Source organism: Catalinimonas locisalis (assembly GCF_038039535.1).
GTDB lineage: Bacteria > Bacteroidota > Bacteroidia > Cytophagales > Cyclobacteriaceae > Catalinimonas.
The window spans coordinates 1-115,343 of sequence record NZ_JBBPHP010000020.1 but is presented as its reverse complement, the minus strand read 5'-3'; the positions used below and the strand labels follow the sequence as shown (position 1 = coordinate 115,343).

General features: G+C 41.8%; 91 protein-coding genes and 1 pseudogene (1 of these 92 running past the window's edge). 66 read left to right on the top strand and 26 right to left on the bottom strand.

Annotation, left to right across the window (positions count from 1 at the left end; translation table 11 throughout):
• Positions 1 to 381, bottom strand: the start of a protein-coding gene (locus WJR50_RS21005; protein WP_341295285.1) for an MFS transporter. It extends 789 nt beyond the left edge of the window; 381 of the gene's 1,170 nt are visible here — the first part of the coding sequence; its start codon is at positions 379 to 381; the stop codon falls past the left edge of the window.
• Between the two features lie 182 nt (positions 382 to 563).
• On the opposite strand from WJR50_RS21005, the gene WJR50_RS21000 reads away from it, so the two are divergent.
• The 4 genes from WJR50_RS21000 (at position 564) to WJR50_RS20985 (ending at position 2,804) form a co-directional block, all read left to right on the top strand.
• Positions 564 to 1,022: a histidine triad nucleotide-binding protein gene (locus WJR50_RS21000; RefSeq protein ID WP_341295284.1), complete on the top strand. Its 459-nt coding sequence runs from the start codon at positions 564 to 566 to the stop codon at positions 1,020 to 1,022.
• Positions 1,023 to 1,216: 194 nt separating this feature from the next.
• Positions 1,217 to 2,047 (top strand): hypothetical protein, encoded by an 831-nt coding sequence (locus WJR50_RS20995; RefSeq protein WP_341295283.1) that lies wholly within the window; start codon positions 1,217 to 1,219, stop codon positions 2,045 to 2,047.
• Positions 2,048 to 2,124: 77 nt separating this feature from the next.
• A complete protein-coding gene (locus WJR50_RS20990; protein WP_341295282.1) occupies positions 2,125 to 2,598 on the top strand; it encodes a GNAT family N-acetyltransferase in 474 nt (157 codons plus the stop codon).
• 50 nt (positions 2,599 to 2,648) lie between these two features.
• Entirely contained in the window at positions 2,649 to 2,804 is a 156-nt protein-coding gene (locus WJR50_RS20985; RefSeq protein ID WP_341295281.1) for a hypothetical protein, read from the top strand.
• A 64-nt stretch (positions 2,805 to 2,868) separates the two neighbouring features.
• Here WJR50_RS20985 and WJR50_RS20980 read toward each other — a convergent pair whose 3' ends face one another.
• Together WJR50_RS20980 and WJR50_RS20975 are read right to left on the bottom strand one after the other, a co-directional pair.
• The gene (locus WJR50_RS20980; RefSeq protein WP_341295280.1) at positions 2,869 to 4,818 is read right to left on the bottom strand and encodes a S9 family peptidase; all 1,950 of its coding nucleotides are present in this window, start codon (positions 4,816 to 4,818) and stop codon (positions 2,869 to 2,871) included.
• Positions 4,819 to 4,888: 70 nt separating this feature from the next.
• Positions 4,889 to 6,523 (bottom strand): amidase, encoded by a 1,635-nt coding sequence (locus WJR50_RS20975; protein WP_341295279.1) that lies wholly within the window; start codon positions 6,521 to 6,523, stop codon positions 4,889 to 4,891.
• Between the two features lie 248 nt (positions 6,524 to 6,771).
• Between WJR50_RS20975 and WJR50_RS20970 the strand changes: the two genes are divergently transcribed.
• Positions 6,772 to 7,386, top strand: coding sequence for an RNA polymerase sigma factor (locus WJR50_RS20970; protein ID WP_341295278.1), 615 nt, complete (start codon positions 6,772 to 6,774; stop codon positions 7,384 to 7,386).
• Positions 7,387 to 7,396: 10 nt separating this feature from the next.
• On the opposite strand, the gene WJR50_RS20965 is transcribed toward WJR50_RS20970, so the two are convergent.
• Entirely contained in the window at positions 7,397 to 7,663 is a 267-nt protein-coding gene (locus WJR50_RS20965; RefSeq protein WP_341295277.1) for a hypothetical protein, read from the bottom strand.
• Between the two features lie 221 nt (positions 7,664 to 7,884).
• On the opposite strand from WJR50_RS20965, the gene WJR50_RS20960 reads away from it, so the two are divergent.
• The 13 genes from WJR50_RS20960 (at position 7,885) to WJR50_RS20900 (ending at position 29,486) form a co-directional block, all read left to right on the top strand.
• The gene (locus tag WJR50_RS20960; RefSeq protein WP_341295276.1) at positions 7,885 to 8,889 is read left to right on the top strand and encodes a FecR family protein; all 1,005 of its coding nucleotides are present in this window, start codon (positions 7,885 to 7,887) and stop codon (positions 8,887 to 8,889) included.
• 479 nt (positions 8,890 to 9,368) lie between these two features.
• On the top strand, positions 9,369 to 12,494 hold the full coding sequence (locus tag WJR50_RS20955; RefSeq protein ID WP_341295294.1) for a SusC/RagA family TonB-linked outer membrane protein: 3,126 nt from the start codon (positions 9,369 to 9,371) through the stop codon (positions 12,492 to 12,494).
• Positions 12,495 to 12,506: 12 nt separating this feature from the next.
• Entirely contained in the window at positions 12,507 to 14,030 is a 1,524-nt protein-coding gene (locus WJR50_RS20950; RefSeq protein ID WP_341295275.1) for a SusD/RagB family nutrient-binding outer membrane lipoprotein, read from the top strand.
• A gap of 75 nt (positions 14,031 to 14,105) precedes the next feature.
• Positions 14,106 to 15,053, top strand: coding sequence for an RraA family protein (locus WJR50_RS20945; protein WP_341295274.1), 948 nt, complete (start codon positions 14,106 to 14,108; stop codon positions 15,051 to 15,053).
• An 89-nt stretch (positions 15,054 to 15,142) separates the two neighbouring features.
• A complete protein-coding gene (locus WJR50_RS20940) occupies positions 15,143 to 16,423 on the top strand; it encodes a mandelate racemase/muconate lactonizing enzyme family protein (RefSeq protein ID WP_341295273.1) in 1,281 nt (426 codons plus the stop codon).
• 119 nt (positions 16,424 to 16,542) lie between these two features.
• Complete coding sequence (locus tag WJR50_RS20935; protein ID WP_341295272.1) at positions 16,543 to 17,478, top strand: RraA family protein; 936 nt, start codon at positions 16,543 to 16,545, stop codon at positions 17,476 to 17,478.
• 34 nt (positions 17,479 to 17,512) lie between these two features.
• Positions 17,513 to 18,952: a mandelate racemase/muconate lactonizing enzyme family protein gene (locus WJR50_RS20930; RefSeq protein WP_341295271.1), complete on the top strand. Its 1,440-nt coding sequence runs from the start codon at positions 17,513 to 17,515 to the stop codon at positions 18,950 to 18,952.
• Between the two features lie 65 nt (positions 18,953 to 19,017).
• A complete protein-coding gene (locus WJR50_RS20925) occupies positions 19,018 to 20,445 on the top strand; it encodes a mandelate racemase/muconate lactonizing enzyme family protein (RefSeq protein ID WP_341295293.1) in 1,428 nt (475 codons plus the stop codon).
• Positions 20,446 to 20,526: 81 nt separating this feature from the next.
• Positions 20,527 to 21,678 (top strand): bile acid:sodium symporter family protein, encoded by a 1,152-nt coding sequence (locus WJR50_RS20920; protein WP_341295270.1) that lies wholly within the window; start codon positions 20,527 to 20,529, stop codon positions 21,676 to 21,678.
• A gap of 8 nt (positions 21,679 to 21,686) precedes the next feature.
• Positions 21,687 to 23,060, top strand: coding sequence for an AGE family epimerase/isomerase (locus WJR50_RS20915; RefSeq protein ID WP_341295269.1), 1,374 nt, complete (start codon positions 21,687 to 21,689; stop codon positions 23,058 to 23,060).
• A gap of 133 nt (positions 23,061 to 23,193) precedes the next feature.
• Positions 23,194 to 24,342: a hypothetical protein gene (locus tag WJR50_RS20910; protein WP_341295268.1), complete on the top strand. Its 1,149-nt coding sequence runs from the start codon at positions 23,194 to 23,196 to the stop codon at positions 24,340 to 24,342.
• Positions 24,335 to 25,279, top strand: a complete 945-nt coding sequence (locus WJR50_RS20905; RefSeq protein ID WP_341295267.1) for a ComEA family DNA-binding protein — start codon at positions 24,335 to 24,337, stop codon at positions 25,277 to 25,279. The genes WJR50_RS20910 and WJR50_RS20905 overlap by 8 nt, the downstream gene beginning before the upstream one ends.
• A 64-nt stretch (positions 25,280 to 25,343) precedes the next feature.
• Positions 25,344 to 29,486, top strand: coding sequence for an AAA domain-containing protein (locus tag WJR50_RS20900; protein ID WP_341295266.1), 4,143 nt, complete (start codon positions 25,344 to 25,346; stop codon positions 29,484 to 29,486).
• On the opposite strand, the gene msrC is transcribed toward WJR50_RS20900, so the two are convergent.
• Positions 29,483 to 29,965: a free L-methionine (R)-S-oxide reductase MsrC gene (msrC, locus tag WJR50_RS20895; protein ID WP_341295265.1), complete on the bottom strand. Its 483-nt coding sequence runs from the start codon at positions 29,963 to 29,965 to the stop codon at positions 29,483 to 29,485. The genes WJR50_RS20900 and msrC overlap by 4 nt on opposite strands.
• A 110-nt stretch (positions 29,966 to 30,075) precedes the next feature.
• Here msrC and WJR50_RS20890 point away from each other — a divergent pair, with 110 nt between their 5' ends.
• The gene (locus tag WJR50_RS20890; protein WP_341295264.1) at positions 30,076 to 31,548 is read left to right on the top strand and encodes a trypsin-like peptidase domain-containing protein; all 1,473 of its coding nucleotides are present in this window, start codon (positions 30,076 to 30,078) and stop codon (positions 31,546 to 31,548) included.
• Between the two features lie 1,338 nt (positions 31,549 to 32,886).
• Here the strand turns inward: WJR50_RS20890 and WJR50_RS20885 are convergent.
• The 5 genes and pseudogenes from WJR50_RS20885 to WJR50_RS20865 form a co-directional block, all read right to left on the bottom strand.
• A complete protein-coding gene (locus WJR50_RS20885) occupies positions 32,887 to 34,173 on the bottom strand; it encodes an ammonium transporter (RefSeq protein ID WP_341295263.1) in 1,287 nt (428 codons plus the stop codon).
• Positions 34,174 to 34,465: 292 nt separating this feature from the next.
• On the bottom strand, positions 34,466 to 34,732 hold the full coding sequence (locus WJR50_RS20880) for a response regulator transcription factor (protein WP_341295262.1): 267 nt from the start codon (positions 34,730 to 34,732) through the stop codon (positions 34,466 to 34,468).
• A 206-nt stretch (positions 34,733 to 34,938) separates the two neighbouring features.
• Positions 34,939 to 35,097: pseudogene (locus tag WJR50_RS20875) on the bottom strand (response regulator); the annotation flags it as partial.
• A gap of 85 nt (positions 35,098 to 35,182) precedes the next feature.
• A complete protein-coding gene (locus WJR50_RS20870; protein WP_341295261.1) occupies positions 35,183 to 35,974 on the bottom strand; it encodes an SDR family NAD(P)-dependent oxidoreductase in 792 nt (263 codons plus the stop codon).
• Between the two features lie 59 nt (positions 35,975 to 36,033).
• Positions 36,034 to 36,453: a DUF1801 domain-containing protein gene (locus tag WJR50_RS20865; protein ID WP_341295260.1), complete on the bottom strand. Its 420-nt coding sequence runs from the start codon at positions 36,451 to 36,453 to the stop codon at positions 36,034 to 36,036.
• Between the two features lie 214 nt (positions 36,454 to 36,667).
• Here WJR50_RS20865 and WJR50_RS20860 point away from each other — a divergent pair, with 214 nt between their 5' ends.
• Complete coding sequence (locus tag WJR50_RS20860; RefSeq protein WP_341295259.1) at positions 36,668 to 37,759, top strand: endonuclease/exonuclease/phosphatase family protein; 1,092 nt, start codon at positions 36,668 to 36,670, stop codon at positions 37,757 to 37,759.
• An 18-nt stretch (positions 37,760 to 37,777) separates the two neighbouring features.
• On the opposite strand, the gene WJR50_RS20855 is transcribed toward WJR50_RS20860, so the two are convergent.
• Entirely contained in the window at positions 37,778 to 38,485 is a 708-nt protein-coding gene (locus tag WJR50_RS20855; RefSeq protein ID WP_341295258.1) for an HAD family hydrolase, read from the bottom strand.
• 218 nt (positions 38,486 to 38,703) lie between these two features.
• Positions 38,704 to 39,177 carry an acetyltransferase gene (locus WJR50_RS20850; protein ID WP_341295257.1) on the bottom strand — a complete coding sequence of 158 codons (474 nt, stop codon included), beginning with the start codon at positions 39,175 to 39,177 and terminating at the stop codon, positions 38,704 to 38,706.
• A gap of 717 nt (positions 39,178 to 39,894) precedes the next feature.
• On the opposite strand from WJR50_RS20850, the gene WJR50_RS20845 reads away from it, so the two are divergent.
• Both WJR50_RS20845 and WJR50_RS20840 read left to right on the top strand, forming a co-directional pair.
• Positions 39,895 to 40,827 carry a lysophospholipid acyltransferase family protein gene (locus tag WJR50_RS20845; protein WP_341295256.1) on the top strand — a complete coding sequence of 311 codons (933 nt, stop codon included), beginning with the start codon at positions 39,895 to 39,897 and terminating at the stop codon, positions 40,825 to 40,827.
• A gap of 169 nt (positions 40,828 to 40,996) precedes the next feature.
• A complete protein-coding gene (locus WJR50_RS20840) occupies positions 40,997 to 43,978 on the top strand; it encodes a CHAT domain-containing protein (RefSeq protein ID WP_341295255.1) in 2,982 nt (993 codons plus the stop codon).
• 24 nt (positions 43,979 to 44,002) lie between these two features.
• On the opposite strand, the gene WJR50_RS20835 is transcribed toward WJR50_RS20840, so the two are convergent.
• Genes WJR50_RS20835 through WJR50_RS20825 form a run of 3 tightly spaced genes read right to left on the bottom strand, consistent with a single transcriptional unit; the run spans position 44,003 to position 45,902 of the window.
• On the bottom strand, positions 44,003 to 44,566 hold the full coding sequence (locus WJR50_RS20835; RefSeq protein WP_341295254.1) for a type II toxin-antitoxin system RelE/ParE family toxin: 564 nt from the start codon (positions 44,564 to 44,566) through the stop codon (positions 44,003 to 44,005).
• A gap of 18 nt (positions 44,567 to 44,584) precedes the next feature.
• Positions 44,585 to 45,352, bottom strand: a complete 768-nt coding sequence (locus tag WJR50_RS20830) for a hypothetical protein (protein WP_341295253.1) — start codon at positions 45,350 to 45,352, stop codon at positions 44,585 to 44,587.
• Positions 45,342 to 45,902 (bottom strand): RNA polymerase sigma factor, encoded by a 561-nt coding sequence (locus tag WJR50_RS20825; protein ID WP_341295252.1) that lies wholly within the window; start codon positions 45,900 to 45,902, stop codon positions 45,342 to 45,344. The genes WJR50_RS20830 and WJR50_RS20825 overlap by 11 nt, the downstream gene beginning before the upstream one ends.
• 214 nt (positions 45,903 to 46,116) lie before the next feature.
• Between WJR50_RS20825 and mgrA the strand changes: the two genes are divergently transcribed.
• Entirely contained in the window at positions 46,117 to 47,148 is a 1,032-nt protein-coding gene (gene mgrA, locus WJR50_RS20820; protein WP_341295251.1) for an L-glyceraldehyde 3-phosphate reductase, read from the top strand.
• A 116-nt stretch (positions 47,149 to 47,264) separates the two neighbouring features.
• On the opposite strand, the gene WJR50_RS20815 is transcribed toward mgrA, so the two are convergent.
• Together WJR50_RS20815 and WJR50_RS20810 are read right to left on the bottom strand one after the other, a co-directional pair.
• Positions 47,265 to 49,457 carry a xanthine dehydrogenase family protein molybdopterin-binding subunit gene (locus tag WJR50_RS20815; protein WP_341295250.1) on the bottom strand — a complete coding sequence of 731 codons (2,193 nt, stop codon included), beginning with the start codon at positions 49,455 to 49,457 and terminating at the stop codon, positions 47,265 to 47,267.
• Between the two features lie 19 nt (positions 49,458 to 49,476).
• Entirely contained in the window at positions 49,477 to 49,938 is a 462-nt protein-coding gene (locus tag WJR50_RS20810; RefSeq protein WP_341295249.1) for a (2Fe-2S)-binding protein, read from the bottom strand.
• A gap of 361 nt (positions 49,939 to 50,299) precedes the next feature.
• On the opposite strand from WJR50_RS20810, the gene WJR50_RS20805 reads away from it, so the two are divergent.
• The 4 genes from WJR50_RS20805 (at position 50,300) to WJR50_RS20790 (ending at position 56,150) form a co-directional block, all read left to right on the top strand.
• Positions 50,300 to 51,634 carry a Gfo/Idh/MocA family protein gene (locus WJR50_RS20805; protein ID WP_341295248.1) on the top strand — a complete coding sequence of 445 codons (1,335 nt, stop codon included), beginning with the start codon at positions 50,300 to 50,302 and terminating at the stop codon, positions 51,632 to 51,634.
• Positions 51,635 to 51,739: 105 nt separating this feature from the next.
• Positions 51,740 to 52,642, top strand: a complete 903-nt coding sequence (locus tag WJR50_RS20800; RefSeq protein WP_341295247.1) for a hypothetical protein — start codon at positions 51,740 to 51,742, stop codon at positions 52,640 to 52,642.
• Positions 52,643 to 52,827: 185 nt separating this feature from the next.
• Complete coding sequence (locus tag WJR50_RS20795) at positions 52,828 to 54,180, top strand: glucuronyl esterase domain-containing protein (protein ID WP_341295246.1); 1,353 nt, start codon at positions 52,828 to 52,830, stop codon at positions 54,178 to 54,180.
• Between the two features lie 8 nt (positions 54,181 to 54,188).
• A complete protein-coding gene (locus WJR50_RS20790; protein ID WP_341295245.1) occupies positions 54,189 to 56,150 on the top strand; it encodes a sialate O-acetylesterase in 1,962 nt (653 codons plus the stop codon).
• A gap of 129 nt (positions 56,151 to 56,279) precedes the next feature.
• Here the strand turns inward: WJR50_RS20790 and WJR50_RS20785 are convergent, their stop codons facing one another.
• From WJR50_RS20785 to WJR50_RS20775, 3 genes are all read right to left on the bottom strand, one after another.
• Positions 56,280 to 58,316, bottom strand: a complete 2,037-nt coding sequence (locus tag WJR50_RS20785; protein WP_341295244.1) for a S9 family peptidase — start codon at positions 58,314 to 58,316, stop codon at positions 56,280 to 56,282.
• Positions 58,317 to 59,073: 757 nt separating this feature from the next.
• A complete protein-coding gene (locus tag WJR50_RS20780) occupies positions 59,074 to 59,778 on the bottom strand; it encodes a LytR/AlgR family response regulator transcription factor (protein ID WP_341295243.1) in 705 nt (234 codons plus the stop codon).
• The gene (locus tag WJR50_RS20775) at positions 59,759 to 60,826 is read right to left on the bottom strand and encodes a sensor histidine kinase (RefSeq protein ID WP_341295242.1); all 1,068 of its coding nucleotides are present in this window, start codon (positions 60,824 to 60,826) and stop codon (positions 59,759 to 59,761) included. Before WJR50_RS20775 ends, WJR50_RS20780 begins: the two co-directional genes overlap by 20 nt.
• Before the next feature lie 201 nt (positions 60,827 to 61,027).
• Here WJR50_RS20775 and WJR50_RS20770 point away from each other — a divergent pair, with 201 nt between their 5' ends.
• From WJR50_RS20770 to WJR50_RS20750, 5 genes are all read left to right on the top strand, one after another.
• Complete coding sequence (locus WJR50_RS20770; RefSeq protein WP_341295241.1) at positions 61,028 to 63,403, top strand: TonB-dependent receptor; 2,376 nt, start codon at positions 61,028 to 61,030, stop codon at positions 63,401 to 63,403.
• Between the two features lie 130 nt (positions 63,404 to 63,533).
• Positions 63,534 to 65,570 (top strand): glycoside hydrolase family 3 protein, encoded by a 2,037-nt coding sequence (locus WJR50_RS20765; RefSeq protein WP_341295240.1) that lies wholly within the window; start codon positions 63,534 to 63,536, stop codon positions 65,568 to 65,570.
• Positions 65,571 to 65,855: 285 nt separating this feature from the next.
• Positions 65,856 to 66,902, top strand: coding sequence for a sugar phosphate isomerase/epimerase family protein (locus tag WJR50_RS20760; RefSeq protein ID WP_341295239.1), 1,047 nt, complete (start codon positions 65,856 to 65,858; stop codon positions 66,900 to 66,902).
• 467 nt (positions 66,903 to 67,369) lie between these two features.
• Positions 67,370 to 67,825 (top strand): DoxX family protein, encoded by a 456-nt coding sequence (locus tag WJR50_RS20755; protein ID WP_341295238.1) that lies wholly within the window; start codon positions 67,370 to 67,372, stop codon positions 67,823 to 67,825.
• An 11-nt stretch (positions 67,826 to 67,836) separates the two neighbouring features.
• Positions 67,837 to 68,724, top strand: a complete 888-nt coding sequence (locus WJR50_RS20750) for a dienelactone hydrolase family protein (RefSeq protein WP_341295237.1) — start codon at positions 67,837 to 67,839, stop codon at positions 68,722 to 68,724.
• Positions 68,725 to 68,763: 39 nt separating this feature from the next.
• Here WJR50_RS20750 and WJR50_RS20745 read toward each other — a convergent pair whose 3' ends face one another.
• Positions 68,764 to 69,435: a VOC family protein gene (locus WJR50_RS20745; protein ID WP_341295236.1), complete on the bottom strand. Its 672-nt coding sequence runs from the start codon at positions 69,433 to 69,435 to the stop codon at positions 68,764 to 68,766.
• Positions 69,436 to 69,463: 28 nt separating this feature from the next.
• A complete protein-coding gene (locus WJR50_RS20740) occupies positions 69,464 to 70,150 on the bottom strand; it encodes a TerB family tellurite resistance protein (protein ID WP_341295235.1) in 687 nt (228 codons plus the stop codon).
• A gap of 504 nt (positions 70,151 to 70,654) precedes the next feature.
• Between WJR50_RS20740 and WJR50_RS20735 the strand changes: the two genes are divergently transcribed.
• The 33 genes from WJR50_RS20735 (at position 70,655) to WJR50_RS20575 (ending at position 109,429) form a co-directional block, all read left to right on the top strand.
• Positions 70,655 to 71,971, top strand: coding sequence for a prolyl oligopeptidase family serine peptidase (locus WJR50_RS20735; RefSeq protein WP_341295234.1), 1,317 nt, complete (start codon positions 70,655 to 70,657; stop codon positions 71,969 to 71,971).
• Between the two features lie 133 nt (positions 71,972 to 72,104).
• The gene (locus WJR50_RS20730) at positions 72,105 to 72,590 is read left to right on the top strand and encodes a (2Fe-2S)-binding protein (protein WP_341295233.1); all 486 of its coding nucleotides are present in this window, start codon (positions 72,105 to 72,107) and stop codon (positions 72,588 to 72,590) included.
• Between the two features lie 43 nt (positions 72,591 to 72,633).
• Positions 72,634 to 74,820 carry a xanthine dehydrogenase family protein molybdopterin-binding subunit gene (locus tag WJR50_RS20725; protein ID WP_341295232.1) on the top strand — a complete coding sequence of 729 codons (2,187 nt, stop codon included), beginning with the start codon at positions 72,634 to 72,636 and terminating at the stop codon, positions 74,818 to 74,820.
• Between the two features lie 376 nt (positions 74,821 to 75,196).
• Positions 75,197 to 75,772 (top strand): GFO_1088 family ECF-type sigma factor, encoded by a 576-nt coding sequence (locus WJR50_RS20720; protein WP_341295231.1) that lies wholly within the window; start codon positions 75,197 to 75,199, stop codon positions 75,770 to 75,772.
• A 79-nt stretch (positions 75,773 to 75,851) separates the two neighbouring features.
• A complete protein-coding gene (locus WJR50_RS20715; RefSeq protein ID WP_341295230.1) occupies positions 75,852 to 76,820 on the top strand; it encodes a FecR family protein in 969 nt (322 codons plus the stop codon).
• Positions 76,821 to 76,903: 83 nt separating this feature from the next.
• On the top strand, positions 76,904 to 80,386 hold the full coding sequence (locus tag WJR50_RS20710; RefSeq protein WP_341295229.1) for a SusC/RagA family TonB-linked outer membrane protein: 3,483 nt from the start codon (positions 76,904 to 76,906) through the stop codon (positions 80,384 to 80,386).
• An 11-nt stretch (positions 80,387 to 80,397) separates the two neighbouring features.
• Positions 80,398 to 82,056: a RagB/SusD family nutrient uptake outer membrane protein gene (locus WJR50_RS20705; protein WP_341295228.1), complete on the top strand. Its 1,659-nt coding sequence runs from the start codon at positions 80,398 to 80,400 to the stop codon at positions 82,054 to 82,056.
• Between the two features lie 65 nt (positions 82,057 to 82,121).
• Positions 82,122 to 83,678, top strand: a complete 1,557-nt coding sequence (locus tag WJR50_RS20700) for a sulfatase family protein (RefSeq protein WP_341295227.1) — start codon at positions 82,122 to 82,124, stop codon at positions 83,676 to 83,678.
• 162 nt (positions 83,679 to 83,840) lie between these two features.
• Positions 83,841 to 84,710 carry a sugar phosphate isomerase/epimerase family protein gene (locus WJR50_RS20695; protein WP_341295226.1) on the top strand — a complete coding sequence of 290 codons (870 nt, stop codon included), beginning with the start codon at positions 83,841 to 83,843 and terminating at the stop codon, positions 84,708 to 84,710.
• A 351-nt stretch (positions 84,711 to 85,061) separates the two neighbouring features.
• Positions 85,062 to 86,021, top strand: coding sequence for an NADH-quinone oxidoreductase subunit B family protein (locus tag WJR50_RS20690; RefSeq protein WP_341295225.1), 960 nt, complete (start codon positions 85,062 to 85,064; stop codon positions 86,019 to 86,021).
• 112 nt (positions 86,022 to 86,133) lie between these two features.
• The gene (locus tag WJR50_RS20685; RefSeq protein ID WP_341295224.1) at positions 86,134 to 87,723 is read left to right on the top strand and encodes a nickel-dependent hydrogenase large subunit; all 1,590 of its coding nucleotides are present in this window, start codon (positions 86,134 to 86,136) and stop codon (positions 87,721 to 87,723) included.
• Between the two features lie 68 nt (positions 87,724 to 87,791).
• Positions 87,792 to 88,295: a hydrogenase maturation protease gene (locus WJR50_RS20680; RefSeq protein ID WP_341295223.1), complete on the top strand. Its 504-nt coding sequence runs from the start codon at positions 87,792 to 87,794 to the stop codon at positions 88,293 to 88,295.
• Complete coding sequence (locus WJR50_RS20675) at positions 88,283 to 88,600, top strand: hypothetical protein (protein WP_341295222.1); 318 nt, start codon at positions 88,283 to 88,285, stop codon at positions 88,598 to 88,600. Before WJR50_RS20680 ends, WJR50_RS20675 begins: the two co-directional genes overlap by 13 nt.
• Positions 88,601 to 88,612: 12 nt before the next feature.
• Positions 88,613 to 88,903 (top strand): hypothetical protein, encoded by a 291-nt coding sequence (locus WJR50_RS20670; protein ID WP_341295221.1) that lies wholly within the window; start codon positions 88,613 to 88,615, stop codon positions 88,901 to 88,903.
• Positions 88,878 to 90,398, top strand: a complete 1,521-nt coding sequence (locus WJR50_RS20665; protein ID WP_341295220.1) for a tetratricopeptide repeat protein — start codon at positions 88,878 to 88,880, stop codon at positions 90,396 to 90,398. The genes WJR50_RS20670 and WJR50_RS20665 overlap by 26 nt, the downstream gene beginning before the upstream one ends.
• Complete coding sequence (locus WJR50_RS20660) at positions 90,391 to 90,750, top strand: hydrogenase maturation nickel metallochaperone HypA/HybF (RefSeq protein WP_341295219.1); 360 nt, start codon at positions 90,391 to 90,393, stop codon at positions 90,748 to 90,750. Before WJR50_RS20665 ends, WJR50_RS20660 begins: the two co-directional genes overlap by 8 nt.
• Positions 90,751 to 90,787: 37 nt before the next feature.
• On the top strand, positions 90,788 to 91,504 hold the full coding sequence (hypB, locus tag WJR50_RS20655; RefSeq protein ID WP_341295218.1) for a hydrogenase nickel incorporation protein HypB: 717 nt from the start codon (positions 90,788 to 90,790) through the stop codon (positions 91,502 to 91,504).
• Positions 91,505 to 91,507: 3 nt separating this feature from the next.
• Complete coding sequence (gene hypF, locus WJR50_RS20650) at positions 91,508 to 93,898, top strand: carbamoyltransferase HypF (protein WP_341295217.1); 2,391 nt, start codon at positions 91,508 to 91,510, stop codon at positions 93,896 to 93,898.
• Positions 93,899 to 93,903: 5 nt separating this feature from the next.
• Positions 93,904 to 94,152, top strand: a complete 249-nt coding sequence (locus WJR50_RS20645) for a HypC/HybG/HupF family hydrogenase formation chaperone (protein ID WP_341295216.1) — start codon at positions 93,904 to 93,906, stop codon at positions 94,150 to 94,152.
• Positions 94,153 to 94,199: 47 nt separating this feature from the next.
• On the top strand, positions 94,200 to 95,306 hold the full coding sequence (gene hypD, locus WJR50_RS20640; RefSeq protein ID WP_341295215.1) for a hydrogenase formation protein HypD: 1,107 nt from the start codon (positions 94,200 to 94,202) through the stop codon (positions 95,304 to 95,306).
• A 42-nt stretch (positions 95,307 to 95,348) separates the two neighbouring features.
• Positions 95,349 to 96,395 carry a hydrogenase expression/formation protein HypE gene (hypE, locus tag WJR50_RS20635; RefSeq protein WP_341295214.1) on the top strand — a complete coding sequence of 349 codons (1,047 nt, stop codon included), beginning with the start codon at positions 95,349 to 95,351 and terminating at the stop codon, positions 96,393 to 96,395.
• A 1-nt stretch (position 96,396) separates the two neighbouring features.
• The gene (locus WJR50_RS20630) at positions 96,397 to 97,518 is read left to right on the top strand and encodes an NHL repeat-containing protein (protein ID WP_341295213.1); all 1,122 of its coding nucleotides are present in this window, start codon (positions 96,397 to 96,399) and stop codon (positions 97,516 to 97,518) included.
• Between the two features lie 10 nt (positions 97,519 to 97,528).
• Positions 97,529 to 97,756, top strand: a complete 228-nt coding sequence (locus tag WJR50_RS20625) for a hypothetical protein (RefSeq protein ID WP_341295212.1) — start codon at positions 97,529 to 97,531, stop codon at positions 97,754 to 97,756.
• 459 nt (positions 97,757 to 98,215) lie between these two features.
• Complete coding sequence (locus tag WJR50_RS20620; protein ID WP_341295211.1) at positions 98,216 to 99,385, top strand: efflux RND transporter periplasmic adaptor subunit; 1,170 nt, start codon at positions 98,216 to 98,218, stop codon at positions 99,383 to 99,385.
• Between the two features lie 139 nt (positions 99,386 to 99,524).
• Positions 99,525 to 99,785, top strand: coding sequence for a hypothetical protein (locus tag WJR50_RS20615; protein ID WP_341295210.1), 261 nt, complete (start codon positions 99,525 to 99,527; stop codon positions 99,783 to 99,785).
• Positions 99,786 to 99,847: 62 nt separating this feature from the next.
• Positions 99,848 to 103,021: an efflux RND transporter permease subunit gene (locus WJR50_RS20610; RefSeq protein WP_341295209.1), complete on the top strand. Its 3,174-nt coding sequence runs from the start codon at positions 99,848 to 99,850 to the stop codon at positions 103,019 to 103,021.
• 10 nt (positions 103,022 to 103,031) lie between these two features.
• On the top strand, positions 103,032 to 104,492 hold the full coding sequence (locus WJR50_RS20605) for an efflux transporter outer membrane subunit (protein ID WP_341295208.1): 1,461 nt from the start codon (positions 103,032 to 103,034) through the stop codon (positions 104,490 to 104,492).
• Between the two features lie 934 nt (positions 104,493 to 105,426).
• The gene (locus tag WJR50_RS20600; RefSeq protein WP_341295207.1) at positions 105,427 to 105,870 is read left to right on the top strand and encodes a helix-turn-helix domain-containing protein; all 444 of its coding nucleotides are present in this window, start codon (positions 105,427 to 105,429) and stop codon (positions 105,868 to 105,870) included.
• A 19-nt stretch (positions 105,871 to 105,889) separates the two neighbouring features.
• Positions 105,890 to 106,576: an IS630 family transposase gene (locus tag WJR50_RS20595; protein WP_341295292.1), complete on the top strand. Its 687-nt coding sequence runs from the start codon at positions 105,890 to 105,892 to the stop codon at positions 106,574 to 106,576.
• Between the two features lie 245 nt (positions 106,577 to 106,821).
• A complete protein-coding gene (locus tag WJR50_RS20590) occupies positions 106,822 to 108,030 on the top strand; it encodes a hypothetical protein (RefSeq protein ID WP_341295206.1) in 1,209 nt (402 codons plus the stop codon).
• Between the two features lie 71 nt (positions 108,031 to 108,101).
• Positions 108,102 to 108,515, top strand: coding sequence for a transposase (locus WJR50_RS20585; RefSeq protein WP_341295205.1), 414 nt, complete (start codon positions 108,102 to 108,104; stop codon positions 108,513 to 108,515).
• A complete protein-coding gene (locus tag WJR50_RS20580) occupies positions 108,509 to 108,895 on the top strand; it encodes a hypothetical protein (protein WP_341295204.1) in 387 nt (128 codons plus the stop codon). The genes WJR50_RS20585 and WJR50_RS20580 overlap by 7 nt, the downstream gene beginning before the upstream one ends.
• A gap of 36 nt (positions 108,896 to 108,931) precedes the next feature.
• The gene (locus WJR50_RS20575; protein WP_341295203.1) at positions 108,932 to 109,429 is read left to right on the top strand and encodes a hypothetical protein; all 498 of its coding nucleotides are present in this window, start codon (positions 108,932 to 108,934) and stop codon (positions 109,427 to 109,429) included.
• Positions 109,430 to 109,505: 76 nt separating this feature from the next.
• On the opposite strand, the gene WJR50_RS20570 is transcribed toward WJR50_RS20575, so the two are convergent.
• Both WJR50_RS20570 and WJR50_RS20565 read right to left on the bottom strand, forming a co-directional pair.
• Positions 109,506 to 110,693: an MFS transporter gene (locus WJR50_RS20570; protein WP_341295202.1), complete on the bottom strand. Its 1,188-nt coding sequence runs from the start codon at positions 110,691 to 110,693 to the stop codon at positions 109,506 to 109,508.
• Positions 110,690 to 111,478, bottom strand: a complete 789-nt coding sequence (locus tag WJR50_RS20565) for a hypothetical protein (protein ID WP_341295201.1) — start codon at positions 111,476 to 111,478, stop codon at positions 110,690 to 110,692. Before WJR50_RS20565 ends, WJR50_RS20570 begins: the two co-directional genes overlap by 4 nt.
• A 68-nt stretch (positions 111,479 to 111,546) precedes the next feature.
• Between WJR50_RS20565 and WJR50_RS20560 the strand changes: the two genes are divergently transcribed.
• Positions 111,547 to 114,645, top strand: a complete 3,099-nt coding sequence (locus WJR50_RS20560; protein WP_341295200.1) for a CHAT domain-containing protein — start codon at positions 111,547 to 111,549, stop codon at positions 114,643 to 114,645.
• A gap of 160 nt (positions 114,646 to 114,805) precedes the next feature.
• Here the strand turns inward: WJR50_RS20560 and WJR50_RS34225 are convergent, their stop codons facing one another.
• Both WJR50_RS34225 and WJR50_RS20555 read right to left on the bottom strand, forming a co-directional pair.
• A complete protein-coding gene (locus WJR50_RS34225; protein ID WP_445223481.1) occupies positions 114,806 to 114,985 on the bottom strand; it encodes a WGR domain-containing protein in 180 nt (59 codons plus the stop codon).
• Positions 114,982 to 115,343 (bottom strand): recombinase family protein (locus WJR50_RS20555; protein WP_341295199.1); only part of this gene is annotated, 362 nt, incomplete at its 5' end. The genes WJR50_RS34225 and WJR50_RS20555, both read right to left, overlap by 4 nt.

Sequence of the window (115,343 nt, the reverse complement as noted above, 5' to 3'; positions counted from 1 at the left end):
TTCGTAGAGGTCGCCGATCAGGGTTACGTTGATAGAACCCAACGCAGCAGCGCCTATGCCCTGAAATGTTCTTAAAATCAGCAAAGTTTGAAAGCTATCGGACAGGAAACAGGCGGCACCGGCTACGCCAAAGAGCAGGAGGGAGGGTACCAGTATCTTTTTTCTGCCATAACGATCGGCCAGCACCCCAAGTATGGGTGTAAGGATCACTCCGGGCACGGTAAAGACTGTAATCAGTAAGCCCACGCGCTGGGCAGAGACATTGAGCACTTCTTCAATCTGAGGAAAAGCGGGAGCAATACTGGAGACGCCCATAACTGCCATTAAAGTAATGCTGAAAATGATTCTCAGGTTAGTTTGCTTCAGAAGTGTACGGGTCACAGCTCTATATTATTCTCTTTTTGTGATCAAAAATTAACAGACAACGCTTGCTTAACCAGACAATCGCCAAAAAGATTAAAATTTGTTAAGAACTTATGGTATCATCAGTTTTGAGATACAAAATGATGAAGGTTTTTCTATCTTCAGGAAGAAATTCTTGTACGTTTTAAGCTGCAAATCTTATGAATCACAAACTTGTCTTAAGCCTGATGTTCGTAATGCTGAGCTTTGCTGCCCAAAGTCAGAGCGAAGTCTATCAAAAGCAGAAAGCAGAGAAGATTGGTGAAGGCTCGGTATTCACCAGGATCATACAGAGGGAAGCACCTGCCGACATAGTGTACGAAGATGAGGATGTTATTGCCTTTAAGCCGCTGCGGCTTCAGGCTCCGGTACATTTGCTGATTGTACCCAAAAAGGAAATCCCTACCATCAATGATATACAGGAAGAAGACGCGGTGGTATTGGGAAAACTCTTTCTGGTAGCCAAAAAACTGGCGAAGGAGAATGGAATAGCTGAAACTGGCTACAGATTGGTAATCAATACCAATGAGGATGCCGGGCAGTCGGTCTTTCACTTACACATGCACCTGCTCGGTGGGCAATCATTAGGCCCGATGGTAAGGCAGTCTGAGGAAGAATAGAACGGTAGAGATTAGATTCAGAGTATTTCACACGTTTTGCTATATATGCAAGTAAAAACAAAAATTAAGGGATCCAATATCCAACACTTAATGCACATCACTTTAGAAATTATGCGTGAAAATTTAGATGCCTGATCATTAATGTTGTGAAATGTTCTTACATTCACATATATATTTAACCATTTACCCTCAAGATGAGAAGGAAGTTTGTTTTAGGCGTTGTAATGTTGCTTATGAGCCAGACAGTCTATGCTCAGAATTTTATTTCTCAGCGGTTTCCGTCATCATCGGAATCTGTTATTGGCATTCATCATATAAGACATGTGAGTAACACTCAAAAAAAATATGATGAATTGACAGGTATTTATGATTTACAGGGAGAGTTTGCGCTTCAGAATAATTGGTTTGTTGGTTTTTCCCTGCCCATAATTCATACCGCAGACAATAGGTACACATATTTTAATCATCAAACAGATATTGGAAATGTAACATTGAATGTTAAAAAGAAAGTAGGTGATTTAGAGAATTCCCTATTATCCTTTAGTGCTTATTTGCCTTTGTATAACCGTTATCCATCGGATGCTTCTCATTACAGTACTCTATTTCATCCCTACGAACAGGCCAAGTATGTACCGGCAACATTTTCTTTTAAACTCAACTATAAATACAAATATGTAGCCACAGAGAACCTTTTGCTTTCATTGGAATTAGGTCCTCAACTATCAACGCCGATGAACTTTGACTACAGTTCAGAGATACTTTTAAACTATAATTTACTTTTGGGTTATACATTTAATAATATAGCTGCTTTTGTAGAAGGAGGAGGAGTCAATATTTTTCATCAACCGGCAGTTGATTTTGAAGAAACCTACTTTTGGAATATCGGATTACAATTTATGGGTTCCAGATTTCAGCCAGGAATATTTTATGGGAATAATTATTATGGTGACACCTTCAATTTCTTTGATTATCACAAACAAAACCCTACGGGCTTCTTAGGAATTAAGCTGGATTATAAGTTTTAAATAATTAAAGAGGAGAGGGTAAGTGGAAGCGTCTCATTGCACTGACTAATTCTGTTGGATTAAAGTATAAAATACAGATGAGCAGTATCTATTCCATAGTATCAGTAAAAAAACTGAAGCTACAGGACTTCAATACCTTTGTTGAAGTCATCAAACTCTTTGAAGAGGTTTTTGAAATGCAGAACTTTAGCATGCCTCCTGCGCAACACCTGCAAAAGCTACTGGGTAAAGAGGACTTTTTTGTGTTTGCGGCTCTGCATAAAGAGAAAGTAGTAGGAGGTTTAACGGCTTATGTGTTGGAGCAATACTATTCGGTAAAGCCATTGGCTTACATTTATGATCTGGCGGTAGACCCGCACTACCAAAGACAGGGCATTGGCAAAAGACTGATTGCTGAGATGAACACTTTCTGTCAGGAGAGAGGCTTTGAAGAAGTATTTGTGCAGGCAGACCAGGATGAAGCTCATGCAGTAAACTTTTATCGTTCTACCAATCCGACTGAAGAAGAAAAGGTGGCACATTTTTACTACACTCTAGACAAAAAGAAATGATTGAGAAGTCAGAAGCGCAGCATAGCAATATTTATATAAAATGAATACTCATGATCATCGTATTTGAACTCATCCTCCGATGCATAGTCTGGTTTTTTGCAGAGATTATTTTTGTGAAAGTCATCATATCTTTTTGGAGACTCGTTGAAAAAGGCTATGAATTTGTCAAATATCGCTGGAAGGGAGAAAATGTAAAGCGGTGGTAACCCCATAAAAACTAAAAAAGCCACCCTCAATGAGGATGGCTCTTCATTTTGATAAGGGAGTTCTTTATAAACTAGCCTCAACCGCTTCTTCTTCCTTGAGGTATTTGTTCAAAAATTCAAGAATCGCCTGATAGCCTTCTATCTGATTGTCTTTCTTGAGAAATCCGTGCCCTTCATCTTCAAAGACAACATATTCTACCGGTACATCATTAGCTTCTACTTTCTCTACAATTTCATCAGATTCGACTTTAAGCACCCGAGGGTCATTGGCCCCCTGCAATACCAGCAAAGGCTTGGTGATCTGGTCGGCAAAGAAGAGGGGAGACTTATTGTACAGCATGGCAGAATCTGTTTCAGGGTTTCCCATCTCATTGTAAAGCGATTCGCGGGCAGCGCCCCACCAGGGTGGAATGCTTTGTAAAGTGCGAAGCCAGTTGGACACCCCAAAGATATCCACGCCTACATCAAATACTTCAGGTTCAAAGGCCAGTGCAGCCAAGGTCATATAGCCGCCATAGCTTCCGCCCATAATTCCGATACGGGTAGAATCAATCATATCCAGGGTAGTCAGGTACGCTTTCCCTTCCACCACATCCTGTAGGTCATCCTGTCCGTGACGCTGATCATCGGCAGCAAAAAAGGTTTTGCCATAGCCCGAAGAACCACGGTTGTTCACCGCAAAAATGGCATAGCCATGATTCACCAGATACTGAATAAGTGCACTGTAGCCCAGGCGTGATTGTCCGCCAGGACCACCATGTATCCACAGCATGGCCGGAGCTTTTTCACCTTCAGCAATTACCTTAGGCTTGTAAAGAATAGCAGGAATTTCCATGCCATCAAAAGAGGCATAGCGTACTACTTCTCCTTCTACCAGGTCAGTTTCATCTATCTCAGGATTCATGGTATCCGTAAGCTGGGTGTACTCTTCAGTTTCAAAATTGTAGACATAAAGATTGTTGGGTGAGGTAGAACTGTTGACATAAAAGGCCATCAGCTTCTCGCTGTCTGATATATTGACAGAAGTGATTTCTGCGTTAGGCATTTCCGGCAGACTCACTGGTTCACCACTTTCTTCTTCATACACTTTGATTTCCGTACGGGCGTCATTGTTGATGCCTACTACCCTATATTTTCCATGCTCAGACAAGTAGGCATACATAATGTCCCAGGGCGCTTCTTCTACTTTGGTAATTTCTCCACTGGCAAGGTCATAGCTGCTCAGATAAGTAAACTCACTGCCTTTGTCAGACAGGAAAAACAGCTTACTGCCATCCTTACTAAAGTACTGCGGGCTATAGGCTACCTCATCCTCAGCATCATTGAGCATGATCGTCTCACCCGTTTCCAGGTTTTGCAGGTACATATTGACTTTCTGGCGGGTAATACTTTCGGTCAGTGCCATGTACTTCTTATCTTCAGAAATGGGTCCGGGATAGAAGCGTCCGTCATTTTCAAACAGCATTTTTGGCTGGTAAGCAGCTACGCTATTCTCCACATCGTCAATCTGGTCAATGCTGAGCTCATAGACATCAAAAGCCTGCGGATTGCGACTGTTGGAAGCATAGAAAAGGCTCTGATTATCCGATGCCCAGCCCATAAACTGTGCCTTGGCAGTAGAGTCAGGCGTAAGATCAGTGACTTCACCATTTAGATTTTTGACAAAAAGATGATTGATCTCATTACCTCCCTGATCGCTGGAGAAAAGGATACGCTCATCCTCAGGAAAATAGGAATAGGCAAATACAGATTCACTTTCAGAATCTGTCAACTGAGTGGGATCTCCGCCACTGACCGGAATTTCATAAGCATTGTAAATCCCTGTCTTTTTGCTGGAGTACATGATCTTGCTTTCGTCAGGCGAGAAGGCACTGCCACCTATCTCCTCAGTGTTCATGAACTGTTCAATGGTGTAGGTTTCTATCTCGTTTTCTTCTTCAGCCATGTCAGCCGGTCTGTCGCAGGCATACATCAGCAGGAGAAGCAGTAAGTAGGAAAGTCGGGTAGTTCTCATAGGGCTTAAACTTTGGTTTAATAAGTGTGCTAGCTTTTATCAAAAATAAGGAATTGTAAGTACTCTTACCTCACACAATATGGGTTAAAAACTCAGGAGTTTTACGATGTTTACTGGCCTGCTCATAGGCATAGGCGATACTGATCAGCTCAGGCTCCGTCCAGGCTTTCCCAAAAATTGAAATTCCAATGGGCAGCCCATGTACAAAACCCGCAGGAACGGTGATGTTAGGATATCCGGCCTGCGCGGCAGGTGAGGAGCTTCCTCCCAGAAAATGATCTCCGGTAATCAGGTCAGTGGGCCAGGCAGGTCCACCAGTAGGAGCGATGATAGCATCAAGATCATGTTCTTCCATACGCTTGTCAATGCCTTCTTTGCCATTCACTCTTTTTACCTTGGCCAGGGCTTCCTGGTATTCTTCAGAATTCAGGTCACCTTTCTCTTGTGCTCTTTCCAGTATTTCCTGTTTAAAGTAAGGCATAGCTCTGGCTTCATTTTCTTTGTTGAATGCAATGACTTCTTCCAGAGATCTGACCGGCGCGCTGGGATGCTGCTGTAGATATTGATTCAGGTCAGCCTTAAATTCGTAGAGCAGTACCTGAAAACCTGCATTACCCAGTGACTCATCCGCCTGTACTTTCTCCACATCAACCAAAGTAGCCCCCTGCTCACGCATAAGTTCAAAAGCATCTTCCTGTAAAGCATCTACCCCTTCATGAAAACCCATAGCTCCTCGCCATATTCCGATACGTTTGCCTGCTAATCCTTTTTTATCCAGATAAGGTGTATAGTCTGTCAGGGCTTTCCGGCCTTCCACTTGGGTGGCGGGATCTTTAGTATCCACTGCGGTCATAGTGCCCAGCATGACAACCGCATCAGCTACAGAGCGGGCCATGGGACCGGCGGTATCCTGGGTATGGGCAATAGGAATGATGCCGGTTCTGCTCAAAAGTCCCAAAGTCGGTTTGATGCCTACTATGCCATTGGTAGAAGAAGGGCAAACGATAGAGCCGTTGGTTTCTGTGCCTATCGCCAAAGCACAGAGATTCGCTGAAACTGCTACGCCCGAACCGGAGCTGCTTCCACAGGGATTACGATTTGTGGAATAGGGATTTTTAGTTTGTCCACCCCGGCTGCTCCATCCGCTGGAGGAACGGGTAGAGCGGAAGTTAGCCCATTCGCTTAGATTGGTTTTTCCTAAAATCACGGCTCCTGCATCTCTAAGCTGCTTGACGATAGCTGCGTCTTCCTGAGCCATATGACCTTCCATAGCCAGCGCTCCGGCAGTAGTTTGCATACGGTCGCCGGTATCAATATTGTCTTTGAGCATCACTGGAATGCCGTGCAGTGGTCCACGAACATTTCCGTTTGCTCTTTCTTCATCCAGTTGTCGTGCGATTTCCAGTGCTTCAGGATTGATCTCAATGACAGCATTGAGGGCAGGGCCATTTTTATCAATGGCTTCTATTCGGTCCAGGTAAAGTTGTGTGATGGCTTCAGCCGTATAATTACCCTTTTCCATACCCTCTTGCAGTTCTGCCACAGTGATTTCATCCAACTTAAAAGAGGGTGTATTTGCATCTGTTTGATTCTGAGACGTTTCAGGGGAAGCTTGTTGATTATCGCAGGAGCTTAAGGAAAGGCTGAGGCCGGAAAGGGTAACGCTGCCAAGTGAAGTATTGAGAAGAAATTTTCTACGGTTCATATGCATGTGTAGTGATGAATAATAGAGTTAAAGCTAATAAATGCTGTTTTACCAACCAATGATGCTTCAGATATGCCAAACATATACAAATAAGAAGAAGCTGAGAAAATAGAGAAAAAGTATTTATGTGCCACTGCCTAGTGATTATTTGTTAGGGAAATATTTAGTCTTACCAGCCTAATACATTGTATTTCTTTTAAAAAATACTTAAGATTAGTAATGCTTTTGCGCTTTTCATAAAAATACAAATGACTGATTCAGAATTATTGAATAACCCCCAAAAGTGCTGGAAGGAATTTCTGGAGGGGAGCCATGTTGCTTTTTCCCAACTTTTTAAGAGTCATTACAATGCACTTTTTCAATATGCCCGCCGTCAATATGGAGAAGAAACGCCTGCTCATGAGTGTGTGCAGCAGCTTTTTTACCAGCTTTGGACAAGACGCGAAAACATCAGTGAGGTCAGCAATGTGAAAGCTTATTTGTTCAAAGCCTTAAGAACTTCACTACAAAAAGAAAAAAAGTATCATCAACGTTTTCTACATCTGGATTCATTTTCTCAACCTATCACTTTTTCCCATGAGGAAATTATGGTGGATGATGAAACCAACGATATTCGTAAGATGAGAGTCGCAGCTTCACTGAATAATTTACCTAAGCGTCAGCGTGAAGTACTTTACCTTAAATATTATGAAAATCTTTCTTACCAACAGATAGCTGAAGTACTAGGCATGAATTATCAGTCCGTAGTAAATTCTGTATTTAGGGCAATACTGCGCTTAAGAGAAGAGAATAAACTTAAGCAACTGGTGCTTCATTCTTCTGTGATAACCGGATTTATAGGCTTATTATGTAGCTTGTTTTAGCTGATAAAACTCAGGATTCAGACTTTCCTTTGTGTATTCTGATGACTCTTAAGTTATCATCATACAGGTACTTAAACTTCCATTCGGCTTCTTCCAGATCAGATTCATTTGTTTCATAAGTACCTTTATTGCCCTGCTCATCTATCCAATCTACTTTCCATGTACTTAGCTTTGTATCCTGCACAGCGTTTTTTTGTTCCCTTTTACTGTAGTCTTTAAACAGCAACCCTCCGGAAAGCTTATGAAGTACATGCAATATTTTTTGAATTCCGTTCATAAACCAGATAAATGAATATTTACAGATCATTTAAAAGAAACTGAACTTCTTTAAAAGACTTAACGATTCACAAGGAATTTGTTATTTCTATTGAAAGATTAAGTTACTTTTTTTACGATTGAAAATTACTAAAAGCTATACTGTTACGCATTTTTTTTGTCTTCAGTGAGTATAAAGAAAGCACATCATGCTCTAGTTAATTATCAAACAAGATAATTGACTTGAAAAATTCTTATACACTTAACGAACTTTTAGAAAGCGAGTCTTTTCAACAGTATGTCAGGCAGCCTGAATCTCAGGATGCTGAACTTTGGAAGCAGTGGTTAGCCCAAAATCCGGAGCAGAAAGAAATTGTTGAGCAGGCCCGGCAAGTGATTATAGGTATTAATTTCAAACGCTCATCCTTATCGCAGGAAGAGATAGAGCAGGCATGGAATACAGTAAATCACCAAATCCAAAAGCATCAGCATCCAAATCCGTCATCACAGCAGAATTTTTACCATGCCATCGCGGCTACCGTTTCCCTATTGATTGTAGCAGCAGCATCCTGGTGGGTTTTCAGTGCATCTTATCAGATAGATATTCAGACTGCCTATGGCGAAACCAAATCATTACGTTTAGCGGACGGATCTGAGGTAACGCTAAACGCTAACTCCCGCTTACGCTTTGATGCCAGAGATCTGAATAGTCCTGAAAGAATCGTGGCTCTGGGAGGGGAAGCTTATTTTCATGTGGTTCAAAAAAACGTGGATAGCATACAATACTCTTTCAGCGTCAATACTGATGAAGGGGGTACAATTGAAGTTCTGGGCACCAGCTTTAATGTGCAAAGCCGGAGAGACCTGACTCAGGTGGTATTAGAAAGTGGAAAGGTAAAGTTTAAAACAGAGAAAGAGGCTACTACTCTCATACCCGGTGAAATGGTGGAGTACTCAAAAGCAACCCAGGAGGTGTCTAAGAAAAATGTTCATGCTGAAATGTACAGTGCCTGGAAGGATCAGAAGCTATTTTTTGATGATACACCACTTTCCACTATTGCCATTGTACTGGAGGATACGTATGGTCTACAGGTTGTATTTGGTGAAGAACAACTGAAAAACAGAAAAATTAGCGGAGCGGTTACTGCCAAGAACCTTAATACTTTACTACAGGCGATGGAAAGGCTTTTTAAAATATCCATCACTCGCCAAGATAATACACTATACTTTGATTCATATGAACCCTAAATGCATACCTAATGAAAACAACCTTCTACAAAAATCTCATTGGCTATAGCCTTGTCATATTGCTGTTTGGCAATACGGGTATAGCCTTAGCTCAAAACCAGGCATTGGCCTCCAATGATAATACCGCTATCCTATGGCAGGAAGATCATTCGGACAGTCAGTATGGCAAAATGCTTGAAGAAGTAATTGAGCAACTGCAGCAAAAGTATGATGCTTCTTTCCTCTATGAGAAGAAGTATGTAAAAGACCTAAAGGTAAAAGTAAAACTGGATTTTGAGAAAGCACTAGAGTACAATCTCAAAAAAATACTGGACAATTCTCCGCTTACTTATGAAAAAATAGACCCCCAGACCTATGTGATTCTTACCCAGGAAGAGAAGGAGAAGAGTATTAATAAAGTGAATCAGCAAAGTATTCAAAACGAAGCTTCTGCCGAACAGGGGTATGAAAAAAGTCAACTTCTTGCTTCCATTTCATCTATGGCTGCTGATTTAGGTGATGATGACTTTGAGCAAAGTATCAGAGGAAAAGTGACTGATGCAGAAAGTCAAAGCCCACTTCCGGGAGTCAATGTGCTGGTAGAAGGTACCAATATAGGAACCGTTACTGATATAGAAGGAAATTATGCATTAAGCGCCCCTGACGATGCAACCACATTAATTTTCTCTCTGGTAGGTTTTATCTCTCAGGATGTTGAAATCAATGGAAGGTCAACGGTCAATGTGGTCATGCGTACAGACGTCACTGAATTAAGTGAAGTAGTGGTCACAGCTCTGGGTATTGAAAAAGATTCCCGTACACTGGGTTATGCTACTGCCACAGTTGATCCTGAAGAGTTTACGATTAACCGTACCCCCAATGTAATGAATGCCCTGCAGGGAAAAATCGCTGGTGTGAATATCTCAAACCTGGGAACTGGCCCGGGTGGTACTTCTAAAATCAGGATAAGAGGACAGTCTTCTATTTCCGGACAGAACAACCCACTTATCGTTGTAAATGGTATACCCATAGACAATACAAACTTTGGTACTAACCCAGGAGGTAATGATCCTAATTCACTAGGAAATAACGGAACTGGACTTACTTCTGATGGAGGTGACGGACTAAGCAGTATCAATCCAGATGATATTGAGAATATGACGGTATTGAAAGGGGCTGCTGCTGCGGCGCTTTACGGCTCACGGGCCAAAGATGGAGTCATCATGATTACTACCAAAAAGGGTAGGGGAGTAACTGGAATAGGTGTTACTTATAATCTGAATTACACCAATGAACAACCGCTGGATTTTACCGACTATCAGTACGAGTACGGTCAGGGAGAAAATGGCGTTCGGCCTACTTCACCCAACCCTACTTCCGGGCAGTGGTCTTTTGGAGAGCGCTTTCAACCGGGCATGACACAAATTTTGTTTGATGGCATAGAAGTACCCTATGTCCCTGTGTATGACCGTGTTGATAAGTTCTTCAGAAACGGACAGAATATTACCAACACCATTTCCCTGGCTGCCGGTAGTGAAAAAGGTGGTTTTAACCTTTCTATTTCCAATTTAAGAAGCTTGGGAATCGTGCCTAACAATACCTTTGAGAGAAGAACCATCAATATGGGGTTTGATTATAGCCTGTCTGATAAGTTTAGCGTCACTGGTAGCTTTAACTATTCTAACGAATACAACAAAAATCCGCCCAACGTAGCCCAGCAGGATAACACCATTCCGGTGGCACTTTACAATATGGCCAACTCCATGCCTCTGGATTTATTGGATGAAAATAAGTACAATGCGGAAGGCAATGAATTTGTCTACTCCCGTTTTAGAAACCGTACTAACCCCTATTTCACACTTGCCGAGCAGTTTCAGAATGTACGCCGTGACAGGGTATTTGGTAATGTAGCGCTCAAATATGATTTTACAGATTGGCTGTATGTGCAGGGACGTATTGGTCAGGATTACTGGTCAAGGGATCAGGATGCCAATAACTTTCCTACGGGGCAGGCTTCTCGTCCTCCGGCACCAGAAGGTTTTGTAAATGGTATTTATACCCAAGAAGCACGCAGATTTAGAGAAATCAACTCTGATATTTTAGTCAATGCCTACAAAGAATTTGGTGACATCGGGGTCAACCTGAGCGTAGGAGGAAACCGAATGTACCGCAGGATGGACCGTAATTTTGTGCAGGTTACTGACTTTGTCATCCGTGATCTGTACACTGTGCAGAATGGCAGGGTAAAAGACCCAACCTATGCTTTATCTGAAAGGGGAGTAAATTCAATTTATGGTTCGGCTGAACTATCTTATAAAGACCGCCTGTTTCTGAACGGTACTTTCCGTAATGACTGGTTCTCAACATTATCTCCTGAAAACCGCAGCATATCATACCCATCAGTATCTGCAAGCTACGTCTTCTCTGAGTCTATGAGTAACACATCAGGATGGTTGAGCTTTGGAAAGCTAAGAGCTGCTTTTGCAGAAGTGGGTAGCGATACTGATGTGCCTCCCTACTCTGATGTTCTTTTTTACGGAGTCAACGCTAACCTTTTTGCCAATCCCTCAGGAGCCATGCAACCAGTGGCCAATATCAATGGTAACACTGTTCCAAACCCAGATCTGCGGCCGATGCGAGCCTCAGAAATAGAGTTTGGAGCAGAACTGAGGTTGTTTGATGATCTGGTAGGCTTAGACTTAGCCGTGTATCAGAAGAATACTACCGACCAGATTGTTACCGCGCAGATTTCTGATGGTTCGGGCTTCGTCAACACGCTACTCAACAGTGGAGAAAGCCAGACACGTGGCCTGGAAATGCTATTCAATATCACGCCGGTTCAGACCAATAATTTTGAGTGGAATTTTACCTTCAATGGTTCTTACAATATTACCGAAGTGCTGAGGCTTCAGACTGATTCCATAGGTGAGACCATTACAGTCGGCCAACATGTGTTTAACGGGTTTTTACAACAGATCGTGGGTGAAGAGATGGGTCAGTTAGCTGGTTTTGGTTACAAAAGAGATGAACAGGGCCGCAAGGTATTTGGAGCAAATGGTGTAGCCCTTCGTACCGATAATCTGATTACCTTTGGAAGTGCATTACCCAAATGGGTGGGTGGATTTACCAATTCATTCAACTATAGAGGAATCAATTTCTCCTTCCTGATAGACTTCAAACTAGGCAATCAAATGATGTCTGGTACCAATTTCAATGCTACTCGTCATGGATTGCATAAAATGACCCTGGAAGGTCGTGAAGGAGGAGTGATTGGAGATGGTGTAAACGAACAGGGTGAGCCAAATACAGTGGCTGCCGATCCGCAGACCTATTGGGAAGTGGTACGCTCTCAACAACTGGTAGAGCCTATTGTCTACAATGGTGGCTACTGGAAGCTGCGTCAGGTTACATTAGGTTACGACTTCTCCCGCTTCCTGCCTGATAATTTCCCTGCCAAAGCGGTAAGACTCAATTTTGTGGCCAACAATGTGCTGATGCTGAAAAAGTGGGTGCCTAACATTGACCCGGAGTCTTTTGGCTTTTCTTCAGACAATCTTGTAGGGCTTGAGTCAACAGGATTGCCTACTACTCGCGGCATTGGGTTTAATTTGAATGTGAAATTTTAGAAATCAATCACTATGAATAAGCTATTAATATTTCGTTTCCTTCCCTTGGTATTTATGCTTCTCATATCCTGTGATGAAGGTTTTGACGAACTCAATACCAACGAGACTGAGGCTACCAACGTTGATCCAGCCTTTCAGCTCAACAGTGCTATCATCAATATGTCTTACCCCGGTTCTGTACTGGTATACGATATGGGTATTGTGCAACAGGTTATTTCTCCTAACTCAGGGGTGCTGACCGGTGCTAATTTTAACCAGGATAACCGGGAGTCAACAGAAGACATGTGGGAAAATTATTATCGCAACGTCATCCGTTCTACCCGTGATATTATCAGTCGTATTGAAGATGTTCCTGAAAGAAATAATCTGCTTCAGATGACAAGAATTCTTCAGGCTCATGCGTTCATGTTACTAACGGATTCTTATGGCGACATTCCTTATTTTGAAGGAGGGAAAGCGTTTCTGGAGCAGAACTTCTATCCTGCATACGATCCTCAGTCGGAAATATATCCTGATATCATCAATGAACTGAGTCAGGCCACTGCTGCCTTAAACGAATCCGGAACGATAGAAACTGCTGATGTCCTCTATGGTGGTGATATTGATTTATGGAAAAAGTATGGTAACTCTTTACTCCTAAGAGCAGGGATGCACCTCAGTAAAGTAGAGCCCTCCACAGCTCAGCAGGTTGTACAACAGGCTTATCAGGCAGGAGTGATTACTTCTAATGATGAGAACGCAGTGATACGCCATGATGCAAATTATGTAAACGGTCCGGGACGAACACTAAATGCTACGGAAGCCAATAATTATTATTTAGCTGCTCCATTTGTTGACTATTTACAGGAAAATGATGATCCACGTCTGTCAGCGATCGCTGTCAGGTATGTAGGGGCAGCCTCCGGCCCTGAGCAGGTACCGGCAAGGGCATCTTCAGATCCGGATCTACAGATTGGTATGCCTATGGGAAATAATGATGAGACTGCCCGACAGGTGGCTGAAGAGCTTGGTCTGGCCAGCTTTTATGAGTTTTCTCAGGCTGACCGTAATCGAGTAGCGCAGCAGACTTCCCCTATGTTTTTAGTGACTGCTGCCCAGACCCAATTGTTACTTGCCGAGGCTGCTTCAAGAGACTGGATTTCAGGTTCTGCCCAGGAATTTTATAATCAGGGTGTAAGAGCACATATGGAACAAATGGCTTTATATTCAGATGATTCAGCAATTCCCGAGGCTGAGATTGATGCGTATCTTGCCGCTAACCCTTTTGATGAAGCCAATGCTCTTGAACAAATCAATACTCAGTACTGGGTTGCCTCCTTCCTGAATGGTCCTGAAGCTTTTGCTAACTTCAGAAGAAGTGGATATCCTGACCTGGACCCCAATCCTTTCCCTAACCAGGATATTTCAGGTGACTTTATTCGCAGGCTTACATATCCTTCAGATGAAATTATAGTAAATACAGAAAACGTAAATGCTGCGATTTCACGTATGGGAGCAGATAATCTTGACACCAGAGTCTGGTGGGATGTTGAATAGTGAAAATGATTTGTATATTTAGAGGATAGGCTGGAAATAAAGTCCAGCCTATCTTATGAATTGAAAGATACTACTATGAAAAAAAACAATCTATGGATGAGCATACTGCTCATTAGTCTTATCCTAATGCAGTTTGGTGCAAAAGCTCAGACTATTAGCAGAGAACAAATGTTGCTTTACACCCCTCTCTGGGAAGGTGAGCGTTTTGAAGATGGTCGTCCCAAAGTCCCGGATGAAATTCTTGAGCGGATGAAGCTGGTTACCCATGAAGAAGCCTGGGCAGTAATGAAAAACGAAGGGTTTCAGCATCAGTATGAAGAGGACTGGCTTAGCATACATCCCGAGCAGGTATTGGTAGGTAGAGCCTATACAGCACTCTTTATGCCTGGCAGACCTGATGTGTATAAATCTACCCTTGACAAAGGGCATGAAGAAGGACGGATCAAAGGGCAGAACTCCTGGCCGGTAGACGAGCTTCAACCCGGAGATGTATATGTGGCCGATCAGTTTGGAGCTCATAAGGACGGCCCTACAATAGGAGACAATCTCGCCAACGCCATTTATGCAAATTCTGGCAACGGTATCGTCTATAATGGTGCGATCCGGGATATTGAAGGACTCAAAGAATTACCCGAGTTCACTTCTTTTGTCAGAAGCTACCACCCTTCCCATCATAATCCTTCCTATGGTCAGAATACCACTCTCATCGGTATGAATGTGCCTATCAATCTGGGTAGTGTTATGGTAGTGCCCGGCGATGTGATTCTGGGTAAAGAAGGAGGAGTAAGTGTGATTCCTGCTCATCTGGCAGAAAAAGTAGTGAAAACCTCCGAAATCGTGAGGCTGAGAGATATGTTTGGTCATCAGCGTCTGCGAGAGAAAAAATATACCGCAGGTCAGATTGACACCCGCTGGTCTGACGAGATTGAAAAAGACTTTTCGCAATGGCTGGAAGCCAACGTTGACGAACTTCCAGTTCCTCCTGAGCAGATTCAGGAAATATTGAAAAACCGTACCTGGTAAATCTGGGGTTGGGGATTAAGTTTTAGAAATTATAAAACCTATCCCGATTACTAATCCCTAATTAATCAACATCTAAAACCTAAAAACCAATGACCAATAACTACTCAAGACGTTCATTCTTGTCCAAAGGTACTGCGGGAGCAGTTGGGCTATCGCTTTTTGCTAATTTTGCTAACGACCTTTTCGCAGCCGTTCAAAAACAATCACTCTACTCAGCCCCTTCTGATTTACAGATCACAGATGTTAAATGTGCCTACATTCGTGGAGGTCATAGCCTGTTTGTAAAAGTTTATAGCAATCAGGATATCGTCGGACACGGAGAAGCAGTGGATGCTACACCCGGAACCTATCATCTGGTGAAAATGATGGGAGCGCGCATCAAAGGACAGAATCCTCTTAATATGCACCGTATTTTTGAGGATGTGCGTCGCAGGGGATTTTTTGAAGGCGCACAGTCCGGTATGTATGTAGCCACACTTACTGCTATAGAAACTGCACTCTGGGATATGGCAGGGAAAGCGCTGAACATGCCCGTTTATCAATTGCTGGGAGGTAAATTCAGAGATAAAGTCAGAGTGTATATGGATACTGCGCTTTACCAGAACCAGTTGCCTTCTCCTCAGGATTTTGCTGATGCAGCCACTGAAGCAGTGAACATGGGTATGACTGCGGTTAAGTTTGATCTGGATCAGGCTAATGACCCCAACAAGTACGACAGGTACAACTGGACTGCCAGCCCTGCTGAGCTGCAAAGGATGTATGATCAGGTGGCAGCGGCCCGGGAGGCGGTTGGCCCCAACATAGATATTTGCTGTGATATGCACGGACGCTACGATTTACCCACTGGTATGAAGGTTGCCAAGATGCTGGAGCCCCTTAATTTGATGTGGCTGGAAGAGCCTATCCCTGCGGAAAATCTGGAAGCTTACCGCCTCATCACCGAATCTACTTCTACCCCTATTTGTACCGGAGAAAATCTATACCTGGCCCATCCATTTCGCAGACTATTGGAAATTGGAGGAGTAGACATCATCATGCCTGATCTGCAAAAAGCAGGTGGCCTGGGTGAGGCACAGAGAATTGCCAACCTGGCGAATCTCTATTATGTTCCATTTGCTCCGCATATGGTAGCTTCTTATCTGGGGGCGATGGCTTCCAGCCATGTCTGTGCTTCAGTACCAAACTTTATGATACTGGAGTGGCAGATTTATTTTCACAAAAATCCCATGTTCAAGGAGATTGTAGACTTTGAGGGAGAGATGGTGGTAGACGGATATATACCTCTTTTGGATAAGCCCGGTATAGGTGTGGAGATCAATGAGGAAGGCTTGAGAAAGTATGCTGACGAAAACGTGCCTTTCTTTGCCTAAACAAGCATTGCTTTTTTCCTTGTTAATTTAAAGCAGGGTTCCTAAGTTCAAACCTTCATTTCTCAACATTAAAGATTTTTGTAAAATCACTTGTACTACCAATTTTAAAAAGAAAAATAATGAAACGTAACTACCTGATTTTTTTCATCTTGTCTGGCTTGCTTATTACCGGATTTCCTTCTGTTGCGCAGCATGTGACCATGAGTAAGGAAGAAATGCTGGAGCTAACTTCTGACTGGGAAGGAGAGCGTTATCCTGACGGTCGTCCGAAAGTGCCTCAAGAATTGCTGGATAGAGCTAAAAATATTTCAATTGAAGAAGCCTGGGGAGTACTTCGTAATAAGGGATATAATAACCAGTTTGAAGGAGGATGGGAAATGCTACATCAGGACCAACCTTTTGCTGGCCGTGCCCTTACCGCCCAATACATGCCATCCCGCCCTGATGTGAATGATGATATCAAGGCGCAGGGTGAAAAAGATGGAAGAATTGGAGGTTCTAATTCATGGCCTATTGATGAACTTCAGATGGGTGATGTGTACGTTGCCGATGGCTTTGGTAAAATAGTAGATGGCACGCTCATCGGAGATAATCTAGGTAATTCTATCTATGCGAAATCTGGTAATGGTGTTGTCTTTGACGGTTCATCCAGAGATATGGAAGGACTTGCCAAAATAGAAGGTTTTAATGCTTATGTGCGCGGATGGGACCCTTCTTTTATTCAGGGTATGATGCTTACCGGAATTAACAAACCTATCAGAATTGGTCGGGCTACAGTAATGCCGGGCGACGTAGTCTTAGCCAAAAGAGAAGGAGTGATTTTTATTCCTGCCCATTTGGCTGAAGAAGTAATTACCAATGCTGAGTTTATCGCGCTTCGTGACCAATTTGGCCATCAGATGCTTAGAGAGGGTACATATACTCCCGGCCAGATAGATTCTCGCTGGACGGATGAAATCAAACAGGCATTCCTTGGCTGGTTGGATGATAACCCTGATAAGCTGCCTATGTCAAGAGCGGAACTGGACGAATTTTTAGAAGGGCGTACCTGGTAAAAAAAATCACACTACTAATACACAACCTTGTTATATGAAAAACCAAAAAGATTGGATAAAGAGACTTTTGCGTCCTGATCATAATGGAAAAGCAAATTCCTCAAACAATAGCAGGCGCGACTTTATGCAGAAAGCAGGCCTGGGAGGGTTAGCGGTAGGTTCATCATTTCTGGGAAAACCCATAGAAGAGACTTTAGAATACACCACACAAAAGGTTAACAGAAATTCTGCTCCAACCGATCTGCAAATCACCGACATGCGGATTGCACAGTATGGCAATGTGCCTCTGGTTAGAATTGATACTAATCAAGGTATATATGGGCTGGGAGATGTGAGAGATGGTGCAGATAAACGTTATGCTTTGTTTTTAAAGAGCCGTATTCTGGGAGACAACCCCTGCAATGTGGAGCGTGTCTTCCGTAAGATCAAGCAATTTGGCTGGCATGGACGTCAGGGTGGAGGAGTTTCCGGAGTGGAGATGGCCCTATGGGACCTGGCAGGAAAAGCCTATGGTGTACCGGTATATCAGCTTTTTGGTGGCAAGTACCGTGACAAAGTGAGGATTTATGTAGATACTCCAACCGTTCGTGACCCTGATCAGTTTGCCCAGCGCATGAAAGATCGGGTAGATAAAGGCTTTACCATCCTTAAAATGGATGTAGGGATTGGCCTGATCAAAGATATACCAGGTACTTTGGTAAATACTGAACCCTGGGGGGAGATGCGGGGCTGGACTGATCGTGATGTCACCAGTTATACGCAGACCAAACACCCGCTTACCCGTGTTCAAATCACTGATAAAGGGGTTGAGTTACTCACGGAGTACATTGCCAAAACAAGAGAGTTGGTTGGCTACGAAGTACCTTTGGGCATTGACCATCTTGGTCACATGGGAGTCAACAGCATGATCAGACTGGGTAAAGCATTTGAGCCTTACACACTTTCCTGGCTGGAAGATATGGTGCCCTGGCAGAATACGGAAGACTGGAAAACCATTTCCGAGGCTCTGGATACACCTACCATGACCGGTGAAGATATTTACCACAAAGAAAATTTTCGGGACCTGATTGTAAACAAAGCAGTAGATATTGTGCATCCTGACCCGGGAAGTGCCGGAGGTCTGTTACAAACCAAGCTCATTGGAGATATGGCAGAAGAATATGGCGTAGCGATGGCGGTGCACCATGCCGCATCTCCGGTTTCTTTTATGGGAAGTGTACATGCCATAGCAGCTACTTATAACTTTATTGCTCTGGAGCATCACTCAGTAGACAATGAATGGTGGGAAGATCTGGTGACAGGTATTGAAAAACCTATCGTTCAGGATGGCTACGTTAATGTGCCCGAGAAACCTGGAATAGGCGTAGAACTCAATGAAGATGTGGTGAAAGAGCATCTTGCCAAAGGAGAGAAGTACTTTGCGCCAACAGAGGAGTGGAACGAAATACGCTCCTGGGATCGCTTGTGGAGTTAATTTTAATATTTTTATCCAACAATCTAAAACCTATGAACACTAAAAAGATACAGGAATTATTGAAAATGCCTGCCAAAAAAGTTGAGGCAAAGCAGGACCCAGTAAAGCATTCTTCAACTAATGGAAGACGTGAATTTTTCCAGAAAGCCGGACTTGGCGGACTAGCTTTGGGCGGGTTTATGAACAGGTCTATTGAAGAAACTTTGGAGTTCTCTACTCAAAAAGTTAACAAAAATTCCAGTCCTAGCGATCTGAAAATTACCGACATGCGCGTGGTGGAAATCGCCAATGCACCTATGCCCTGCCCGGTGATCAGAATTGATACCAATCAGGGGATCTATGGCTTGGGCGAAGTGCGCGACCATGCCAGCCCTAAGTACGCACTTTTCCTTAAAAGCCGTATTCTGGGAGAAAATCCTTGCAATGTGGATCGGATCTTCAAGAAGATCAAGCAGTTTGGCGGACATTCCCGCCAGGCAGGTGGTGTATGTGCGGTAGAAATGGCACTTTGGGATTTGGCGGGCAAGGCTTATAATGTACCAGCCTATCAAATGGTAGGAGGGAAATTCCGCGACAAAGTTCGCCTCTACTGCGATACTGCCGGTTCTCCCGACCCTATCACCTATGCCGAGCGTATGAAGGAAAGAGTAGATCAGGGCTTCACCTTCCTTAAAATGGACTTCGGTATCCAGATGCTGAAGGATGAAGAGAATATGGTCATCAACAGTAATATGTATGACATCGGGCAGCAGTGGAGTCGTGAATACGGAAGCTATGGTACTACCGCTCACCCGTTTACCAGAATTCAAATTACTGACGAAGGTTTGGAAAAAGTGGCTGAATATGTAAAGCAGGTAAGGGATGTAGTAGGCTACGAAATTCCGTTGGCAGCGGATCATTTTGGTCACTTTGATACCAATGAAGCAATACGCTTGGGTAGAGTCCTGGAACCTTACCGTCTGGCTTACCTGGAAGATTTGGTGCCCTGGCAGTATACGGATAAGTGGAAGGAAATTACCAATAACATCACAACGCCTACGCTCACCGGAGAAGATATCTTCCTCAAAGAAGAATTTATCAAATTGATTGATGCCCGTGCAGTGGATATGATTCACCCTGACCTCGCCTCATCAGGTGGAATTCTGGAAACCAAAAAGATTGGAGATTATGCTGAGGAAAATGGTATTCCGATGATGATGCACTTTGCTGGAACTCCGGTATCTATGATGGCCAATGTACATTGTGCAGCTGCTACCCAGAATTTTATTGCGCTGGAGCATCACTCCGTGGATATAGACTGGTGGGAAGATCTGGTAACTGGTATAGAAAAACCGATCGTACAGGATGGGCATATAGTAGTGCCGGAAAAACCCGGGCTAGGGGTAGAGTTAAATGAAGATGTGGTAAAAGAACATATGAAAAAAGGTACTAAATACTTTGCACCGACTCCTGAGTGGGATACTATAGATTCCGCCGATAGACTCTGGAGTTAATGGCTTTTTTTAAAATGCCAGGCTTTAAAATGAGTCTGGCATTTTCTTTTTTGTTAATTTGAGCTGTACTAATACACAAATATGAAGCAGACTAAAACGATTTATCAAATTATGCTGGGGCTTGCAGGAGCTTGTGTACTGGCAGTAGTCATTCTGTTAATTATGGGACTGGAAAGCGGGATAGGACTTTTACTAACCGCCTTCTTTCTTTTTCTGGCCATAGGTTTTCGGGGATTTTCTTTTCTGAGAGGCTTTTCTTTCACAGTAATTATTTTTGCCTCAGTCACCGTTGCCATGTTTTATCCGTCCTATTTTCAGGAGGTCAACGGATTTGATCTGAAAAACTTATTTACGCCTTTGCTACAGATCATTATGTTTGGTATGGGTACAGCCATGAGTATCAAGGATTTTGCCGGAGTAGTAAAAATGCCCAAAGGTGTTCTCTTAGGAATGTTCTTCCAATTTACCATCATGCCCTTTGTGGGTTTTGGCCTGGCTAATTTACTTGGGGTAGAACCAGAAATAGCCGCAGGTATTATACTCATAGGTGCATCTCCCAGTGGATTGGCATCTAATGTTATGGCTTATCTGGCAAAGGCTAATTTAGCCTTATCCGTTACACTCACTGCTTTTGCTACCCTGCTGGCACCCTTTGTCACGCCTAATATGATGGCCTGGCTGGGAGGAGAATTTGTGCAGGTAGATGTCTTGGGTATGATGTGGAGCATGGTCAAAATTGTAGTCATCCCGGTAACGGCTGGTTTGATTTTTAATCACTTTTTCCATGGCAAGCTTAAGTGGCTGGATGATGCCATGCCGATCATTTCAATGTTTGGAATCGCTTATATCATTACTATCATTACCGCTGCCGGTCGTGATGAATTACTGAATGTAGGTATGGTACTGATTGTTGCAGGATTTTTTCATAACATATCCGGATATTTCCTGGGGTACTGGGGAGCTCGCGTGTTCAAAATGGCCGAGCGGGACTGCCGTACCATTGCGCTGGAGGTAGGGATGCAAAATGGAGGACTCGCTTCTGCACTTGCCAATGAAATGGGAAAAGTAGCCACCGTTGGTTTGGCTCCTGCGATCTTCGGTCCTGTGATGAACATCACAGGTTCTTCTCTGGCCACTTACTGGAGAGGTAAGCCGGTGGATGAAGACGAGGATAAGTTGAAAAAAGACGAAAAGGAGAAAACCAAACTGGAACACGATAAAGCAGCTACCTGAACCCTAAAATGAAATATACCGGCTTACTCTTTTTCCTGCTAGTCTCCATAATTGCCTGCCAACCAGTTGCTGAGGATAATTCAGAAGGTACTGAGACAGTGATGGACTTTACTGATGAAATCCGTTTTGAATTGGAGGACAATCTCCTGAAGGTTTGGTATCCCCGAACCATTGATAGTACTATGGGAGGATTTCTGACCAATTTTACCTACGATTGGCAACAAATGGACAGGCAGGAAAAAATGATTGTTACCCAGGCCCGCCATGTATGGACTCTCTCCAAAGCAGCACAGCTTTTTCCTGAAGATAGCATGTATAGCAATGCTGCTCGTCATGGATATGAATTTCTGAAAAGTAAGATGTGGGATCAGGAGTATGGTGGCTTTTACTGGCTGGTGGATCGTTCCGGAGAGCCTATCATGGACAATGTAAATAATCAGCTGAAGAGGGTCTACGGCAATGCTTTTGGAATATATGCCTTGGCAGCATACTATGAATTGTCGGAAGATAAAGAAGTACTGGATTTTGCCCGTCAGGCTTTTCAATGGATGGACGAGCATGCTCATGATCCGGAACTACTAGGATATCACCCTACCCTTACGCGTGAAGGAGAGGTGATAGATAGTCTCATGTTTCAGCAGGAATTCCCTACACAAACTTACTTCTACAAAGACCAGAATACCAGTATCCATGTGCTGGAAGCTCTGACAGAACTCTATCATGTTTGGCCGGATGATACTTTGGAAGCCCGCCTTAAAGAAATGTTCCATTTGGTAAGGGATAAAATGGTTTCTGACAAAGGTTATCTGCGCTTATTCTTTTACGATGATTGGACCCCGGTTTCTTACCTGGATTCTGCCGAAGCGGTTCGTGAAGCTAATTATGGAATAGATCATGTGTCTTTTGGACATGATATAGAAACAGCTTATCTGCTGCTGGAAGCTTCAGAGGCTCTGGAAGAATATGAATACAAGCAGACCTTAGACAGAGCAAAGCTGATGGTGGATCATACACTTGCTACCGGTTTTGACCCGGAAAATAGCGGCATTCTGGAAAGAGGATACTACCTTCCCGGTGATGAAAAACTTACAATCATAGATGACCGAAAGAACTGGTGGTCTCAGTCAGAAGGGCTTAACTCCCTGTATCTGTTCTCTACCTTTTATCCACAGGATAGTATTTACCAAAAAGAGTTTGATCGCCTGTGGACTTATACTAAAAACTACATCATTGACCATGAGCATGGTGGCTGGTATACCAATGGATTAGATACTCACCCTTCCTCCAAAAATGACCAGAAGGCACAGATATGGAAAGGAAATTATCATAATGCCCGTTCTCTTTTTAATTTGCTGAGAATGTCACAGAATAGAAATATCTGAAACATTCTTAGTAGTAATAACCACTTTTCTTGAAATTTTGGTAATACTTTACATCCGTTGAGATGCATTGAATTTGTGCGGTTCTGTATACTCACGCCGTCGTAGATTGTGAGGGTATTCAAAACCCTAAGCGATGCAGCTCTTAACGGAAAGGCTAGTCTTCCAGAAAATTAGTAAGTATTATACCCTCATTGCCCTTTGTGCTATTCTGTTTTTGATAGTACTAATGCACTTTATCTCAGAAAAAATATATTCCATATCTCAGGAAAATGCAAAGCTAACTGAGCTGATCAGTACGCAAAAGTCACTTTTTCACCAGATGCATCATTACGCATCATATGCAGGTGAGCACGAGAATGGATTAGAGGTTGATCTCAAAAGAATTGCATTACTGAATGAGCAGTGGTCACAAAATCATTTTGCCATACAATTTGGTATTGGGAATGCACAGTCTGAAAAAAATAAGCTGATTGAAGAAAAGTTTAACGAAATACAGCCTTATAAAGATAACATTTCAGATGCTATAAAGGAGTTTTTGCTAGTAGTAAATAATGATCGCCTGCGAAATGAGATGATCAAAAAAATATGTGCGCAAGAGGCTTCTTTTTTAGTGTTAATGGATGATATTGAAGATGCCTACCTACAGGAAAACGACGGTATTATTGCTTTACTGCAAAAATTAAATGTAAGTATTTTCATCATCACTTTAGCTTTAGTTGTTCTTCTTGTATTTCAGCAGATCAAAACAAGATTGCAGTTTGCCCTGCCCGCTGCCATGAGAAGCTTTTTCAGTGATACTCTGGTAGAAGAATACATGCAAATGCAACCTACAGCCACGAAGATTTTGGCTGAGAAAGAAATAATTAATCTAGCGGACACAAAAAAAAGCATACAGCGAGCTGAAAAATTACACCTTTTGATCATTAAGGACTCTAAGATTCCAATTGATTATATCGCCTGGTTTTTAAACAAATGTTCATTGGAGTTTATCATAGCCAAAGATATAGATGCTGCACAAAAAGCCGTCCTCAATGCACATTTTGATGTAATATTGATGAGCGAAGCTATGAGAAGAAGCTTGAAATATGAAGCTCATAATACAGCTATCAACATTATCACTCAGCTACCAGTGGTATTATTAGAAGCTTCGGATATAAGTGAAATTCATGCGCAAATTCATAAAGATGAATCTATAAATCCTATAAGTTCATCCTTTGAAAAGGTAGCACTCTATCAAAAAATTCTGGAGAAGCTTTCTCATAAGGAAATAAGTCATGATTAGGTTTTTTGTGGCATGGGTAAGGGATTACTTTGGTTTTTCAAGAACAGAAACCAGAGGTCTTTTCTTTTTACTCTCATTGGTTACAATCGCTATTTTTACAACTATTTATATTGAGAAAACAGCCACCGCTAACTATCAGGATAGGGCAACAGATTTAATAATACTGGATTCTTTGCTTAGTGAGCTGGAAATCGTCACTCAGCCCCACATTGTCCACCAGGAAAATGTAGATGTACATAAAGATCTTTTTCTTTTCAATCCCAATGACGCATCTTTTGAAACTTTTAGACAACTTGGTATTAATGAAAAATTAGCAGCTCGTATCTTAAGCTATCGCAATAAGGGCGGTAGGTTTTATGAAGCTAAGGATTTGTTGAAAATATATGATTTCCCTGTCTCTTTATACCAAACATTGGAAGCTTATATTGATATCCCGCAGATGAAGACTGAGGTAAGGTCAGTATCTTTTGAAAAAATCAATGAAGCTACAAAAGCTGAGTGGGAAGATGTAGAGGTGGAGTCACCGAAGACTGAGAAGCTTTATCTGGATATCAACCAGGCAGATTCACTGGAACTGATGCGGTTAAAAGGAGTTGGAACAGTACTTTCTTCTCGTATTGTAAAGTACCGGGAGCAGCTGGGTGGTTTTCATAGCCTTGATCAACTAAAAGAAGTCTATCATATTAGTGAGGAAGCAATGCACTCTTTGGAAGAGTCTAGTTTTATTCAAGATGATTTTGAAACAAAAAAGATAAAAATCAATGAGGTTGATTTTAAATCTTTACTCAAGCATCCTTATATTGATTATGATTTGGCCAAGGCAATTATGAATCATCGTAGAATATATGGCAACTTTTCTTCTACAGACCAATTAAGGGAGGTGTACTATATCAAAGAAGAATTACTTGTAAAACTTTTACCCTATATAGTTATTTAATAACGCATGAGAGATATGCCTCAGCGTACACTTTACCCTGAAACGATTCATCCATCTATCAACTATGCACAAAATATTACAATCCTATCTTAGGAGACTGACAAACATCACCAGTAATAATCGTTCGCTGTATTTAGCTCGCCTTGTAGCGAAGCAGTTTGTAGATGTGCATAAATTTGATTTTCTCAACAACTTTTCGTCATACAAGATTATTGAGTGGCTCATTGCCGGAGGTGAACATGACCTGGAAGGTATCAAGGGAAAAAAAATGCCCCTCTGTGCAGTACTGGATAGTAGAGATGAGAGCAGCAATAAAATGAGTCAGCAGCTCAAAAAATTGTCACGTACCGAAAAGTTTATCTTTGAAGAGCAAGGCTCTAAAGACCTTTATGTAGGTTGGCCCTTTGTTAAGGGTAAGTTTGCAGATGGTACCATCGTGCGCTGTCCTCTAATGTTTTTTCCGGTAAATCTGGAGCAGGAGCAAAGCGAGCAATATGGCCTGCAATGGGTACTAAGTGTGAGGGATGAAGTAAGTGTGGCGCTCAACAAGACTTTTTTACTTGCCTACGCCTACTACAATCAGCTTCCGTTTGATGAAAATCTGGCTGAAAAAGGATTTGATGACTTTGATACCGATAGCAGGATTTTTCGCACTTCGCTCTATCAACTCTTTAAGGAAAGTGAATTTACCATAAACTTTAATCAGGAGATTTTTGTAGATAAGCTTCAGTCTTTTCGGGAGTATACCAAAGAAGAACTGGCCCAGGATGAAAAAGATGGTGAGCTGAAATTATATCCTGAAGCAGTTTTGGGGATATTTCCTCAGGCAGGATCTTATCTTGTCCCTGATTATCTGAAGCTGATTGAAAACCAGTTTCTGCCAGATATTGAGGATTTTTTTTCCAAAAGAGCAACTACCGAGAAAATTGTCTACTCAAACCTTGAGGGTTTGCAGATGGATCTGAAAGAAAAGCTGAGCAAAGAGTATATTGACTATGCCAGCCGTATTAAAGAAGAGCAGATTTTTTGTCCTTTCCAGATGGATGCCTATCAGGAGAAGGCGATCAGAACTGTAAAAAGAGGAAACTCGCTGGTAGTACAAGGCCCTCCCGGAACAGGAAAATCTCAGATGATTACCAATCTGATTGGTGATTATATTGCGCAAGGAAAAAGAGTGTTGGTTGTTTGTCAAAAGAGAGCAGCTTTGGATGTGGTGTATAAACGACTCGCAGAAAAAGATGTGGACCCTTTTATTGCCCTGGTTCACGATTTTAAAAATGACCGGAAAGAGATTTATGCTCAGATTAATAAGCAGATAGATTCTCTTTACGAGTACCAGCACAAAAATAATAGCCTGGATACCATATATCTGGAAAGGAATTTTCTACAATATAGCCGTCGGATAGAACAGATCTGTGATGAGTTGGATGAATTCAAGCGCGCATTATTTGATGAGAGTGAGGCAGGTATTTCCATCAAAGAACTGTATCTGACTTCCGATATCAATAAGCCTTCTGTTAATATGAAGCAGGAATATCGGCAATTTTATATTCCTGAGATGCATGACTTTATCAAAAGGCTACGCACCTTCACTGCCTATTCCAACCAGTTTGAAAAAGAAAGTTATCCCCTTTACAGCAGAAAGCCTTTTATAGATTACTCAGTAGAAGACTTAAAGCAAATCAGAGAAATTATTAAAGATGTACCTGAGTTTAAGCAGCAGATAGAAAAAGATACACAGAATATCCTGAAGACAGAGGTTGACTTTGTAATCTGCGAAAACTTACAACAGCGTACTGAAGACATCTCCAGTTTCATAAGCTATTTGGGTGAAGAACAAGCTTATACGTTCTTTACCCATATGGTCCCCAATATTGAAAAAGATGCGGATCCTCTATGGCTTTCCAATATTGAGCGGGTGGTAATGGAGTGCTATCATGGGCATGGACCAGAAACTAATCTGCCTTCAGAAGAACTCGGTCAATGTCAAAGGATAATTTCTGAAGCAGAGGAGGCTAGAAATGGTGTGTTCAGCTGGATGTGGTGGAAGCTATTTTCAAAGGATAAAGCTTACGTGGAAAGAATCCTGGAGCAGAATGAACTTGGTCCTGATAAAAAAGGCTTCCAGATCATTGCAGAAAAAATAGATAACCGCTTAAATCTGGAACATAACCTCTCCAAGCTGAGAGATAAAAAATGGTTGATTGAAGTACCAGACAAAGAGTCATCAAATAATTTCAATAAAGAACTCATTCAGGAATGGTTTGATTATCAGGAAAAGGCTTTGAATGCTACCCTGATTTTCCGCTCTCTGCGAAATTTTAATGAGTATTTCAATATTAAAACTATTGCTTATAAAGACTTACTTCAAAGAACAGAGGCTTTGGTGGGTGTGCTGGATAGAATTGCTCCCAGAATTAAACAGTGGGAAAGTTATTTAACTCCTGCCCAACATAGCAAACTGATCACCCAGGAACACAGTGAAGCTTTGCTTAAAGTGCTGGATCGTGATTTTGACGGACTGTGTGATTTTGACACTTTAAATCATAATCTGGAGCTACACGAGAAAGCAGTGATCAACCGCCTGCTGGAAGAGAGCGAAGATAGGGCTGAAGATGCCATCACTGCGCTTTTTCAGAACAGTGTCAGATTAGCCTGGATTGATCATCTGGAAGCTAAGTTTCCTCAACTTCGTATGGTTTCATCCCGGCAGATGACAGATATGGAAGAAGAGCTGCAACAGTGCATTGAAGAGAAACTTAATATCAGTCAGGAAATTTTGCACTTGAAGCTTAGAGAACGTACTTATTATGACGTTGAGTACAACCGACTCAACAATATGGTGACGTACCGGGATTTGAATCATCAAATCAGTAAGAAACGTAAAATATGGCCTCTGAGAAAAGTAATAGGCACTTTTGAAGATGAAGTATTTAATCTGATCCCCTGTTGGTTGGCTTCACCGGAAACTGTGTCAGCCATATTTCCTCTCAATGAGAAGCCCATGTTTGATCTGGTGATTTTTGATGAAGCTTCGCAATGTTTTGCAGAAAAGGGAATACCCGCTATGTACCGTGGGCAGCAGGTAGTTATCGCTGGTGACAGTCAGCAATTGAGCCCTAATGATTTGTATCAGGCTCGTTGGGAAGATGAAGAAACTGAAAATGTAGATGAAGCATTGGCTCTAGAGGCTACTTCCTTACTGGAATTAGCGCAGGGTTACTTACAAAGTCTTCAGCTCAAAGGTCATTATCGGAGCAGTACTTTGGACCTGATAGATTTTTCAAATCATCATTTTTACGATGACAAACTTCGTTTGCTACCTGATTTTTATGATGCTAACAGCGGACAGCCGGCAATTCAATACATCAAGGTAGAAGGCATCTGGCAAAAGCAGTCCAATGTAGTGGAAAGCCAGGAAGTGGTGAAACTGGTGCATAAGCTCCTCAAAGAGTATCCTGACAAGACAATTGGTGTGATCTGCTTTAATGTTAAACAGCAGGAGCTTATACAGGACGAACTGGAGGCTAAAGCTTTAGCGCAGAATTTTCTGATCCCTGAGCATTTGTTTGTTAAGAATATTGAAAATGTGCAGGGCGATGAACGGGATATTATCATTTTTTCTACCGCTTATGCACCCAATGAGCAGGGTAAGCTGATGCTTCAGTTTGGTAGCCTTAACCAGGCCAAAGGAGAGAATCGTTTAAATGTGGCAATTACCCGAGCCAAAGAAAAGATATATCTGGTGACCAGTATTATGCCCCAGCAGATGGATGTTTCTAATTCCAAAAATGAAGGGCCAAAACTGCTGAAAAAATATCTTGAATACGCATGGGAGGTTTCCCATAAAAAATATATTCCGACTTTACCCGAGCTAGGAGATCATCATATTGAGTGGTTCCTGGCAAATAAACTGAAACAATGGACTGAAAAAGAACTTAATAACCATCAGGCTATCCGTGAGTTACCTTTTGCAGACCTTAGCATCAAAAACAGCGAGGGTAAGTACATCGGGTTAATCAATACTGATGATGATATCTATTATCAAAGTGAATCTGCTAAAGATATTCATGCTTATCGTCCGTTCTTGCTCAGCGAAAAGAACTGGAAGTTCAGGAATATTTATAGCAGACAGTTTTGGCAGCAGAATGAACAAGCCAAGGAAGATATCAACCGTTTCATTTTTACTGAGGAGCAGAAGAGTTAAGCAATTTTAGCAATAAATTCTGCTAATTGCTCCAGGTAAGTCTGGTCGGTGTGATCAAAGTCATTTAATGCCGAGCTATCAATATCCAAAATCATGATCACTTCATTGTTTTTGATTATTGGTACTACTATTTCTGACTTTGAGTCAGCACTACAGGCAATATGTCCGGGAAATTGCTCCACATCAGGTACGAGTATCGTATTTTTCTTTGCAAAGGCAGTACCGCATACTCCTTTGCCAAAAGGTATCCTGGTACATGCTACCGGCCCCTGGAAAGGACCTAATACTAGTTCATTGTTTTCTACCAGATAGAAACCAACCCACCAAAAACTAAAGGTTTGTTTTAGTGCAGCTGAAATATTGGATAAATTGGCAATAACATTATTTTCTCCTTCAGCCAGCGCTTTGATCTGAGGTAGTAACTCCTGGTACTTTTGTTCTTTAGTAGCGTTGCTTGCGATCTTAAGGTCTTCAGCCATAATTTTATGTTTTCAGTGAAATCTGACGACTTCAGGGTTTAGTTTTTTACAATGCATTATTTTTGCTAAGCTTAACTTATGTGCATTATAAACAAATAACTACAACAGATATGAAGAACGTCATTATTGTTGTTTTCGTTGGTTTTTTTTCTGGTATAGGTGGAGCTTTTACCTATCATCAATTTTTTTTTCCAGAAAATAATATCGTCAAACCTACTGATTTTCAAATCAAGCCCAAGAAGAAAACAGATGTAAAATTAGCTTTTAATGCATTGGCAGAGGAAGCGGAAACAGAGGTAGTAAATCCCTCACGCTCGGCATTGATAGGTGATGATTTTGCTGAGGCCTCCATTAAGAGTACACCTAGCGTAGTGTACATCAAAACAGTTTCGGAGAACGAATACAGTGGTAGCAGTTGGTTGGAATTATTTTTTGAAGGAAGAACAAATCAACAGGTAAGTAGTGGGTCAGGAGTAATCTATACGCGAGATGGATTTATCATCACCAACAATCACGTGATTGACAATGCCAATCAGATAGAAGTGATGCATAACAAGCGCACCTACACTGCTCAGGTAGTAGGTACTGATCCTTCTACAGATTTGGCAGTCTTAAAAATAGAGGGGGAAGATTTACCAGCTATCAACATAGGCAACTCCAGAAATCTGCAAGTAGGAGAGTGGGTACTGGCTGTAGGGAATCCTTTTAACCTTAATTCTACTGTAACTGCCGGTATCGTGAGTGCCAAGGGTAGAGAAATCAATATTCTTCAAAGTAAATTTCCTATAGAATCTTTTATCCAGACAGATGCTGCGATTAACCCGGGAAATAGCGGGGGAGCATTGGTAGACCGTAATGGTGATTTAGTGGGGATTAATACTGCCATTCTTTCAAGAACAGGTTCATATGCTGGTTATGGTTTTGCTGTACCAGTAGATATTGTGACCAAAGTTGCTGACGATATTATTGAGTATGGAGAAGTGCAGAAAGCATTTTTTGGAGCGGAAGTAGTAGATATCAATTCAGAAATTGCAGATCAACTGAATACCAAAGAGCTTAATGGTGTAGTGATCAGCTATTTACAGCGATATGGTGCTGCTGAGAAATCCGGCTTACAAAAAGGCGATATTATCCTGAAGATTGACCAGGAAAGTGTGCAATCCAGAAGTGATTTTGAAGAGCTTATCTCTTACCATAGTCCAGGGGATGTAATTAATGTAGTATACAAGCGAAATAACAAAGTCGGGACCATAAAACTTGAGCTTACCAACCGGGAAGGTACAACCAGCCTGATCACACGCGATGTATATCTATCCGAAAGGTTGGGTGCAGAACTGGAAACTGTATCTAGAGTAGAGTCTGATCTCCTTGGAATTGAAGGGGGAGTAAAGATTAATAAAGTCAATAAAGGCCTAATTCGCCGTTTGGGAATTGAAGAAGGTTTTGTAGTAACTGCTATTAATCAATATCCGGTTAATAGTCCAAAAGAAGTGGAAGAAATACTTACCAAGATCCGGGGTAGAGTCAGAGTAGAGGGAGTAAACAGCAAAGGGGTCAGAGGCTACTATTCATTTCATTTTTAGCATGCCAAATATTATTTGGTTTAAAGAGAAAAAAGAAGCAGTATGAAGTTAATCAATGACAGAAATAATCAGAATTAAATTTTGTCATGTATGTCTTCCTCAGTATTTTCTACTTCCTTGAAGCTAAAAATATATAATACCATTATGAGTATTATTAAAGGAAGGATATGTAGCAAAAATGGGCGATTTGACTCTAATAATAATGTTAAGTCGTCAATAAAGTGAAAATCTAACCATTCCATAATTAAAAATTTAAAATACTCTTTGTTTATATTAAAGAAAAAAATTATGAAATGTTTCACTTAAGAAATAAAAAAGCTCAGCGATTAGCTGAGCTTAGTACTTTATTTTCAAAATCAGAAGTTTTTATTCTTTACCTGGCTTAGAGTATCTGTACATAATTCTGAAAATATATTTTATCTTATCGCTCTTCTTTTATTTCAATTACTTCACTTAGTATTTTTCAGAATTTTCAGCAAGCTTATCCTCCATAGTCAATACTAAATTTTCTATTTCTGAATTAATCTAACTGTCATATTCTTCTCTTTGATCTGCCCAATCGCTACTGCTTTGAATCACGCTTTCAATGGACTTCCTTTTTCTTTCCACAGTTTCATACTTGCCACAACGGCTGCGAGTGTATGGGGTAATGTCGAAACTTTTCAGCTGATATTTATATCTCTGATCTTTGAATTCCACAAATAACTGATATTTAATCTCGGCATACGGAATATGTGGAAGTATGCCCTTGTCAAGTAGTGTAAAGCTTTTAGCTGTGCGGATGTTTTTATAGGGGAGATAACTTATTAGTCTAAGAATGTACCCATATAATCAGCAGTGATTGGATTTGAGGGTAAGCATATAGGAAACGTAAAGGAAACCTGGAAGGCGCCATACTCCTGAATTTTCAGCAGAACCCGCATTCCTTGGCCTAAATGTTACTTCACCTACAAAGCTGACTTTGCCCAGCTCCTGAGAGAGAACAATATTAATCATCTAAATTGAAAGAGAGCTTTGTTGGTCTGCAAAACTGCTAGGAATATTAGTAATTCCACTTTCAGACTCAACACCTTAAAATCATATTTATAGTAAGTGTCTACAGATCTTGATATTTGCAGTACATTTTTTTCTGCTTCCTGAGTTTACAATTCGGTAGATAAGAATATCATAGAAAGAGTAAATAAATTGTTTTGATTTTCATTTTGCAAGAATGGATAGATTGTACAAGACTTTGGCAAATGCAACAAGATCTTGATTAAACCGGGATTTAAAAAAATCCCGGTTATTATATTGTTGATTAAATAAGTTGCAAAATTGAATTCAAAGAAAAAAAGTAGGCTATTCGTAAATGATGGTATAACCTCTGATACCATGCTCGTGGCTGTCCAGCCCTTCTTTTTCATGCTCAGCAGATACTCTAAGTCCCAGAGCTTTGTCAAGCACAAAGAATATGATAAGGGCACTAGAGAAAGCGGCAGCACCGCAGGCAAGAACACTTACTACCTGAATGATGAACTGCTCCATACTCGCCATAGAACCGAAAATTCCAACTGCCAAAGTGCCAAAAATTCCACAAGTAAGGTGGACGGAGACAGCACCAACACAGTCATCCAATTTAAGCTTGTCCAGCAGGATAACAGAAAGCACTACTATACCACCTGCCAACAGACCGATCACCATAGCTTCGTAGGCGCTCATCAGGTCAGCACCAGCAGTAATACCCACCAGGCCAGCCAGGATACCATTAAGTACCATACCAAGGTCTAACCTCTTGAATGTAAAGTAAGCCATGATATAGCCACCAATAGCACCACAAGCAGCAGCCAGTGAGGTAGTTACTAGTACTTTAGAAACCGTTTCAGGCTCTGCTGATAATACTGATCCGCCATTAAATCCGAACCAGCCAAACCATAGTAAAAATACTCCGAGAGTAGCCAAAGGTACACTTGAACCAGGAAAGTCATTTACTTTTCCATTGGCATATTTTCCAATCCGTGGCCCAAGAATGATGATACCAGCTAAAGCACCCCATCCACCTACTGAGTGTACTAAGGTTGAGCCCGCAAAGTCGTAAAAGCCGTAGGTACTCAAGAATCCGCCGCCCCATTGCCAGCTGCCGATAATTGGGTAAACAAGACCAACAAAGATAATGGTGAAAATAAGGTAACCGTTGATTTTGATTCTTTCAGCAACTGCCCCTGATACAATAGTAGCAGCAGTAGCAGCAAACATACCCTGGAAAAGGAAATCTGTCCAGTAAGTGTAGTTACCATCAGCATAAGTAAGTGAATCATAATCAGCAGCAGGGCCTAGATTAAATCCTGCAAAACCAAAGACGAAGCCTTCGCCACCTGGGTACATAAGATTAAAACCAATCAAGGCATAGGTGATCAAGCCAATAGCTGGAGTAAGCGTATTCTTGAAAAGAATGTTTACAGTATTTTTCGCTTGAGTAAAACCTGCTTCAACCCCCGCGAAACCTAGGTGCATGATGAAAACCAAAAAGGTAGCTACCATCATCCATACGTTGTTAGTAGTGAGGAGCGTTTGGGAAATTTGAGTTCCTAAGTCTACGGTATCCTGAGTTTCTGCCATAGAATTAAGGAGTAATACGTAGTTTTCCATAGTTATTAATTAGTTGATCGTTATAATTGCAGAATTAAATTTTAATTTAAGAAATTAAGGCGAATTTTTATTCTTACGCAAATAAGATCCGTAATAAAAAATGGTACTTAGTTATGAAATGCGAATAATATATTGCATTAAATAAGTTATATTCTTAAATATTCTAATAATATAAATGAATAAAAAATACTGATCTATTTGAAAATGCTTATTGAAATTAACTATGGATCAGACTAAAATTCTCCTCTTACAATAAAAAAGTTGGCTGCATAGAAAAATACAATGTTATATTCTAAGAAATACTATAACAATTGGATGCAAACACAGAAGATCTGTTTGATATCCAGCCTTCCTCCTGTGCTTTCTGTACCATATCTTTAGACTTATTGATCCCCATCTTTTTCATAATCTCAAATCGGAAGGTTTTAATAGCTTTAATACTGTTATTGAGCTGATTAGCAATTTCGGTATTAGGAAATTTCTGCATTATAAGCTTCAGTACATTCTTTTCGGTTTTGGTAAGTTGGTAAGAATTCTGAAGCGTTTTTTGGGAGTGCAAATTGTGCAGATAACCGTCTATGATAATATTGGATACACTGCTACTAAATACTTGTTTCCAGCATGAATAGTCCGAATAGTTGTAATGAGTTCATCCTTTGAGGCATCCTTTAAAATATACCCTGATGCCCCAGAGTGGGTAGATTGGAGTACGAAATCTTCCTGAGCATACATAGATAAAACAAGGGAGCGAGTTTTTGTTGGTGTTTAATTGATTTTACTAAGCGTTTTCGAGCCATTTAATTCAGGCATTCTTACATCCAAAAGCACTATATCTGGTTCTAGCTCTTTAATCTTTTTGATGGCTTCCACTTCATTTTTGGCTTCTCCAACCACATTTATATCTTCTTCATTTTCCAAGAGTAATTTAAGTCCTTTCTTACCACTGAGGGGTCATCAACTAACAATACCATTACCATATATAAAGTGCTTGTTATTGTTTAATGGAAGCTTAATTTACAACTTTGAGCCAGCCGCCATCAACGTAGTAGCTGCCGCCAACGCAATAACTGGCCAGGGGAGAACATAAGAAAACAAAAAAGTGAGCTAGCTCATCAGTACTGGCAAACCGCCCGATGGGCGTATTCTCTTCTGCAACCTGTTTCAAAAAGTCATCAGCACTTATCCCTTGCTTTTGTCCCTCATCAATAGCTGCCTGTTCCCATGCTTCGGTACGAATCAGCCCGGGATTGATGGTATTTACACGTATTTTGTCTTTAATAACTTCTTCCGACAGGCACTTACTAAACATAACTAATGCTGCCTTGGTGGTATTATAAATAGGTTCGTAGTACAAAGGCTGTTTCGCGCAGATAGAAGCATTGTTTAGGATAACCCCTCCGCCTCTTGTTTTCATCGCCGGAAGGATCGCTCTGCTCAGGCGGATGGCGGCCATTACATGTAAATCCCAATGGTAATACCATTTGTCATCTTCAGCTTCAGCAATCTTTTCATTGGTTCCGGTACCTGCATTGTTGATGAGTATGTCAATTCCACCGAATTTTTCAAGGGTAAATTTAACCAGCTTTTTAATGTCTGAGGTCTGTGTCATATCAGCGGCAAAGGTTTCCACTTTTACAGGGTAGGCCATTAGTTCTTCTTTCGCTTGAGTCAGTCGTTTTTGGTCTCTGGCAGTTAGAATCAGGTGTACACCTTCTTTCGCCAAAGCTTTGGCCACTGCCAGACCTATACCCCTACTTCCTCCGGTGATTAGTGCTACTTTATCACTAAGTTGTAAATCCATATAAATTTGCTAAAATGAAATGTTAGTTTGGTCTATCAAGAATATGTGTAGGCTCATGATTAAGATGGGTATTTTTCTTTTAAGTACTGGATCGATTGGCTTATCAGCTCTTTGAGCACATTCAAATCTATTTCCGACAGTTTTTTGATATAGAGACATGATTTGCCAGTTTTATATTTACCCAGTTTCTCCATCAGGTTGTCATAGCGTTCAAAGCCTGGCATGATGTATAAGCTAAGGTTTTGTTTGCGAGGTGAGAAGCCGGTAAGAAACCAATCTCCTTCTCTACCACTATCATAACGGTAATGATACGTGCCATAGCCAACAATGCTGTCTCCCCACATTTTTGGTGAGTGATGAGTCCATTCTTCAAACAATTTCAGTAGGGCTAAACTATCTGCTTTTTTCTTCTGATCTTCTATTCCATTTAAAAATGCTTCTACACTACTGCTATTAGGTTGCGTCTTTAAGGTGGCCATATGTAGTTGAAATAAAGTGATTTCTACTTAGCTTACAAACACTTTAACTTAGTGCTTATGATAAAAATTAATCATTACATAACCTATTTTGCAAACAAAATTACTTCCTTTGCATTAACACCATACTGTTGAATGAAATAGAGATTTGAAAAAGTATGTATACGAATGCCTGTCAGAAGGATATGGTACTATATAATGCAAACAAAAGCGTATCATGATTTTACAAATTGTTTTTTTGGTAATTGCATCTATCCCCATCATTGCCACCATCGCTACCCTACTCAAATTTGATCAGTGGTGGATAAGAGTTTTTGATTTTCCCCGCCTACAGATTTCCACGCTTAACATCACTGCACTTGTAGGATTATCATATACTTTTTCATTTGAACAAACATGGCATTATGGCCTGATTGCAGTTTTACTTTATTGTCTGGTATATCAGAGTGTTAAGATTTTCCCTTATACCCGACTTGCCAAAAAACAGGTAATCCGGTTTAGAGGTAGAGACTCAGATAACATATGCTCCATTATGGTAAGCAACGTACTTACCACCAATCGTAAGTATCAGAAACTGATCAAACTAGTAAATAAAAAGAATCCTGATATACTGCTTACGCTGGAAACTGACAAACAATGGGAAGAAGCATTGAGTGTTCTGGAAGATGAATTCCCTTACACTGTAAAAATTCCTTTGGATAATCTGTACGGTATGCATCTCTACTCCAAGTTGGAACTGATTGATGCTGAGGTTCGTCATCTCGTGGAGGAGGATATTCCTTCTATCAGAACCTGGGTAAAATTACCTTCAGGTTTGAAAGTTCGTTTATACTGTCTTCATCCTACTCCTCCCAGCCCTACAGAACGAGACACATCTACAAACAGAGATGCGGAACTTCTCATGGCTGGAAAGGAAATTGAAGCTCATGATCATACCGCAATAGTAATTGGTGATCTTAATGATGTGGCCTGGTCTCGTACTACCAATCTTTTTAAGAAAATCTCAGGACTTCTGGATCCCAGAATTGGCAGAGGGTTTTTTAACACTTTTCACGCGTCATATCCATTACTCCGCTGGCCACTGGATCATATTTTTCATTCCGACGATTTTACTTTAGTAGAAATTGAACGGCTATCCCATATTGGTTCAGATCATTTTCCCATCTATATATCGCTAAATTATGAGCCTAGGGCAGAAAATGTGCAGGAAGAGGAGGAAGCAGAAATAGAAGAAGAAGAGTGGGCAGATGAAAAAATTGAAAAAGCAGAACCGGTTCAAAAGGTAGTCGCCAAAAGCTATACTTCCTAAATTGGACTTATCAACTGGTTAGCCCTGAAAATTTTGCTTCAGGTATTCCGGAAGCTGTCTTATACCTGATAGTTCATCATACTGGATATGCTCCACTCTTTGATGAGAGATTTGCTCCAGCACCCAGGTGGTATGAAATGGAATATGAACAGCTCTGCCTCCCAGTTCACAGATGGGAAGTATATCTGACTTCAGCGAATTGCCTACCATTAGCAGTTCTCTGACATCAATTTCATTTCTTAGCATTACTCTTCCGTAGCTTGACTTATCCTTTTCGCTAATGATCTCTATACGATTGAAAAAGCCAGCCAGACCCGAGCGTGCAATTTTGCTTTCCTGGTCAAACAAATCTCCTTTAGTGATGATCATAAGCTCAAATTCTTCGGAAAGTAAGCGAATGGTTTCCTCTACCTGGTCCAGTAATCGTACTGGATGTGCGATCATCTCTTTCCCCAAATCTATGATTTCCTGGATTTCAGGAGCTGTAATCCTTCCTTCAGACAGCTGAATTGCTGTTTCAATCATGGAGAGCATGAAGCCCTTGATTCCATAGCCAAAATGTTTCAGGTTATGTCTTTCAGTTTCGTAGAGCTTTTCTTCCATAAATTCAGGAGAAATGTAGCGAGCCAGTAGCGCTTTGCATTTGTCTTGGGTAGAGGTAAAAATAGTTTCATTTACCCAAAGGGTATCGTCAGCGTCAAAGGCAATTATTTTTGGCTTGTTCATTACAATTATTGATCAGTCTACAAATATAAGTGTTTGAGCTGGCGTATCCTCATAGCTTTTTGTACCCAACATGAATAGATAATGATTCGCTCAAATTTTATAGCAAAAGTTTAGCGCACAAATCATGATGCAGCCTTCTCCAATATTTACTGTTTTCATCATTACAGATTTGGAAAAGCTATTGAAATTTTTTCACCGGAGATAAGTTAACTCACCTTCTATTTGTCCAGCCTCAGCTCCATATGGAGAAGGGGGTAGGGTTTACCCAGACTGTCTCTTTCTGAGCGGCTATGCGTTACAAAGCCCATTTTCTCATAAAAGCCCACTGCCTGCACATTCTGCTCATTTACATCCACATATTTGGCTTGTAAAGTATGGATAGCATGATGAAGGAGAAGCTTGCCGGCTCCCAAACCTCTATGATCTGGATGAATAAATAACATTTCTATGCTGTCATCTACTATTCCCAGAAACCCAACTATCTTTTTTTGCTGATCCAATGCCACCCACAGGTCCACTGCATCAAGGTATTCATGAAGAATTAAGGGTTTGAAATATAGTATATCTTCTTCTGAAAGAAAGTGATGAGTAGCTCGGACGGAAGCTTCCCACACATCAACTATTTCAGGAAAATCTTCCAGCTCGCCTTTTTCAATAGTATAAGCAGCTTGTTGCCTGGTATGCGTCTCCATAAGCACGAATAGTAATAAAGAATTTGAATACTAGCGAATTTAGTTTATCAATTTATAGAAAAGTGCTTAATCTTGAAAAGATTAGTTATAAGCGCATTGTCAAATTCTTAAATCTGTTGCTACAAATAGGGGTAAAAAAGAGATAAATCATACTACTCTTTATCATGAGCAAAGAATAGGCAACAGTTCACTATCCTTAGTGATTTATTTATTTCTTCTTCTGATTTTATCAATGATCAGCAGTATAGCTATGATTAAAAAAAATGCATACCATAAAATAATCAAAATATTATAAAGCATGCTGAAATGAATTGATAGATCCTAAGTTATTGCTTACTAGCGTTGGGTTAGCTGTACTACCCTTCAATCTGAATCCTATTCATATTAAAGGTTAAGACTTACCGATTATAAGTATTTAGACGTACATAAAATTGAGAGGTCACAATAAAGCAGAAAAAAATGATCAGCACTTATGTGCATAAGTTGTCATTCACTTCATTTTAATAATTCAAGCAATGATTAAGACTAAGGTGGAAGACGCCAGGATATTTTCAGGAAAGGATGATTCACATAGAACAAGTATATAAAGTGTTATATGTTAGTAATTTAAGTGTAGGTACGGTGAAATTTAAAAATAAATTAATCGTCATTTTTCACTAAATTCTATGAGATTTAGCTTTTTCTTTTTTTCTTGTCCCTTGGAATTTTTACTTACGTATGCGCTGGAAAAAAATCAGAAAAAAAGTCAAGTACACTGTCTTGTACAAATTCATTAAGCTACTTTTCTGGCTGGCAGACAGCTTTCCAAGAAAGTGGATACTGGCTATTTATCAACAGCTTGGTGTGTTGGCATTTCATCTAATGAAGCCAGTACGGAAGTTGATCGCCCAACACCTTCAGCATGCTTATGGTACAGATTTAAGCCACTCGGAGATCAGGTCATTTTCCAGAAAAATGTTTGTGAATATGGCTAAGAATGCAGCTGACATTTTTATTGCACGGGCTTATAGGACTAAGGAAGACATTGATAAAGTAGTTGACTACCAGGGTTTGCAACATCTGGAAAATGCCATCCAGAAAAATCAAGGCGTAATCGCATTGACCTGTCATTTGGGGGCATTTGAGCTAGTGGGTCAGTTTTTGTCATTTCGCTTTCCTACCAGTGCAGTTGGTAAGAGAATGCATAACCCTAAAATGAATAAACTGCTTATGGATTTCAGGTTGGGTTATGGGGCAAAAGTAGTTTACAGCGATGAAGGATTGCTCAAGCCTCTCAGGATACTGCAAAGAGGTGAGGTATTCATCATCTTGATTGATCAGGATATACCCAAGGGTAAAGGTACATTTGTTGACTTTTTTGGAAAACCAGCTTACACGCCTATCGGTGCCGCCTGGCTGGCACTCAAATCTAATGCTGCTGTTATTCCTTTAGCAATTCATCGTTTGCCCAACGAAAGGCATCTTGTGACAATTCTGCCGGAAGTAGAAGTAAGTCGTAGTGGTAATAATGAGCAGGATATTCAGGAAAATACCCAGCGCTTTACCAATGCTTTAGAATATCTGATACGTCAGGAACCCAGCCAGTGGGTATGGATGCACAAACGCTGGAAGACACAACCCAGTGCCAAGGCCGAGCCAGTAACTTCTTAGTCCTCTTTTTTTTTCAACAAATTTGACCTGAGTTTTTAAAGAAAGGTGATTGCCTCTCTATAATTATGAGGTTTTAACCTATCATTTCACTTACAGTAGGGCTTAAATAAATCATTGAAAAGCTGAAATATTCTTCGGCTTTTTGTATTTTCCTTAAAATGATTCGGCAATGCACTACTACCTCACCCTGTTATTCCTGCTGGGAATACAGCTCTGCATGGCTACACCCTACCCCTCTGACACTGTAGCCATTATTCAGCGATATATTGCCAGGGCAAACCAATACAAATCCAATGGAGCGTATGAACTGGCTATTCAAGAGTATGAGTCTGTCAAAGCAGAACTTGTTAAGCAGCAGGATGATGTGTACTTAGTATATGTGCTGAACCAACTTGCTTCTCTCTATAGCTCCGATTCCGCTACCTGGAAAGAAGCACAAGCCTATCTGGATACCGCTGAGCTAATTCTGGAGAAAAAACTCTATGAAAACGATACCCTCCGAATACACAGTTGGATAACTATAGCAGAGCTGAATTTTGCGCAGAGGAAATTTAATACTGCGATTGAATACTACCAAAAAGTTTTGGAAAGAAGAAAAGCTATGTTTGGAGAAACACATCTGAAAATAGCCGACTTATATTCAAAAATAGGTGAGATATATCTGTATGATCTGCAAAACCCTTTTACTGCAAAAACTTATTATGAAGAGTTCATAAAAATCAGAGAAGATTTGAATGAATTGGGAAGACATTATATCAATGGGTATTATAGTTTGGCATCTGCCAACCGGCAGCAGGGAGATTATGAAAAAGCATTAGCATATGGGCATTTGGTAAAACAAGGTTATGATAGTTTAGAGGATGTTAATGCTTTTGACTTGGTAATTTCTAATAGTTTGCTGGCAAATATTTACTATGACATAGATAGCATTGCTAAAGCATTAAATTATAATAGAAATGCAATCACATCAGCCACAATAGGGCAGTTTTCACCAAAGCATGTGACCACTGTTCTTTATGCCAATCAGGCAAGGTTCTACTTTCGTGCTGATAACTATGACAGCACAATTTATTATGCAAATTTAGCACTAAATGATCATGCCAGTCAGGATATACGAGGCAAGGCTTATCAGTTTTTGGGAAATGCTTACTGGAAAAAAAACATGTTGGATAAAGCATTCCATTTTTATCAAAAAAGTAGGAGAGTAAAAGAGGGTTTGTATGGGAATCAGCATACCCAATTGGCAACTTTATATGTTGATATTGCTCGTGCCTATGCTACAACTGAGCAAACGGATAGTGCTTTTCTGTATTTTCAGAAAGGTTTATCAAACGCAAAAATCAGTGAAGATGAAGAGAGTAATCAGTTAGATTCAAGTATTCAAGCTGGTGATGATTTGGAAACCATACAAGAAGCCTTGGATGGTGTAACCAATCTACTATACGATGCCTATCAGCGAGGTGATGAGCAAAAACATCTGGAGAAGTCTCTTCCGTATTATCAGCTTTTTGACCGCTTTATGGATTTAAGCCGAACCAACTTTTCATCGGAAGGTTCAAAGCTGATCTTATCGGGAAATTTTAAGACAACTTATGAGAAAGCCTTAGCCACCTGCTATGCATTGTACGAAACTAATCACTCAGACTCGCTGCTGGATTGCATTTTTCGGTTTATGGAAAAAAGTAAGGCTATGGTGCTATTGGAGTCCATCCACAAGGGAAAAAGATACCAGAGCATTTTACCTGACTCACTTATTGTGAAAGAGAATGCTTTAAGAGCCCAATTGGCTTTTATTAATAAAGAAATTGCTGATATAGAAAAAAAAGAGAGTGAGTTGTTGAGCATCAGTGACTTACAAACGCAAAAAGCAGGAGTGTTAAGAGAACTTGAAGAGCTCAATCAGCATATCAGGTCTAACTATCCAAACTTTTATCAGCTTACAAACCGTGAATCTACAGTAGATATTGATAGTCTGCAGTCCAGAATTTCCGAAAGTCAATCCTTGCTGTCTTATTATTGGGGAGACTCAAGTGTATATGTTTTAATGATTTCTAAAGACACTGTTTTGCTGCATCAAATTGATGATTTGACTTCGCTACAGAATGACATTTCTAAATATATGGATGTCTTAATTAATGATGATATCCACGCAGCGTCGTACACAAATTTTCAAAAATATCAGGAAAGTGCCCATGCACTTTATCAGTTATTATTAGAACCCCTACTTAAGAAAAACAGTACTGAACATTTGGTCATTGTGCCGGATGGTGCTTTGACTACTATTCCTTTTGAAAGTTTAATAAAATCAAAAATTAAGTCACAGAAAGGATTAGTGAGTTACGAAAAATTACATTACCTGTTAAATGATTATGAAATTTCATACGAGTTTTCAGCGAGTATAACGTTTTGGGAAGAGCGTTATGCCAAATCTTCAGCAGAGGAGGATAATTTCAGTGTAGTAGCTTTTGGTATTAAAGATTTTGAAAGTATTCAGGGAAGCTTCCCCCCCTTAGGAGGTGCAGAAAGAGAGGTACTCTTTCTAAAGGAAAAATTCCCTGAGGCTTCAGTTTTCCTCAATCATGATGCTACGGAAAAGAAGTTCAAGCAGAATGCCCCTCATGCTGAGATACTGCATATTGCTACACATGGCATTGCCAATATGGAAAACCCCTTTGCCTCACATTTAATCTTTTTTCCTGAAGAAAAAGAAGACGGTACTTTCAATCTTTACGAATTGTACGATTTGCGTTTACACACCAAGCTTTTGCTATTGAGTGCCTGTGAGTCAGGAGTGGGCAAACATTTTGCAGGTGAAGGTAACTTTAGTATGGCCAGAAGCTTTGTTTATGCAGGCTGCCAATCCGTACTGATGTCTTTGTGGCAGGTGGATGATTTTCAAACCGAACAATTGATTTATAAAGTCTATGAGCACCTCGCTCAGGAGCCTACAGTAAGTAAGGTAATCAGAAAAGCCAAGCTGGACCTGATACAAGGAGGAACCTTTTCCCATCCTCAAATCTGGGCAGGAATGGTTCCATTAGGTAATGCTAACATTACATACAATGATAAATCTTACCAATTATACTATATTATGGGGGGTATCAGCTTCAGTCTCCTGATGATCTTTTTTATCGTAAAACGATATAAATAAACCGCTGATTTACCGTGCATGAAGTTATAATTCCAATGGTCTGAAGGTAGGCATACTCTCCGGATACTCTTTTACACTAATTACTTCCACAAATTCTACCACCGCCGGTATGGTATCATCACTTAAATCAATATCACCCACGATGTTATTATTTTCATCTCTTTTGTGTAATATGATCTCACAAACACCCTGGGGTTCATCAGTAAAATTAACTCTACTACCCTCTATGATTTTTTCCAGCATGCCTTTACCCACCACATCTTCTTTTGCAATAAAGTAACGTAGGTTTCCGGTCTTGTTATCAATAACAATTCCATCTATGTGAGGTATTTTTTCGCTGTTTTCCTTTTTTGTGAAATATAGTTTAGAGTGTTGTTTATTGTTGGTGGGAATGGCAAAAATATTCTTAATATCATCCTTCGGACTATTTAGCTTGGTCCCTTCTTTTGGTAGTTCACCCTCATCTAAGAATTTAATTCTTTCGTCAAAAGTATTTTTTGGGTACTTTTTTCCATCTTTTTCAGTTTCGTAAAAGCGAATCCTTTTCAAGGTTCGGGGTCTAATGTCGGTTACGCGTCCATCTCCCATAGCAGTGGTGGTTTAAGGTTAGTTAATAGATTCTAATATATCTTTGGCTTCTGCACCATATTCATCGGTATCCAGTATGATCTCCAAGTGCTTTGCCGCTTCTTCTTCCTGATTCAGCTTGAGATGGGCCAACCCCAGGTACCAGTGGGTACGCCACTGCGTTTTGTGGTCTACCTCTGAGTAAGTCAGCACCTTTTCTAAAGCTTGTACAGCCTTTTGAGGCTCTGCCTTATCATTTTCATCATGCCCAAGATAGGCGTTGCCCAGATACAGCCAAATGTATGGCCGGTCTTCCTGGGTACTGGCCTGAAGAAATAATGTTCTGGCTTTAGAATAATCTTCATTATAGTAAGCCTCAAAAGCTTGAGGAAGTACAAACTCATCCTCTGTGCTTTCTCCACGAGTAGTTCCGCCTAATACTGCATAAGGCTTAAATTTGTTGTTGAACAGACGCGCATTACGCACTTCATCCTGCTGCCAGTAAATAGGAAATCCAATGATGAGTAATAATAACGATGCAGCAACTCCCCGGTATAGCCAATTTGTCATAATGGAATGCTGCTTATCTACGTGCATTGCTGCTTTAGCTTCTAGCTCCCGTACCTTTTGTCGGGCCTCCCTTTCGCCATGATACCGTATACCTTCCACGATCAACTGGTATTCTTCTACACGCTCTCGCAAGGAGTCCATGTGCTGTAGCCTCATTTCAAAATCCATTTTTTCATCCTCATCCATCTCATCATCAAGATAACGCTGGATCATCATATCGTCCACATTATTGATCATTTGCTTTGACTTTGTTTTCCAACATTTTTCTCAGGCGGCACATGCATTTGCATTTCTGGTTTTTTGCAGTATCCGCATTTTTATAATCCAATTTTTGAGCTATTTCTTCCATGCTGCGTCCTTCGTAGTAATACAGGTACAAGATGCTTTTGCAAGGGTTTCCCAGCTTTTGCATCGCTTTTTCTATGGCTTCATATTTATTTTCCTTTTCCTGCTTTTGCTGCTTTGCTTCCCCATTGTCATGTACTTTCATTTCATCAATATTGTGGTCAAACCGCCTATCTTCCCGCTGCTGCTGATAAAGTTTGTTTTTTCCGATACCAAATAAATAAGTCTTCATTGAGGCTGTAATATAACTGAGCTTTCCACTTCTGATCTGGTCATATAAGGTGGTGAAAGCCAACTGGTAAAGCTCAATTGCATCGCTTTCGCCACAACGGTATTTTTTCATTACCCATCGTGTAAAAGGCTTGCGGTATTTTGTGTAGGTTTGGGAAATCACCCGATCATCACCTTCTCGGATATTTGCTATGATGTCATTGTCAGTCATAGATTGCGTTGGTAGTACTGTTAGTGATTTGCAGGGAAGAAGGTAACCTTCATAATGATAATTTACTCATTTTTTTGAATATAATGATGTTTATTTTACGTCTTCTCCGGTATCCATCATCTAATCTATATCTGACAGTCCTGGGGTAATAATTTTGGAACCACAGCCAGAAATTCTCATTTTTGGTCATTGTGAAACTTAAACTAACCTAAATATGCATTGGACACCAGCGCAGGATCGCTACGAAAAAATGAAGTACAACTACTGTGGCAAAAGTGGTTTAAAATTACCTTTAATCTCACTAGGCTTATGGCATAATTTCGGTGATGATGTGGCTCATGCCAATAAACAGGCAATTTGCAGAAAAGCTTTTGACCTGGGCATTACTCATTTTGACCTTGCCAATAATTATGGTCCCCCTCCCGGCACCGCTGAAATGGCTTTTGGTCGTATTTTAAAAGAAGACTTTGCCGGTTACCGTGACGAACTGATCATCTCCTCAAAAGCGGGTTATGATATGTGGCCTGGTCCTTATGGTGAGTGGGGGAGTCGCAAATACGTAATTGCCAGCTGTGATCAAAGTTTAAAGCGTATGGGCCTGGATTATGTGGATATCTTTTACTCACATCGCTTTGACCCTAACACGCCATTGGAAGAAACGATGATGGCCCTGGATCATATTGTACGTTCTGGCAGGGCGCAATATGTGGGTATTTCGTCTTATAATGCGCAACGTACGCGCGAAGCGGCTGCTATCCTCAAAGAATTAGGAACACCCTGCCTGATCCATCAGCCTAGTTATTCTATGCTCAACCGGTGGATAGAAGATGACGGGCTGATAGATACTTTAGAAGATTTGGGAATAGGCTCTATTGTATTTTCTCCATTGGCACAGGGCATGCTTACTGATAAATACCTGAAGGGTATCCCTGAAGGAAGCAGAGCAAGTCAGGAAAAGTCGTTGAAGACCAATTTTCTTAGCGATGAAAACCTTTCCAGAATTCGCTCGCTGAACGAGATCGCACAAAAGCGGGGACAAAGTCTGGCGCAGATGGCTATTGCCTGGGTATTCAGAGAAAAAAGAATTACTACAGCGCTGATCGGAGCCAGCAAACCTTCGCAGGTAGAAGATTGTGTAAAGGCAATTGGCAAACTGGATTTTACAGCGCAGGAACTGTCTGAAATTGATCAATATGCTAAAGAGGGGGATATTAACTTATGGGCTCAGTCGGCAGAGCTTGATTGATCAGAATCATTAGGATTTGTGTTGAGATTCGCCTCATTTAGGCCTTTTTACTAAGAATAAAAAAAGACCAGCTTCAATATAATGAGCTGGTCTTTCTTATGATTAGTAATGTAGGATTAACCTACGGCTTCGCTACCTTCCTCAGCATAAGGCTGGTTGTACATGCGCTTGCCGGTAGCTTTGTATAAAGCATTGGCCAAAGCTGCCATGATAGGCGGTAAAGAAGGCTCACCCAGTCCGGTAGGGTCAATACCATTATCTACAAAGAAAGTTTCCACTTCTGTTGGCGCTTCGCTATTTCTGATGAGGCGGTATTTGTTGAAGTTTTGCTGTTCAGGCACTCCTTCTTTAAAGGTAAGGGTACCGTACATCGCATGGCCGATGCCATCCACGATTCCACCTTCCACCTGGTTGCGGGCACCTTCAGGGTTGACTACGATACCACAGTCTACTGCACACCACACTTTTTTCACTTTGGGTTTGCCTTCGCTCATTACCATATCCACTACCTGGGCAACGTAAGAGTTGTGGCAGTAATAAGCGGATACACCCCGGTATACTCCAGGCATGTCTTTACCCCAGCCTGACTTTTCTTTTACAAGCCTGAGTACACCTGCATATCGTTCAGGATCGTAATCATTATCTTCACCAACAGGACTTTTAATCGCCTTATCAAAAAGCTCCAGTCTGAATTCTATAGGATCTTTTCCAGCAGCTTCTGCTACCTCGTCAATGAAAGACTGCTCTGCTCCGGCAACGAAGTTTGAGCGAGGCGCTCTCCAGGCACCGGTTGAGATATTAGAATTTACATCCACATTCTCTGCCAGGTAGTTGCTCACTGTTCCGGCAGGGAAACGGTTGGCAAATACTGGTCCTCCATGAATACCTGCACCTCTGACATGGAAGCCAATGAGTTCATTGTTTTTGTCCAGGGCAGCACGATATTTCATTTTGTAAGCAGGACGGTAAGTACCTTGCGTCATATCATCTTCACGAGTATAGATGAGCTTGATGGGCGCTTTGGCTTTTTTGGAGATCGCAGCCGCTTCCAGCCCGAAATTACCATAAAGTCTCCTACCAAATCCACCACCCATTCTGGTCATGTCCACCATGATCTTTTCTTCGGGCATGCCTAGCAGGCTGGCAACACTTTTACGCATATTTTCAGGCGTCTGGATTGGCCCTACCAGTTCGGCTTTTTCATCTGTGACATGGGCAAAGAAATTCATCGGCTCCATGGTATTGTGCGGCAAAAAAGGAGCTTCAAATGACTTTTCAATTACTTTTTCAGCATTAGCAAAGGCAGTTTCCGGATCGCCATCTCTACGAGAGGCCTCTTCAGGAGCAGATTCAACAGCTTTGTCAAGAGCTGCCCGGTAATCATCGGTGCTTTCTGCCGGAGTCACAGTTTCCCAAGAAATATCCAATGCTTTTTTGGCTTTCATCACCTGCCAGGTGGAATCTCCCACCACAGCTACCAACTCAGGAAAAGCATTGATATCCGACCAGGTCTGCTCGGGTGGGGCAGTTTGTACAGTAAATACATCTTTGATACCCGGCATTGCCTTTGCCTTGCTGGCATCCAGTGATTTGACTTTCATACCAAAGGCTGGCGGATGCGTAATCATAGCGATAAGCATTCCCTCTTTCTTATAATCCAGCCCAAAAAGCGGCTGACCAGTCACTATCTTTTTGGCATCTACATTTTTGGTAGGCTTACCGATGAGCTTGAAGTCTTTAGGATCTTTCAGCTCTATTTCTTCCGGTACTTCTATGCCGGAAGCTTTGGTAGCTACATCTCCATAGCTAACAGATTTACCAGATTTTTTGTGGGTGATCATACCTTTGGAAGTGCTCAGTTCGCTGACAGGCACATTCCATTCCTGGGCGGCGGCTTCCATCAGCACCCGACGGGCAGCAGCACCAGCCATTCTCAGGCCTTGCCATCCCTGCCGGATAGACTGACTTCCCCCGGCTATCTGGCGGGAAAACTTTTCGGTGTCCAAGGGAGCCTGCTCTACCACCACATTATTCCAGTCTACATCCAGTTCTTCAGCCACAATCATGGGCATGGCGGTCTTCACGTTCTGACCGATTTCAGGATTAGGTGACATGATAGTTACCAGGCCATTCTCTCCAATCTTGATATAGGCATTAACATCAAACCATTCTTTTGGGATAGCATCCAGCGCATTGGAAGCGGGTTTGGCGGATACCATCCAGTTAAAACCTAATATCATGCCTCCACCAGCAGCAGATGACACTTTAAGAAAAGATCTTCTATTAAATTTTGTTTTGATTAAGGTCATGACTCTTTAATTAAAAGTGTTAATTCATCTTTTGTGAAGCAGTCTTGATCGCAGCTTTGATGCGCAGATAAGTGCCACATCGGCATAAATTGCCATCCATAGCATCTTCTATTTCCTGATCACTGGGATTAGGATTTTTAGCAAGTAGCGAAGCTGCGTTCATAATCTGTCCAGCCTGGCAGTATCCACACTGAGGAACATCATGTTCAAGCCAGGCAGTCTGTACGGCATGAGTGGCATCTTCGGAGAGGCCTTCAATCGTGGTGATTTCAGAATTTCCTACACTGCTGATAGGAAGAGAGCAGGAGCGGACAGCTGTACCATTAAAATGTACTGTACAAGCTCCGCATTGAGCGATGCCGCAACCAAATTTAGTACCTACTAAGTTCAGGTGATCTCGGAGTACCCAAAGGATGGGGGTATCCGCTTCAACATCAAGCTGATGCTGTTTTCCATTGACTTTAATAGTAAAAGCAGCCATATTTTTAGGATTATGTAGTTTTTTAGTTCTCCCTAATATACCAAAATTTATCTGCTAATGAAGAGCATGGGGCATATTTGGAACAGACGGGAACGAATTTTTAAAGGTTCTAAATGCCACAGAAAACTTCCTCGTAAAAGAATTCAAATTATTCTATAATTTCTTCATTTTCATTTTTGAAAAAGATATTTTGAGTGTTGTAAGAATGATAATAATTTGTAAAAAGCAATCACGGGATTGAGAAGAGTAGTAAAGCGCACTTAATGAAAAAAGTAAGGTGCCTAATTCACACCAATGCCTTTTTTTATAGCTCATGAAAGCCTTAATTTTAAATTAAACGAATACAACAACCCCCTAAAAGATGAAACTCAGCAGAAGAAAATTTTTACAGAACACTTCACTTTCTGCTACCAGCTTAGTGCTGGCCAGCAATGCGTTATACGCCAGTGATCCATTATCTAAGCATTCTCCTCAGTCCGCCAATGAAACAATAAATATAGGGTTGATTGGATGCAACAATATGGGGTGGCATAACCTAAATTCAATGTTGAAAAATAATGGAGCGCAATGCATAGCTCTTTGTGATGTAGACAGTAATGTTTTGAACAAGCGGGCTGCTGAGCTGCAACAGAAAACTGGTAGTAAAGCTAAATTATATGATGACTACAGAAAACTTTTAGACAATAAAGATATTGATGCCGTCATCATTGGTACGCCTGACCATTGGCATTGTCTACAGATGATTCATGCCTGCGAAGCTGGTAAAGATGTATATGTAGAGAAACCAATCGCAAATTCTATAGAGGAGTGCAACCTGATGGTAGCCGCGGCAAAACGCTACAACAGAGTGGTACAGGTAGGACAGTGGCAGCGCAGTGATGCTCACTGGAGTACTGCTCTGGAATATCTTCAGACTGGAAAACTGGGTAAAATACGCTCAGTTAAAACCTGGGCCTGCACCAATTATGGAAGGAGTTTTCCTGTCAAAGCGGATGAGGCTGCACCCGAGGGTGTAAATTACGATATGTGGCTGGGACCAGCCCCGGTCAGGCCCTTTAACTCCAATCGTTTTCATGGAAGCTTTCGCTATTTCTGGGATTATGCGGGTGGGCTGATGACCGACTGGGGTGTCCATATGATAGATATGGCACTTGCCGGAATGAAAGTCTCCACACCACTTTCTGTGGCGGCAGTGGGCGGTAAGTATGCCTATCCGGATAGCGCTGCCGAAACACCCGATACGCTACAGGTTATTTATGATTTCGGTGATTTTTCTATGTTTTGGGAACAGACCCTGGGTACGGCAGTTAGTCCGTACAATCGTAATCGTCCGGGAGTAGCTTTCATTGGCACCGAGGGAACTTTGGTCGTTGACAGAAGTCAATGGGAGGTGTTATCCGAAATAGAAAATGGTAAGTACTTGATGGATGCGTTACCTGTGCAGTCAAGTAATGGCAATGGGCTTGATGCACATACCCTTAATTTTTTGGATTGCATCAAAAGTCGTCAGCAGAACAACTGTACTATTGAAATGGGGAGGGCAGCGGCAATCAATGCAGAGTTGGGCAACATCGCTTACAGAAGTGGTAAAAAGGTCTTTTGGGATGAAAAAACCAACACTGTGCAACATGACGAAGAAGTTGAAAAACTGACTAAAGCCCACTACAGACTTCCCTGGAAACTGCCTGAAGTTTAAGTGGTGTTGATAGAAATCTATTTTCGTCCAAATGTGCATGTTAATAATGATGGTTTCATGCTTCAGTAACCAAACAATTTAAAGTGCAGGTGTCTTCAAGAATATATGACTGTAAATAAAGTATTAAAGAGAACTAAAAGGTTTCCCCTTCGTGGCTGGATTGGTTTGGTACTTATGCTGGTCTTCTGGTACATCAACTGGCATTTAGAGGGATTAAGAACTCATATTGGTTTTTTTCCATTGTGGCTGGGCTATTGCCTCTTTATAGATGCGCTTACCTATATGGGAAAAGGAAATTCATTGATCAGCCGTAGTCTGTCTGCTTATTTTTCTTTGTTCATTATTTCAGCCCCGGCCTGGTGGTTATTTGAATTGCTCAACGAAAAAGCACAATATTGGCATTATACCCATAGACAACAGTTCTCAGATGTAGCCTACTTTTTATATGCCAGTCTAAGCTTTTCTACTGTGATACCAGCGGTATTTGGTACTGCAGAGTGGGTGGGGACATTTCGCTGGCTGCAAAAACTGGTTAAGGGACCACGGATAGGCAACAGCCGCAGAAGCATTCTTATCATGCTGCTATTAGGCCTTATGATGTTTGCCTTTCTCTTTATATATCCACAATACTCAGCGGCATTCATCTGGATGTCACTCTACCTGATATTAGACCCTTTGAATCATCGCATAGGTCACAGGACATTGATTCAGCGCACTGCTCAACGAGATTGGAGAGAAGTAGTAGCACTTTGGGTAGCCTCACTGATTTGTGGGTTTTTCTGGGAAATGTGGAATATTTATTCTAGCCCTAAATGGTACTATACCGTACCCTACGTTGACTTCTGGCATGTATTTGAGATGCCTCTCTTAGGCTATTTGGGCTATCTTCCTTTCGCATTGGAGTTATTTGCACTATACCATCTAGTGATAGGTGTTTTTTCGTTCTCTAAATGGCAAAGCTATTTGCAGATACTTCCTGAAAATCAGGAAGGTAGTAAGTTTCAGTAATGGAGAAGGCTGGTTTAAAATTTTCTGTGTTAGTCTATATATTTAGAAAAGTCATGTCAACTTAACTGTACTTAACCAAAAACTTTAAACTTTTAGAGAAGGTGATAGAATCCAAATTTTTTTATGATATTCAATGTTGGCAAGCAAAAGTGATGATCCTTTTACACACTATTAGACTACACAACATGAGAAAAGTTACGCTGCTCGCGCTGAGTTTTTTCCTGCTCACTCAGGCATATGCTCAACGCTCTCAGCAGGAAAGAGACAGCCTTAACAACTTAAGCAAACAGGATCATCAGCTCATGATGAAGAAATTAGGCATCAGCGAGCTGAGACCCGGACCCTCCGGTAACCCTGATGCACCCAATGCTGCCAATACCGATGAGTCCAAAGCCTCTCCTTATTCCAGCTTACCTGATCCGCTGATTTTTGACGATGGTAGTGCAGTTACCACTCCTCAGCAGTGGGAAAAGCGTAGACAAGAGATTATGGAAGATTTTTCCAGGGAAATCTATGGCCAAGTACCTGAAAACACTCCTGATGTCAGTTGGGAAGTGGTGAGCGAAAAAGATAGTGTAATAGGGGAGTATCCTGTACTTGTACAAGAACTGCTGGGACATGTTGACAACAGTAGCTATCCGGCTATAGAAGTAGCGATTGAAATGACGCTCACCACACCTGCTAAAATTACCTCTCCTGTACCTCTTGTTTTGGAATTTGGCTGGAATTTTCCTGCCAACTGGCCAAGGCCAAAGCCAGATGGTCCCAGCTGGCAGGAGCAACTGCTGGCCGAAGGATTGGGTTTTGCCGTCATGATTCCTACCAGTTTTCAGGCTGACCATGGAGCAGGCCTTAGGGAAGGTATCATCGGCCTTATGAATAAAGGTCAAGCCCGAGAGCTTGATGATTGGGGCACCTTAAGAGCCTGGGCCTGGGGAGCCAGCCGCGCGATGGACTATTTTGAAACTGTAAATGAAGTAGATGAAAAACGAGTTGCCATTGAAGGGCTTTCCCGCTATGGAAAGGCAGCCCTGGTAGCACTGGCCTATGAACAACGCTTCGCTATGGGGTTGATAGGTTCTTCGGGAGCTGGAGGAGCAAAAATCCTAAGAAGAGTATTCGGAGAACAGGTAGAAAACCTGGCTTCATCCGCAGAATACCACTGGTTTGCTCCAAATTTTATCAAATATGCCGGTCCATTAACCCCTAATGATCTACCAGTTGACGCTCATGAAATGATTGCGCTCTGCGCTCCCCGACCCCTGTTTATTAGTGTTGGAGCACCCGATGTGGAAGGACAGTGGATTGATGCCAGAGGAATGTTTATAGCCGGAGTGCATGCCAGCCCGGTGTATGAACTGCTGGGCAAGGATGGTTTGGAGTCAAAAACGTTTCCTCCCCAGGAAACGGCTTTACTGGCAGGAGATATTGCCTTCAGGCAGCACGAGGGTGGGCATACAGTCGGACCCAACTGGCCTTACTTTATTCAGTTTGCAAAAAGATATTTTGATACCGGGGCAAGTGCCACTAAAGAATAGACATACATATGAATTTCCTCCATACCTTATCTAAAAACCGCATCAGCATTCTGGTAATAATATTATTTCTGAGTCCACTAATGGCTTCAGGACAGCTTAGTTTACCCAGGCTAGTCTCGGATGGAATGGTCTTGCAGAGAGATGCTGAAATAAAAATCTGGGGGCGGGCTTCTTCAGGAGAAAAAGTAGCTGTCAGCTTTATGGGGCATACTTATCAGACCGAAGCCAATAGCGAAGGAGAGTGGGAGCTCAAACTGCCAGAAATGAAAGCGGGTGGACCCTACACCATGACGCTCAAAGCCAGCAATACCATTACCTTGAGCGATATTCTGATAGGTGATGTCTGGCTTTGTTCAGGACAATCCAATATGGAACTGCCCATGCGGAGGGTGAGGCCATTGTACGAAGATGAAATTACCCATGCTGAAAATAATTTTATCCGCTATTTTGAAGTCCCCAAGCAATATGATTTCAATGAAGTACATGAAGATTTACCCTCGGGGCAATGGGAAAAAACGAATCCTGAAAACGTGCTTCACTTTTCGGCAGTCTCCTATTTTTTTGCTAAAAATTTATACGAAAAGTATCAGGTGCCCATCGGATTGATCAACAGTGCATTGGGTGGCTCACCGGTAGAAGCATGGATGAGTGAAGAAGCACTCCATGCATTTCCTGAGCATTTGCAAGAGGCACAACGTTTCAAAGACAGTACGTTGATTCAACAGATTGAGCAAAAGGATCAGGAAAGAATCAGCGCATGGTATCAGCAGTTGAACCAAAAAGATCAGGCCTATGATGATCCTCAAAAGGTATGGTATGAACCTGATTTAAATACCTCTGATTGGGCCAGTATGCAAATTCCCGGCTATTGGGCAGATAACTCTTTGGGATCGGTTAATGGGGTAGTCTGGTTTAGAAAAGAGATTGAAATTCCTGCTGAGAAGGCCGGAAAAGCAGCAGACCTCAATCTGGGGAGAATTGTAGATGCTGATTCTGTTTTTGTCAACGGAAAGTTCGTAGGCTCAACCGGCTATCAGTATCCACCCCGCTGGTATACGATTCCTGCCGGTCTGCTCAAAGAAGGTAAAAATATCCTTGCGGTCAGGGTGATCAACCAGAGCGGAAAGGGAGGCTTTGTACCTGATAAACCTTATTACCTGGCTGTGGATGCAGATACCATTAACCTTACTGGCAACTGGAAATATAAACTTGGTGCAGAAATGGAGCCTCTGGCCAGTCAGACCTTTATCCGCTGGAAACCTCTGGGTTTATATCAGGCCATGATTGCTCCGTTGCTCAATTATCGGATCAAAGGTGTGATCTGGTATCAAGGGGAGTCTAATGCAGATCAGCCGGAGGAATATGCTGAACTTTTTCCGGCAATGATTAAGGACTGGAGAATGCAGTGGGATCAGGGTGATTTTCCTTTTCTTTTTGTTCAACTGGCAAATTTCATGGAAGCTAAAGACCAGCCGGTTGAAAGTAACTGGGCCATGCTGAGAGAAGCACAACGTCAGGCATTATCTCTCCCCGAAACTGCTATGGCGGTGGCGATAGACTTAGGGGAGTGGAACGATATTCATCCTCTGAACAAAAAAGATGTGGGTACCAGACTGGCTCTGGCGGCGCAGAAAGTAGCCTACGGTGATGATATGGTTTTTTCGGGTCCAATGTATGAGTCAATGAAAATAGAAAATGATAAAATTATATTAACATTTGAAAATATTGGCGGTGGCTTAATAAGTGAAGGAGGTGACTTGGAGGGCTTCGCCATTGCAGGAAAGGATAGAAACTACGTTTGGGCGGATGCCCGGATAGAAGGAAACAAAGTGATTGTCTGGAGTGATGAAGTATCCCGGCCAGTTGCTGTCCGCTATGCCTGGGCTGATAATCCAGAGAAGGCTAACCTCTACAATCAGGAAGGGTTGCCTGCTGCGCCTTTCCAGACAGATACCGGAGCAATTCCTTAAGGCTTAAAAATTTACAGTGAGATACACCTAAATCTCAGCTCCCTGTAACGAAGAGTTAAAATAAACTTGGAAAGTGCTAAATGGAAAAAACAAAACAGGAGGAAAACTTAAATTCCTCCTGTTGGCGATCTAATCCCGATACTTATCAAACCAGGCCAGGATGTGATCAATTTTGGTGATCAACTGGCTGGGTCGGTTGGCAATGTTGTGGTAAGAGCCAGGTATTTCTACCAGAGCAGTTTCTATCTTTCTGATTTTTAGCGCATGATAGAGCTGCTTGGCTTCCGAAAGAGGCGTGCGTAAATCTGCCGTACCTACCATCACCAAAGTCGGGGTTTCAATATTACCGACCAGAGAGACTGGAGAGTACTTCATGTAAGTCTCAATATTCTCCCAGGGCTGACCGGGAAAACGGGAGTTTGCGTAGCCATAATAATTATCCGCAGTGAGGGTCTTGCTGATCCAGTTCATCACTGGCTTGACCACCGCAGCGGCCCGGAAGCGATTATTTTTACCGATGATCCAGGCAGACATAATGCCTCCCGCGCTCCCTCCGGTCACAAATAGGCTGTCTTCTGAAATGAATTCCTGCTCAATCATGGTATCCACACCGTCCATCACATCATGGTAGTCATCTCCGGGATAATCATGGTACAGCAGGTTACCGAACTCTTCTCCGTAGCTGGTACTTCCTCTTGGGTTAGGATAAAAGACTACATAACCATCAGCAGCCATCAATTGCATTTCAGGAGAGAAGCGGTCACCGTAGTTGGAAATAGGCCCACCGTGATTTTCTACCAGCAGCGGATACTTTTTGTTAGGGTCAAATGATGGAGGCTTCACCATCCAGCCCTGTATGTCGCGATCATCTACGGTAGATTTGTACCAGATTTCTTCCACTTCGCCCAACTGACGATAATCCAGTAGGTCCTGATTAAGATGGGTGAGCAGTTCTGCCTCGCTGCCTCTTTTCACCATAGCCAGTTCGGAAGGATGGTAAGGTGTAGTATGGGTAAAAACGATGCTTCCGTTTTCAGATACAGCATAAGATCCTCCACCATAAGGACGTCCAATGGAAGTGCCTCCCAGGTTACCGGTGACCACACTCGTATTTCCGTTAAGTGTTGAATAGCCAATTTTAGTATTTCCCTTATCATCATACTGAAAGTAAAAGCCTCTGCCATCTGCGCTCCATACCGGACTGGATATGCTACGGTCCAGTTTGACGGGAACTTCCTTTTTGTTGGTGCCATCGGCATCCATCACATATACTTTGCTTACCTGGTAGGTCTGCACTTTGTCATCAAAACCTACATAAAGAATCTGCCTGCCATCCGGTGACAAAGCAGGGCTTTCGTCGGGTCCGTTTCTGTCTGTAAGGGCGGTTATCTCACCATCAGAGATATTCACTTTATAGATTTCAGAATTGCGGAAGTCATACTCCCAGTCTTCGTTCAGGTTTGAAGAAAAAATCAGGGCATCACCCTCATTAGTCCAGACCGGCTCACCTCTGTGCATGCGATCTCCCTGGGTAATCTGCCGGGCGGTGCCTCCTTCCGCAGGTATCACAAAATAGTGATGATATCCCGGTTCTATGTAACCCGATCCATCCGACTCATGCTTTAGTCGGGTAGTGACGCGAGGATGTTCGGCCCACTCAGCTCCTTTAGGTTTGGATGGAGCGTTTACCAGTATAGGTGCTTTCTCAGGAACAAGCATGGAAAAGGCCAGTTGTGTACCATCAGGTGACCATTTGAGGTTAGAAGGAGAACGTTCCAGTTGGGTAAGACGAGCCAGCTTGTTATGCTCCATCCAGTACACATAAATCTCCGAGCCATGCTCAGTAGTGCTGGTAAAAACAATACGACTGCCATCGGGCGACCACTGCGGGTTAGACTCATTGACATCCCGCTCAGTAAGTTTGTAATGGGCTTGCCCATCGGCACTGATCAGCCAGAGACGAGAGGTACTGCGGTCTTTCATAATGTCAAACCCCCTTCGTTCGTACACGATCATGTTACCATTGGGGGAGATTTGTGGAGAAGTGACCCACTCCAGTTCAAAGACATCCATACGAGAAAAGGCGGGCTTAGCCGATTGCGCCAGAACTGTCATATGGATCAGGCATGCTGCGGCAAAGCATACTAAAAAAGATTTTTTTATCATCAGCTTAGGTCTACTATAGGTTAGAAATACTGTAAATCGTGCACAATTTACAATATTTTTGATAGGGTGGGAGAGAATATACGTTTATCATATTCTGTATACTTCACAGCAAGATTAGTTTTAAATGAAAGTAGTTTTATGCTAAAAGTCGGGTCATATTTTATGAAGATGAGGCTTCTATATAGGTCATTGAAACTGTAATCATGGTCTTTCACTTCCTGCTTCTAACTTTCAGAAAACCCACTGTTGTTTTGTCTTACACTTTCCGCCATTAGCGAAAGCAGGTTAAAACGAGTTGAATAAAATAATAGAGAGTGTAGAGAGGAGATTGGGCTGAACGGTACGACTGATTCAAGCTTTAACTCAATTTGAATATCAGATGGATTTTTTGCGCTCATAAATAAATGATTCAACAACTATTTTGATGACAGAAATAATGAGTGCTTGCTCTTTCTCAGGCGTAAGCTGATATCTCAACAAGTTTCAGCGGCACTAAAATACGGCAGAATGGTAATCCTGGTAGCTACACGAATGATGATGTGTATTCTAAAGAGAAAGCTCAGTAAAAGTTTGATCAATTTCTGCAATTCCTGAGAAGGCTTACGCATAGAAAAAAAGCCCTGCCAATGACAAGACTTTTTTCAACAACTAAAACGCACTATTTAAGTGCGCGTGTAAATTAGTCAGGTTATCGGCTTGGATAAAAAAGAATCGTTGAACAACCATTCTTTGGGGGTAAACAACATACTTAAATTTCTCAGCTAAGAAATCTCTCTGTAAAATCATCTTTAAAAGCCCTGCCGATTGGTACGACAGACTCATTGCTCATGTACAACTGATTACCCATGACTTTGACGATCTTAGAAGCATTGACGATATACGATTTATGTACTCTGGTAAACTGCTGATTATCCAGCACTTCCAGCCATTTTCTCAGTGGCTCTGAAGATAGATGCTTTTTGCCAGGTAGGAATATCTCACTATAATCAGCATCTGATTTGATGTAAATGACTTCGTCTACCGTAATCCTAATGTGCTCATAACCTGATTTGATAAAGATCTCATTGCGACCTTGAGGCGGACTGACAGTAGTATCTAATTGCTTATGTATTACTTTTTTTACAGGTACCTTGGAAATAGCTTTGACAAACCGCTGAAAGGAAAAAGGTTTCAGAAGATAATCCACCACATCAAATTCATAACTCTCCAGCGCATAATCTGAATAAGCAGTCGTCAGGATTACCGGGGGTAGGTGAGGCATACTTTTGAGCAGGTCAATGCCGGATATTTTGGGTAAGTGAATATCCAGAAAGATCAGGTCTACGGACTCAGTTTTGAGAAATTCCAAAGCCTGAACCGCATCGGTGAAAGTGGCTTTCAGTTGTAAAGAACCTACATCTTCAATATACTTTTTGAGAATGCGCTGGGCCGGTGGCTGGTCTTCAATGATGATACAATGCATAAGAAGTAACTTGTGTGGTCTGTTGTAACTGCATGGATAGATGTACTTCGTAGTAATTGTCAGATTGCTGAATATCCAGGTGATGCGCGTTAGGATACAGCAGTTGCAATCTCTTTTTTACATTCTCTAAACCTATTCCCCGGGAGGCATCTTGCGCATTGGTTTCGGTATGGAAATTATTCTTGCAATAAAACTCCAGCTTACCGTCTTCTGATAGCCGGACATCAATAGCAATGCTAATGTTGCTGGATTGACTGGACTGGCTGTGCTTGAAGGCATTTTCAATAAAGACAATCAGTATCAGCGGTGCGATCTGATAGTCGGGACGGATATTATGGGTAGTAAAGTTTACCATGCCCCTTTCCTCAATTTGCAGCTCACTCAGTTGGGTAAAGTTCTTCAGCTGTTCTATTTCTTTAGCCAGAGATACATATTTTTCCCTGCACTCATACAGCATGTAGCGCAGCACTGAGCTTAGCTCCAGAATGATGGCAGGTGTTTTAGGAGAGTTCTCTATGGCATAAGAATACAGATTATTCAGATTGTTGAACAAAAAATGAGGGTTGATCTGGGATTTTAGAAACTGTAGCTCACTTTCTTTGATGATAGCTTTCAGCTCATCCAGTTCTCTTTGCTTGGTTAGTGCATCCCAGGCAAATTTAAAGCCTGTAAGAATAACAATGATGGGGAGGACCTGACCGATACTGAATAATACCCCTGGAAAGCTCATGCCTCGGGAGTCTGGGAAGTATATCTTTTCCAGCACGAATTCCTCTATGGAGATCACCAATGCAATGATCAGTAGGGTAGCGATAAAAAACTGCCAATACTTTTTTTGGTAGAAGAATTTTTGCAAAAGAAAATAGCTGATAAATGCATTGGCTAAGGTATAGTTGAAAAAGAATACAAAATGGTACGTTCTGAGATGGAATTCAACATGGGGGTGATCATTGTCAAATACATAAAAGCTAAACACCAAAGCGTGAAGCACCAGTTGGAAAAAAAACTCTCGTGAGGAGATAAAAGCAGTTTTTATTCTTTGCACCATTATCCTAAGGTAGTCAATTAAGCGAACTTGATAAAAATAAAACGGTTCAACGACATATATTCTCCCCTCAACGACTTAGATCCTTCTTTAGACTGTAGGAATGTCGTTTACAGGAAAAGATGTGCTGTTCAAAGAAGTTATTTTCTCAAATCAAAAAAGAGTACCTTCTTTGTTCCATCAAATCAATAAATCTATTGCGTTATGAAAGTCGCTCCTATTTTGTTACTGATGCTTTTTGTCAACTTCCAATCCATGATGGCTCAGAATAAGCCTGTCAACATTACAGGGAAGGTGGTAGAAAGTGCAAGTCAGCAACCCCTTGAATATAGCACTGTCAAACTTATGGATACTCAGACTGACCAACTGATCACCGGTACCACAACCGCTGCGGATGGTTCTTTCAGCCTGGAAACAGAAGCTGCAGATTTTTATCTGGAAGTGGGGTTTATTGGTTTTGTGAAGCAGACTATTACTGAGCTTAATATTGTCAACGGAAAGGTAAATTTGGGAGCCATTGCCCTGTCTGAGGATACCGAAACACTGGACGAAGTAGTAGTGCAGGGAGAAAAATCACAGACGGTGTTCAAACTGGACAAGCGAGTTTTTAATGTGGGGCAGGACCTCAGCAGTACCGGAGCCAGTGCGTTGGAAGTACTTAATAACGTACCTTCGGTGGCTGTAAATATTGAGGGCCAGATACGTTTAAGGGGTAGTACCGGCGTACAGATATTGATCAATGGTAAACCTTCTGTACTGACCAGCGAGGGAGGAAACGCACTTGGCACCCTTACCGCCGATATGATTGAGAGCATTGAGGTGATCACCAACCCCTCCGCCAAATATGAAGCTTCCGGTACCTCGGGTATCATCAATATTATTCTCAAAAAAGAAGAGAAAAGAGGACTCAATGGCTCCGTAACCCTTAATACCGGTGTGCCCAACAATCATAGCTTAGGCTTCAGTCTTAACAATCGGACTGAAAAATTTAACCTCTTCAGTCAGTTAGGTATAGGGCATCGTACATTTCCGGAAGAGTTTGAGACCATCAATCGCAACCTGGAAAACGATACTACTGTCAGTAGTGTGGGTGACAGCGAAAAGAACGAAAAGTTTGTGAATGTGATTCTGGGTACGGATTATCATATCAATCCTCAAAACGTCCTTTCGCTCACCGGTAGCTTTGCCTATGAATTTGAAACGGAATATTCCAATGCTTTATTCAGCGAGTTTGACGCTGAGAATAGCTTGAGTTCTCGCTGGAGCAGAAACGAAGTCACCGAGGCCACCAATCCCAAATACCAGTACGAGCTGCAGTATAAGAAAAACTTTAAGCGCCATGAAGATCAGGCGCTACTGTTCAGCGCCTTAGGAAGTTTCTTTGGCAAAGATCAGTCTTCCGAGTTTGAAAATACAGCAATACTGGGTAATGAAAGCCTAAACGAAAGACAGCAGACGGTCAATAATTTCCATCAGGGAGAATATACCTTCAAGCTGGATTACACCCATCCGTTCAGCGACAGGATTACGCTGGAAAGCGGAGCGCAGTACGTTATTAACGATGTGTCCAATGACTATGCTATAAGCGAGTGGGCAGATATCCGCTGGGTTGAAATCCCGGAATTAAGTAATCTGTTTATTTATAATCAGAAAGTACTGGGCGTTTATAGTACCGGAGCGTATGAAGGAGATAAGTTTGGTGTCAAACTGGGGCTAAGAGTAGAGAATACCGACTTAAGAACAGAATTGCAGGATACAGAGGAATCCAATCAGCAGTTGTTTACCGATTTTTTTCCTTCGGTCCATACGTCTTATAAAGTGCTGGACAATTTCTCACTGCAGGGAGGTTATTCAAGAAGAATCTCCAGGCCTAGATTATGGGATTTGAATCCGTTTTTCAATATCCGTAACAACTTTAATATCAGTACGGGTAATCCTGAGCTCATGCCTGAGTATACTGACTCATATGAAGTAAATGGTATTTTTGATCAGGGGCCGGTTTCTTTGAACGCAGCAATTTACTATCGTTATACGACCGATGTGGTAGAAGATGTAGCTACCTTTGAAAATAATGTGAGCATTACCCGCCCTGAGAATATAGGTACCAACAAAGCGACCGGAGTGGAATTTAACGCCAAATATGACCCTGCCAACTGGTGGTCGCTCAATGGTGATTTTAATTACAACTACTTTCAACGGGAAGGTAGTTTTGAGGCCACATCCTTTGATTTCAATGCAGATCAATGGTCGGCCCGTATGACTTCAAAATTTGGCTTGCCCGCTGATTTTGATGTTGAAATTACTGCTAACTATCAATCCAGCTATCAGACCTTTCAGCGCGAGATGTCCGGTTATATGTTTGCTGACCTGGGTGTCCGTAAGAAGATCATGAAAGGCAAAACGATTGTAAACTTAAGTGTGAGGGATGTGTTTGCCAGCCGAATTTTTGAATCAGAAACCCGCCAGTCTTCCTTTTACCTCTACGACTACCGTTTGAGAGGTCGTTTCATTACCCTGGGTGTGAGCTACGGCTTTGGCAAAGGAGAAGCTATGGAGTTTAGTGGGCAGAAAAGATTTTAGCCCCAGAAACATGGAAAAAGTAATAGCAAATCTACAATCACATATTAAATTTAGTATAATGTAGGCTAACGCTAAGAGAAAAGCATTTATATTGATAATGCCACTATTATTTTAATGCAACCTATAAGATATGATCAGAACTTTTATTTTACTGTTGGTAATTTGTTACAGTAATGCAATAGCACAGGGCACTTATGAGTTTCAACCTGCTATTGAAGCCCGCACTGTTGAAATATTGCATGTGGATCAGTTGGAGTTTAAAGACCTTAATAAAAATGGAAAACTTGATGCTTATGAAGACTGGCGACAGGCTTTAGATAGTCGTGTTGAAAACCTCTTAAGCCAGATGAACCTGGAAGAAAAAGTAGGAATGATGCTCATCAATACCCTGAATGCTGAAGAGAAAGGTAAATTAAGTGAACGTGCGGTTGAATTTATTGAAGATGAGAAAATGACCCGCTTCATTTTCAGAAATACCATTACTGAAAACCCTGTTAATAGTGGTTATGTAGGAGGGAATCCCTTCAGAAGTGCACAGGTCACACCTTTTGAAGCAGCTCAGTTTATGAATGCGGTGCAGGAACTTGCCGAGAATACCCGGCTTGGCATCCCGCTCATGTTTAAGTCCAACGCCAGAAACCATATGGATTATGATGCACGGGCGGGTATTAATGTTGAATCTGGTGCACTTTCAGCCTGGCCCAAAGAAAATGGTTTGGCTGCTACACGGGACATGGAGCTTATTGCTGGTTTTGCTAATATTATGCGACAGGAATGGACATCAATCGGGCTGAGAGGTATGTACGGTTATATGGCGGATCTTTCTACTGAACCACGTTGGTACCGCGTTCATGAGACCTTTACTGAAGACAGCGAGCTTGCTTCAGACATTATTAGCACGCTTGTCAGTAATTTACAAGGTGACAAGTTGCACTCAGGAAGTGTTGCCCTGACAATCAAGCATTTTCCCGGGGGAGGACCTCAGGAAGGGGGAGGCGATCCACATTATGCATATGGTAAAAACCAGACTTATCCGGCAGATAACTTTGATTACCATCTCGCTCCTTTTGAAGCAGCAGTGAATGCCGGAGCTTCATCCATTATGGCTTATTACGGTATTCCGGTAGATCAGCCTTATATGCCCAACAATGTTGGCATGGCCTTTTCCAAAGGTATTCTCACCGATTTACTAAGGAATAAGCTGGGATTCAAAGGATATATCAATTCGGATACCGGCATTATCGGAGATAGAGCCTGGGGGCTGGAAGACAAAAGCGAGGAAGAGCAGATTCTTATTGCCATACAAGCAGGAACAGATATTCTTTCCGGTTTTAACAATAACCAGCAACTACTTGATTTAGTGAAATCAGGCAAGCTTTCCGAAGATAGAGTAGATCTATCTGTGAGGAGGTTGTTGAAAGAACAGTTTGAATTGGGCTTGTTTGAAAACCCTTACGTGAATCCGAATCGTGCTGCTTATGTAATAGGTAACCCATCATTTCAAAGAAAGGCAGATATTGCTCAGCGAAAATCAATTGTACTGCTCCAGAACAATTTGGGCCTTCCGATCAGCATACCAGGAGAAGATGATTCACTGCAAATATTTACGATGGGTGTAGATACCTCTATATTTAACGATGATGAGTGGGCAGGTATTCAAGCTATATCAGGTGACTATGATCCCGGCCAGGGAAAAACCATGCCTTCTATCAGCGAAGATACCGATTATGCTGTCATCAGAGTGCATGTATCTAATGACAGAAGTGGTGGGCGTATGTTTGGAGGGGCAAGCCCGGATGAACTGGATTTGTTAGCTTTCTCTGATATGGCTAAATCCAAATCATGGCAAATGACACCTTCCTTAGAGGATATTCAGACTGTTATGAATAAAGTAGGAGCAGACAAAACAATTCTGTCCATAGACTTTCGTCAACCTTACGTCCTGGATGAAGACAGTGGGTTCCTGAATGCAGGCGTCATTTTAGCAACCTTTGGAGTAAGTGACGCTGCAGTGATGGACATTCTAACCGGAAAGTTTAAACCCAGTGGAAAACTTCCTTTTGCTTTGGCAAATAAGGCTGAAGCCATTGTTGAACAGGAACCTGATGCTCCAGGTTATGCTGAGGAAGATACCCTTTTTCCCTTTGGTCACGGACTTACTTATTAATGACTGATTTCGGTCATATTCTTCTCCATTTGGTCTTTTTACATAAACCATTTAAGACTGTCGTATAAAAAACAGAATTTGTCTATTTCGCCGGATAATGCTTGTTGGATGAATCAAATACTGGTACATTTAATGTGATAGTAAAATGTCCTGTCAGGTTATTTACATGAAAACGCATTATGGCAACCTATAAAGGTTTCATAAATGCTTAAAGAAAATTAATATTTTAGTCATGTTCATGAAACATAAATAACCAATACGCTTATTATCCTAAATACTTATACTATGAATAGCAACCTAAAAACGCAATTATCCCGCCGTCGCTTTATAGGAACTACCGCCTCCCTGGTGGCTGGTGTTGCTGCCGCTCCTTCGCTGATTGCTGCACCCAATATTATCAGGCGTTACAATAAGCCGAGCTCCCTTATCAATGATGTACAGATTGGCGTCATCACTTATTCTTATCGCAGCATGCCCGACCAGAGTGCCGAGGCTACTTTGCAGTATGTGTTGGATTCCGGCATCAGCGCCATTGAACTTATGGGTGATCCGGCTGAAACTTATGCCGGCAAGCCTGAAAACCCGGTAGACCGCAGAGCCTTCTATCAATTGTACAGGAAACAGCGTGATGGCGAAGCATTAACTGAAGATGAGCAAAAGGAATTGGCCGATATGCAGGCGCAGATGGAGGCCAACAATAAAGAAGTAGCAGCCTGGCGGCAGAAAGTGTCTATGGATAAATTTAGCCAGGTGAAAAAAATGTACAACGATGCTGGCGTCACCATATACGCTTTTAAACCTAATGCCTTTGGGAAAGACAATACTGATGCGGAAATTGATTATGGTATGAAGGCAGCTAAAGCGTTGGGAGCCAGCCATGTCACGCTGGAGCATCCTAGCGATGACGCGCATACCCAACGCCTGGGAAAACTGGCTAAGAAGCATAAAATGTATGTGGCTTATCACGGTCATACGCAGGAAACACCTACTTTCTGGGATACTGCGCTGGAACAGTCTAAATATAATGCTATGAACCTGGACCTTGGACATTATGTGGCAGCCGGTAACCCTGATCCTTTAGAATTGATCAATGCCAAGCATGACAGGATTATGAGCATGCATGTGAAAGACCGTCAGACTCCTGAAAATGGTCAGGACAACCTACCCTGGGGAGAAGGAGATACGCCTATTTCTGAAGTACTTCAAACTATGCGTGACCAAAAGTATGCTTTTCCTGCTACGGTTGAGCTGGAATATGAAATTCCCCAGGGCTCAGACGCTGTCAAAGAAGTGGCAAAGTGCCTGGAGTATTGCAGGAAAGCTTTGGTATAAGCCAACTGTAGGCAGATAAATAACTTTACTGAAGGGGTTCATGATATTTTCCTTATTCTGAGCCAGCATAGCATAAATCCTTCCCTGTTCAACTTACAGATTGGAGAAGGGGCTGCTTGAGAAAGCAAGGCTATTTTGTATTTTACTTCATGAAAGAAGTTTCTCCAAGGCCGTCATTAGCAAAAGACGGCTTTGCTTTTTTGGCGTGTATTTTTTTCACGAAGTTTATCTGATCAAAAAAGAAGTAAGCAGGCAATGCTAACCGCGATGCTTTAAAGAGCTGATATTTTTATAACCATACCTTATGAATTTTTAACTGTTGATATCTGTATCGGTTAGTGTCACAGCTTATTTTGTAGTTGGCAGTATCAATTTGGTCGTTCAAAGAATATTTTCTTCGCTATTCAATGATTGTAATAATTTAAACCGCAAACTCTTTAGTACAATCATCAAACCACCTCAATGCTATGAATTTACTTCGTTTAGAATTTACCTCTCGTGTTCAGGATTACGGTCTGCTCATCCTTCGTATTGTCTTCGGATTTTCTATGATTTATGGACATGGCTTTGGCAAGCTAACCCGATTATTTGGCACAGAAGAAATCCGCTTCGCCGATCCTTTTGGCCTGGGCCCCGCGGCTTCTCTGGCATTGGCAGTTTTTGCAGAAGTGCTCTGTTCTCTGCTCATCATGCTGGGGCTTTTTACCAGAGCGGCGCTCATTCCCCTGATCATTACCATGGCGACAGCTTTTTTTGTTGCGCATTTCAATGACGAATTCGGGCAGCAGGAAAAAGTGATCCTTTTCGGCTTCGCTTTTCTTGCCTTATTTTTCACCGGACCGGGACGTTTCTCACTGGATGCACAAATGCAGAAAAATAAAGCGTATATTGAAAAGAAACCTTTGGGTCAACCTATCCACTAAATACAAGCACTATGAAAAAACTCCGCAAAGAAGATGTCAGCCAGGAAGTCTTTGACCTCTATGATGATTACGCCCACAACCGCATCGGGCGCAGGCAATTTATGGACAAGCTATCTACTTATGCAGTAGGTGGAATAACGGTGGCTTCACTTCTTAGCTTTATCATGCCTGATTATGAAAACAAAATTCAGGTGAGGCAGGACGATCCCAGACTAGATGCTGAGTACATCACCTACAATTCACCCCAGGGTGGCGGAGAGATTAAAGGGCTACTGGCAAAGCCAGCGGAGGCTTCCGGAAAGTTACCCGGAATTGTAGTAGTGCACGAAAACCGTGGATTGAATCCGCATATTGAAGATGTATGTCGGAGAGCGGCCCTGGCAGGGTTTATTGCTTTGGCACCTGATGCCCTTAGCCCTCTCGGTGGCTACCCGGGTACCGATGATGAAGGACGTGAAATGCAGCGCAAAAGAGAGCGTAACGAGATGCTGGAAGATTTTATCGCCGCTTATGGAGTACTGGAAAAGCACGAAGATTGTACCGGCAAAGTAGGCGTAGTAGGTTTCTGTTTTGGCGGATGGATTTCTAATATGATGGCTGCGAAAATACCCGGCCTGGATGCGGCGGTTCCTTTCTATGGAGGGCAACCTTCGGCAGAGATGGTGGCTGACATTCGGGCTCCTTTGCTGTTACACTATGCAGGTTTGGATACCCGGGTAAATGAAGGCTGGCCGGAATACGAGGCTGCATTGAAAAAGCATAACAAAGATTATCAGGCCTATATGTATCCGGATGTAAATCACGGCTTCCATAACGACACTACGCCCCGCTACGATCAGGCCGCAGCAGAACTGGCCTGGGACCGCACAATCAAGTTTTTTAAGGAACACCTGGGGTAGTTACCTCAGGTGTTCTTCATAGGCAGGTCGTTCAAAAGATTATCCTTCCAGCCTTTCGTATGGATTAAGAAATTCTTCTTCAGTGATATCTTCCTGCCTGCCCTGCCATTGCTGTTCCCCAAATGGTTCATCCTGAATATCCCAGTACAATTCTATGGTCACACTGTCGGGATCGGGAAAGTACAGCGAGAGGCTCACCTGATTATCTTTGATGACATAGGGGATATTGGTTGCTTTGATGGTCTGATAATATTCTACCAGCTCTTCATGACTGCTCACCTCAAAGGCAAGCTGCTGTAGCTGCCTGATGTCAATAGGAAGAAATTCCTCTTTTCGCGGCTCCAGCAGTACCAGTTCATGATGGCTGTCGGAGGCACTCATAAAGATACGTCTTTCACCTTCGTAGATCACTTCTTCCCGGGTCTCCAGCTTCAGGTGATCTTCATAAAACTGTTGTGATCTGTCAAGGTCACTCACCTGCATTACGATATGTCCTGGTTTTAGGAGAGGCTCAGCATTCTCGGCAGAAACATTGCTTGTATCAGCAGCAGTATCCGTAGAGTCTGCAATTGCATTATTCTGTTCCGGAGAAGTAGCACCCTGACATGTAGTGAGCAGTAATATTAACCCAAAATAACACAGAAAATTAACCTTTTCCGGAAGATAATAATGGTGGGTATGATCTGTCGCTTTCTGAATTGGTGCCAACATAAGTTGTGATGATTTTGGTGAGTAATATTTACAAAAAACGACTCAATAAACCACCGGACCTGCGATAGCCACGTTTACCACTAAGCATACCTACCAGTGAACTTAATCCCCCTTTTTGGTATGTGCTACCGCCTAAAATATGGCTGAGCAGTCCTTTTCTGCGATGCCTTCTGCCCATCGCGCCTTTCATGAGCATAGAACCCACCAGGCCTGTCAGTAAGCCTCTTATCGGGATATTCTGCTGGTTTAGCTTTTCTTTTAAGCCGGTTTTTTCCAGAAAATTTTCTTCTGAGGTTTCCTCTCCCTGTGCTTTTTCAGCTTCATTGACATAATCGTACAGCGCATTATACTGCTCTATGCTGAGTCCCAGCTTATCGGCCATCCGATGGATTCTTGTTTTTTCTTCCTCCGTATACTCTCCATCAGCTTTGGCAAACGAAATGATGTCTACTACAAAGGAGTACTTCAGGTCACTGTTTTTGAGCCAATCCAGGTACTGCTCAAACCCGTCATTGGTGGGGTTCTGAGCTTCCAAAATAACCTTATCACGGTCTTCCGGTGAGAGCTCCGCCTCTTCGCATAAATCGGCTAAAAATTCTACTTCCTCCTGAGTAGCTTTATCTTCCGGGGTGGCCATACTGGCTACGGCTGCCAGATAAGCGGTCTTTTCCTTTTCCGGATAGTCTTTTAGGGTCTGTTTTTCTGAAAAATCCATACTGGTTATCTTTAGTTGAAAAAATGATTGATATCTGCGTAGGCGCAAGCTTTTATTGCGAAGACTACACTTTTGAGATAACTCATCTGTTGAGCAAGAAGTTATGAGTATTTTCTATGCTTTTTGACGTGAATTATAGCCAGAGATACAGATAGCAGCTAGGAGTTAGATAAACTATTCCTGTTTTTAGCACTATTTATCTATATATTCTGCCTGTTTGCCAATACTTAGGTCAGCATTTGAAACGAAATACTGAACTTACTCTTTGAACCGCTTTAATATTTTTCTGGACTAATATTCAGGCTGGCTGCTCTTTTTGTCCTTCCCCTCTTGCTGATCAATGAAGGGCAGGGGTAAAGATTTACTTTGAAAAGGGCAAATATTTCACTGGTAATGCTTCTCCGAAAGAAAAACATGATATATTTTGGAGTGGTTAGCTGATGGATATTCTCCGTAAGAAGGATAGGAATTATCATCATAAATATTGAAAAACAACAACCTACTATGATAAAAAGACTCCTCATTTTATTGACTTTTGTTTCAGCCGCGTATACCAGCGCTCCCGCATTTGATAGGTCGGATACTCATTACGATATTAACACTCCTCTGGCAAAAGGAGAATATACGGTCATTATTGAAGGATACGACTGGGGCGGAGCTGTTAGCAGGGCCGTTCTTTCTTTGGAAGAGACGGTTACCTCTGCCAATCATCAGAACTATTCAGTTAAGGTGGAACGCAAAACCGAATGTGTGGACTTGCCTGCTGAACAGGCATCAGGTGAGCGCAAAGTGGTGTATGCTTATGTCTCTGATGCTCAGGGAAATGTAGCTTCCGAAGGTCAGCATGTTACCCTGGTATTTGAAGTAGCTCCTAACAATCCCCTGGCTTCTCCCATTCAGTATTCCAGAAACGAGAAATGTAGTGGCAATAATTGGGTAGATTATTCCATGACTATCACGGATAACTCTTCTAACCAAAGCTGGAATACTGAAGTGAATCGCATCATGCCGCTGATTGACCGCTTTGATCTAAGTGGTAAATTTACGCATGCTGATGTCAGCCTGACTTACGCTTCCTATATGCCTGAGTCTGGTAGTGAAAAAACACCTTTGCTCATTTGGTTGCATGGAGGAGGAGAAGGCGGTACTGATCCTGCGATCCCCTTGATTGCCAACAAGGCGGCTAATTATGCTTCTGATGAGATACAGGCACTTCTGGGGGGTGCTTATGTGCTGGTGCCTCAGACCCCCACCCGCTGGATGGATGATGGTCAGGGTGGTTCCACCAGTGGTCAGGTTAATGATAAATACAATGAAGCTCTGATGGCTCTTATCCGGGATTATGTATCCGACAATCCGAACATTGACCAGGACCGGATCTATGTGGGAGGCTGCTCTAACGGCGGTTATATGACATTGAAGCTTCTTTTGCTTCATCCCGAATATTTTGCGGCGGCTTTTCCCAGTGCCTTAGCCTATCGGTCGCAGTATATTTCTGACGAGCAGATTGAAAGCATCAAGGATATTCCTATCTGGTTTGTCCATTCCAAAGACGATTCTACCACAGTTGCCAAAAACACGGTAATCCCGGTTTACGAACGTTTGCAGGCGGCCAATGCAGAAAATGTGCATCTTTCTTTGTATGATCATGTAGTAGATATTACCGGCTTTTTTGGTGGTGATGACTATCATTATCCCGGGCACTGGTCATGGATCTATTCTCATGCTAACGAATGCAGACGAGACAGGGACGGTTCGCTGGTAAAACTGAATGGCAAACCCACTACTATTATGGAATGGCTGGCCGCTCAAAGTAAATAGCAGAGGCCCTTTGCTCCAGATTTATTAGACTAAACTGCTCTAATAAAACTGGAGAATAGCTACATTGATGAGTTTTCATCCCAACAGATTTTTCGTTACCTTAATTGCATCATTACACTATACTTTTCACGCTATGCCTACCTACTCGCTAAAGATCAACGGACTGACACAAACGGTGGAGACAGATGCCCAAACCCCTCTCTTGTGGGTAATCCGTGAGCATCTGGGATTGATGGGGACTAAATATGGTTGCGGTATATCCCAATGTGGTGCTTGCACTATCCATGTGGATGGCCATGCCATGAAAGCCTGCGGCTTACCAGTCTCAGCCATGGCGAATGGTCAGGAAATCACGACCATAGAAGGACTTTCTGAAGACAGCTCACATCCCCTGCAAAAAGCCTGGATAGAAGCTCAGGCTCCTCAGTGTGGCTATTGCCAGTCTGGTCAGATCATGCAGGCGGCTACCTTGCTGAAGAGCAACCCTAATCCCAGCCGGGAGGAAATTCTTACTCATATGAGAGGTAACCTTTGTCGTTGTGGCACCTACATGCGCATTGTCAAAGCCATTCAACTGGCAGCTAAATCCGGACAGGAGCAAACTTCTGTCAACGACTAATTGCAGTTCACTGTCCAGTATTTTCAATTTTTATGCAAGCACTATGAAAACGCCAACTCCTACAAATACTAAATCTTCAGGCATCTCTCGTCGTAAGTTTCTGACCAAAGCCGGAGGCGTTACCATTGGCATTACTGCCTATAGCTTTACTTCCCGACTTACTTCCGCTAGCCCCAATTCAGAAAAAAAGACCGAAACCAGCGAGCTTACCGCCTGGGTACGCATAGAACCCGATGGGCAAATTACCATCTATAATCCTGCTGCTGAGATGGGGCAGGGTACCATGACAGCATTGCCAGTGATTGTGGCAGAAGAAATGGATGCTGACTGGTCAAAAGTCCGAATAGAGAATGCGCCTATTGAACCTGATATCTATGGCTTAGAGCGCTGGGGCGGTAATAAGATTATGCTGACCGTAGGAAGCTGGTCAGTGATGGGTTATTTTGACAGCTTACGACAGGCTGGCGCACAGGCTCGCTATATACTGCTAAATAGTGTAGCAGATCACTGGAAGGTGCCGGTATCTGAATTAAGCACTGAGCCAGGTTGGGTAGTGCATAAAAAGAGTAATCGCAAAGCTAACTATGGCGAGATCACTTCTTTTCTGAAGGCCCCGGAAACTATTCCTGAGATTCCTGCTGAACAGCTCAAACGTCCTGATCAGTTTCGCTTGATCGGTACAGTGATGCCTCGTTATGATATTCCTGCCAAAGTGAATGGCTCGGCAGTATTTGCTATGGATGTGCAACTACCTGATATGTTGTATGGCGTGATTGAGCGAGGAAATATTCATGGTGCCAAGCCCAGTCTGCAATATGAAGATAAAATCCGCTCTATGGATGGAGTAGTAGATGTGGTTATGCTGGATTATGGAGTAGGAATCGTAGCAAAATCAATTGAACAGGCGCTCAATGCCAAGAAAAGACTGAGAGTAGAGTGGAGTGAAGATACCAAAGCCCGCGGGCATAGCAGTGAGGAAGATTTTGAAAAATATGAAAAAACGGCTACTGAGGGTCAGACAGGTGAGGTGTTGGGGGAAGAGGGTGATTTCCAGCAGGCATTTTCTTCCGCAGCCAAAACCTATGCTGCCGATTACAAGAATGATTATGTGTACCATGCACAGATGGAACCGTTGAACGCTATTGCCTCAGTATCTTCCGATGGAAGTAGTGCTGAAGTCTGGGCAGGCACCCAGGGGGCAGGTTCAGTGGCAGAAGCTGTTGCCGGAGCATTACAAATTGATACTTCTCAGGTCACTTTTCATCAGCACTATTTGGGTGGGGGCTTAGGGCGGCGCTCCAATCACGATTATATCCTGGAAGCGGTGCATTTATCCAAAGCAGTCACCAAACCAGTAAAGCTTATCTGGACCCGTGAAGATGATTTGCGCTACGGTATGTATCGGCCGATGTCATTCCAGCGTCTGCAAGCCAGCATAGATGCTTCCGGAAATTTAAGTGGTTTGTCGCATTGTGTAGTGGGAGATGGCGGCGGATTGCTAACCAGTGGAGCTAAGAATGAGTTTTACGCCATTCCCAATCAGCGACTGGAGCTACGGGCAGTAGACAATGGAGTCCGGCTAAAGCACTGGCGTTCTGTAGGGCATGGACCTAATAAATTTGCTATTGAGTCTTTCATTGATGAGATCGCCACTGGCCAGAGCATTGATCCCTATACGTTTCGTAAGCAACTTATGAAAGACTCTCCCAGAGCACTGCAAACACTGGAAAAAGCAGCAGCAATGGCCCAATGGAATACGCCACCTCAGGAAGGCCGTGCCAGAGGCATCGCTTTCGGTGAGAGAAGCGGGTCCTTATGTACAGGCATTTGTGAAATCTCACTGGATAGAGAAAAAGGAAAAATCAAAGTCCATCATTTCTGGTCAGCAGTAGATGCTGGTATAGTAGTACAACCGGATAATGCGGTCGCCCAGATGGAAGGTGGGATCATCATGGGAATGAGTAGTGTGTTGGAAGAAAGCATCAGCATTAAAAATGGTGAGGTACGACAGTCCAACTTCAATGACTATCCTTTGTTACGAATTACCGATATTCCGGAAAGCATTGAGATTGCGATTATTCCTTCCGAAGAGCCTCCGCAGGGAATAGGGGAGGCGAGCCTTCCGGTAGTTGCCGGAGCTATCGCCAACGCTTTTGCATCCCTTACCGGAAAGCGGCTGCGCCATCTGCCTTTTACTCCTGAAAGGGTGAAAGAAGCTTTGAATGCCTGATCGTAGAACTAGGTTACTTTGAAGCTTACAAACTAACCTGCCAAACGGTGGCCCTTCATTTTTGAAGTAAGGGGCCCGGACTTACTAAGCGGAAAAGGGCAATTCATTATTGCCTTTGTAAAAAGGCTATGTGGTGAAGATAAACCTCAAATATTTAGCGGATTGGGCATCGCCGAAAAGCCTTTTTTTCTTGATTACTATTATGCTTGTACCTTGTTTACAGATTCAAAATTCATCCGCCTTTGTATCACTTTAACTTAAATTTAAACACTAATAAATTTAAAATAAGCCATAAATTTTAAAGAGTTAGAAAATATAGCTTGAAAATCAGCTTTGTATTTTTAATTTAATAACAAAGTATATTAACTTGCTTCTAATGATAGCAATTAGCGAAAAGATATTATTCCATCAACTGAAGCTAGGGAATGAGTCCGCTTTTGAACAAATCTATCATCTCTACAAACGTCCTCTCTTTAATTTTGCACTTCGTTACATTAAGGATCAAGCACTGGCTGAAGATGCCTTACAGGAAATTTTCATCAAACTATGGAACAACAAAGAAAATCTAGATGAAAAGTTGTCCGTTAAAGCATTTCTGTTTACCTGCTTAAAAAACCATCTTTTAAATGTAATCAGAAGTGAGCAAAAACGTATCAAATACGCTGCTTTAGCCTCAAGTGAGAAATCTGTAATAAATAATCATACGGAAGAAGAAGTATCTTATCATGATAGTATAGCAATAGTAGAAAAGGGCATTAATAGTCTTTCTGACCAAAAGAAAAAAATCTTCCGGCTTAAAATCATAGAAGGCTACTCCAACCAGGAAATCGCCGATAGTCTGGGGATTTCAGAGCATACGGTACGTTCTCAGGTGTCTAAGTCCAGTAAATACATGCGTGAATTTCTTAACAAAGCCATCACAATACTTGTCTCTCTAAACTTCTTCTTTTGATTTAGTTTCAATTATTTTCCCATCACTATAATCGAATCGCCAGGCAGCGGTGTACTTACTAAAAATAACATAGTAAAGTATGCAACAACTGCTGATCAAATATCTGGAAAACAAATGTGCCGCTCATGAGCTAAATCAGGTGTTGAACTACCTACAAACTGAGCATGGACAACGGCATTTGGCAGATCTGATGGATCAGGAAATCAATGTCAATAGTATAAGTGAAGAGAAAGATGCTGACTATGAAAAAGTTTTTGAGCGAATTAGTAATCATATTAAGCAGGATGTCCCTCAAACCAGTTCCGGTACGGTTTCACTTCATAAAAAATGGTACAGAATAGCTGCTTCTATTTCCGGAATTTTACTCTTGGCAGCTATCGGTTTACTCTTTCTGAATCAGAATGACACCGTTTATCAGACTGCTTATGGGGAGACAAAATCAATTAACCTTCCTGATGGCTCCTCAGTCACATTGAATGCGAATTCAAGCCTATTGGTAAAAAATAACTTCTCTAAACAAAGAGAAGTGTGGTTGGATGGTGAGGCTTTTTTTGAAGTGGAGAAAACCAAAAATCAATCTGATAATGAATATGTAAAGTTCATAGTGCATACTGACAGACTTGAGGTTGAAGTCATCGGAACTTCATTTAATGTGCAGAACTGGAAAGAAAAAACCCAGGTAGTACTCAAAAGCGGAAAGGTACAGCTCAAGTCAGGTGAAAATGAAGTATTGACTATGGAGCCCGGTGACCTGGCAGAGGTCTTAGCAGATGACTCATCTATTCAGAAAAAAATTGTCAACCCCGAGGTTTATTCATCCTGGACAGATAATCAACTGCTTTGTAATGATACTCCTTTCAACGATTTAGCTAAAGCCATTGAAAGGAGGTTTGGTAAAAAAGTAGTTTTTAAGGATAGTACGCTACAGTCATTAGAAGTCAGCGGAACGCTACCATTGCACAATTTATCTCTGCTTTCTGAAGTACTTCAAGAATCTTTATCCATTAAAATACAGGCAAATGATGACACGCTAATCATAAGTAAGTAGAAAAATGACCTGCCCAATGACCCTGCGGCTAAACTAGGTAATGAGCAGGTAGAGTTTCAAACCCTAACCTAAAACTAATCATTATGAGGAAATTTTTATTCATTGCAAGCAAAATACTACTGGTTTTGATGTGCTTTATCAGCTTCAGTGCATATAGCCAACATTTTGCAAACAACCAAAACGTTGGAGCAATCAACTTTTTATCTCAGGATAATAAAAGTACCACGCTTAAATCTTTGTTATTGACCTATGAACAGGAGTATGAGGTAAGTATTGTCTTCAACAGCAGAGAAATAGGTGATCAGAAAGTAATATTACCAGACCGGCAGCAAGAAAATCTTGAGTCAACACTCAAAGAAATATTAGAGCCATTGGGATTAAAATTTAAAAAGATTGATGAACGCATATATGTGATTCAGGCTAATCAATATAAAAAGGAGGAGCTCAAAAAAGTAGATATCAATAATGCATTTGCTTACAACTCCAAAAATCATATTGCTAAGCATACCATTGGCACCCCGAGAATATCCAAAGTTTTACTCCTTGAACAAACAATCAGTGGACGGGTGACAGACGGTGAATCAGGTGAGCCATTACCAGGAGTGAATATTCTTGCTAAAGGAACGAATATGGGAACGGTAAGTGATGCAAACGGTGACTATAGGCTTACCGTCAGTGATGACGTTAGCATTTTAGTATTTTCATCTATCGGCTATACTGCTGAAGAAGTTGAGATCAATGGTCGGACAAGTATTGATCTGGAACTCATGCCGGATATCAAAGCGCTATCAGAAGTTGTAGTCGTAGGTTATGGTACGCAGGAAAAATCAAAATTGGTAGGCTCTGTTTCACAGGTCAGCAGTCAGGCAATAAACGACCGGCCCGTGCCTCAATTAAGACAGGCGCTTACCGGACAAATGCCTGGCGTTACTATTACCCAAACCTCAGGACAACCAGGAAACCAGGGGGGTAATATTCAGATCCGCGGAGTTAGCTCAGTAAATTCATCAAATGCACCACTGATTCTGGTGGATGGGATTCCGACTTCTTCTTTCAATGATATTGACCCCAATGTTGTAGAGAATATTTCAGTACTTAAGGATGCTTCTTCGGCAGCTATATATGGGGCAAGAGCTGCCAACGGAGTGATACTGGTGACTACAAAAACGGCGAAGTCTGATCAGTTGAGGGTCACCTACAATGGTTATGCCGGTATACAGGTACCTACCGAATATCCCGAATACGTTAACTCTTGGGAGTACGCTGAGTTGCTTAATGAATCAAATGCCAATGATGATCTTCCTCCGGCCTATTCTAGCGATGAAATAGAGCTTTTCCGAAATGGGACCGATCCCGATAATTATCCCAACAGTGACTTTATCAATCGGGTACTAAAGAAACAGGCAGCCCAGACAGGTCATAATATTACCATTTCCAATGGTATGGGTTCGTCAAATTATCTGCTTTCTTTGGGCTACCTGTACCAAAACGGAATTATAGATGATAACAACTACAATCGTTATAATGTGCGTCTTAATGTAGTTTCGTCCATAACCGATAAAATCAAGCTTACTTCACGCTTGGCTGGTGTACAGGTTTACGACGAGCAGCCTTCAGGCCCTGCTACTTTAGGAAACGCTGCCAGTATGCTGGGCATCATCGGACAAGCGGTGCGTTATCCGGCGATCTATCCTATTCGTTTATCCAACGGAGATTGGGGTGGAGGTTTTGAACAGAGCGGTACCCCCGCTTCATTTCTGGCCAGCGATAGCTATTATGAACAGAAAAGCACTGACCTCTTTCTCAATATGCAGCTGGACTGGGATATCCTCCCTGACTTAAAGTTTTCACTCATTGGGGGATATACTTACTTTAATAATCAATGGGAACGCTTCTCTGCTTCACAACAAATATCCCCAACTAATATATTAGAACCTGCTACCCTCAATACAAATTCAGCAGGACGATATTACCGTACGCTGCAGCAGCTTCTGTCCTATAATAAGATTCTGGGTGATCATGAGGTTACCTTACTAGTAGGGCATACCTACGAAACTGAACTTTTTGAAGAAAGTACTGCCTTTCGTCAGGGCTTTCCTAACAATGAAATTACAGTACTGGACGTAGGTTCGGCTGAAGGCATGCAAAACAGCGGACGCGCCGAAGAATGGGCCTTGGATTCTTACCTCGCTCGCTTGCGCTACAGCTATCAGAACAAATATTTGGTAGAAGGGGTAGTAAGGCATGACGGCTCTTCCCGCTTTCCGCCTTCCAAGAAATACGCTACATTCCCTTCCGTAGCCGTGGGATGGAGAATATCTGAAGAAAGTTTTATGGAAAGTGCTTCTAACTGGTTAGATGAACTTAAATTGAAAGCCTCGTGGGGAAGACTAGGAAACCAGACTGTTAACAGTAATAGCGGAGGAGTATATCCGTACCAAAACATATTACAGACTGGTTACAATTACCCTTTTGGAAATTCTATCAATACAGGAGTGGCTCGGGTAAACATCACAGATAGTAATTTAACCTGGGAAACGACAGAGTCTATTGATATAGGATTAGAAAGTAGCTTTCTCAAAAATTCGCTAAACTTTAGCGTCACCTACTTTGACCGGGAAACTTTTGACATTCTGCTTTCCCCGGGAAGTAGTGTATCTAATACGCTTGGTTTTGGAGTAGGTGTTCAGAACTCAGGCCGCTTAGAAAATAAAGGATTTGAATTTACGCTGGGGCACCGGGGTAGTTCTGGAGAATTTACCTATAATATCTCATCCAACTTTACGATCCTGAATAACCAGATGCTGGATTTGGGTGTAGGTAATATAGTACAGCCCAACGGACTGATCGGTAATGGAAGTGATCTTTTTGTAGGAGAGCCACTAGAGCTTTACTATGGCTTGGTAGCCGATGGTCTTTTTATTGACCAGCAGGATATTAACGAATATCCCGATCAAAGCGCAGTCAATACCACACCAAATCCAGGTGATATTCGCTACAAAGATATCAACGGACCCGATGGTGTACCGGATGGCCAGGTAGATGCTACTTACGACCGTGCTGTACTGGGAAGCCGTATTCCTAAATATAACTATGGAATTAATCTGGCAGGTGGGTATAAAGGCTTTAACCTGAGTATACTTTTGCAGGGAGTAGCTGAAGTAAATGGTCGCTTGGATAATGCCGCTGGCTACGCATTTTTTAACCAGGGTAGCATACAGCGCTGGCAGGCTGAGGAACGATGGAGACCTGATAACCCCAGCCGTAATGCTGAGTATCCGCGTTTGGAGACCATCCCAAATGGAGGAACTGCAAATTCTTTACTTTCTTCCTATTGGGTACTGGACGCTTCTTATCTGAAGGTGAGAAATGTTCAGTTAACTTACAGTTTACCTGCTTCATTGCTGGAAAATCTCAAACTACAGGCATTGCAATTCCGACTTAGTGGTGAAAACTTGCTGGCTTTTCACAATTACCGGGATGGGTGGGACCCTGAGCTCAACACTTCTCTGAATTATTATCCTATTCTGAGAAATTATACCCTGGGAATTAAAGTAACCTTTTAAACGACATTCTGATGATACATATAGCAAAATTCTCATTCAAAAGAATCTTACCCTGTCTCATTACAGTAATGATGCTGTTTTCCTGCGCTGATGAACTGGACCTTCAACCTCTGGACTCTTTCTCCAATGAAACCTTCTGGACCAGTGAGTCTAATGCATTACTGGCACTTACCGGAGTTTATCGGGGTAACATTCAGCAAAATAACAACCCTGAATTTCGTGCGAACGATTGGTGGTCGTACTACGGATTGCTATTTCTGGATATGGCCACTGACAATGCCTACGACCGGCGTGGGGACAACGCTCCCTTCAGCCGATTAAGCAATGGGCAGATGAACTCTAATAATGTCAATCTGCTGGCCCAGTACTGGGAGCGGAGTTATCAGAAAATTGCCAGAAGCAATTATTTCCTGGAGAATGTGGACAAAACCCCTGCGGCTCCTGAGGTCATTGAGCGTATGAAAGCGGAAGCCCGTTTTATGAGGGCAGTACAGTATTTTTATATGTCACAGTATTACGGCTCAGTGCCATTGGTTACGAGCACTTTAAGTATAGATGAAGCCAATACACTGACAAAAACTCCCAAAAGCGAGATTGTTGCGTACGTAATTGATGAATTCTCCGCAATTGTAGATGCACTGCCCCAGGCCTCAGAAATGCCAGCAACAGAATTTGGAAGAGCTACCAAACAGGTTGTGCTTGCTTTTTTAGCTAGAATGCAACTGGCAGAACAACGCTATAGTGATGCGGCCGCAACTTATGAGCGCATCATCAACTTCGGTGATCATAGCATAGACCCGGATTATGAAAGTTTGTTTAACGGCACAAATGAGTCAAGTCCGGAAATCATTTTTTCAACCATATATCTTTCTGACCTGGCGGGTAATGGACTTTTGCAGCATGGATTCCCGGCAGTTCGCGGAGGGTGGCATATATTCAATCCCTTAGGAAGCCTGGTAGAATCTTATGAATTCATTGACGGAACACCCTTTTCTTACGAAAACCCACTTTATAATCCTGAGGATGTACGAGAAAACCGTGACCCTCGCCTTGGCTATACAGTACTAGTAAACAATCAGGAGTTTGGAGAAGCGATGTATATCACGCATCCAGATTCTGTAAATTCAATTGATCAGCTCACCACTACCCGCCAGGCTACCCGTACCGGCTTCGGTATGAAAAAGTTTATGCTGGAAAGCTTCTCAGGTGATCTGGGTAATTCAGGAATAGACTTGCCGATCATTCGTTATGCTGAGATTTTATTAGGTTACCTGGAGGCCAAACTGGAAGCTGGAGATCCTATAGATCAAGGCTTATTAGATGCTACAATCAATCAGGTGAGAGGAAGGGCAAGTGTAAATATGCCTCCAGTGACCGAAACTGATCCTGATGCACTGAGGACTATTCTTAGGAGAGAACGTAGAAACGAATTTGCTTTTGAAGGAATACGATATTGGGACCTGATCCGGTGGAGAACTGCTCATGAAGTTCTGCAAGGCAGTTTTTACGGGGCTTCATTTCCTGATGCAGTCAACTTACGACAAGATGGAGAAGAAGTAGATCCCTACAGCCGCTGGTTTGTCACCAGAAAGAGTTTCAGAGAAGATGTTGATTATCAATGGCCAATTCCGCAGGGAGAAATCAATATAAATCCTAATTTAGCTGATTAATCACCAGTATGGAGTCTGTGAAGAATTCACGGACTCCAATAAGTTTTAAATTCTACTCAATTTTTATGAAGCTACTGACACAATTATTAGTTTTTTTTATAAGCATTTTATTTTGGAATTGTGCCTCTGAACCTGATACCACTACAAGTAATGAAACCACTCCTCAGCCACCCAATATTGTGGTGATTTACATGGATGATCTGGGCTATGGCGATGTGAGTGCTTATGGCGCTACTGAAATTTCTACCCCTAACATGGACAAAATTATTAACGGTGGGGTAAGGTTTACAGACGGCTATGCGTCTTCTGCTACCTGTACTCCCAGCCGCTTTGCTTTACTCACTGGCGTGTATCCCTGGAGAAACAAAGATGCCAAAATTCTACCCGGCACCGCTCCATTAGTGATTGATACTTCGCAAATTACTATCCCCAGTATGCTGAAAAATGTGGGTTACCAAACGGGTATTGTGGGGAAATGGCATCTGGGCCTGGGAACAGGTAATGTAAACTGGAATGAACATGTATCCCCCGGACCCAATGAAGTAGGTTTTGACTATAGTTATATTCTGGCCGCCACACAAGATAGAGTACCTACGGTTTATATTGAAAATGGAGATGTAGTAGGCCTTGACCCTGATGATCCTATACAAGTGAGCTATCAGGAAAATTTTGAAGGTGAACCCACCGGTAAGGATAATCCTGAACTGCTCAGTATGAAATGGCATCATGGACACAATAACAGCATTGTGAACGGCATTCCCCGGATTGGATTTATGAAAGGTGGTGAGGCAGCAAAGTGGAGTGATATAGATATGGCAGATCATTTTCTGGCCAAAGCACAGGAATATGTCAAAGCTCATAAGGAAGGGCCTTTCTTCCTGTATTATGCACTTCAGCAGCCCCATGTGCCCCGCACACCTCATCCCCGTTTTGTCGGTAGCTCCGGCATGGGACCCAGAGGAGATGCAATTCTGGAAGCAGACTGGTGCATCGGTGAGTTTCTGAAAACCCTTGAAGAAGAAGGGCTGATGGAAAATACAATAATCGTTTTTTCCAGTGACAACGGTCCGGTGCTTAATGATGGCTACTATGACGATGCGGTAGAGAAACTGGGCGATCATACCCCCGCTGGTCCTTTGAGAGGAGGCAAATACAGCCTTTTTGAGGCAGGTACCCGTGTGCCTTTTGCAACCTACTGGCCGGGAAAAATTGCACCTAAAGTGTCTGATGCCTTAGTTTGCCAGTTGGATTTGCTCTCTTCTTTTGCCGCACTGGTAGGCAGTGACCAACAGGCGAGAGATAGTGAAAACTTACTGGATGTATTTATGGGTGAAAGTGATGAGGGCAGAGATCAGTTAGTATTGGAAGCAACTTCACGCACCGCCTTCAGGCAGGGAAATTGGGTCATGATTCCTCCCTATCAGGGGCCGGCAATCAACGAGATGGTGGATATAGAACTGGGCAATAATGAAGAATATCAGCTATATAATCTAGCGGAAGATTTAAGCCAACAAAACAATCTGGCTGAAGCCAATCCAGAAAAGCTCAAAGAAATGGTCCAGGCTTTCCAGCAGATACGTGGAGATTCTGCCGAAGGACTGGAAGATTTGGAGCTAAAGTGAAATATACACTGGTTGAATCAGCTTTATCTTAACTTAACGATGCTCATCAAATTGATGTATTAGTTTAATTGAAAATCGCTGTTGAAGTGTAAATATTGGAAAAAGCTTAATTTAGGCCAATTTTTAATTTTTGTAAATTAGAATAAACTAATACTACATACGATGAAGGCACATATTACAAAGGGGATATTGATCGTCACTCTTATCTTATCCATAACTTTACCTGGCTATTCCCAGGATAGGTTTGGTGGAATGACACTTTATACGCTGCGAAACGAAATGGGCTCAAACCCTCATGAAACGCTAAAAAAAGTATCGGATATAGGGTATAAGTATATTGAAGCAGTAGATTATCAGGATGGAAAATTTTACGGTATGTCTCCCCAGGCATTTCAGAAAGAACTGAATGAACTGAGAATGATACCCCTTAGTGTTCATATGGGAATGGTGACCTTGGATAATGCAGATAAGCTTATCGCAGATGTAAAAGCAGCAGGCTTTCAGTATTTTGTGGCTCCGGTACCGCCCATGGGACTTTTTAAATTTAATCCTGAAAACCGAACGCTTTCTATGAGCGATGACCTTGATTCACTGGTTAACATATTGAGTGCAATAGGAAAGAAGTGTAAAGCGGCTGGTTTAGAATTTTTGTACCATAACCATAACTTTGAGTTTGAAGAAAACAAAAATGGTGTAGTTCCCATAGACTATATGCTTGAGCATCTGGATGCTGAAAATGTAAATTTTCAAATGGACCTCTATTGGGTAAGCAAGGCAGGAGCAGACCCAGTGGCATATTTTGAAAAATATCCCGGACGGTTTAAGCTCTGGCATGTCAAGGATATGGATGAGCAGGGTAGATTTGCTCCTGTAGGAACTGGAAAAATTGACTTTCAAAGAATTCTTGATAAGAAGGAGGTTTCAGGTATGGAATACTACATCGTAGAACAGGACCAGACTTATGATGGTTTGGAGCCTTTAGAAGCGATAAAAATTAGCCACGAAGCACTGGATAAAATTGGGTTTAACTAAACCCCGAAAGCAAAAAATGATGATTCCCTGGAGATTTCCTTCAGGGATTTTTTTTTCTATTAATGTCCTTAGTAGATATGATAATTATGGACTTAAGAGTAACGAAAAGATTTATGAGGGGGTCTATACTTTGTTTAAAGTAAATTTATTAAAAATAAACAAAGAAGCTCCATATCTTTTTCTATTTAGATGCTCCTTTATTTACAAAATGTCTAATAAATTTGGTTTGATTATAATTGATTGATTGATTATTTGTAATAATTTTAAAATGACTATAAATATCTTTTATCGTTTGAATAATTTCAAAATATAGACTACATTGATGTTACTACACCTAAAACTATCTAATCTATGGCAAACGTACTTTGGTTACAGGGCGGGGCCTGCAGTGGTAACACTATGTCTTTCCTTAATGCAGAAGAACCCACTGTAGTTGATCTTGTCACCGACTTTGGGATTAATATCCTCTGGCACCCCTCAATAGGATTGGAAATCGGAGAACAGGTTTCCGAACTTCTTAATGATTGCATCTCTGGTAAAATTCAACTGGATATTCTTGTTTACGAAGGCTCCATCATTCAGGGCCCTGATAATACCGGGGCAATGAATTACTTCGCTGACAGGCCCATGATGGAATGGGTAAAAGAGCTGTCAGCTGCGGCTCAGTTTGTCGTTGCTGTTGGTGATTGCGCCACCTGGGGTGGTATTCCAGCAGTAGAGCCCAATCCTACTGACTCTACTGGTATGCAGTTCCACAAAAAAGCTAAAGGTGGATTTCTGGGCGCTGATTTTATTTCCAAAGGAGGCCTTCCGGTTATAAACCTCCCCGGATGCCCTGCTCACCCCGACTGGATTACCCAGATATTGGTAGCCCTGTCCGTTGGAAGAGCCAAAGATATACTGATTGACGATTACCAGAGACCTAAGACTTTCTTCACTTCCTTTGTGCAGACCGGTTGCCCCAATGTCAACAATTTTGCCCAGAAAATAGATGGCGGATTTGGTAAGCGAGGAGGCTGCCTGTTCTACGAAGTAGGTTGCCGTGGACCCATGACTCGTGCGTCCTGCAATAATATTCTGTGGAATAGGGTTTCCAGTAAAACCCGCACCAATCATCCCTGTCTGGGATGTACTGAGCCGGGCTTTCCTCACAATGACCTACAAAAAGGTAGTGTTTTTAAGACCATGAAATACCTGGGAGTCTTCCCTAAAGATGTACCGACCGGTGAGAGCCATTTCAAATACTACGTCAGAGCAGGCTGGGAAAAAGTTCTGCCCGTCAATAAGAAAATTACTGAGACATCTAAATAATCCATCCAGCTATTGGTGAAGGGATCTTGAAAGGGTTGTTGACCTACTCTTGCATTACCCATTCTGACCAATAATGGAACTCCATAAGTAAACATATTTTAATTCATCATTTATGACTACCAAAGAATTAAATATATCTCCAGTGGGAAGGGTTGAGGGAGATCTGGACGTAAAAGTATTCATTGAAAAAGGACAGGTAACCAAAGCCCATACCATGTCTTCTATGTTCAGAGGCTTTGAAAAAATCATGCAGGGTAAAGATCCGCAGTCCGGTCTGATTGTTACGCCCCGTATCTGTGGTATCTGCGGAGGTTCGCATCTCTACTGTGCCTCCTCAGCACTGGATACCGCCTGGCAAACCACCTTACCCCCTAATGCTTTGCTGTTACGGGCCATCGGGCAATCCTGTGAAACCATACAAAGTATTCCTCGCTGGTTCTACGCGATCTTCGCTACGGATATGGCCAATAAAAAATTCGCTAATAAACCGCTATACGAGGAAGTAACCCGACGCTTCGCTGCTTATATAGGTACCTCTTTTGAAAAAGGGGTAGGCATTTCAGCCAAGCCAGTAGAGGTTTATGCACTTTTCGGTGGGCAATGGCCACATTCCAGCTATATGGTACCTGGCGGGGTGATGTGTGCACCTACACTGAAAGATATCACCCGGGCGCATGCCATCCTGAACGAATACCGACAGAACTGGCTGGAGTCAGTCTGGCTGGGCTGCTCTATAGAGCGATATATGCAGATTCAGACCTGGGATGATCTGATGGAGTGGGTGGAAGAAAATGAGTCTCAACGCAACAGTGACCTGGGCTTAATGATACGTGCCGGGCTGGAATTTGGTCTGGACAAATTTGGGCAGGGAGTAGGTCGTTTTATGGCTTATGGGACCTATCTGCATAAGGATATGTATAACAAGCCTACGATAGAAGGTAGAAACGATGCCCTCATCTGCCCCAGCGGATTTTACAATGGTGAAGATTATGAGGTTTTTGACCACCTCAATATCAAAGAGCATGTCAAGCACTCCTGGTATAAGGACTATCAGGCAGCGCATCCCTGGGATGAGCCTATTCCTGAACCGGTTCCTTCTTCAGTGTTAGAGCATACCAAGTTTGATGGTAAGTACAGCTGGTCAAAGGCTCCCCGTTACAGAAACTATGCGGCTGAAGTTGGTCCACTGGCCCGTTGTGTGATGTACGGCAATCCCGCAAACAAAGCACATCAGATTCAGGATCCACTCTTTCGTAATATCATCAGGGAAAAAGGGCCGAGTGTACTGGTAAGAGTTTTGGCAAGAATGCATGAAGCTCCAAAGTATTATACGCTGATCAATGATTGGCTTTCCCAGATTGATCTGGATGCTGAATTCTACATCAAGCCAAAAGAAAGAGATGGCAAGGGGTTTGGCGCAACTGAGGCAGCCCGGGGAGCATTGGCGCACTGGATAGAAATTGAAAACGGTGTAATCAAAAACTATCAGGTGGTGGCGCCTACTACTTTCAACATCGGACCTGGTGATGATCAGGACAATATGGGACCTATTGAGTCTGCTCTTACAGGTACCGAAATAGAGGATGAACATGATCCGGTAGAAGTGGGCATGGTCGCCCGCTCTTTTGATTCCTGTATGGTATGTACAGTACATGCACATGATGGTAAAACAGAAGAAGAACTGGCGAATTTCAAAGTATAAAAGAGCTACATATCTGCCAGCTTTCCGAAAGCTGGCAGATATGATTTCTATATCAATCAGTTAGTAGTATGGTACAGGGCAATATCACTTCTTCCATCACCAAGAAAACTGTCATCATGGGCTTTGGCAATCCGGTAAGGAGAGATGATGGCGTGGGCGTATTTGCCGCTCAACAGCTGATGAAAGAGATGAAAGGAGAAGATAAGGTAAAAGTACTGGATATGGGTACTTCCGCTTTTGAAGTACTGTTCCAACTGCGTGGTTTTGAAAAAATCATCCTCATAGATGCAGTGGTGCATTCGGGTGAGCCTGCCGGAACGGTTTTCCGCATGCCTGCCGAGAAGGTAAAAGCATCTATACAGGAAGATCCTCTGGTATTCCTGCATGCCATGAAGTGGGATCAGGCGCTTTCCTATGCCCGCAAAATACTGCGTGATGATTTTCCCGAGGACATTACAGTATATCTGGTTGCTGTAGATGATACAGCTATGGATGATCATATGAGTGAGATAGCCTGTGAGGCAGCTCAGAAGGTGATAGCATTAGTGAAAAATGAATTATGTGTCTCCTGAAAATACAGGCACAACACCTTTGGCTCAATCATGAGCTGGTGAAGCAGTATTTCAGAGAAACGGAGCAGGTAATCGTGGCTTTCGTGGCAAGTGGGCCACATCTGTTAATCGCTCCCGCTCCGGCAACAGTACTGATCAAAGTGCATCCCAAGGCAAGTTCTCGTCTCTTTAAGCTTAAAAACCTGAAAGGAGACAGAACAATAAGCCTGCATGATTTCTTTATAGACTATAATCTGGCGGATTCTGACAAGCCACTTGACTATAATTTTGTTGAGAAGCTGGATGCTATAAAGGTTACACTTTGATTTTTTTGACTGATGCCGAATACCAGGGGCAATTTGGACGATCTACAGATGCTCAGCGACGGAAGCTGGCTTTATGATACTGAGGTAAAAGTGATGATCCCTTACCGCAAAGGACGCTGGGTCGTCTATCTCATCTTCGTTTCTTTAGAGACACCTTTTAAGTTTATTAAAAGAAGGATCAATGACTACAATTCGTTGACAAAAGCTAAGCTTTGTGCGCAGCTCTACCGACGAAATGCGAGTAAAGATCCGAGAGGTAATCTAAAGACAAACCTGAATGATCTTAATATTTGTAGAAACTGACTTACTTGAAGAAGCCGAAAGGACCATAGCACAGGAGGAGGGATTGCATGAACTGGTACAAATTACGAACAGGGCCGAAGACCAATCAAAGGCAAGCTTATTAGTGCACCGGCAGTTTATCCAGGTGTCGCTGAACTGGCGTCAGGGTATACCTCCTTACCTGATCACAAACCAGCTATCTTATCACCCGCAAAATTTGCTGGGACTGATTTTTTTACAGTTAGGGGCCTACGAAAAAGCAAGTCTTTATCTGGAAGAATATCCACAGCTCACAGAAGCTTTACTGGCAGCGCAGCAAATGCAGTATGGAAATATATCACATATTCAGCCCACTGCATTAGCCAATGCTAACAAACTTTCAGTATTTGACCACTATCGTCAACTACACAACCAGGCAGTACTGCTTCATTACGGTGGACAGCAGCAAAGCCACAATTTGGAAGATGTAGTAAAATTTTATGGAAAAGCACTTGCTGCTGCTCCTGATGATGAATACTATGCCTTTACGAGTCGTCAACTTTCCGACCTCTTGCTGGATACAGCCAGGATAGAACATGCTGAAGAAATAGTCCGTCAGGCCTGGCAACGTATATTGAGTGAACAGGCACATCATGCACTGCAATTCAACCTGATACAGATCCTGATAAGAAAACTACAGCCTCCTTATCCAAAAATACAACTGGCAGAAATTACCGTATTGCTCAAAGAAAATCTGAGTTACTACGAAAAAACTGCTCAGTCGCTGGAACTGGGTATGCTGAGCATGGATGCGGCCTGGGTAGCCCAGCTCAAAGATAATTTCTCTGAAGGACTGGCTTGTATTAACCAGGCAATCCGTCTATTTGAGAAAGAAGATGTACCTGAGTTGGAAGGAGATGCCTGGATACGTAAAGGAACACTGCTGTACGCATGGGCACAAAAAGGACAGCCTTTTCATCAGCAGGCGATTGACAGCTACCAGCATGCCCTCAAAATTTTCTCTCAGGATGCTGCCCCATATGTCTATGCGGATATACACCATCACCTTGCACTGATCTACTCTGAGATGCCCGCTTCCCGCGAAAAGAAAAGCATGCTGTATGCGATTGCCAGCAAGTCATTTCAGGAAGCCCTGGCATTTTTTACCAAAGCTCAGTTTCCTTACGAGTACGGCTGTGTCTGTAACAATTACGGTAATGCATTGATCAAATTTCCACATTCAAATTATCAAAGTACTACCGAAAAAGCTTTGTCTTATTTTGAAGAGGCACTATCGGTAAGGCATGCGGAGCAGTATCCCTACGAAAGAGCCACCAGCCTGCTTAACATGCTGGAAGCTTACTGGCAGATACCGCTGGATACCCAGGATCGTAACCTCAACCTGCAGCGATGGAGTCAAATGTATACAATGGCAAAAGAAGTTATCAGCCTTATTCCGGATAAGGATTCTGTATTGAGAGAGCAGGCAGAAAATCATTTATCGTCACTGGAAAAAGCTAAGAACAGTTATGCATGAAATATCAATAGCCCGAAGCATGATACGCTCACTTGAAGCTGAACTGGATGAAGCACAACAGCAGGCGTTACGTGAAATAGTACTGGAAGTAGGAGAACTCTCTTGTGTTGAGCCTATTCTGATGCAAAATGCCTGGGAGGCAGTCAGCCTGGGATCTACATACGAAAATGTAAAGCTGCAAATTGATAAGATTGCTACCGAAGTCTACTGTAGTATTTGCAATAAAAATTTCTTTGTACATAAGCACCGTTATGTCTGCCCCGATTGTGCAACCCCTTCTAACCAAATTGTGAAAGGTAATGAACTGAATATCCGGCAGGTCAAACTTGAAGAATCACCCTCTGAATCCTAAGCGCAGAAAAAATCTAGAAATTTCAACATTTAAAAGCATGAAAAATAACCCAATTACTCCTAGAGGCACCGTACAAAGCCATGATATCTCCATCAACTTGCTCAAAGCCAATGATTTTGTAGCCGATGGAATCCGCAAAGAAATGAAAGGGCGAAATATTCTGCTCATCAACCTGGTTTCTTCTCCAGGAAGTGGTAAAACTGCCCTGCTGGAAGCTACAGCAGCAAAACTAAAAGACAAGCTAAAAATGGCAGTTCTGGTGGGAGATCTGGAGACGGAGAGAGATGCTGACCGCATCAAGAAGCAGGGGATACCCGCTCTGCAGATTGTGACTGGTGGTATTTGCCACCTGGAAGCGCAGATGATCCATCAGGTGCTGGACCAGATCCCCCTGGACGAACTGGACATACTTTTCATTGAAAATGTTGGCAACCTGGTCTGTCCTTCCTCCTTTGATCTGGGCGAAGATATTCGCGTCACGCTTATTGCTGTCACGGAAGGTGATGATAAGCCCAAGAAATATCCAAAGATGTTTCTTACCAGCGACATGATGATGGTTACCAAAATGGATTTGTTGCCTTATGTTCCTTTCTCACTGGATGCTGTGACCAAGGATGCCCGTGAAGTCAATCATGAAATTGAGATTATGATGGCTTCCAGCCTGAAAGGTAATGGTGTGGATGAATGGTGTGATTACCTGATGACTAAAGCGAAGGAAAAGAAAAGTCAGGCAAAAGTAACCATAGCAGAATAGAACATGCAAAGCTGGCATATCCATATCAGCGGGCGTGTACAGGGGGTTGGGTTTCGCCCCTTTACATACCGCCTTGCTACCTCCCTGAATCTCAAGGGTAGGGTGCAGAATGGTATGGATGGCGTGCATATTGATGTCAATGCTGAGGAAGAAATACTACTGGACTTTTGCCTGAAAATTAAAGACAAGGCCCCTGCCATTGCCCAGATTGGCTCACTCACATATGTGGAAAATAAATGGCAGGAATACACTACCTTTGAAATTGTGCAAAGTGCCTCCAAAGGGCAGGCTAATCTGCTCATCACCCCTGACCTGGCAATGTGCGAAAGTTGCCGACAGGAATTACATGACCCCGATAACCGCCGTTTTCAATATCCGTTTATCACCTGCACCCAATGTGGTCCCCGCTATTCCATTCTACAGGCTTTGCCATTTGACCGGGAGAATACCAGCATGGAGGCTTTTGCTATGTGTTCCGAATGTGAGGCAGAGTATACTGATTTTGACGCTCAGCCTGAAATTTCACAGCAAAGAATAAAAGCCAATTCCCGATATCATGCCCAGACCAATTCATGTGGTAAGTGTGGCATTAAGCTTAGTCTTTACCACCTCAATCCGAAACATGATTACCCCCAGTTGGTAGAAGCTCAACCCGAAAAACTTATCAAGCAAACAACTCAGCTTATACTTGAGGGAAAAATCGTTGCTGTTAAAGGGATAGGAGGTTATCTGCTAATGGCTGATGCTACCTCTAAAGATGTGGTGCAGCGACTTCGCCAGAGAAAAAGGCGTCCTGCTAAGCCTTTTGCCCTGATGTATCCTTCACTTGAGACTATTCGTCAGGATGTTTATGTCAGTGAAAAGGAAGCTGCTGAACTTCAAAGTTATCGCTCTCCGGTCGTACTGCTTAGGCTGAAAAAAAGACCAGCTTCAGGCATAGCTTTACAGCAGATTGCCCCTGGCTTGACAAAGCTGGGCATCATGCTTCCTTATACCCCACTTTTTGAGCTAATACTGGAAGCAGTGAAAAAGCCCTTGATCGCTACCAGTGCAAACCTAAGCGGGTCACCAATTTTTTATAAGGACAATGAGGCATTAGAAGAGCTAAAGGGTATTGCTGACTATGTACTGATCAATAATCGTGAAATCTGCCTTCCACAAGATGACTCGGTGATGCAATTTACTACACAGCACCAACAAGCGATTATGCTGAGGCGCTCCCGTGGTCTGGCTCCTGCTTTCCACCTGCCTCAAAAAAGTAAACTGGTTGCTCTGGACTGTCTGGCGATGGGAGCGCAGCAGAAGAGTAGTTTTGCACTTGTTGCCCACCAGCAGTTGTATTTGAGCCAGTACCTGGGTGAACTGTCCAACTATTATACGGCAGCAGCCTATCAGCAGACGCTAGCTTATTTTCTTAAACTTTGCCAGGCTCAACCTCAATGTATCCTGGCTGATCTTCATCCCGATTATTTTGCTACCCAACTAGGACAACGTCTGGCTAAGGAAAAAAACATTCCGATCTACTATGTACAGCATCATCAGGCTCACTTTGGTGCAGTACTGGCAGAGCACAATCTTTTGGAAGCAGATGAACCTGTTCTCGGAGTTATTTGGGATGGGACAGGACTAGGTGATGACCAACAGATCTGGGGGGGAGAGTTCTTTACTTTTGCGGAGAAGAAGATAGAGCGTACGGCACACCTGAATTATTTCCCGCAACGCTTTGGAGATAAAATGGCGTATGAACCTCGTCTATCACTGCTTTGCTTGGCAAATGGTGATGCTGCCTTTGATGAGGTTCTGAAAACCAAATTCAGTGCTCAGGAGTGGAGGCTTTACCAGAAGTTGATCAGCAAACAACCTGCTGTACAAACCTCCAGTATGGGACGTCTCTTTGATGCAGTAGCTTCACTGCTTGGTCTTTGCGATATCAATCAGTATGAAAGTCAGGCGGCAATTCTTTTGGAACAACAAGCTGCTACTTATTTAGGTCGTCATGACTTGATGCCCGATGAAGGCTATCAATTCTTTTATCAGCCAGGAGTATTTAACCTAAGTCTTTATACTATGCTGGAGGATATGCAAGAGGGGAGAAGCTGTGGAGAAATAGCCGCCCGTTTCCATCTGGGGCTGGTGAACCTGATCAGAGAGGTTGCTGAAAAAGAAGGAATTCAACAATTGGCATTTAGTGGCGGTGTTTTTCAGAATGCCTTACTCATTGATTTGATCATCACGCATCTCAAAGCTGATTTTACACTCTACTTCCATCAACAGCTTTCTCCTAATGATGAAAGTTTGCCATTGGGGCAAATTGCCTGCTACTGGCTGAGCCAGGAAGCGCTAAAAACAACTAGTATGGCTAATAATTTTCAAACTGAAACTTTAAACTTTTAACTCATATGTGTCTTGCTATCCCCGGAAAAATTAAATCCATTGACCTACTCTATGACGGTGCTGTGCGCATGGCTAAAGTATCTTTTGGTGGAATTACCAAAGAGGCCAGCCTGGAGATGGTACCCCAGGCCAATGTAGGTGATTACGTACTGGTGCATGTAGGAGTAGCCATTAGCAAAGTGGACGAGGAGGAAGCACAAAAAGTATTTGAATATCTAAGAGAAGCAGGAGAACTGGATGAACTAGAGCAGTAAAAATTGAAGATTTCAAATTGTTTGTAAATCGTTAAACATCAGCCATCATGAAATACCTCAGCGAATATCGCGATCCTCAAATGGTAGGTAAGTACCTGAAAGAAATCCGTAATACTGTTACTCGTCCCTGGAAGATCATGGAAATTTGTGGTGGACAAACCCACAGCCTGGTCAAAAACGGTTTGCTGAGCCTGCTTCCCAGTGAAATTACTATGGTGCACGGGCCCGGCTGCCCGGTTTGCGTAACACCCATCAATCTCATTGATAAAGCTGTTTATCTGGCCCTGGAAAAAAATGTTATCCTCTGCTCTTTTGGTGATATGCTGAGGGTACCGGGTTCGGAAAAGAGCCTGCTCCAGGCTAAGGCTGAAGGTGCTGATGTACGTATTGTATACTCTCCGCTGGAAGCGGTTAAGCTGGCCAAAAAGTATCCCGAGCAGGAGGTAGTATTTTTTGCAGTGGGCTTTGAAACTACTGCCCCGGCAAATGCGCTGTCCGTTCTGCATGCTGAAAGAGAAAAGCTGACCAACTTTTCTATTCTCGCATCCCAGGTGCTGGTACCTCCCGCCATGGAAGCAGTACTTTCTGACGAAGAAGCTAAGATAGATGGGTTTTTGGCTGCCGGTCATGTCTGCACCATCATGGGTACCTCAGAGTATCAACCTATAGTGGATAAGTTTAATATTCCGGTGGTAGTTACTGGCTTTGAGCCGGTAGATTTGCTGCAAGGTATATTGATGACTGTAAGACAACTGGAAGGAGGTATTTATCAACTTGAAAATCAATATTCACGCATGGTTAAGGACGAAGGTAATATTGCCGCCCGTCAGGTGCTGGAGCAGGTTTTTGAGGTGATTGACCGGGAGTGGAGAGGTATAGGCACCATTCCTAAAAGCGGCTACCAACTCAGAGCGCAGTTTCGTGCCTACGATGCCCAGGATAAATACCAGATTACATTTACCGAAGCTCCTGAGTCAGCAGACTGCATCGCCGGACAAATACTCAAGGGACTAAAGAAACCCCATGATTGCGGGCAATTTGGAAAAAAATGTACGCCCACTACCCCATTGGGAGCGCCCATGGTTTCTACGGAGGGGGCATGTGCAGCTTACTTTCATTTTGCCCAGCACGAGCAAGCCATGCAAAATGCTTGATTTACATGAGAACATACCTAACATTTCAATCAGGAGAATGCCATGAATAAAATGAATCTGGCTTGCCCTATGCCGCAATTGGATTTTGATCGTATTACTCTGGGTCATGGGAGTGGTGGGCTACTTACCCATAAACTTCTGGAAGCAGGTGTTTTTGACCTTTTGGATAATGAGTACCTGCAGACTCGTCATGATGGAGCTATGCTGCAGTTAAATGGACCCACTGCCTTTACGACCGATAGTTTCGTCATTTCTCCCATCTTTTTCCCAGGCGGTAACATAGGCGAGTTGGCAGTGAATGGAACGGTCAATGACCTGGCGATGTGTGGAGCGATCCCAAAGTTTATATCCCTGGGGCTTATTCTGGAGGAAGGGCTGATGATGGAAGAACTCTGGCAGGTACTGGTATCTATCAGTAATGCTTGTAAACGTGCGGGTGTAGTGGTTGTTACTGGTGACACAAAAGTAGTTGAAAAGGGGAAAGGGGATAAGGTGTTTATCAACACCACGGGTATCGGCAGCCTGCATCCGCATGCTAAAATTGGCATTGAAAATATTAAAGCAGGTGATAAGATGATTGTCAGCGGATCAATAGCCACCCACGGCATGGCCATCATGTCCATTCGTGAAGGATTAGAATTTGATACTTCTATCACCAGTGATACTGCTGCACTCAATCATCTGGTCAAAGATCTGTTGGATCAGTTTGGTGAAAAAGCGCACCTTTTCCGCGACCCCACCCGGGGTGGGGTGGCTACTGTCCTTAATGAAATCGCTCAACAGGCCAAACTGGGAGTAGAACTATGGCAAGAGCAACTGCCGATAGATGAACAGGTAGGCAGCGCCTGCGAAATCCTTGGGCTGGACCCGCTCTACGTAGCCAATGAGGGCATCTTTCTCTGTATTGCTGATGCAGCATCGGCTGAGGAAATGGTAGATACTATGCGAAAAGATGAGCTTGGAAAAAATGCGGTGATTATTGGAGAAATTAGCGAAAACCATCCACGTCAGGTCGTTTTGCAAAGTGGAATAGGAGGGAAGCGAATTGTTAGTATGCCTGCGGGAGATCAACTTCCACGAATTTGTTAACATGATAGATCAACGTAGCGATATAGCATTTCCAGTAAAAGAACGCAGGCTGTTTTATGGTCCGCAATCCAGTCCGCTACTGGCTCCCAGGGGTATTTGTAGCCTGGGTGATGGATTCGCAGTAGCGGATACCGGACAGAATCGGGTGTTTCTCTGGAAGCAGATTCCCGAAGAAGCACATGCTTTACCTGACGTTACGCTGGGACAGCTTTCAGCAGCAGGTACCGGACGAAATGCTGGTGATCAGCTTTCTGCTTCCAGCCTGCAGTACCCTTCCGGACTATGGTCCGATGGCAAGAAACTTATAGTAGCAGATGCCTGGAACCATCGTGTACTCATCTGGCATAGGATACCAACCTATGACGGGCAGCCTGCCGATGTAGTGCTGGGTCAGGAAGATTTCTACAGCAACCTGCCCAATGTGAAAGGCATACAGGCCTCCCCAAGCGCATCTTCACTCTACTGGCCTTACGGATTGCATTCTGATGGAGTCCAGCTTTGGGTCGCAGATACCGGCAATCGTAGAGTATTGTATTTTGAGCAAATTCCTACAGCAAACTTTGCTCCTGCCCAGCAGGTGTGCGGACAAATAAATTTCACACAAAAAGAATATAATCCTGACTACGCTATCTGGCCTTATTCCGTGCATGTCAGTGAAAGGGGAGAGTTGCTGGTGACAGATACCGCTTATTACCGGGTGCTGTATTGGAAAAAAGCAAGCCAGGCATTTACGCAAAAGGCAGATGTGGTTTTCGGTCAGAAAGACCATGAGTCCAACGGACAGAATCAGCACATGTTTTTACCCAGAGCCAATACTCTCAGCTGGTGTTACGATGCCAAATTTGATACACAAGGAGGATTCTGGCTGACTGATACTGGAAACAGCAGGCTTTTGTACTGGAAGAAAATTGCAGATCATCATAATAGTGAAGCAGATGCGCTGCTAGGGCAAGATCACTTTGAACTGGGCAGTGAAAACAAAAATAGTATTGAGAGTGCGCCCGATAGCTTTTACTGGCCTTTTTCAATCGCATTACAAAATGATGTTTTACTCGCTGCTGACACAGGTAACCATCGCATTGTCATTCATACACTTAAACCATACACATCATTCAACTCCTAAACTATTTCTTATGAAAAATGTACGTACACTACTACTCAGCCTAACCCTCATGATGTCTTCCACTTTTGTGGCTTTTGCTCATCCCGGTCACGGACATCATCAGCAGGAACCGAATGGATTGATGCATTATCTGACATCTCCTATACACCTAATTTCAATACTTTTGATTATAGGATTAGCTTTCTATGTGGCTTACAAAAAAGGATTACTGCCCCTCAAAAACTCCGGGAGAAAATAGAGGCGAAAACTAACTGCACATGTATTGATAAAGCCGGGACAACGTTCCCGGTTAATTAACACAATTGAAAAGAAGTAATTTAGTAGCTGATCCAGTTAATACAACCTTATTGCCTGAAACAAATATCAGTTTTCAATAGGAAGATTATCCTACATACTTTTTTTTTGAACGTATACTTTCACTTCACATCTGTAATATCTTTTTTGAATTCGAGGAATAAGCGTGATTTAAATTTTTTTATTCCACCCAGCAACTGCTGAATTATTCAACAATCTGTTATTAAATCGCCCAAACATTCTACACTTATTATTGGTTTTCAAGTTAAATCATCCTGGCCTAAAATAGTAAACAACTGAATAACAAAGGTTTATGGATAAATACTAATGAACTGTTCTCATAATAGAACAGTTATTGACCTTTGCACAAAAAAGTTAATTAACCTTAGACAAACGGATGAAAATGAGAAACAGTCTAAATTTGCTTAACAGATCCTATCTGTTCGCAATTTCCGCCTTTTTGGGGCTTTCTATGATGAGTTGTCAAGAAACAGAAGAAAAGGATGAAGGTCTTCCTTTGCCTGTCATGACTCTCCAGGAAGAAAAAGCCGCCAAGTCCTTTCAATATCTGGGGTCTATAGAGGGGGTGGAAAATGTTGGAATAAGACCACAAGTAGATGGCATCCTGGAAGAAATCTATGTGGATGAAGGGGATTACGTAGAGAAAGGTCAGCCTTTGTTTAAGATTAATAGTCAGCCTTACGAGGAAGATTTGAAAAACGCGATGGCAAACGTTAAAGTGGAACGAGCCAAACTCAGAAAAGCGCAGACTGAAATTGACCGAATTCAACCGCTAATTGATAATGAGGTCATTTCTGAAGTAAGAATGGAAACTGCCAAAGCCGACTATGAGGTAGCCCAATCTTCCCTAGACCGGGCAGAGGCTATGGCTGCCAATATGCGCATCAACCTTGAGTTTACTACAATTCAGGCCCCGGTGAGTGGATTTATCGGTAGAATCCCCAAATCTATCGGAAACCTGGTCAAGAAAACTGACCAAGAACCTCTTACCACCCTTTCCAACATTGAAGATGTTTACGTCTATTTTTCTATGAGTGAGTCTGATTATCTGTATTACGAGCGGATGAAAGGTGACTCTACCTCCAAAAAAATGAATAATCAGGTGAAACTGGTACTCTCTGACGGTTCGGAGTATGAAAGACAAGGCCTCATTGATGCCAATTCAGGTCAGATTGATAAGTCTACCGGTTCAATAAATTTGCGGGCAAAATTTGACAATCCCGATACCCTGCTCAGATCCGGAAGTACTGGCAAGATCATCATGGAGCAAATTTATCCGAACGCAATTTTAGTTCCTCAGGGAGCTACCACTTCCATCCAGGATAAGAGGTTTGTATTTAAGTTTCAGGAAGATGATAGTACAGTAGTGAGAAAGGAAATACAGATTGAAGGTCGTAGCGGAAAACAGTACATCGTAAGCGGGGAAACACTAAACCCTAACGATAGAATTGTAGTTTCTGGAATTAACAAACTGACGAATGGTGTAAAAGTAAACCCAATGCGGCCAGGGCAATTGGTGGTGGATAATAATGCTACTACCAGTATTGAGTAATATACGAGTGACTGCTTTATAGAGAGACAAATTGTATTTTTATTAAACGCAATGTTATAGCTCATTTTCCAATGCGCTGAAATGCCACTTGGAATGTGCTTGCTATGAATGATATTTTTTTAGCATCGCCTCTTTAAACATGATTTTGATACGTCTAACCAATTTCCGAAAAAAGGAGATCACTGGCTTACTGGCTGTTTCCTTACCTGAAGGCGGTAGCATGATCAGGCTATTGGCTATGTTTTTCTCTTCACTTTCTGTTTGTCTGGCTTTTCCAGAAAGAAGCAGTCCCCGCTATCTTCATGCTTACAGCTCTGAGAGCCATAGCGAACTTCCATTTTCCGTCAATCATCATTTTAAAAAGAACTCCATTAATTCATGGTATTTATCCTTTTTATAAGACCTAAGAAGGAGAAATTTTATCACTACGCATCTAATATTTTGACTAAGCTGTAAGATACTATGTTAAAAAAAATAATAGACCGGCCGGTACTGACTCTTGTGATTTCCATCGTATTGGTGATGGCTGGCGCAGCCAGTATTTTCCAACTTCCGGTAGAGCGATTTCCTGAAATTGCGCCTCCCAGTGTGAGTGTTGAGGTATATTATCCGGGAGGTAATGCCGAAACCGTAGCCAAGTCGGTACTGCTGCCGATTGAGGAAGCCATCAACGGTACTGAGAACATGACTTATGCCCGTTCTACCGCTACCAACTCCGGTAGAGGGAGGGTTTCCGTATATTTTGAACCGGGAACCGATCCTGATCTGGCAGCGGTGGATATTCAAAACCGAATTTCTACCGTGGTTCAGCAAATTCCGCCTGAAGTAGTAGAGTCGGGTATCACAGTGATGAAAAGAATGAAGGGAACGCTCATGACCATCAACATCTTCGCTGAAGACGAAAACTCTCCCTACAACGAAACTTTTCTGAATGCCTATACCCGGATGAATGTCAGGCGGGAGCTAAAACGGGTTGAAGGTCTGGCTGAGGCTGCGATTTTGCGTTCACGGGATTATGCCATGCGTATATGGCTGAACCCCGAAAGACTGGCTTTGTACGGGCTAACTCCCCGGGATGTATACCAGCAAATACGGGATCAGAGTTTTGAGGCTGCCCCCGGTAAATTCGGAGAAAATTCCGATGAAGTTTTTGAAATCCCCTTAAAACATAGCGGGAGTTTCAGTGAGCCGGAGGAGTATGAAAACATCGTGATCAAGTCAGAACAGGATGGCTTGCAGTTACACTTACGGGATGTAGCCCGGATTGAGTTTGGAGCATCCAACTATACCAGCCAGAACCGCCTGGATGGACGCCCATCAGTTACTATTGATATTGTCCAGCAGAGTGGGGCCAATGCAGTAGAAATTGATAAAAGTGTGCGTGAAATTCTGGAAGAACAGGCCAGAGTTTTCCCGGAAGGCATCAGTTATGAAATTACCTATAGTGTGAGAGACCAGATTGATGAATCTATGGGGCACGTGAAGCAAACGCTGATTGAGGCTTTTATTCTCGTATTCCTGGTGGTATTCATCTTCTTGCAGGATTTTAAAGCTACGTTTATTACCGCAATCACCATCCCTATTTCTTTGGTGGGTACGTTCTTTTTCCTTTCGCTGGTCGGAGTTTCCATGAATGTGCTCAGTATGTTCTCCATTGTACTCTCTATTGGTATTGTGGTGGATAATGCCATTGTGGTGGTAGAGGCTATCTTTGAGAAGATACAGCACTATGGCATGAGTGCCAGGGAAGCTGTGAATGATGCGTTATCTGAAATTACAGGGGCGATTGTTTCCATTACCCTGGTCATTGCGGCAGTATTTCTTCCCGTAGGATTCCTGCAGGGTCCTGTCGGAGTATTTTATCAGGAGTTTGCCTATACCATTATTATTGCCGTAGTCATTTCGGCGGTCATAGCGCTTACACTAGGTCCGGTGATGTTCATCCTGCTGTATAAAAAACGGACGAAAAAAGCCAGGGAGAACAGAGTAGTGGGCAAGCTTCAGCAGTCCAAGAAGGTGCAGCAGGCTAAGGCTTATGGCTCTAAGGGATTGAAGAAGTTTGATACTGGATTTGATAAATTTACCAACAAATATATTAAGCTGGCCCGACTGGCTATTCAGTATAAATGGGTAAGTTTAGCGGGACTGCTAGGCGTGGTGGTTCTTACGGTATTTCTGGCCAAACGCACCCCACAGGCCTTTATTCCTACCGAAGATGATAACTTCCTCATCTTTACCCTTACCATGCCCGAAGGCGCTTCGCTTCACCGAACCAACGAAGCTTTAATACAGGCGGATTCCATCCTCCAACAGGAAGCTGCTGTAGAAAGTGTGAATACCGTTTCCGGCTATGATGTAGTAAGCGGGTCTGAAAGTCCTTCTTCTGGTATGGGGTATGTCATACTGAAAGAAATGAGCGAGCGAGGTGAGATTGAGGATATCAATGAGCTTATCAAACATTTGATGGGTAAGCTTTCGGTCATCAGTGATGCCCGGGGAATCAATATGTATCCTCGTCCTACCGTACAGGGATTTGGTGACTTTGACGGGGTGCAGATCATGCTACAGGATCTTTCGGATGGTGACCTGAGCGAATTTGGCGTTCTGGTCAATGAGTTTATTGCCGAACTGAACCAGCAGAATGAAATTGACAATGCCTTTACTTCCTACAATACGAATTTTCCCCAGTACAAACTGAACATTGACTATAAGAAGGCAAAAGCATTAGGCGTGAGTGTCAAGGATATGATGTTCACCGTTCAGTCTAATTTTGGTCGTACCAGAGTTGGGGATTTCAACAGATTTACCCGACAGTATGGAGTGTTCATGCAATCGGATATGTCTTATCGCGAAAACCCGGAAGCTTTCAATGCTATTTTCGTCAAGAATGATGAGAACGAGATGGTCCCATTGAATACAATTGTGCAGTTGGAAGAAGCTTTTGGACCGGAAACCGTTACCCGTTACAATCTGTACAATGCGGCCAGAATTAACATTACTCCTGCCCCGGGCTTCAGTACCGGCGATGTAATGAACAAAATTGAGGAGCTCAGTAACCAAACACTACCTGCCAGCCTTAATTTTGAATGGACCGGTATGAGTTTGGAAGAGAAGAAGTCTGGCTCAGATTCCATCATTGTGTTTATCATCAGCATCGTGTTGGTATATTTTATACTGGCTGCTCAGTACGAGAGTTTCTGGTTGCCCATGGCCGTGATGCTTTCTCTGCCTACCGGTATTCTGGGTGTTTTTGCCTTTATCAATCTCACCGGAATTGATAATAATATTTACGTGCAGGTAGGTATTATCATGCTGATTGGCCTACTGGCGAAAAACGCAATTTTGATTGTAGAATTTGCCGTTCAAAAACGGCAGAGTGGTGCCAATGTTTTGGATGCTGTGCTGGATGCCAGTGCTTTGCGCCTTAGGGCGATTGTAATGACCTCTCTGGCATTTACTGCCGGCTTAATACCCCTTATGTTTTCGGAAGGTTCTTCTGCCATAGGCAACAAATCGGTGAGTATAGGTACGGCAGGCGGCATGTTGTCCGGTGTATTTCTGGGTATTCTTATCATACCGGTATTAACCTACATTTTTATTCAGTTAAGTGAGCGCTTCAACATTAAAACCACCTAAGAAAGTTGATATGAAGTACATAAAGCAATGGGTATTTATCAGTCTAATCTCTATCTTGGCCATCAGCTGTAAGGTTGGGGAAAGCTACCAACGTCCTGATATTGGTGAAATTGATAGCTACTACGGCATTTCTCAACTGGACACTAGCTCTTTAGATAATCAGACTACCTTAGCCGATGTAAACTGGAGGGATTATTTTGATGATTCCACTCTGATTTCATTGATTGATACGGCCCTGGTGTACAATATTGAGTTGCAAAAAGGAGCCAAACAGATTGAAATAGGTTCTCAAAACCTTGCTATTTCTAAAGCCGACTTTTATCCCAGCCTAGGATTAGCTCCCTTTGAGTTTAATAGAGAGTACTATTCTGAAAATTTCAACAATTACGGTTCAAACCGGGCACGCCGGAACCATGGCGAAAACCCACCCAGAACGCTATATACTGAACGTTTGGCCTACTCCACTACTTTATTTGCCAGTTGGGAGATTGATCTTTGGGGTAAATTACGCTGGCAAAAAGAAGCTGCGCAGGCTTCATTTATGCAAAGTGAAGAGTTTCAGAAAGCAGTGCAAACCGCCATTGTAGCTGAGATTGCCTCTACCTATTATAACATGCTGATGGTTAATTCTCAGATTGCCGTAGCAGAGCGAAATCTGGAACTGGGTAGAAACACGCTAAACATTGTAAAACTACAGTTTGAGGCCGATGAAACTACTTCACTGGCTATTCAGCAAACTGAGTCGCAGATTCTGAGGGCGGAATCATTAATTCCCCAGTTGGAACGAGAGTACACACTGCTGGAAAACCGCCTTAATCAATTGCTGGGGCGCTATCCTCAAGCCATAAATATTGAGCAGGACCTGGAAGATGTGGGCTTTGACGAACAATATATTGTGGGCGTTCCTTTACAACTGATCAATAACCGTCCTGATATTGCCGCAGCGGAATACCAACTCATCGCGAGTAACGCCAGAGTGGGTGTGACGCAGGCTATGAAATATCCTTCTATTGTCCTCAATGCCAGTACAGGCTTAAATTCTTTTATGTTTGACAGTTTTCTGGACCCGATGGGCTCAGGATTTGCCCTGATCAACGGGGCTATTTTCCAGCCGCTCTTTCAAAACAAAAGGTTAAAAGCCAATCACTCCATTGCACAGACAGAACTGCAACTGGCCGAACTGGATTTTAAAGACAATGTGATCCTGGCGGTAAGGGAAGTTTCCGATGCCCTGGTCACCATTGAGAAGCTTCGGGAAGAATACAATATTGCTCAGCAACGGATTATTGTGACCAGCAAGGGTGTTCGGGATGCCTCGTTGTTGTTTCAGAGTGGTTTTGCGAATTACCTGGAAGTGATCAATGCTCAGGAAGACGCATTACAAAGCGAACTGGATCTGGCTGACCTGAAACGGCAAATCATTCTTGCCAACATTGAATTATACCGAAGCCTTGGTGGTGGATGGAAATAAAACAATCAATCTTGAACTGAATTCAGTGGGTTACTTGGTAAGTACTCAAGTACATATTGATTGCTAAACTTGCTCTTTTCGTAAGTTTATGTTCATCAAGAATCATAGAAAGCAAGTAAGAAAAACTCAGCAGCTGGCACAAAATCACTTTTCCAGCATTTTGTCTATAAGGCTACAAGTCAGTAAGCTAGAATCTCAAGGTAAATTCTGTCGGAAATACATTTTTCACCATTGGATTCCGCAACAAACAGTAAAAATCAAAAAAAAGCCTGTAACTCGTTGAATTACAGGCTTTTGAGAATCTAAGAAGCGGTCTGGACGGGAGTCAAACCTTATTTTTAAATTGTTCATATTCAGTGGTTTATAAGGCTGAAATAAAGCCTGTTCACCGATTTGTATCCCTTTTTAAAACTTTAATTTTCATGTTTTTTGTAGTATGAAGGAGAGAGCATAATTCAATAGATTTGAATATCAAAACAGGGTAAAAATCTATCTACAGAAGAGTAACAAATCTAGCGTCCACTTGAACCCAGACTCCTTAGGATAGCGTTTCCCTGTATCTAATATTTAAGAGGTATAGGACAAAACTGGCTAAGATAGAAGTGTATAAAATGGTATTAAGAGGTTCAAATCGCGGCAGGATGAAAATCCTACTTGCAACCCTCTAATTATCAGTACTTTGTGAGAACTTATTTTGTCAGTTCACCGAATAGTTCACCTCTTGAAGAGTAATAATTAAGAACAATTCGTATGATTGAAAGAACGTATTTTAATAATAATAAGTAACAATATAAATTGCAATAAAGAATACCAAAATCAGCTAATTTACACCCATTGGAAGGTTAGTAGTATTCGAACCTAGTGCATTGTCAAAGCTAAAAGTTAGGGTAAAGACGTTACTATAAAAAGAGTAATTCATCAAAATAGATTGGACATGCCGAAGAGATATATTGTACGTCTCAGCGCAGAAGAGCGAGACACATTGCACTCTGTGATCAAGAAACTAAGCGGAAGTAGCCAAAAAGTACGACGAGCCCAGATGCTATTGAAAGCCGATGCTGATGGTCCTGCCTGGACGGATGCATGTATTGCCGATGCGTTCAACTGCCGCACCAGGACGGTTGAGAAGCTACGTCAACGTTTCGTAGTGAATGGTTTTTCGGTGGCTTTGAATAGCAGAAAGCGATTGGTTCCGCCGGTAGCCAAGTTATTGGATGGGGAACAAGAAGCTAAAGTAATCGCTATGCGCTTGGGAGCACTCCCCAAGGGATATGCTCATTGGACGCTACGTTTGCTGGCTCGTAAGCTCATAGAGTTAGAGATAGTAGAGACGATCAGCCATGAGACGGTGCGCCAAACGCTTAAAAAAACGGCATGACTAAGCGTAAGATTGCCTACTGGGTAATTCCACCGGAAGCCGATGCCGAGTTTGTCGCCAGTATGGAAGAAGCCGCCGCGGCGCGGTACTGGATATTTATCACCAGCCCTATGATGCCACACATCCGGTAATTGCTATGGATGAGAAGCCCGTACAGTTAGTTAAAGAGACTCGGCAACCGATGATGGCCACTAAAAACCAGCCTAAACGGGTAGACTATGAATATGAACGGGCTGGCACGGCTAGTATCTTCATGTTTACCGAACCACTATCAGGCTGGCGACAGGCTACCGCCCGTCCACGACGCACCAAAGCTGACTGGGCCTTAGAAGTAGCTGCTTTAGTGCAAGGACGCTACGCAGAAGCCGACAAAGTAACGCTAGTTTGTGATAACTTGAACACACATACGAAAGGAGCTTTTTACGAAGTATTTGATCCAGAAACAGCCCGGCAGTTGGTTAAACGTATTGAGTTTTGCTACACCCCAAAGCACGGCTCTTGGTTGAATGTAGCAGAAAACGAACTCAGTGCCATGACCCGACAATGTTTAACCCATCGGCGCATAGGTGATATAGAAACGTTGCAAGAAGAAATCAGCGCTTGGGCACAGGATGTTAACCAAAGTCAGCGAGGCGTAGATTGGCAACTCAAAATTGATGATGCCCGCTGCAAACTCAAATCCGTCTACCCTAATTCTTTATCTTGACAATGCACTAGTATCTCAGTTTTTCAATGGGTTTCACCACTTAAGAACGACTATTCATTAAACCGCTAATCAGATTTTATACACTATACCTACACCATTATAGATTATTCAAACTCCTTAACATATAAGGGTGTTATTGAACAAATCTGCATGCTTTGAAAGACCAACATATAAAGAAATTGCTTGGTTTTATATAAATTTATTCTTAAAATTAACTGATAAAGTATAATTACCTCAGATACCTTTTGAGCAGAATCAAGCTACTTAATCTTATTCTATCTGTTTTCTTTTTTTCTCTGATTACAAGTTGTGAATTGTTTGAAGATGAGCAGGAGGATGATATTTCCAATGATATCATTAAGGATACTCCTAAGGATAATACATATGGAAAAGGTAGTTATACAAATCCTGAGGAGGAGCTTTCTCCTTTATTGCACCCCGAATTATTAACAGGAAAATGTTATTTGTTTGACTATGACTCTACAAAAGCTAACGGAAGTGCTGATCAGGTAATAGATATAAAGATTACAGTGTTTGAGGACTCTCGGTTTGAAAGAAAAGAAATAGAATACAAATTTGAAGAGGAAGATTCAACGATTATCAATATGATTACCTTCACATATGATGATCAGAACCGTCTTTATATTGATAGTACCTTTTATGTATTTCGCGATAAAATAAGCCTTTCATATCATTCAGAATATATATATGATCAGGATAATGTATTAATCAGAGAGATAGAAACAGAAGATCCTGATAGTAGCAGTCCGGATATTACAACCTTTGATTATGCTTATGATGCTAACGGAAATATGATAGAAAAGAAAGGAGTGTCAGATACTTTTTTTGGAAACGGATACTGGAACGAAACCTGGGAATATAATGACCAGAACCTGGAAACTTATCATTCCTTAGAAAGTAATCCTCCTGGTTTTTCTGATAATTACTCTTCCAGAGAACAGGTTTATGATGAAGATGGGTATTTGGTTTTTTTCTGTAGAGAGTATAAGCTTTATAATACTATTCATACCACTACCGATAAGTTCTACCTTGACAAAAGTCAGCTTCCCGATCAACTTACCATCATAGGGAAATGGGGAGGCTGTGTTTACGAAGACAGTTTATTCCAAAGAAAGTATAGTGGCGGCAGACTGGAAACAGGCAAAGAACTCAGGTTTTTTAATGCCAATGGTAAAATAGATAAGCGTGAAAGTTATTCTTATGTTCCAATAGGAAGCAAATTTGAATTAGAATCAATTACTACATATACCTATGACAATAAGGATAATCTTATTGAGGAAGAAACGGAATGGTTCGAAGATGATGGCCAGTCTTCATATATTCTTCGTCATTATAAATACACTTTTGATGATACCAACAGGCTTATAAACAGTGTTTATTTATTCCGTGGAGAAATATCAAGCATTAAGGAGTACACATATATTTGTAGTTAAGAACACATTATTTTAGAAGCTGTTTGAATTAATGAGAGAATAAAAAGGCAGAGCAGAGAGTATATTATTTGATGCGAAACAAAAAATACACCTCTGATATTTCTGCCCGTGGATGGCAAACTATAGAAAAAATCATTACTGTACAAAGGAGCAGTAAATGGGAGCTTAAAGAGATAGTAAATGCTATTTTCTATGTGACCAAGAATGGATGTGTCTGGCGAGATTTACCAGGAGATTTTCCACCTTGGCAAACGGTCTACTGGTACTACAGAAAGTGGGTGGTTAATGGCACTTTGAAGAACATAAGTGCATGTTTAGTAGTAGATTACCGGGAAAAGCAAGGTAAAAAGGCTCAGCCTACAGTAGCAATTGTTGATAGCCAAACAAGTAAGAATAGTAGTTCTAGTACTGAAGATATAGGGGTAGACGGAGGCAAGCTTATAAAGGGCCACCGTGGAACGGACGTAAACGATTTTTTGTGGTAGATACTTTAGGCTGTTTGTTGGAAAGCTTCGTGGTAGCGGCCAATTGTTATGATGGAGTCACTGCTGCTAAAAGATGGGAAAGTTTTGGTGAAGACAATATCCTGTTAAGCCATCTTGAAAAAGTATATGCTGATGGAACCTTTGGTGGAACTTTTTCCAGGAAAATGAAAGAAAATTACTCTATAGAAGTATGCATTCCTTCTGTTCCTATCGCTAGGAAAGGAAAAGTAGATATTCATCAGGGAAGGTGGATAGTGGAAAGGTCAATTGCATGGACTGCTAATAATAGGAGATGTTCTAAAGATTATGAGAGGAAAACAGAGAATGCTAATGCTTTCATAACCATTGCTAATATCAGACGATTAGTCAACAAAATTTAACTCAAACAGCTTCTTAGTTATATTAACTTCATTGTAATGAGAAAAACGATCTACGCTTTATTAACCATTTTTACTCTAACTTTATCTATACCATCCTGCTCAGAAAAAGAAGAAGAAGCACCTACCCCACAGTCTCAGCTAATTGATGAATGGGAGCTAGTAAGGACAGAATTTGTATATTATGACGAAGATGGGAATGTCAGTGGTACCCCTTTCATTCGAGAGAAGGGTACCGATAACTGGAATGAAAGCTGGGAAACTTATCTGGCTTTTTACGAAGGCGGAACTTATGAGCATTATGAATCAAAAGCAAAAGAAAATCGCTACGGCAGTGTTATCTTTTCAGACCTGTTGCCACCTACTGGCGGCACCTGGGAATATAAAAACAACAATACAGTAATTGTTTTAACTAGCTATCGAGAAGATCTTGAATTTCAGATCCTAGAGTCTTCGGCTACTGACCTGCGGTTATTTAAGGAACATACTGAAATCGGAGTTATCAAAGAAGAAATGACCTGGGAGTTTAAAAAATAGAAGGGGCTAATTGTATCATCTACGTTTTTATTTATGAGCGATTAAGCATATTCTGAAATAGCTCAACTAATTTCAATTATTTTGAGTATGAGCCAGATTTTAGAAATTCTTGTTTAAAGAATTGACTTATTTTTTCTCTATAAAATTTGAAGTTCAATACTTTATCCTCAATAAAAAAAAGTGCCCCTATATAAGCTAGGTTAACATTTATTCCAAATATAAAATAGACTAAGAATGAAACCAGCGACATGATCAATACATAACTAAAAACGTGCAAGAGAATACCAAAATATGGTATTCTTCCTATTTTCATTTCCAGTATATCTTGAGGGTAAACGGCTATAAAAGAAAATCCCCAGAAGACTAGAAATAAGAAAATAATAAGCCAAACAGATATGATATTATCCCCTTTCACTAATGAATAATAAGCATTGACTAATAATAAGGGACCCGAAATATTACCTAATAGTGTATTTTTATTATCATTTAAATAAAAATCCCCTATCACAATTATTCTATTATCGATAACACTGTTAAAAAATTCTGTACTGGTTAGATTGATCTCACCCAGATTAAAAAGAAGAAAAGATTTTGCTTCCAATAGATCATAATTTGTAACTCTGTAATCTGGAATAAAATCATTAAACATCAGATTATTCCCATGCCTACTCCATAGATAACCTTTTTCAAGAGATTCACCTGTTAACTCTTCATACATTTTAAGGGGTATAGAGCTTTGTTTAGTCTCCTGTGAAAACAATTTATATTTATAAAAAAGACCTCCCGTTGTTTTAATTTCTGCTAGACCTCTCTTAATCTTATTATTTGAGAAAATTAAACCATCTCCTTTTTTTGCTTCAGGAATAATCAAACGAGGTATGTTCATTGCTTCTTCCAATGAATCATCATATAGAGATGCGTGCTCAAAAAATATATCACAGAGGATATACTTATGCTTTGCGCTTTTTTTAACCCTCTCAAAAAAATATTGTAATTCCTTCCTATCTGTTATGTTAATATTACCCACGGGCAGTCCCTTTTCATCAAAGTTGTCCACCAACATATTGTCAAAACTAGTATTAACAAATAACAATTCATCACTGTTTATTCCTGTATTCTTATTTAGGATTATATGCTTAGTTATGAAGCTGTTCGTAAATACATTTTTGTCATTAGTGGGTAATAAATAAATCTTTTGTATTAAGAAAAATATGAAGATTGCTATCAACGCATTAAAAAAAGAAAAGAGTAGTCTTTTTTTCATCTTATAGTCTGATTAACAAAGGTATCATCTAGAGTGCCATATGTTTCCTCAAAATGACTTTTCAAAGCCGCTTTAATGTCTTCTTCAGACTTATTTTGCTTTTCAAGAAACTGCTTATAAACTTGTACTTCTTCTTCTAAAGATTCACGAAATAAAAAGTACAGGTCAATCCCATTGATGCTTAGGTCTTTTTCTGTAGAGGCTTTATAAAATTTAAGTTCTTGTTCACTGATTATTCTGGGATCAAGATATGAACCATCAGATTTGAATACATCCTTTGTGAGGATTATAAACCCATTTTTTTCAACTTCTATTTTTTTCCTAAAAGATTTTCCCTGATACTTATAAGTAATGAAGTAGTAAGAAACGCCATCAGATGGAACAAATGAAATCTTTATCCTTTTAGGAAACAGTAGCTCATTTTTTTCATCAAAAACCAGATACGTATACTTCGTTTTCTCCATTGCTCTGGTCCCACTATACTCACTAACCGGTAAAATATTAGCGCTTACAAAATACCTGAGCTCTCCCTCTGTCTTCTCAGATTGGTTCTTAAACAAGACCATTCTACCGCGCTTATTACTTAATAATACGGCTATATCATGATCACTACTGTAAATCACTTCCGGGTTACCCGAAAACTCATCACCGGTTTCTAACAGTTTATTGGTGCTTTTGAGTGTTATTTCTCCTTTTACATGTAAAACATAGAAAGTTTCATCAGATATATCTGCATTTATGAATGAGAGCAAAAGAGAGGCAAGTAATAAAACTGTTTTTGACATGATATCTTTTGAAAAGAAATATTAACTTTTAATGTTATTACATTTATCCTTGTCACAACATCCATAATATGACTTTTTTCAAACCTTTAAAAGAGTTTGTGTTATTAATTTTCTTATTAATTTCCACTCTTGCTTTTTCCCAAACCATTGAAGACAACAATAGAATCTACCCTGAAATTAGCCGAGCCAATCAATTGTATCTCGTGGAAAACTATCAGGCAGCAGCTAATTCATATTCTACGCTCATCCCTAAACTTATCAATAGCCTTACTCCGGATGGAATATATACTGAGGTATTTATTAATCATATATTCCAAAGCCTATATTACCAGCTGAATTGTTATATAAATATAAATGACAATAAAGCAGCCGGTGAGGTATATCAAACACTAAAAGATTTTACTTTAGCCCCAGCTTTTCAGCAGTATGAGTCGAGGTGGTCAAGTTTTTTTCTAGCTACTTTTGAATATCAAGAGTATTTTTGTCAGACTCAAACACAAGACCAATGCCACTCCTTTTTACTGGACCTTGTTAAGATCTGTGAAAAGTTTGTAGACGAATATGAGCCAGGTAATCAGTTTTCTTCTGATCAACTTTCCACATATTTACAGCTTCAAGTAGTTTTGGCTTCTTTTTATAAGGAAAATCATAGGGAAGAAGGTGCAAAATCAGTCTATAAAACTGTAAAAGAAATCATTGAAAGCAATCAACTTGAAAATGAGAGTATGTTTGAAATGTATTATCAAATTGCTGTATCAAGCTTAACGCTCATAGAACAGGAAGCAACAAACTATCAGGCCGCATTACAACAATCTGAACAAATCGGTGACATAAATATGCAAATGTATGGTTCGCTCAGTGATGAGTTTTTGAACACAAAATTTTTAGAAATATCTCAAATGCAGATAGCTGAAATGCGCTATACCGCTAGAAAAGAGGCAACTGCTATCATCCATCAAATAGAACAGGAAGGCAAGACCCAAAACCCTTATTATCAAAGCTTTATTACTCTTATATATTCAATAAATATGTCATTAGGTGATTTTGAAGAATGCTTACTTTTATTGGATAATCTGACGTTTGATCAAACCTCAGATTACAAGCTTACTAAAGCAGATCTATTTTTTTTAGATGGTAAATATCAAGCGGCAGTAGAATTATACGAAAGTGTATTTGCTCATAGTGAGCTAGAGGAGAAGGATCAATACTTTCAGCATATTGCATCTTATGCCTCCTGCCTTTACGAAATTGGTGATTATGATAGCTTTTTAACAATAATGAAAAAATATAGTCATCATATGCGGGATGTGGCTACAGATCAATTGCGTTTATCCAGCATCAATTACCAATTAGGTAGTGCATACTACTCCGTCCATAATTTTAAAAAGGCAGAGGAATTATTCAAAAAAGCACTTAGTGATCTGGATCATACGGATGGCAATGACGAAATCCGCTCATACTATGCTTCTTCCCTAGGCTTATGTTATCTTGTAAACAATAAATTTGAGGATGCTGATGAAGCTATGTCAACTGCTTTAAAGGCCACAGAGCAGAGTATTTTTAATGCTATGCTTTACTTTACTGAGCAAAATAGGCTACACTATTTAGATCAAATTAATCCGTATAAGCACAACATTTATTATTATACTGCCACACGGCATAAAGATCATCCCTCTTCCACTGCATTAAGTTACGATTACACCCTTCTTATTAAGGAACTGGGCCTAAATTCAATTACTACGATAAGAAAGAATGCCTCCGTCAGCCAGGATCAACAGTATAAAACATTATTGCAAAAATGGTTAAGTACAAACGAGCTACTCAAAGATGTAAATACCAGGCTGAATAAAGACTCTCTTCAGGATTATGCAAGTGCCTATGAAAGAGAGTTAATAGATAAAGGAAAGGCTGATATTTTGGTAGCAAGCCAGAAACAAGAAATTAACTGGCAATCAATACAAAATAGTCTATCTGCTCATGAAGCTGCAATTGAATTTATTTCCTTTAAACCATTTCCAATGGATGATAGTACCTCTTTGCAATACGCAGCCTTACTGATTCGTAAAGACAAAAAATATCCTTTATACATTGATTTATTTGAAGAGACGAAGCTAAAGACTTTATTCAATGCGGCTGCTAATACTACTGATGAAGAAAAGGCCCATATTTTGTATACCGAACAAGGCAAAATCTTATCAGACTTAATCTGGCAACCTTTTGAAAAATACTTAGATGGCATAAAAAAAGTTTTCTATGCTCCCACAGGACTACTACATGCAATATCTTTTTCAGCACTTCCATATGATACCAATAGCAACTTCCTTTCAGATGAATATCAACTGGTCAGGTTGAATAATACTAAATATCTCACCAAAGAATTTAAGGAAGAATCTATTGAAACTGCCTCACTTTTTGGAGGCATGAATTATTCAACGGACAATTTTAATTCTTTAAACTCGTATGCTTCTAGACAAGATCAAAACACTGAACGCTATCAAAGTGGTTTATTTCAAAATCTTCCCGGGACAAAAGACGAAATCACCCAAATTTCGGAACAATTAAAGCATTACCAGATATCTTCTCATATCTATATGGAAGAAAATGCAGATGAAGAGAATTTTCTATCTGACGTGCAGAATGCTAGGGATATTCTGCATATCTCAACACACGCCTTTTTTCTAGAAGAGGTAAAAGAAGATGAGTTCTTTGCTACAGATCTATATGGGATGGGCATACAAAAAATGAATGAAGATCCAATGAACAGGGCGGGTATTGTTTTTTCCGGGGCAAATTTCTTTTGGGAAAAAGGTGAAAGTTTTAATCAAAAAGAAGATGGTATTTTGACAGCTAATGAAATTGCAAGTTTAGATCTTTCCAGTACAAAGCTTGTTGTTTTATCAGCCTGCGAAACAGGCATCGGAGATAATACTATGAGTGATGGTATTTTTGGCTTACAAAGAGCATTTAAACTGGCTGGAGTGGAACACCTCATCCTGTCATTATGGAAAGTTGATGATAAAGTCACAAAAGAATTTATGGTAAGCTTTTACGATGAACTATTTGAGTCTAAACTTACAATAGAAGAGGCTATGGAGGCTGCACGTATTAAAGTTAAAAAAAAATATCCTTCTCCATATTATTGGGCAGCATTTGATTATATCAGATAATATTTAAAGCGTTTTAGCTAAATGAGTTTGAATCATTCCAGATTTAAGATAATTTATTGTTTGTGGTTAGCTATCTCAAAGCTATAACGAAAGAGTCTCATCTGATACCCCTTCATACACTTCTGAGCCCTAAGTTTCTCAGCAGCCTGATGAGCCTGATCTACTTGTTCAAACCAATCTTCTTTGCGCTGCCCTCGTTTGCAAAGCTAGGTTTGTCACTGCATCTGCCCCATACCCTTATGAGGGCATACTGGCCGAATAGAGTTGGAGAGGGGGAGAGACGATAGAAGCGATGCATGTTCTTTTCGTTATGATGTCGTTCCAAGTAAGTGATAATCATGAGGTTTTCTTTTCAGGTGGATTTTCACGAACGATCTTGTAAAGGGTAGACTTAGAGATATGGAACATCTCCAGGATCTCGGTAATGCTTAGTTCCTTATCATGATAGGTTTTCACCAAAAGCTTTTGCTTCTTTTTATCCAGGGCAGCAGGACGACCACCGAGTCTGCCACGGGCTCTGGCAGAAAGTAATCCAGCATTGGTTCTTTCCCTAATAAGATTCCTTTCAAATTCTGCCAGTGCCCCGAACATGTGGAAAATCAACTTTCCTCCGGAAGTCGTCTGGAATTCTAAGATAAAAACAATACAAATAGCTATAACTTTTCCAAGAATGTATGCTTTACTTCGTATTCCATATT

Bases quoted from the DNA above. Each gene is read 5' to 3' on its own strand.
- WJR50_RS20735 (WP_341295234.1), top strand. From the start codon at position 70,655: ATGATAAAAAGACTCCTCATTTTATTGACTTTTGTTTCAGCCGCGTAT.
- WJR50_RS20935 (WP_341295272.1), top strand. From the start codon at position 16,543: ATGAAACGTAACTACCTGATTTTTTTCATCTTGTCTGGCTTGCTTATT.
- WJR50_RS20645 (WP_341295216.1), top strand. From the start codon at position 93,904: ATGTGTCTTGCTATCCCCGGAAAAATTAAATCCATTGACCTACTCTAT.
- WJR50_RS20680 (WP_341295223.1), top strand. From the start codon at position 87,792: ATGGTACAGGGCAATATCACTTCTTCCATCACCAAGAAAACTGTCATC.
- WJR50_RS20755 (WP_341295238.1), top strand. From the start codon at position 67,370: ATGAATTTACTTCGTTTAGAATTTACCTCTCGTGTTCAGGATTACGGT.
- WJR50_RS20665 (WP_341295220.1), top strand. From the start codon at position 88,878: ATGATCTTAATATTTGTAGAAACTGACTTACTTGAAGAAGCCGAAAGG.
- WJR50_RS20730 (WP_341295233.1), top strand. From the start codon at position 72,105: ATGCCTACCTACTCGCTAAAGATCAACGGACTGACACAAACGGTGGAG.
- WJR50_RS20770 (WP_341295241.1), top strand. From the start codon at position 61,028: ATGAAAGTCGCTCCTATTTTGTTACTGATGCTTTTTGTCAACTTCCAA.
- WJR50_RS20870 (WP_341295261.1), bottom strand. From the start codon at position 35,974: ATGGATTTACAACTTAGTGATAAAGTAGCACTAATCACCGGAGGAAGT.
- WJR50_RS20600 (WP_341295207.1), top strand. From the start codon at position 105,427: ATGCCGAAGAGATATATTGTACGTCTCAGCGCAGAAGAGCGAGACACA.
- WJR50_RS20810 (WP_341295249.1), bottom strand. From the start codon at position 49,938: ATGGCTGCTTTTACTATTAAAGTCAATGGAAAACAGCATCAGCTTGAT.
- WJR50_RS20700 (WP_341295227.1), top strand. From the start codon at position 82,122: ATGAAGCTACTGACACAATTATTAGTTTTTTTTATAAGCATTTTATTT.
- WJR50_RS20610 (WP_341295209.1), top strand. From the start codon at position 99,848: ATGTTAAAAAAAATAATAGACCGGCCGGTACTGACTCTTGTGATTTCC.
- WJR50_RS20980 (WP_341295280.1), bottom strand. From the start codon at position 4,818: ATGAGAACTACCCGACTTTCCTACTTACTGCTTCTCCTGCTGATGTAT.
- WJR50_RS20910 (WP_341295268.1), top strand. From the start codon at position 23,194: ATGCAGCTCTTAACGGAAAGGCTAGTCTTCCAGAAAATTAGTAAGTAT.
- WJR50_RS20675 (WP_341295222.1), top strand. From the start codon at position 88,283: ATGTGTCTCCTGAAAATACAGGCACAACACCTTTGGCTCAATCATGAG.
- WJR50_RS20915 (WP_341295269.1), top strand. From the start codon at position 21,687: ATGAAATATACCGGCTTACTCTTTTTCCTGCTAGTCTCCATAATTGCC.
- WJR50_RS20565 (WP_341295201.1), bottom strand. From the start codon at position 111,478: ATGTCAAAAACAGTTTTATTACTTGCCTCTCTTTTGCTCTCATTCATA.
- WJR50_RS20985 (WP_341295281.1), top strand. From the start codon at position 2,649: ATGATCATCGTATTTGAACTCATCCTCCGATGCATAGTCTGGTTTTTT.
- WJR50_RS20695 (WP_341295226.1), top strand. From the start codon at position 83,841: ATGAAGGCACATATTACAAAGGGGATATTGATCGTCACTCTTATCTTA.
- WJR50_RS20765 (WP_341295240.1), top strand. From the start codon at position 63,534: ATGATCAGAACTTTTATTTTACTGTTGGTAATTTGTTACAGTAATGCA.
- WJR50_RS20570 (WP_341295202.1), bottom strand. From the start codon at position 110,693: ATGAAAAAAAGACTACTCTTTTCTTTTTTTAATGCGTTGATAGCAATC.
- WJR50_RS20840 (WP_341295255.1), top strand. From the start codon at position 40,997: ATGCACTACTACCTCACCCTGTTATTCCTGCTGGGAATACAGCTCTGC.
- WJR50_RS20620 (WP_341295211.1), top strand. From the start codon at position 98,216: ATGAGAAACAGTCTAAATTTGCTTAACAGATCCTATCTGTTCGCAATT.
- WJR50_RS20860 (WP_341295259.1), top strand. From the start codon at position 36,668: ATGATTTTACAAATTGTTTTTTTGGTAATTGCATCTATCCCCATCATT.
- WJR50_RS20830 (WP_341295253.1), bottom strand. From the start codon at position 45,352: ATGATCAATAATGTGGACGATATGATGATCCAGCGTTATCTTGATGAT.
- WJR50_RS20805 (WP_341295248.1), top strand. From the start codon at position 50,300: ATGAAACTCAGCAGAAGAAAATTTTTACAGAACACTTCACTTTCTGCT.
- WJR50_RS20710 (WP_341295229.1), top strand. From the start codon at position 76,904: ATGAGGAAATTTTTATTCATTGCAAGCAAAATACTACTGGTTTTGATG.
- WJR50_RS20795 (WP_341295246.1), top strand. From the start codon at position 52,828: ATGAGAAAAGTTACGCTGCTCGCGCTGAGTTTTTTCCTGCTCACTCAG.
- WJR50_RS20850 (WP_341295257.1), bottom strand. From the start codon at position 39,177: ATGGAGACGCATACCAGGCAACAAGCTGCTTATACTATTGAAAAAGGC.
- WJR50_RS20945 (WP_341295274.1), top strand. From the start codon at position 14,106: ATGAAAAAAAACAATCTATGGATGAGCATACTGCTCATTAGTCTTATC.
- WJR50_RS34225 (WP_445223481.1), bottom strand. From the start codon at position 114,985: ATGATTATCACTTACTTGGAACGACATCATAACGAAAAGAACATGCAT.
- WJR50_RS20780 (WP_341295243.1), bottom strand. From the start codon at position 59,778: ATGCATTGTATCATCATTGAAGACCAGCCACCGGCCCAGCGCATTCTC.
- WJR50_RS20890 (WP_341295264.1), top strand. From the start codon at position 30,076: ATGAAGAACGTCATTATTGTTGTTTTCGTTGGTTTTTTTTCTGGTATA.
- WJR50_RS20630 (WP_341295213.1), top strand. From the start codon at position 96,397: ATGATAGATCAACGTAGCGATATAGCATTTCCAGTAAAAGAACGCAGG.
- WJR50_RS20615 (WP_341295210.1), top strand. From the start codon at position 99,525: ATGATTTTGATACGTCTAACCAATTTCCGAAAAAAGGAGATCACTGGC.
- hypD (WP_341295215.1), top strand. From the start codon at position 94,200: ATGAAATACCTCAGCGAATATCGCGATCCTCAAATGGTAGGTAAGTAC.
- WJR50_RS20740 (WP_341295235.1), bottom strand. From the start codon at position 70,150: ATGGATTTTTCAGAAAAACAGACCCTAAAAGACTATCCGGAAAAGGAA.
- WJR50_RS20705 (WP_341295228.1), top strand. From the start codon at position 80,398: ATGATACATATAGCAAAATTCTCATTCAAAAGAATCTTACCCTGTCTC.
- WJR50_RS20855 (WP_341295258.1), bottom strand. From the start codon at position 38,485: ATGAACAAGCCAAAAATAATTGCCTTTGACGCTGACGATACCCTTTGG.
- WJR50_RS20955 (WP_341295294.1), top strand. From the start codon at position 9,369: ATGGCTGCTGATTTAGGTGATGATGACTTTGAGCAAAGTATCAGAGGA.
- hypB (WP_341295218.1), top strand. From the start codon at position 90,788: ATGAAAAATAACCCAATTACTCCTAGAGGCACCGTACAAAGCCATGAT.
- hypF (WP_341295217.1), top strand. From the start codon at position 91,508: ATGCAAAGCTGGCATATCCATATCAGCGGGCGTGTACAGGGGGTTGGG.
- WJR50_RS20815 (WP_341295250.1), bottom strand. From the start codon at position 49,457: ATGACCTTAATCAAAACAAAATTTAATAGAAGATCTTTTCTTAAAGTG.
- WJR50_RS20775 (WP_341295242.1), bottom strand. From the start codon at position 60,826: ATGGTGCAAAGAATAAAAACTGCTTTTATCTCCTCACGAGAGTTTTTT.
- WJR50_RS20925 (WP_341295293.1), top strand. From the start codon at position 19,018: ATGCCTGCCAAAAAAGTTGAGGCAAAGCAGGACCCAGTAAAGCATTCT.
- WJR50_RS20920 (WP_341295270.1), top strand. From the start codon at position 20,527: ATGAAGCAGACTAAAACGATTTATCAAATTATGCTGGGGCTTGCAGGA.
- WJR50_RS20990 (WP_341295282.1), top strand. From the start codon at position 2,125: ATGAGCAGTATCTATTCCATAGTATCAGTAAAAAAACTGAAGCTACAG.
- hypE (WP_341295214.1), top strand. From the start codon at position 95,349: ATGAATAAAATGAATCTGGCTTGCCCTATGCCGCAATTGGATTTTGAT.
- WJR50_RS20585 (WP_341295205.1), top strand. From the start codon at position 108,102: ATGCGAAACAAAAAATACACCTCTGATATTTCTGCCCGTGGATGGCAA.
- WJR50_RS20975 (WP_341295279.1), bottom strand. From the start codon at position 6,523: ATGAACCGTAGAAAATTTCTTCTCAATACTTCACTTGGCAGCGTTACC.
- WJR50_RS20685 (WP_341295224.1), top strand. From the start codon at position 86,134: ATGACTACCAAAGAATTAAATATATCTCCAGTGGGAAGGGTTGAGGGA.
- WJR50_RS20785 (WP_341295244.1), bottom strand. From the start codon at position 58,316: ATGATAAAAAAATCTTTTTTAGTATGCTTTGCCGCAGCATGCCTGATC.
- WJR50_RS20940 (WP_341295273.1), top strand. From the start codon at position 15,143: ATGACCAATAACTACTCAAGACGTTCATTCTTGTCCAAAGGTACTGCG.
- WJR50_RS20825 (WP_341295252.1), bottom strand. From the start codon at position 45,902: ATGACTGACAATGACATCATAGCAAATATCCGAGAAGGTGATGATCGG.
- WJR50_RS20995 (WP_341295283.1), top strand. From the start codon at position 1,217: ATGAGAAGGAAGTTTGTTTTAGGCGTTGTAATGTTGCTTATGAGCCAG.
- WJR50_RS20745 (WP_341295236.1), bottom strand. From the start codon at position 69,435: ATGTTGGCACCAATTCAGAAAGCGACAGATCATACCCACCATTATTAT.
- WJR50_RS20720 (WP_341295231.1), top strand. From the start codon at position 75,197: ATGATAGCAATTAGCGAAAAGATATTATTCCATCAACTGAAGCTAGGG.
- WJR50_RS20950 (WP_341295275.1), top strand. From the start codon at position 12,507: ATGAATAAGCTATTAATATTTCGTTTCCTTCCCTTGGTATTTATGCTT.
- WJR50_RS20930 (WP_341295271.1), top strand. From the start codon at position 17,513: ATGAAAAACCAAAAAGATTGGATAAAGAGACTTTTGCGTCCTGATCAT.
- WJR50_RS20575 (WP_341295203.1), top strand. From the start codon at position 108,932: ATGAGAAAAACGATCTACGCTTTATTAACCATTTTTACTCTAACTTTA.
- WJR50_RS20750 (WP_341295237.1), top strand. From the start codon at position 67,837: ATGAAAAAACTCCGCAAAGAAGATGTCAGCCAGGAAGTCTTTGACCTC.
- WJR50_RS20885 (WP_341295263.1), bottom strand. From the start codon at position 34,173: ATGGAAAACTACGTATTACTCCTTAATTCTATGGCAGAAACTCAGGAT.
- WJR50_RS20690 (WP_341295225.1), top strand. From the start codon at position 85,062: ATGGCAAACGTACTTTGGTTACAGGGCGGGGCCTGCAGTGGTAACACT.
- WJR50_RS20800 (WP_341295247.1), top strand. From the start codon at position 51,740: ATGACTGTAAATAAAGTATTAAAGAGAACTAAAAGGTTTCCCCTTCGT.
- WJR50_RS20970 (WP_341295278.1), top strand. From the start codon at position 6,772: ATGACTGATTCAGAATTATTGAATAACCCCCAAAAGTGCTGGAAGGAA.
- WJR50_RS20790 (WP_341295245.1), top strand. From the start codon at position 54,189: ATGAATTTCCTCCATACCTTATCTAAAAACCGCATCAGCATTCTGGTA.
- WJR50_RS20670 (WP_341295221.1), top strand. From the start codon at position 88,613: ATGCCGAATACCAGGGGCAATTTGGACGATCTACAGATGCTCAGCGAC.
- WJR50_RS20835 (WP_341295254.1), bottom strand. From the start codon at position 44,566: ATGGGAGATGGACGCGTAACCGACATTAGACCCCGAACCTTGAAAAGG.
- mgrA (WP_341295251.1), top strand. From the start codon at position 46,117: ATGCATTGGACACCAGCGCAGGATCGCTACGAAAAAATGAAGTACAAC.
- WJR50_RS20725 (WP_341295232.1), top strand. From the start codon at position 72,634: ATGAAAACGCCAACTCCTACAAATACTAAATCTTCAGGCATCTCTCGT.
- msrC (WP_341295265.1), bottom strand. From the start codon at position 29,965: ATGGCTGAAGACCTTAAGATCGCAAGCAACGCTACTAAAGAACAAAAG.
- WJR50_RS21000 (WP_341295284.1), top strand. From the start codon at position 564: ATGAATCACAAACTTGTCTTAAGCCTGATGTTCGTAATGCTGAGCTTT.
- WJR50_RS20715 (WP_341295230.1), top strand. From the start codon at position 75,852: ATGCAACAACTGCTGATCAAATATCTGGAAAACAAATGTGCCGCTCAT.
- WJR50_RS20560 (WP_341295200.1), top strand. From the start codon at position 111,547: ATGACTTTTTTCAAACCTTTAAAAGAGTTTGTGTTATTAATTTTCTTA.
- WJR50_RS20900 (WP_341295266.1), top strand. From the start codon at position 25,344: ATGCACAAAATATTACAATCCTATCTTAGGAGACTGACAAACATCACC.
- WJR50_RS20905 (WP_341295267.1), top strand. From the start codon at position 24,335: ATGATTAGGTTTTTTGTGGCATGGGTAAGGGATTACTTTGGTTTTTCA.
- WJR50_RS20760 (WP_341295239.1), top strand. From the start codon at position 65,856: ATGAATAGCAACCTAAAAACGCAATTATCCCGCCGTCGCTTTATAGGA.
- WJR50_RS20865 (WP_341295260.1), bottom strand. From the start codon at position 36,453: ATGGCCACCTTAAAGACGCAACCTAATAGCAGTAGTGTAGAAGCATTT.
- WJR50_RS20625 (WP_341295212.1), top strand. From the start codon at position 97,529: ATGAAAAATGTACGTACACTACTACTCAGCCTAACCCTCATGATGTCT.
- WJR50_RS20845 (WP_341295256.1), top strand. From the start codon at position 39,895: ATGCGCTGGAAAAAAATCAGAAAAAAAGTCAAGTACACTGTCTTGTAC.
- WJR50_RS20605 (WP_341295208.1), top strand. From the start codon at position 103,032: ATGAAGTACATAAAGCAATGGGTATTTATCAGTCTAATCTCTATCTTG.
- WJR50_RS20965 (WP_341295277.1), bottom strand. From the start codon at position 7,663: ATGAACGGAATTCAAAAAATATTGCATGTACTTCATAAGCTTTCCGGA.
- WJR50_RS20660 (WP_341295219.1), top strand. From the start codon at position 90,391: ATGCATGAAATATCAATAGCCCGAAGCATGATACGCTCACTTGAAGCT.